Annotated in this window: 93 protein-coding genes and 1 pseudogene (1 of these 94 running past the window's edge); 31 read left to right on the top strand and 63 right to left on the bottom strand. The window is 65.7% G+C overall.

Annotated features, from left to right (window positions below; all coding sequences use genetic code 11):
* The 8 genes from G503_RS0106660 to G503_RS0106625 form a co-directional block, all read right to left on the bottom strand.
* Positions 1–545: the 5' portion of a response regulator transcription factor gene (locus G503_RS0106660; RefSeq protein ID WP_028026965.1), read on the bottom strand. The gene continues 157 nt to the left of window position 1, outside the view; only the first 545 of its 702 coding nucleotides appear in the window; the start codon lies at positions 543–545; its stop codon lies off the left edge, out of view.
* Positions 535–1791 carry a sensor histidine kinase gene (locus G503_RS0106655; protein WP_235715515.1) on the bottom strand — a complete coding sequence of 419 codons (1257 nt, stop codon included), beginning with the start codon at positions 1789–1791 and terminating at the stop codon, positions 535–537. The genes G503_RS0106660 and G503_RS0106655 overlap by 11 nt, the downstream gene beginning before the upstream one ends.
* 230 nt (positions 1792–2021) lie before the next feature.
* On the bottom strand, positions 2022–2864 hold the full coding sequence (gene nadE / locus G503_RS0106650) for an NAD(+) synthase (RefSeq protein ID WP_028026963.1): 843 nt from the start codon (positions 2862–2864) through the stop codon (positions 2022–2024).
* A 171-nt stretch (positions 2865–3035) separates the two neighbouring features.
* On the bottom strand, positions 3036–3392 hold the full coding sequence (locus G503_RS0106645) for a hydrogenase maturation nickel metallochaperone HypA/HybF (RefSeq protein ID WP_028026962.1): 357 nt from the start codon (positions 3390–3392) through the stop codon (positions 3036–3038).
* Positions 3393–4178 carry a twin-arginine translocase subunit TatC gene (tatC, locus tag G503_RS14140; protein WP_035022194.1) on the bottom strand — a complete coding sequence of 262 codons (786 nt, stop codon included), beginning with the start codon at positions 4176–4178 and terminating at the stop codon, positions 3393–3395.
* 3 nt (positions 4179–4181) lie between these two features.
* Complete coding sequence (locus G503_RS16570) at positions 4182–4832, bottom strand: Sec-independent protein translocase subunit TatA/TatB (protein WP_028026961.1); 651 nt, start codon at positions 4830–4832, stop codon at positions 4182–4184.
* A gap of 22 nt (positions 4833–4854) precedes the next feature.
* Positions 4855–5067 carry a hypothetical protein gene (locus G503_RS0106630; protein ID WP_028026960.1) on the bottom strand — a complete coding sequence of 71 codons (213 nt, stop codon included), beginning with the start codon at positions 5065–5067 and terminating at the stop codon, positions 4855–4857.
* 129 nt (positions 5068–5196) lie between these two features.
* Positions 5197–6558: an amidohydrolase family protein gene (locus tag G503_RS0106625; protein WP_028026959.1), complete on the bottom strand. Its 1362-nt coding sequence runs from the start codon at positions 6556–6558 to the stop codon at positions 5197–5199.
* 147 nt (positions 6559–6705) lie between these two features.
* Here G503_RS0106625 and G503_RS0106620 point away from each other — a divergent pair, with 147 nt between their 5' ends.
* Both G503_RS0106620 and G503_RS0106615 read left to right on the top strand, forming a co-directional pair.
* Complete coding sequence (locus G503_RS0106620) at positions 6706–7449, top strand: class I SAM-dependent methyltransferase (RefSeq protein ID WP_028026958.1); 744 nt, start codon at positions 6706–6708, stop codon at positions 7447–7449.
* Between the two features lie 24 nt (positions 7450–7473).
* Positions 7474–8304 (top strand): DUF5685 family protein, encoded by an 831-nt coding sequence (locus G503_RS0106615; protein WP_028026957.1) that lies wholly within the window; start codon positions 7474–7476, stop codon positions 8302–8304.
* A 318-nt stretch (positions 8305–8622) separates the two neighbouring features.
* Here the strand turns inward: G503_RS0106615 and G503_RS0106610 are convergent, their stop codons facing one another.
* A complete protein-coding gene (locus tag G503_RS0106610) occupies positions 8623–9411 on the bottom strand; it encodes a TorD/DmsD family molecular chaperone (protein WP_028026956.1) in 789 nt (262 codons plus the stop codon).
* Between the two features lie 155 nt (positions 9412–9566).
* On the opposite strand from G503_RS0106610, the gene G503_RS14135 reads away from it, so the two are divergent.
* On the top strand, positions 9567–9890 hold the full coding sequence (locus G503_RS14135) for a type II toxin-antitoxin system RelB/DinJ family antitoxin (protein ID WP_160344967.1): 324 nt from the start codon (positions 9567–9569) through the stop codon (positions 9888–9890).
* A complete protein-coding gene (locus tag G503_RS0106600; protein WP_028026955.1) occupies positions 9874–10341 on the top strand; it encodes a type II toxin-antitoxin system VapC family toxin in 468 nt (155 codons plus the stop codon). Before G503_RS14135 ends, G503_RS0106600 begins: the two co-directional genes overlap by 17 nt.
* A gap of 656 nt (positions 10342–10997) precedes the next feature.
* Here G503_RS0106600 and G503_RS0106595 read toward each other — a convergent pair.
* The 8 genes from G503_RS0106595 to G503_RS0106555 form a co-directional block, all read right to left on the bottom strand.
* Positions 10998–11705, bottom strand: coding sequence for a response regulator (locus G503_RS0106595; protein WP_028026954.1), 708 nt, complete (start codon positions 11703–11705; stop codon positions 10998–11000).
* Positions 11702–14596 carry an ATP-binding protein gene (locus G503_RS14130; protein WP_235715513.1) on the bottom strand — a complete coding sequence of 965 codons (2895 nt, stop codon included), beginning with the start codon at positions 14594–14596 and terminating at the stop codon, positions 11702–11704. The genes G503_RS0106595 and G503_RS14130 overlap by 4 nt, the downstream gene beginning before the upstream one ends.
* A gap of 189 nt (positions 14597–14785) precedes the next feature.
* A complete protein-coding gene (gene kdpC / locus G503_RS0106585) occupies positions 14786–15394 on the bottom strand; it encodes a potassium-transporting ATPase subunit KdpC (protein ID WP_051191003.1) in 609 nt (202 codons plus the stop codon).
* Positions 15395–15484: 90 nt separating this feature from the next.
* Complete coding sequence (gene kdpB / locus G503_RS0106580) at positions 15485–17569, bottom strand: potassium-transporting ATPase subunit KdpB (RefSeq protein ID WP_028026952.1); 2085 nt, start codon at positions 17567–17569, stop codon at positions 15485–15487.
* A 15-nt stretch (positions 17570–17584) separates the two neighbouring features.
* A complete protein-coding gene (gene kdpA / locus G503_RS0106575; protein WP_051191002.1) occupies positions 17585–19372 on the bottom strand; it encodes a potassium-transporting ATPase subunit KdpA in 1788 nt (595 codons plus the stop codon).
* A gap of 278 nt (positions 19373–19650) precedes the next feature.
* The gene (gene tsaB / locus G503_RS0106565) at positions 19651–22341 is read right to left on the bottom strand and encodes a tRNA (adenosine(37)-N6)-threonylcarbamoyltransferase complex dimerization subunit type 1 TsaB (RefSeq protein ID WP_028026950.1); all 2691 of its coding nucleotides are present in this window, start codon (positions 22339–22341) and stop codon (positions 19651–19653) included.
* A 349-nt stretch (positions 22342–22690) separates the two neighbouring features.
* Positions 22691–23203, bottom strand: a complete 513-nt coding sequence (tsaE, locus tag G503_RS0106560; protein WP_028026949.1) for a tRNA (adenosine(37)-N6)-threonylcarbamoyltransferase complex ATPase subunit type 1 TsaE — start codon at positions 23201–23203, stop codon at positions 22691–22693.
* Positions 23204–23367: 164 nt separating this feature from the next.
* Entirely contained in the window at positions 23368–24192 is an 825-nt protein-coding gene (locus G503_RS0106555; RefSeq protein WP_028026948.1) for a formate/nitrite transporter family protein, read from the bottom strand.
* 336 nt (positions 24193–24528) lie between these two features.
* Between G503_RS0106555 and G503_RS14125 the strand changes: the two genes are divergently transcribed.
* Positions 24529–26223, top strand: coding sequence for an FAD-dependent oxidoreductase (locus G503_RS14125; RefSeq protein ID WP_051191001.1), 1695 nt, complete (start codon positions 24529–24531; stop codon positions 26221–26223).
* A 37-nt stretch (positions 26224–26260) separates the two neighbouring features.
* On the opposite strand, the gene G503_RS0106545 is transcribed toward G503_RS14125, so the two are convergent.
* The 5 genes from G503_RS0106545 to G503_RS14120 all read right to left on the bottom strand — a co-directional run bounded on the left by G503_RS0106545 (position 26261) and on the right by G503_RS14120 (position 32282).
* The gene (locus G503_RS0106545) at positions 26261–27700 is read right to left on the bottom strand and encodes a helix-turn-helix transcriptional regulator (RefSeq protein WP_028026947.1); all 1440 of its coding nucleotides are present in this window, start codon (positions 27698–27700) and stop codon (positions 26261–26263) included.
* Positions 27701–27813: 113 nt separating this feature from the next.
* Complete coding sequence (locus G503_RS0106540; RefSeq protein ID WP_028026946.1) at positions 27814–28674, bottom strand: bifunctional 5,10-methylenetetrahydrofolate dehydrogenase/5,10-methenyltetrahydrofolate cyclohydrolase; 861 nt, start codon at positions 28672–28674, stop codon at positions 27814–27816.
* The gene (locus G503_RS0106535; protein WP_051191000.1) at positions 28674–29288 is read right to left on the bottom strand and encodes a cyclodeaminase/cyclohydrolase family protein; all 615 of its coding nucleotides are present in this window, start codon (positions 29286–29288) and stop codon (positions 28674–28676) included. The genes G503_RS0106540 and G503_RS0106535 overlap by 1 nt, the downstream gene beginning before the upstream one ends.
* 267 nt (positions 29289–29555) lie before the next feature.
* Positions 29556–31244 (bottom strand): formate--tetrahydrofolate ligase, encoded by a 1689-nt coding sequence (locus G503_RS0106530; RefSeq protein ID WP_028026944.1) that lies wholly within the window; start codon positions 31242–31244, stop codon positions 29556–29558.
* A gap of 177 nt (positions 31245–31421) precedes the next feature.
* Positions 31422–32282, bottom strand: coding sequence for a type III pantothenate kinase (locus G503_RS14120; RefSeq protein ID WP_084636348.1), 861 nt, complete (start codon positions 32280–32282; stop codon positions 31422–31424).
* A 135-nt stretch (positions 32283–32417) separates the two neighbouring features.
* On the opposite strand from G503_RS14120, the gene G503_RS0106520 reads away from it, so the two are divergent.
* Positions 32418–33113, top strand: a complete 696-nt coding sequence (locus G503_RS0106520; protein ID WP_028026943.1) for a response regulator transcription factor — start codon at positions 32418–32420, stop codon at positions 33111–33113.
* A 127-nt stretch (positions 33114–33240) separates the two neighbouring features.
* Here the strand turns inward: G503_RS0106520 and G503_RS0106515 are convergent, their stop codons facing one another.
* From G503_RS0106515 to rlmD, 9 genes are all read right to left on the bottom strand, one after another.
* The gene (locus G503_RS0106515; protein WP_051191009.1) at positions 33241–33885 is read right to left on the bottom strand and encodes a biotin transporter BioY; all 645 of its coding nucleotides are present in this window, start codon (positions 33883–33885) and stop codon (positions 33241–33243) included.
* Positions 33886–34063: 178 nt separating this feature from the next.
* The gene (locus G503_RS0106510) at positions 34064–35554 is read right to left on the bottom strand and encodes an MATE family efflux transporter (RefSeq protein WP_035022131.1); all 1491 of its coding nucleotides are present in this window, start codon (positions 35552–35554) and stop codon (positions 34064–34066) included.
* A 433-nt stretch (positions 35555–35987) separates the two neighbouring features.
* Positions 35988–36833, bottom strand: coding sequence for a biotin--[acetyl-CoA-carboxylase] ligase (locus tag G503_RS14115; RefSeq protein WP_051190999.1), 846 nt, complete (start codon positions 36831–36833; stop codon positions 35988–35990).
* Complete coding sequence (folP, locus tag G503_RS0106500; protein ID WP_028026940.1) at positions 36834–38153, bottom strand: dihydropteroate synthase; 1320 nt, start codon at positions 38151–38153, stop codon at positions 36834–36836.
* Positions 38154–38240: 87 nt separating this feature from the next.
* Positions 38241–40565 (bottom strand): ATP-dependent zinc metalloprotease FtsH, encoded by a 2325-nt coding sequence (ftsH, locus tag G503_RS0106495; protein WP_028026939.1) that lies wholly within the window; start codon positions 40563–40565, stop codon positions 38241–38243.
* A 15-nt stretch (positions 40566–40580) separates the two neighbouring features.
* Positions 40581–41123 (bottom strand): hypoxanthine phosphoribosyltransferase, encoded by a 543-nt coding sequence (gene hpt, locus G503_RS0106490; protein ID WP_028026938.1) that lies wholly within the window; start codon positions 41121–41123, stop codon positions 40581–40583.
* 527 nt (positions 41124–41650) lie between these two features.
* The gene (locus tag G503_RS14110) at positions 41651–42376 is read right to left on the bottom strand and encodes a Maf family protein (protein WP_051190998.1); all 726 of its coding nucleotides are present in this window, start codon (positions 42374–42376) and stop codon (positions 41651–41653) included.
* A 218-nt stretch (positions 42377–42594) separates the two neighbouring features.
* Positions 42595–43722: a tRNA lysidine(34) synthetase TilS gene (tilS, locus tag G503_RS0106480; protein WP_028026937.1), complete on the bottom strand. Its 1128-nt coding sequence runs from the start codon at positions 43720–43722 to the stop codon at positions 42595–42597.
* A 10-nt stretch (positions 43723–43732) separates the two neighbouring features.
* Entirely contained in the window at positions 43733–45412 is a 1680-nt protein-coding gene (gene rlmD, locus G503_RS14105) for a 23S rRNA (uracil(1939)-C(5))-methyltransferase RlmD (protein WP_084636346.1), read from the bottom strand.
* Positions 45413–45456: 44 nt separating this feature from the next.
* On the opposite strand from rlmD, the gene G503_RS0106470 reads away from it, so the two are divergent.
* Positions 45457–45828: a phage holin family protein gene (locus tag G503_RS0106470; RefSeq protein WP_028026936.1), complete on the top strand. Its 372-nt coding sequence runs from the start codon at positions 45457–45459 to the stop codon at positions 45826–45828.
* A 336-nt stretch (positions 45829–46164) separates the two neighbouring features.
* Here G503_RS0106470 and G503_RS0106465 read toward each other — a convergent pair whose 3' ends face one another.
* Positions 46165–49386 (bottom strand): ABC transporter ATP-binding protein/permease, encoded by a 3222-nt coding sequence (locus G503_RS0106465; RefSeq protein WP_028026935.1) that lies wholly within the window; start codon positions 49384–49386, stop codon positions 46165–46167.
* A 199-nt stretch (positions 49387–49585) separates the two neighbouring features.
* On the opposite strand from G503_RS0106465, the gene G503_RS0106460 reads away from it, so the two are divergent.
* Genes G503_RS0106460 through G503_RS0106450 form a run of 3 tightly spaced genes read left to right on the top strand, consistent with a single transcriptional unit; the run spans position 49586 to position 52424 of the window.
* On the top strand, positions 49586–50101 hold the full coding sequence (locus G503_RS0106460) for a ferritin (protein ID WP_028026934.1): 516 nt from the start codon (positions 49586–49588) through the stop codon (positions 50099–50101).
* A 12-nt stretch (positions 50102–50113) separates the two neighbouring features.
* Positions 50114–50971 carry an epoxyqueuosine reductase QueH gene (locus G503_RS0106455; protein ID WP_028026933.1) on the top strand — a complete coding sequence of 286 codons (858 nt, stop codon included), beginning with the start codon at positions 50114–50116 and terminating at the stop codon, positions 50969–50971.
* A complete protein-coding gene (locus tag G503_RS0106450) occupies positions 50961–52424 on the top strand; it encodes a helix-turn-helix transcriptional regulator (RefSeq protein WP_028026932.1) in 1464 nt (487 codons plus the stop codon). The genes G503_RS0106455 and G503_RS0106450 overlap by 11 nt, the downstream gene beginning before the upstream one ends.
* A 324-nt stretch (positions 52425–52748) precedes the next feature.
* On the opposite strand, the gene G503_RS0106445 is transcribed toward G503_RS0106450, so the two are convergent.
* Positions 52749–54659: an FAD-binding protein gene (locus G503_RS0106445; RefSeq protein WP_051190997.1), complete on the bottom strand. Its 1911-nt coding sequence runs from the start codon at positions 54657–54659 to the stop codon at positions 52749–52751.
* A gap of 341 nt (positions 54660–55000) precedes the next feature.
* On the opposite strand from G503_RS0106445, the gene trhA reads away from it, so the two are divergent.
* Positions 55001–55741: a PAQR family membrane homeostasis protein TrhA gene (trhA, locus tag G503_RS0106440; RefSeq protein ID WP_084636344.1), complete on the top strand. Its 741-nt coding sequence runs from the start codon at positions 55001–55003 to the stop codon at positions 55739–55741.
* Here the strand turns inward: trhA and G503_RS0106435 are convergent.
* Positions 55738–56571, bottom strand: a complete 834-nt coding sequence (locus G503_RS0106435; RefSeq protein WP_028026929.1) for a deoxyribonuclease IV — start codon at positions 56569–56571, stop codon at positions 55738–55740. The genes trhA and G503_RS0106435 overlap by 4 nt on opposite strands.
* Positions 56572–56922: 351 nt before the next feature.
* Between G503_RS0106435 and G503_RS0106430 the strand changes: the two genes are divergently transcribed.
* On the top strand, positions 56923–57867 hold the full coding sequence (locus tag G503_RS0106430; RefSeq protein WP_028026928.1) for an AEC family transporter: 945 nt from the start codon (positions 56923–56925) through the stop codon (positions 57865–57867).
* Positions 57868–58441: 574 nt separating this feature from the next.
* On the opposite strand, the gene G503_RS0106425 is transcribed toward G503_RS0106430, so the two are convergent.
* Both G503_RS0106425 and G503_RS0106420 read right to left on the bottom strand, forming a co-directional pair.
* A complete protein-coding gene (locus G503_RS0106425; protein WP_028026927.1) occupies positions 58442–59569 on the bottom strand; it encodes an aldo/keto reductase in 1128 nt (375 codons plus the stop codon).
* 101 nt (positions 59570–59670) lie between these two features.
* Positions 59671–59979, bottom strand: coding sequence for a thioredoxin family protein (locus tag G503_RS0106420; RefSeq protein ID WP_028026926.1), 309 nt, complete (start codon positions 59977–59979; stop codon positions 59671–59673).
* A gap of 145 nt (positions 59980–60124) precedes the next feature.
* Here G503_RS0106420 and G503_RS14100 point away from each other — a divergent pair, with 145 nt between their 5' ends.
* Together G503_RS14100 and amrA are read left to right on the top strand one after the other, a co-directional pair.
* Positions 60125–60724, top strand: coding sequence for a 5-formyltetrahydrofolate cyclo-ligase (locus G503_RS14100; protein WP_051190996.1), 600 nt, complete (start codon positions 60125–60127; stop codon positions 60722–60724).
* An 89-nt stretch (positions 60725–60813) separates the two neighbouring features.
* Positions 60814–62226 carry an AmmeMemoRadiSam system protein A gene (amrA, locus tag G503_RS0106410; RefSeq protein WP_028026925.1) on the top strand — a complete coding sequence of 471 codons (1413 nt, stop codon included), beginning with the start codon at positions 60814–60816 and terminating at the stop codon, positions 62224–62226.
* Positions 62227–62313: 87 nt separating this feature from the next.
* Here amrA and G503_RS14095 read toward each other — a convergent pair whose 3' ends face one another.
* From G503_RS14095 to G503_RS0106390, 4 genes are all read right to left on the bottom strand, one after another.
* The gene (locus tag G503_RS14095) at positions 62314–63333 is read right to left on the bottom strand and encodes a hypothetical protein (protein WP_084636340.1); all 1020 of its coding nucleotides are present in this window, start codon (positions 63331–63333) and stop codon (positions 62314–62316) included.
* On the bottom strand, positions 63330–64646 hold the full coding sequence (locus G503_RS16870; RefSeq protein ID WP_051190994.1) for a galactokinase: 1317 nt from the start codon (positions 64644–64646) through the stop codon (positions 63330–63332). The genes G503_RS14095 and G503_RS16870 overlap by 4 nt, the downstream gene beginning before the upstream one ends.
* Positions 64643–66589: a glycoside hydrolase family 2 protein gene (locus G503_RS14085; protein WP_035022126.1), complete on the bottom strand. Its 1947-nt coding sequence runs from the start codon at positions 66587–66589 to the stop codon at positions 64643–64645. Before G503_RS14085 ends, G503_RS16870 begins: the two co-directional genes overlap by 4 nt.
* A 214-nt stretch (positions 66590–66803) precedes the next feature.
* A complete protein-coding gene (locus tag G503_RS0106390) occupies positions 66804–67424 on the bottom strand; it encodes a TetR/AcrR family transcriptional regulator (protein ID WP_035022123.1) in 621 nt (206 codons plus the stop codon).
* A gap of 446 nt (positions 67425–67870) precedes the next feature.
* Here G503_RS0106390 and G503_RS0106385 point away from each other — a divergent pair, with 446 nt between their 5' ends.
* Both G503_RS0106385 and G503_RS0106380 read left to right on the top strand, forming a co-directional pair.
* A complete protein-coding gene (locus G503_RS0106385; protein WP_028026923.1) occupies positions 67871–68803 on the top strand; it encodes an AEC family transporter in 933 nt (310 codons plus the stop codon).
* Between the two features lie 42 nt (positions 68804–68845).
* Positions 68846–69961 carry an endonuclease/exonuclease/phosphatase family protein gene (locus G503_RS0106380; protein WP_035022120.1) on the top strand — a complete coding sequence of 372 codons (1116 nt, stop codon included), beginning with the start codon at positions 68846–68848 and terminating at the stop codon, positions 69959–69961.
* A gap of 217 nt (positions 69962–70178) precedes the next feature.
* Here G503_RS0106380 and G503_RS0106375 read toward each other — a convergent pair whose 3' ends face one another.
* From G503_RS0106375 to G503_RS0106360, 4 genes are all read right to left on the bottom strand, one after another.
* Entirely contained in the window at positions 70179–71579 is a 1401-nt protein-coding gene (locus tag G503_RS0106375) for a radical SAM protein (protein WP_051190993.1), read from the bottom strand.
* Positions 71580–71617: 38 nt separating this feature from the next.
* Positions 71618–72370 carry a TorD/DmsD family molecular chaperone gene (locus G503_RS0106370; RefSeq protein ID WP_051190992.1) on the bottom strand — a complete coding sequence of 251 codons (753 nt, stop codon included), beginning with the start codon at positions 72368–72370 and terminating at the stop codon, positions 71618–71620.
* Positions 72371–72780: 410 nt separating this feature from the next.
* Positions 72781–73407: a 4Fe-4S dicluster domain-containing protein gene (locus G503_RS0106365; RefSeq protein ID WP_028026919.1), complete on the bottom strand. Its 627-nt coding sequence runs from the start codon at positions 73405–73407 to the stop codon at positions 72781–72783.
* A 14-nt stretch (positions 73408–73421) separates the two neighbouring features.
* Positions 73422–76082 (bottom strand): molybdopterin-dependent oxidoreductase, encoded by a 2661-nt coding sequence (locus tag G503_RS0106360; protein WP_028026918.1) that lies wholly within the window; start codon positions 76080–76082, stop codon positions 73422–73424.
* 393 nt (positions 76083–76475) lie between these two features.
* On the opposite strand from G503_RS0106360, the gene nrfD (G503_RS0106350) reads away from it, so the two are divergent.
* From nrfD (G503_RS0106350) to G503_RS0106340, 3 genes are read left to right on the top strand one after another with little or no spacing between them, the layout of a single operon-like run.
* On the top strand, positions 76476–77351 hold the full coding sequence (gene nrfD, locus G503_RS0106350) for an NrfD/PsrC family molybdoenzyme membrane anchor subunit (protein WP_028026916.1): 876 nt from the start codon (positions 76476–76478) through the stop codon (positions 77349–77351).
* Positions 77352–77354: 3 nt separating this feature from the next.
* On the top strand, positions 77355–77825 hold the full coding sequence (locus G503_RS0106345; protein ID WP_051190991.1) for a GntR family transcriptional regulator: 471 nt from the start codon (positions 77355–77357) through the stop codon (positions 77823–77825).
* A 6-nt stretch (positions 77826–77831) separates the two neighbouring features.
* Entirely contained in the window at positions 77832–78788 is a 957-nt protein-coding gene (locus tag G503_RS0106340) for a slipin family protein (RefSeq protein ID WP_169628149.1), read from the top strand.
* A 242-nt stretch (positions 78789–79030) separates the two neighbouring features.
* On the opposite strand, the gene G503_RS15600 is transcribed toward G503_RS0106340, so the two are convergent.
* The 3 genes from G503_RS15600 to G503_RS0106325 form a co-directional block, all read right to left on the bottom strand.
* Positions 79031–79738, bottom strand: coding sequence for a TorD/DmsD family molecular chaperone (locus tag G503_RS15600; RefSeq protein WP_051190990.1), 708 nt, complete (start codon positions 79736–79738; stop codon positions 79031–79033).
* Between the two features lie 114 nt (positions 79739–79852).
* Entirely contained in the window at positions 79853–80428 is a 576-nt protein-coding gene (locus G503_RS0106330) for a 4Fe-4S dicluster domain-containing protein (RefSeq protein ID WP_028026913.1), read from the bottom strand.
* Between the two features lie 11 nt (positions 80429–80439).
* Entirely contained in the window at positions 80440–83106 is a 2667-nt protein-coding gene (locus tag G503_RS0106325) for a molybdopterin-dependent oxidoreductase (protein ID WP_028026912.1), read from the bottom strand.
* A gap of 527 nt (positions 83107–83633) precedes the next feature.
* Between G503_RS0106325 and nrfD (G503_RS0106320) the strand changes: the two genes are divergently transcribed.
* The 4 genes from nrfD (G503_RS0106320) (at position 83634) to G503_RS14070 (ending at position 87710) form a co-directional block, all read left to right on the top strand.
* Entirely contained in the window at positions 83634–84506 is an 873-nt protein-coding gene (gene nrfD, locus G503_RS0106320) for an NrfD/PsrC family molybdoenzyme membrane anchor subunit (RefSeq protein WP_028026911.1), read from the top strand.
* Positions 84506–85126, top strand: a complete 621-nt coding sequence (locus G503_RS0106315) for a GntR family transcriptional regulator (RefSeq protein ID WP_084636333.1) — start codon at positions 84506–84508, stop codon at positions 85124–85126. Before nrfD (G503_RS0106320) ends, G503_RS0106315 begins: the two co-directional genes overlap by 1 nt.
* On the top strand, positions 85110–86057 hold the full coding sequence (locus G503_RS14075; RefSeq protein ID WP_035022116.1) for a slipin family protein: 948 nt from the start codon (positions 85110–85112) through the stop codon (positions 86055–86057). Before G503_RS0106315 ends, G503_RS14075 begins: the two co-directional genes overlap by 17 nt.
* A 105-nt stretch (positions 86058–86162) precedes the next feature.
* Positions 86163–87710: a response regulator transcription factor gene (locus tag G503_RS14070; protein WP_156891950.1), complete on the top strand. Its 1548-nt coding sequence runs from the start codon at positions 86163–86165 to the stop codon at positions 87708–87710.
* A gap of 434 nt (positions 87711–88144) precedes the next feature.
* On the opposite strand, the gene G503_RS0106295 is transcribed toward G503_RS14070, so the two are convergent.
* On the bottom strand, positions 88145–89851 hold the full coding sequence (locus G503_RS0106295) for an FAD-dependent oxidoreductase (protein WP_028026908.1): 1707 nt from the start codon (positions 89849–89851) through the stop codon (positions 88145–88147).
* Positions 89852–90178: 327 nt separating this feature from the next.
* Here G503_RS0106295 and G503_RS0106290 point away from each other — a divergent pair, with 327 nt between their 5' ends.
* Together G503_RS0106290 and G503_RS0106285 are read left to right on the top strand one after the other, a co-directional pair.
* Positions 90179–90445, top strand: coding sequence for a DUF4160 domain-containing protein (locus G503_RS0106290; RefSeq protein WP_028026907.1), 267 nt, complete (start codon positions 90179–90181; stop codon positions 90443–90445).
* A 15-nt stretch (positions 90446–90460) separates the two neighbouring features.
* Entirely contained in the window at positions 90461–90760 is a 300-nt protein-coding gene (locus G503_RS0106285) for a DUF2442 domain-containing protein (RefSeq protein ID WP_028026906.1), read from the top strand.
* 92 nt (positions 90761–90852) lie between these two features.
* On the opposite strand, the gene G503_RS0106280 is transcribed toward G503_RS0106285, so the two are convergent.
* The gene (locus G503_RS0106280) at positions 90853–92013 is read right to left on the bottom strand and encodes an aldo/keto reductase (RefSeq protein WP_028026905.1); all 1161 of its coding nucleotides are present in this window, start codon (positions 92011–92013) and stop codon (positions 90853–90855) included.
* 184 nt (positions 92014–92197) lie between these two features.
* On the opposite strand from G503_RS0106280, the gene ade reads away from it, so the two are divergent.
* Positions 92198–94015, top strand: coding sequence for an adenine deaminase (gene ade, locus G503_RS0106275; RefSeq protein ID WP_028026904.1), 1818 nt, complete (start codon positions 92198–92200; stop codon positions 94013–94015).
* 25 nt (positions 94016–94040) lie between these two features.
* On the opposite strand, the gene G503_RS0106270 is transcribed toward ade, so the two are convergent.
* From G503_RS0106270 to rpoN, 5 genes are all read right to left on the bottom strand, one after another.
* Positions 94041–94598: a DJ-1 family glyoxalase III gene (locus tag G503_RS0106270; RefSeq protein ID WP_028026903.1), complete on the bottom strand. Its 558-nt coding sequence runs from the start codon at positions 94596–94598 to the stop codon at positions 94041–94043.
* Between the two features lie 267 nt (positions 94599–94865).
* Positions 94866–95777 carry an electron transfer flavoprotein subunit alpha/FixB family protein gene (locus tag G503_RS0106265; protein WP_235715511.1) on the bottom strand — a complete coding sequence of 304 codons (912 nt, stop codon included), beginning with the start codon at positions 95775–95777 and terminating at the stop codon, positions 94866–94868.
* 17 nt (positions 95778–95794) lie between these two features.
* On the bottom strand, positions 95795–96562 hold the full coding sequence (gene fixA, locus G503_RS0106260; RefSeq protein WP_028026901.1) for a putative electron transfer flavoprotein FixA: 768 nt from the start codon (positions 96560–96562) through the stop codon (positions 95795–95797).
* 79 nt (positions 96563–96641) lie between these two features.
* Positions 96642–98714 (bottom strand): sigma-54 interaction domain-containing protein, encoded by a 2073-nt coding sequence (locus G503_RS0106255; protein ID WP_028026900.1) that lies wholly within the window; start codon positions 98712–98714, stop codon positions 96642–96644.
* Between the two features lie 112 nt (positions 98715–98826).
* Positions 98827–100245 (bottom strand): RNA polymerase factor sigma-54, encoded by a 1419-nt coding sequence (gene rpoN / locus G503_RS0106250; RefSeq protein ID WP_028026899.1) that lies wholly within the window; start codon positions 100243–100245, stop codon positions 98827–98829.
* Between the two features lie 212 nt (positions 100246–100457).
* Here rpoN and G503_RS14065 point away from each other — a divergent pair, with 212 nt between their 5' ends.
* Positions 100458–101033 (top strand): GNAT family N-acetyltransferase, encoded by a 576-nt coding sequence (locus G503_RS14065; RefSeq protein WP_235715510.1) that lies wholly within the window; start codon positions 100458–100460, stop codon positions 101031–101033.
* Between the two features lie 140 nt (positions 101034–101173).
* On the opposite strand, the gene G503_RS0106240 is transcribed toward G503_RS14065, so the two are convergent.
* From G503_RS0106240 to G503_RS0106200, 9 genes are all read right to left on the bottom strand, one after another.
* Positions 101174–101971 (bottom strand): TIGR03084 family metal-binding protein, encoded by a 798-nt coding sequence (locus G503_RS0106240; RefSeq protein WP_028026898.1) that lies wholly within the window; start codon positions 101969–101971, stop codon positions 101174–101176.
* A 205-nt stretch (positions 101972–102176) separates the two neighbouring features.
* Positions 102177–103352 (bottom strand): acyl-CoA dehydrogenase, encoded by a 1176-nt coding sequence (locus tag G503_RS0106235; protein WP_028026897.1) that lies wholly within the window; start codon positions 103350–103352, stop codon positions 102177–102179.
* Positions 103353–103373: 21 nt separating this feature from the next.
* Positions 103374–105974: an AMP-binding protein gene (locus tag G503_RS0106230; RefSeq protein ID WP_035022113.1), complete on the bottom strand. Its 2601-nt coding sequence runs from the start codon at positions 105972–105974 to the stop codon at positions 103374–103376.
* Between the two features lie 114 nt (positions 105975–106088).
* A complete protein-coding gene (locus G503_RS0106225) occupies positions 106089–106856 on the bottom strand; it encodes an enoyl-CoA hydratase/isomerase family protein (RefSeq protein ID WP_051190988.1) in 768 nt (255 codons plus the stop codon).
* A 10-nt stretch (positions 106857–106866) separates the two neighbouring features.
* Entirely contained in the window at positions 106867–108960 is a 2094-nt protein-coding gene (locus tag G503_RS0106220; RefSeq protein ID WP_028026894.1) for an oxidoreductase, read from the bottom strand.
* Between the two features lie 46 nt (positions 108961–109006).
* Positions 109007–109294 (bottom strand): 4Fe-4S dicluster domain-containing protein, encoded by a 288-nt coding sequence (locus tag G503_RS0106215; protein ID WP_028026893.1) that lies wholly within the window; start codon positions 109292–109294, stop codon positions 109007–109009.
* Positions 109291–110583: an FAD-dependent oxidoreductase gene (locus G503_RS0106210; protein ID WP_028026892.1), complete on the bottom strand. Its 1293-nt coding sequence runs from the start codon at positions 110581–110583 to the stop codon at positions 109291–109293. The genes G503_RS0106215 and G503_RS0106210 overlap by 4 nt, the downstream gene beginning before the upstream one ends.
* A gap of 105 nt (positions 110584–110688) precedes the next feature.
* Entirely contained in the window at positions 110689–111954 is a 1266-nt protein-coding gene (locus tag G503_RS0106205; protein WP_028026891.1) for an MFS transporter, read from the bottom strand.
* A 155-nt stretch (positions 111955–112109) separates the two neighbouring features.
* On the bottom strand, positions 112110–113351 hold the full coding sequence (locus G503_RS0106200; protein WP_028026890.1) for a CaiB/BaiF CoA transferase family protein: 1242 nt from the start codon (positions 113349–113351) through the stop codon (positions 112110–112112).
* Positions 113352–113487: 136 nt separating this feature from the next.
* Here G503_RS0106200 and G503_RS0106195 point away from each other — a divergent pair, with 136 nt between their 5' ends.
* From G503_RS0106195 to G503_RS16720, 4 genes and pseudogenes are all read left to right on the top strand, one after another.
* Positions 113488–114240: an Hsp70 family protein gene (locus G503_RS0106195; RefSeq protein WP_028026889.1), complete on the top strand. Its 753-nt coding sequence runs from the start codon at positions 113488–113490 to the stop codon at positions 114238–114240.
* A complete protein-coding gene (locus G503_RS15595; protein ID WP_051190987.1) occupies positions 114237–114794 on the top strand; it encodes a nuclear transport factor 2 family protein in 558 nt (185 codons plus the stop codon). Before G503_RS0106195 ends, G503_RS15595 begins: the two co-directional genes overlap by 4 nt.
* A gap of 193 nt (positions 114795–114987) precedes the next feature.
* Positions 114988–115140 (top strand): annotated as a pseudogene (locus tag G503_RS16725) (helix-turn-helix domain-containing protein); the annotation flags it as partial.
* Positions 115141–115155: 15 nt separating this feature from the next.
* On the top strand, positions 115156–115343 hold a 188-nt coding region (locus tag G503_RS16720), incomplete at its 3' end, for a helix-turn-helix domain-containing protein (protein WP_235715516.1).

Below are 115343 nucleotides of genomic sequence, written 5' to 3'. Positions count from 1 at the left end.
CCGCGGGCCACCAGCATGAGGATCTCGCGCTCGCGGTCGGTCAGGCTCGCACAGGCTCGCCGGCGCTTCTCGGCGGCCTCGGCGGTGCCCCAGCCCGCCCGGGGGCGGGCGGCCACGAAGGTCTCCACGAGCCGGCGCATCACCGAGGGCTGGATGAGCGCGTCGCCGGCGGCCACCACGCGGATGGCGGCGGCGATGTCGTCGGGGTCGGCGTCCTTCAGCAGAAAGCCGCTCGCCCCGGCCCCCAGGGCGTCGTAGACGTACTCGTCGATGTCGAAGGTAGTGAGCACGAGCACCCGGGTCTTGGACAAAAGCGGGTTGGCCGTGATGGCCCGGCAGGCCTCGATGCCGCTCATCTCCGGCATGCGGATGTCCATAAGCACCACATCGGGCCTGAGGCGCTGGGCCTCTTCCACCGCCCGGGCGCCGTTGCGGGCCTCGCCGACCACCTCGATGCCCTCGTAGGTATTTAAGATCATCTTGAAGCCGCTGCGCACCAGATCCTGGTCATCGACCACGAGCACGCGAATGGGATCAGCGTCCATGGGAATCCTCCGTCTGGGTCAGGGGAATGCTCACGGTAATGCGCACGCCGCCCCAGGGGCTGCGGGTGGCGGCGAAACTGCCGTGCAGCAGGCGAGCCCGCTCGCGCATGCCCACCAGGCCGTGGTGGTCGGGGGCAGGCTCGCTAGCAGCGAGGCCGCGCCCATCGTCGTCCACGGTCAGCTGGGCCCAGGCAACAGGTGCCGCTCCCTGCACCGTCAGCGCAATGGCGGCGCGATGGGCCTCGGCGTGGCGCACGATATTGGTGGCCGCCTCGCGGGCGATGCCGAACAGGGCCACGTCGATGAAGGTCGGCACGCAGGCGCGGTCGTAGGCCTCCATGGCCAGGGACGTCTCGATCCCGGCCCCTTCCAGATAGGCCACCACGTCGCCCATGCGCTCGGTGCCCTCAGTGGGGGCCACCTCGGCACCGTGATCGCCCGAGCGCAGCACGCCGATCATGGCGCGAATCTCCTCCAGGGCCGCCTTCGAGGTGCGGCGCACCTCGGCGATGGCCTCCTTGGCCGCCGCCGGGTCCCGCTCCACCAGACGCTCGGCCGCGGCCGCCTGGATGCTCACCGCCGACAGGGAATGGGCCGTGATGTCGTGCACCTCGCGGGCGATGGACACGCGCTCGGCCTCCACGCGGCGCTCGGCCTCGGTCTCGCGGGTGCGCTCGGCCGCCAGGGCGCGCTCCTCGAAGGCCTGGACGCGGTCTTGATGCTCGCGCAGGCCGTAGCCGGCGAAAGCGGCCGCCAGGGCCAGGGCCACATTCTGCACCACGGTGAGCTGGGTGAGCACCCGGGCTTGATCGGGCGGCGTGGGAGCGAACAGGAACACGGCCGCCGCCAACGCGCAGGCCCCCACGGCCTCGCCGCGGCTGCGCTCGGCCGCCAGGGTGAACAGGGCCACGAGCGGGCCTGCGACGGACAGCGAGATGCCGCTCATCTCCGTTTGCAGCAGACCCCACGACAGGATGGTCCACAGAAACACCGGCCAGGGGAAGCGCCGGCGCGCCACCAGCGGCAACGTGACCGCAGCGATGGCAGCCAACGACACCCCCGTGGGCACCACGGCCCGGATGCCCATGAGGCGGCGCATGAAGTCGTCGGGGATGAGCAGGTTCACCGCCAGCGTCAACTGCAGGCAGGAGAACCCGAAGGCCCCCGCGGCGATAACCGCGTCGATGAGCCAGTCGATGGCGGCAAGTTTGCCCGTCTGTCGGAAAAAGCTATCCATACCGGTCATGGTAACCCTTCCCCGCCGCGGGCGCCATACACCAGCAGATGTATGACAGCGGACTGTTATCCGGGAAGGGCGGGAGGGGCCGCCCGCAGGTTGCGGGCCGCGGCAGTGAGCGGGTTGCGGGCGGGCTGAAGCGCACCCCTACGATGTGCGACGGGAAGCGCGCATGGCCCTCGCTGCAATCCTTCCGCAGGGACCGGCCTTGAGCCCGCCCGGGAAGCCCGAACCGCGTCCTACCCGTAGAAATCCACCGCGGGATAGGGCGGCTCCAGGGCGCGCTTGAAGGCGTTGGCGGCGGTGCGGGCGAGCACGCGGTCCACGAGATCGCCCACCTGGTCCCCATCGCGCCCCTCGGCAGCAAGGGACTCCACGATAGCCTCGGAGGTCGCGCCCTCCTCCACAGCGGCCACCAGGATGCGATCCAGAGTGGTGTAGTCCACGCCGAGGGACTTCTCATCCTCCTGGTCGGGGGAAAGCTCGGCCGAGGGCGGCTTCACGAACACGTTCACGGGAATGGGGCCGCGCTCGCCCGCCTCGGCGCCCCGGCGGTTGCGGGCGCGGGCCATGGCGAACACGTCGGTCTTGTACACGCCGCCCAAGGGCGCGAAGGCCCCGGCAGCATCGCCGTAGAGCGTGGAGTAGCCCATGCAGGCCTCCGACTTGTTCCCCGTATTCAGCATGAGCCAGCCGTGGGTGTTCGACAGGGCCATGAGGCACACCATGCGGCAGCGCGCCTGGGTGTTCTCGGCCGCCAGCCCCGAAAGCTCGCCGCCGCAAGCGCGGGCGAGCACCGACTCGAAGGCCTCGAAGGGCTCGCAGATGGATATCGTGCGCGCCTCGATGCCCAGATTGGCCGCCAGGGCCTCGGCGTCGTCGATGGACGACTCGCTGGAATAGGGCCCGGGCAGCAGCACCCCGTGCACCGATGCGGCCCCCAGGGCATCGACGGCCATGGCCGCCACCAGCGACGAGTCCATACCGCCCGACAGCCCGATGACCACATCCGAGAACCCGGCCCCGCGCACAAAGTCGCCCAGAGCCGCCGTGCACGCGTCGTACATCTCCAGAGGCTCCATAGCCTCCTCCTTCCTTATCGGCAGCGAAGGGCGAAGCGTGATCCCGCACACCCGCAACCGCCGATGCCTGCAGCCCGCGCGCTCACCGTCCGACGTCGCTTCGCGCCGGGCCTTCCCCGCCCATGAAAAAAAGCGCTGCCCTCAGTATGGCAGCGCTTTGTTTCTAGTCCATTACTCGTCGGGCAGATCCACTTCGATGGAGTCGATCTGCAACTCGCGCCCGGCCACCAACTCGGTGGCAAAGCTGTCGCAGGCGGGGCAGAACAGGTGGAAGCGGTCGTGCTCGTATTCCGCGCCGCATTCCAGGCAGATGCTGCGCGGCCGCACCATGTTCACCGTCAGCTCGGCCCCCTCCAAGAAGGGATCGCCCTCGCACAGGGCGTCGAAGGCGAAGTGCAGGGCATCCTCCACCGCCTCGGACATCTCGCCGATGGACAGCGTCACGCCCAGAAGCCGCGCGGCCCCCGCGTCGCGGGCCGCCCCCACGGCAGCGTCCACGACGCCGGTCATAATGCCAAGCTCGTGCACTTACTCGTCCTCTTCGGCAGCGAGCGCCTCGTTCTGGGCCTTGATGCGGCGGCCGAGCACGAGACGCGCGAGCAGCAAGCTGCCCTCGTAAAGCACGATCATAGCCGCGAACATCAGCAGCATGGTGACCGGCGAGGCGTCGGGCGTGATGACGGCGCAGATAATCATGAGGGCCACGTATACCGTACGCCAGCTTCCGCGCAGCTTCTTATAGGGAATCACGTCGAAGATGACCAGGTAGAACACAATGAGCGGCAGCTCGAAGGCGAAGCCGAAGCCCAACTCGAACTTGATGATGATGTCGATGTAGGAGCTCATGCGCGGTGCCACGTAGCCAAGGCCCATGGCCTGGTCGGTGAGCCACTGGAACGCCGGATTCAGAATAATGCAGTAGCAGAACACCGTGCCGAAGATGAAGAGGAACACCGCCGCCGCGAAAGTGGGGATGAACCACTTGCGCTCCTCGGGCTTCAACGCCGGCAGGAAGAAGGCCAAAAGCTGCCACAGAATAACGGGAGAAGTGGCCATAATGCCCGCCCACAGCGAAATTTGGAAGCGCACGGCGAAGGCCTCGAAGGGATCGATGGCCTGTAGCGACGCGAGACCCGTAGCCGGGTTCTCCGGCAGAAATTCTGCGATGGGCATCAGCAGAAACTGGCCCATGGTGGGGGTGGCCATGTAGAACACCACGACCGCCACGGCGAGGCAGGCGACGATGCGCACCAAGCGCATGCGCAGCTCGCCCAGGTGGTCGAAAAGGGGCATACGTGCCGGTCCGATAGGCATGATCTAGTTCTCCTTCTCGGTCGCAGCGGACGCCTGCGGGGCGTCGGCGGCCTCCGTGACGGTCTTCTTGGCCTCCTCGGCCTTCTTCTTGGCCTCGGCCTCGGCGCGCTTGGCGGCCGCTTCGGCCTTGCAATTCTCGGCGGCGGCCTTCTTCTCCTCGGCCTCCTTGGCCTTGGCGGCATCGGCCTCGGCCTGCTTGCGCTCGGAGCGCTCCTTGTCGTAGCGGGCCTTGCGCTCGGCGAAGCTCTCGGCGCGCGCGGGCTTGCCAGCCTCGCCCTCGCCCGCGGCCGCCTCGGCACCCGCGTCGGCAGCCTTCTTGGCGGCGGTGGCGGTCGCTCCGGCCGTGGCGGTCTTCTTCGCGTCGCTCACCTTCTTCGAGGCGGTGGTGGCGGCCTTCTTGGCGGCCTCGGCACCCTTGCTGGCCTTAGCGGCCACGTCGTCCAGGGCGTCCAAGGGGTTCTTGAAGGGATCGTCGGCATCCTTGTCGAACACCATCTCGCCCTTGAGCACGCCGCTCATTTCCTCCTGGGCGCTGCGGAACTTCGCGATGCCCTTGCCGATGGTTTTTGCGATAGCAGGCAGCTTATCGGGTCCGAAAATGAGGAACCCGAACAGCAGAATGAGAAAAAGCTCGAATCCGCCGATTCCAAACACGTCTACGGTCCTTTCTACAGCCCTACAGGGAGAGCACGGTCAGAGCCATGGTGGGAATGCCGAGGGCGAGCACGAGGATGATGCAGACGACCACGGTGAAGATCTTCTTGGTGCGCGCCCGGGCCTCGGCGGCCTCCTTGGCGCGGCGCTCCTGAAGCTCGGCGCGGCGCACGCGCTCGGCCTGCTGCTTGCGGGTGGGATTCTTCGAACCGGTCTTGTTTTTCCTCTGCGACATCGCGTCTGCTCCTCGGTTTCCCTTAATTGCTTAGGCAAATTCGCCATTATCGCAGATTGTCCCCCCCGGCGCCAGTGGAAACCCGCGCAGGTCCTTGTGCCCGCGCGATCTCCACGGAGCCGCGAGACCCTAGGCCTCGGGGCGCAGCTTGCTGCGGATCTCGATGACCCGCGCGATGTTCTTCGCCACTTCCACCTTCACGTGCCAGCGGTTCTTCTCGTAGAGCACGTTGCCGTCCACCATGGTCATGAGCACGTCGGCCGTGGTGCAGGTGTTCACCACCGCGGCCACCGGGTCGGTGGTGAAGGACTGGTGCGAGCTGGACAGGTCCACGGCGATGAGGTCGGCGCGCTTGCCGATCTCGAGCGAGCCCACCTTCTCGCCCAGGCCGAGGGCGCGCGCACCCCCGATGGTGGCCACCTCCAGCATGGTCTTGGCGTCCAGGAAGCGTCCCGGGTTCACAGCGCGCTGCAGCAGCATCCCCAAGCGCATCTCGGACAGCATGTCGGTGGATTCCGTGGCGGCCGGGGAATCGGTGCCCAGGCCCACGCGCAGATCGGCGCGGATGAACTCGTCCAAGGGGGCCACGCCCATGCCCAGCTGGGCGCAGGCGCGGGGGCACACGCAGACGGCCACGTTGTACTCGCGCAATTTCCGCAGATCCTCGTCGTCGACGCATACCGCGCCCACGATCATCACGTTGGGGGCGTCAAAAGCGCTCCAGTTCAGGGCGTAGCGCACGGGGCTGACGCCGGTGGGCAGCCACGGCGGGATCTCCACATAGCCGCGCTTCACATCGCCGCCGTGCACCTGGAAGGGCGACGAGCCGTACTTCACGAAGTCGCACTCCTCGCGGCTGCCGGCCAGCCACATGGCCACGGGCAAGTTCTCCTTAGTGGCGAATTGCGATACGGCCGTGAGCGTGGCCGGGTGGTTGGTGAACAGAGGCGCCGGGGCGATGCCGATGGTCACACGATCGCCGTCCACCTCCTCGCGCCAGTGCAGGATGTCCTTCTGGGCCAGCTGCATGGCGGCGTTGATGCGGTCCTTGTCCATGGCGGCCACGGAGCGGTAGATGACCGAGCGCAGGCCCAGCTTGTTCACGGCGGTACAGGAGGCGCCGGTGGTGGTGATATCGGCCACCGTGGTGATGCCGCTGGAAAGTGCGTCCAGGCCGCCCAGGATGGCGGAGTCGAACCAGTCGGCAGCCTCCAGGCGACTCGCCTTGCGGCCCACTTCCGACAGCCATTCCACGTAGGGGGCATCGTTCACCACGCCGCGCAGCACCGACTGCTCCAGGCGCGTGTGCAGATCCACCAGGCCGGGCATGATGGCCGCGAGCCCCTGATCGACCACTTCCTCGTCGGGATAGCGCAGGCGCAGCATGTCGGCGCTGCCGATGTCGCGGATAACGCCATCGCGCACGAGCACGGCGCCATCGATGATAGGCTCGGACGTGACAGGCAGAATGTACTGGGCGCACAAAAGCATGGGACCTCCCGTGGGACGAGGGGCGATAACAAGTTCGATGGCCCATGATAGCATGACCGCCCGCCGTGCACGGATAAGCGCCGCGGTTTTGCGGCCTGGGGGCGTATACTGGGGACAAACGACGAGCAACCCAAGGAGTTCCCCGCTATGAGCATCGATACCGCCACCGGTCTTGAGGCCCCGGCCGAGCTATCCAGCGAGCGCGTGAAGGACATCTTCTCCTCCATCGCGCGGAAATACGAGCGGTTCAACGCCATCTCCAGCTTCGGCGCCTATAAGCTGTGGCTGGCCGGTATGATGCGCCAGGCCCCCATCGCCGAGCACCACGACGTGCTCGACATCGCCGGGGGCACCGGGGACGTCACCTTCACCGTGGCCCGCACCAAGCACCCGGCCCACATCCAGTGCACCGACTTGGTGCCCGAGATGCTGGACGTGGCTCGCATGCACATCGACGAGGGCGACGGCGCCGGGGTGCCCATCGACTTTCAGGTGGTTGACGCCCAGAATATTCCCTACGCCGATGGTTCCTACGATGTCATCACCATGGCCTACGGCATCCGCAACATGCCCGACCGGCCCCGCGCCCTAGCCGAGATGTTCCGCGTTTTGCGTCCGGGCGGGTCGCTGGTGTGCCTGGAGTTCTCCACGCCGCCGAACCGCGCCTGGCGGGCGCTGTACCATTTCTACCTGCGCCATCTGATCCCCTTCTGGGGCGGCCTTATCACCGGTGACAACGAGGGCTTCGTGTACCTGGCGAAGTCCATCCGTGCCTTCCCCGATCAGGAGGGCCTGGCCGATCTGATGCGCGAGGCCGGCTTCACCGACGTGACTTGGAAGAACTACACGGGCGGCATCGCGGCGGTGCACGTGGCCCGCAAGCCCGCCTAAGCGGCGGCGGTTTCGGGGAGTGCCATGTTCGGATTCGTGGTAGCCGACGCCGATGCCCTGTCCGACGATGAGAAGGCGCGCTATCAGGAGGTGTACTGCGGGCTGTGCCTGGCTCTGCGCGATCGCTACGGTCAACGGTCGCGGGCCTGCCTCACCTACGATCTCACCTTCTTCGTGCTGCTGTGCGCCTCGCTGCACGAGCCCGAGGAAACCCGCGGGAAAAGCCACTGCGTGATGCATCCGGCCCCGGCAGCGCCTCGGGCGTGGGCGCGCTCGACCTGGACCGACTACGCAGCCGATCTTTCCGTGGCGCTCGCTTACCACAAGGCGCTCGACGACGTGGCCGATGGCGGCAGTCTGGGCGCCCGCGCCGCCGAGCGCCTGCTGACTGGGGCCTACGGCCGGGCCGCCGAGCGCATCCCCGAGGCCTGCGCCGCCATCGAGATGTCCATGGCGGCCATCCGGGCCATCGAGAGCGCTCCTGCCGACGCCTTCGACCCCGATGCCGCCGCCCGGGAGTTCGGCGCGCTGCTGGGCCGGTTGTTCGCTTACGGCCAGGGGTTCTGGGCCGATGCCATGGGCGAGCTCGGACGGGCGCTCGGACGTTTCATCTACCTTATGGACGCGGCGGTGGACTTCGACGATGACGAGCGCAGCGGCAGCTACAACCCCTTCGTGGCCCTGGGCTCCGACCCCGAGGCCATGGGCACGACCCTGGCCCTCACCGCCGCCGAGACGGCCGCCCCCTACGAGCGGCTGCCCCTCGTGCGGGACAAGCACCTTATGGACTCCATCCTGTATTCCGGCGTCTGGGCCCAGTTCAACAAGGAGCACCGCGCGCCTCCCACCCAGTAACGGGCGCTTTCCGCCACCGAGCGTCGCTTTTGCCCTCATTTGTGCAACAAACTCCAATAGGTAGACATTCCGCCCGGCCTCAAGAGGGCGTCGCGGCCTTCCGCACGACGTTTTCCCAGGAAATCTCCCCTACCTCGGAGCGAATCGGCGAAACACGCAGCCCAACGTGTCTACTTATCGGAGTTTGTTGCACAAAAAGACGGCCGAAAAGAACAGAACCCCGCCATACCCGAGGCGGGGTCCTGCTTCGACCGTACGTTTGGCCGCGCAATTGCCAGCGGCCCTGTGCTCACTGATGAAGTTGCCGGCAGCGCTACGCTAGCCGATGAATGCCGCCAGCAGGTTCGCCGCCGTGCGGTAGAAGGGCACGCGCGAGGCCTCCTGCACGCCCTCGGCGAAGCGGCCCATCCACACCCGGGCGTGATCGGCCACAAACTCGTCCCAGGCCGCGGCCGGCGAGCCGCCGGGCAGGTCGGCGGACGCCACCACGTCGCCGGGCTCGGGGCCCTCGTCGGTGTCGAACTCGTCGATCTCATCGCCGATCTCGCGGTATTCCGCGGCCTCGGCCTCGGTGGGCGCGCCGTCGCCGCCAGCGGCCACGTCAGCGGCGCCCTCGGCGTCCAGGGCGTCGGCGGCGGCGCGCAGAGCCAGGTACTCCATCAGCTCCAGCTCGGTCCACACAGCGTCCAAGGGCTCGTTGGTGCCCTCGGGACGGCCCAGGCCGCAGGCCTTGCAGAAGCGCTCCACCGCCATGGAATGGGGATTCACGAACAACAGCGGCTGCACGCCCTCGGCATGCGCGCGCCACACGCCCTCATAGGGGCTGGCCGCTGCCTCGGGAGCGCCCACGAACAGGCGCGTGGCCTCGGTGCGCAGCGACTTCTGCAGCTCGGCCGGATCGTCCAGAGCCGCGGCCTCGGCCGTCCCGGGCGCCGCCGCGACCGACCAGCTGATCCCCAACGCTCCGGCGATCTCGTCGGCCGCCTCGCCCCATTCGCCCGAGGCGATGGCGTCGGCCAGCACCCGGTCTTCCGGATAGCGAAACGACAGGGCCAAAAGCTCGCACATCGCCGCACGGGCCTGCCACCTATCAGCACTCACCGTCATACCACGTCCTCCAATCCAAGGAATTATCTACCGCTCCGAATAATACCACGGCACGGGGGGTCGCTCGACTCCGAACCGCCTATTCTATGCGCCTCATCGTCTTGATGGTCGCACAGTATTACATTATGATGAAGCCACCTCGAAAGGAGGCTATCATGGATGCCACCGTCTCCGCCCGCGTACCGGTTGCCGTCAAGGCAGAAGGCAACGCTCTCTTGAGCGAACTGGGCGCCACTCCTTCCCAGCTCATCAATGCCGCCTATCGCTATGTGCTGGCAGAACGGCGGCTCCCCGAGCCGCGAGGCACGCTCGAGCGCCAGCAGGGCCAGCATCGCCAGTTATCCGCCGGGCAGCAGGCGCGGATCGCCCGCTCGCTGCGAGCCATGTACGTCGGCGACAGCTCTCCGGCCGCCGAAGCCCCATCCTTCAAACAGCAACTGAACCAGGCGAGGGATGATCGCTATGCGCGTTTTGCTTGACACCAACGTGCTCATCGACCTGTACACGAAACGGCCTCCCGAGGGCGACGTCGCCCAGAAACTGCTCATCATGCACGAATTTGGCGACGCAGAGCTGTGGGTGTCGGCGAAATCATTCACCGATGTGTTCTACGTACTGCACAAAACCTATAGCAGCGAACGCATCCAGAGCGCTTTCGAGGAAAGCTATCGGTGGCTCAATATTTGCTCGCTGGACTCAGCCGACCTCCAACTCGCCGCCAGCCGCCGATGGCGCGATTTCGAAGACTGCCTCATCGACGTGTGCGCCGAAAAAGTGAAGGCCGATGTCCTGCTCACCCGCGACGAGGTGGGCTTCGCCCAGTCGAAAACCCGCGTTCTCAGTCCCCGTGAGTTTTCTGCCTTCATCGAAGACGAGTACCGCATCGTCTACGACGAGATCGAGTTGCCCAGCGATATCGTTGCCGAATAAGACGCAGAGCAAACTAGCTCGCTCCAAAAGAGGCCGCCCCATCCGAGGGAGGAAGATGGGGCGGCCTCGCTCTGCTCGGCGACCAAAGACCGCGCTACAGCTTGGGGAGTTGGACTCAAACGAGATAGTACACCGACGGACCAGTGCCTTCGTCAGGCAAGAGCTGCTCGCAAGTGCGCTGAGCGACAAGCTGCGACACTTCGGAATAAGGATCGTCGAGATCACCGAAGAAACGAGCCCGGCCAGCACACGCCTGAACGCACACGGGCTGCTCGTCGCGGGCTGCAGCCCTCCTCGCTTTCTAAAAAATCACGACGAAAGTGGCACTGGATTGCGAAAAGTAGTCAGGGCGCGGATACTTTTCGCCCGTTGGTGCCATCGAATCATTTCCCACCTGGGAAAACGCCGACGGGTTCTAGCCATGGGGGACCGTTTCGGGGATCGCGTGTTTACTCTTCGCAATCCAGCGCCACTTTTGCGTACCAAAAAAGAAAAACGATCGACTGCGTCAGAGGGCGGCCTAAAGCCCGCCCCTACAAGGGGCTATATAGTTGCCCCACGGCCACGGCAACGCGTTTCGTAGGGGCGGGCTTTAGGCCGCCCGTCGGGGTTGGCAAGTCATCCGTAAGGGTCAGAGGCGCAAACCTGCCGCTTCCCTACTCTACCCGCAGCATACGGTAGCCGATGCCGACATGGGTCTGCAGGTAGCAGGGGGTCGCGGAGTCGGGCTCGATCTTCTTGCGCAGGGTGGCCATGAACACGCGCAGGCTGGGCAGGTCACTGGCCAGCGCCTGGCCCCACACCTCTTTCAGGATGTAGTTGTGGGTCAGCACCTTCCCCGTGTTGCGGGCCAGCAGGGCCAGCAGCTTGTACTCGATGGGCGTGAGATGCACCTCCGCGCCATCGCGCGTGACCACGTGGGAATCGAAGTCGATGGCGAGACCGCCGTTGCGGTACACTTCGGCGGCGGGCGCGGGCTCGTCGTAGGCCAAACGGCGCAGGGCCACGCGCACGCGGGCCAGCAGCTCTTCCACCGAGAAGGGCTTGGTGAGGTAGTCGTCGGCCCCAGCGTCCAAGGCCGCCACCTTGTCGGCATCCTCCTGGCGCGCCGACAGCACGATCACCGGCGTGCGCGACCACCCGCGCAGGGCGCCGATCACCTCCACCCCGTCGCGGTCGGGCAATCCCAGATCGAGAATGACCAAGCTGATGTCGGAAGCGCAGGTCAGCTCCATGAGGGCCGCGGTAGCTGTGGGCACCTCGCGATGGGCGTAGCCGTGCACGTCCAGGGCCGTGGATACCAGATTGCGCACGGCGGGGTCATCCTCCACCACCAGAATAACCGGCTCGTTGCTAGCGCTCATCGCGCCTCCCCTCCCTCGCCCGCTGGCTTTTCACCGGGTGCGCCCGAGGCCGACGGACGCACCGTGAACAAGGGCGCGGCCGTCGGAGACGTGTCGCGTCCCCCAGTCGCTCCCGCGCCTTCCCCCGCCGACTCCTCGGGAAGCGCGGCGGCGGGCAGGCGGAACGAGAACACGCAGCCGTGGGGCTGGGCATCGGTCAGAACAATGTCGCTGCCGTGGGCGCGCAGGATAGAGCGGCACAGCGCCAGCCCCAGTCCCATGCCGCGGCGCGCGTCGCCCCCTTCCCCGCCCACCGAACCGCCGTGGTAGAACAGATCGAACACCCGCGCCTTCTCCCCGTCGGGAATGCCCGGGCCGTCGTCGGCCACGGTGATCACCACGAAATCGGCTCCACGTCGGCGCTCACGGTGCGCGCCGACGCTGATGCGCGATCCGGCCGGCGTGTGGGCCACGGCGTTGTTCACCAGGTTCACCACCACCTGCACGATAAGGCGGCCGTCCATGGAGGCCATGAGGAACTCGTCATCCAGCGACACCGCAAGCTCATGGTCGGCAGCCGCGCGGCTTCCGTGGCGCAGGGCGTCGGCGAAGATGTCGGCCACCAGCTCGGGCTGCATGGTCACCGGCTCGGCCCCATCATCCAAGCGCGTGACCGACAGCAAGTTCTCCACCAGGTCGATGAGCCAGGTGGCATCCTCGGAGATGTCGGACAGCAGACGGCGGCGTTGGGCCGCGTCCAGGGCGGCGTCCGACGACAGCAGCATGTCGGCGTCGCCGGAGATGCTCGTGAGCGGCGTGCGCAAATCGTGGGAGATGGCCCGCAGCAGATTCGACCGCAGGGTCTCCTTCTCGGCCCGCACCGACAGGTCGCGGCGCTCGGCGGCCAGGGCGAGGGCGCCCGCCGCCTGGCCGCACTCGTCCAGCAGGGCCACCAGCAAGTTGCGCTCGAAGGCGCCGAAGTCCTCGCTATCCTGCTCCATCACGAGCCCCGCCACGCCGAACACCCGCTCGGCCGTGCGGATGGGCAGATACAGGCAGCGCGTCTCGCGCAGGGTGTCGGTGGTGGCCCCGGCCGGCTCGCCGTTGGCGGCCACCCACGCGGCCACGGCCGCCTCGCCGGGAGCCACCAGCGCCGCGCAGCTGCCGTCGCCGCCGCCTGTGCCCGGCACGTCGAATACGCGGGGAGGTCGCAAGCCCCCGGGCACCGTGGCATCGGCCTGATAGATCACCACGGGCCGATCGAGGATCTTCACCACCTGGGCGGCCGCCGTTTCCAGGCAGGCCCCCAAAGTCGTCGCCGCCTGCAGCTTGCGGCTGCTCTCCAGCAGCACCTCGGTGCGGTAGGACCGCCGCGCCGCGGTGGCCGCCTGGCGCTTCAGGCGAATAGCCAGAGACGAGGCCGCCAACGTTCCCATGAGCAGAAACGCGAAGATCACCGGCGCCGACAGCCCGTAGGCATGGAAGGTGAAGCGAGGAGCGGTGAAGAAGAAATTGTAGGCCACCACGCTGCCCAGGGCCACCAGCGCCGCATACAGAAAGCCGTCGGCCCGCGTGGCCAGCAGCAGCGCCACCAGCAGATACACCATGAGAATGACCGAGGTGGCGGGACTTATGGCCCAAGACACGGCGCTGATGGCCGTCGCCACGGCCACGGCCGCCAGGGCGCGGGCCCCGTCGGCCACCGTGGGCGTGAAGCCCGAGCGCGCATGCAGCCGGCGCAGCACCGAGGGCGCATCCACGGGCGGCACCACGGTCACCGTGGCCTCGGGAGCGGCGCGCATCACCCGATCGGCGACGGCGCGGCGCCGCCACCGCCGATGGCGCCCGGGACAGGCGCCCACCACCAGCTGGCGGATGCCCGCCGTGGCGGCGTAGTGGGCGAAGGGCATCACCGGGTCGTCCCCCGACAGCGTGACGCCGCGGGCGCCCATGCCCTCGGCCACATCCAGGGCGCGGCGCAGGGCCTTGGCGCCTTCCGGGTCGCCCTCGCGGCCGTCGGGGTCCTCCACCGCCAAAGCCGTGCAACGACCGTGCAGCGCCTCGGCCAAGTTCACCGCCGCTCGGATAACGCGGGGCGCGCCCGCATCGGCCGTGACGAGCACCAGCACGTCTTCTCCCGCATCGGAGCGCGGCACCGAGGTGCCCGTACTCGCCCGGGTCAGACGGTCGGCCGCCCGGCGCAGGGCCATCTCGCGCAGGGCCGCCAGGTTCGGCTTCGAGAAGAAATGCGCCAAGGCCGCCTTGGCCCGCACGGGCGCGTACACTTTCCCCGCTTCCAGGCGGGCGATAAGATCGGCCGGCTCCAAATCGACCAGCTCCACGGAATCGGCGGCATCGAAGATGCGATCGGGAATACGCTCGGACACGGCCACCGCCGTGATGGCGGCGATCTTGTCGTTGAGCCCCTCCAGATGCTGCACGTTCACCGTGGTGTACACGTCGATGCCGGCGCGCAGCAGCTCCTCCACGTCCTGGTAGCGCTTGCGGTGACGGCAGCCCGGGGCGTTGGTGTGAGCCAGCTCGTCCACCAGGATCACCTCGGGCCGACGGGCCAGCGCGCCATCGAGATCGAACTCGCGCAGAGCGATGCCGCGGTGGTGCACCGTGGCGCAGGGCAGCACTTCCAAGCCGTCGAGCAGGGCCAGGGTGTCGGCACGGGTATGGGGCTCTACATAGCCCACCACCACGTCGGCTCCGGCCGCAACGGCGCGGTGGGCCTCGGTCAGCATGGCATAGGTCTTGCCGACGCCGGCCGCATAGCCGAAGAACACCTTCAGCTTGCCGCGGCCCGCGGGCGCCTCGTCGGCCTCCTCCTCCCGCATGCGGGCGAGAATGGCATCGGGATCGCGGCGCGCCTCGGCCTCATCCCCGTTATCGCGCCCAAGCGCCACCGCAGCCTCCCTTCCGCTCCATTGCTTACCGTCTCCATCATCCTATCACCGCACCCGCTTCCGATGGTTTCGCCCCATCAACAGTTAATCAATGGCGGGGAAGCACCCCAGGGGCCAGCGAAGGTCCGACCGGCGCCCATCGGAGCCGCAGCGTCGGCGCAATTCGCTCGTCCCGCCAGAGCGAGCGAATCAAAGAATGCCGTCCAGCATGAGATTCACCTTCAGCACGTTCACCCGCGCCTCGCCCAAAGCCCCCAGCAAGGGGCGCTCGGTGCACTGGCGGATGATGCCGCGCACCTCTTCGACGCTGCGCCCCGTGGCCGCGGCGATGCGTCCCACCTGGTACTCGGCGGCGGCCGGCGAGATGTGCGGGTCGAAACCCGACCCCGACACGGTGACCAGGTCGCTCGGCACCGGGGCGTCGCCCTGGTCGGGGTGGGCCGCCCGCACCGCCGCCACGCGCTTTGCCACCCGTTCGCCGAACTCGTCGCTGGCGGGGCTCAGGTTCTCGGGGCCGTACCACAGAAGCGGTGCGCCGTCCTCGTCGGCGAAGGCGCGGGCGTCGGCCAGGGTGGGGCGCCCCCACAGGTGGCCCTCGCCGCGGAAGGGCTGGCCCACCAGGGCACTGCCGTACTTCACCCCGTCCACCTCGATGATCGATCCCGTGGCTTGCCAGGGGAAGGCCACCGCCGCCACTCCGGCCACCGCCAGCGGATACAGCACCCCGCACAGCACCGTGGCTGCCGCGAACAGCACCACCGCACTCACCGCGCCCCGCGCCACCGACTTTCCGTTCATGATCCGTCCTTTCCGAAGGTACTTCCCGAACGCCTCTTCCGAACGCCCGCTTAGAACGTCTTCGCCCGCTTCGAGCAAACCGCCAGGTCCCTAGGCCACGCCCATGGCTACCATGAGCACATCCAAGGCCTTGATGGCCACAAAGGGCACCGCCACGCCACCGAGGCCGTACACCACCAGGTTGCGGGCCAGAAGCGAGGCCGGCGTGCCCTCGCGGTACTTCACGCCGCGCAAAGCCAGCGGAATGAGCGCAACGATGATGAGGGCGTTGTACAGGATGGCCGCGAGCATGGCCGAGGCGGGGCTGGCCAGGTGCATGATGTTCAGCACCTCCAGGCCCGGGTACAGCGGCACCAGCAGCGCCGGGATCACCGCGAAGTACTTCGCCAGGTCGTTGGCGATGGAGAACGTGGTCAGGCTGCCGCGGGTCATGAGCAGCTGCTTGCCGATGCGCACGATCTCGATGAGCTTGGTGGGCGAGGAATCCAGGTCCACCATGTTGCCCGCCTCTTTCGCCGCCTGGGTGCCGGAATTCATGGCCACGGCCACATCGGCCTGGGCGAGCGCCGGCGCGTCGTTGGTGCCGTCACCGGTCATGGCCACGAGGTGCCCCTCGGCCTGGTAGCGGCGAATGGCCGCCAGCTTCGCCTCGGGGGTGGCCTCGGCGATGAAGTCGTCCAGCCCCGCCTCGGCGGCGATGGCCGCGGCCGTGAGCGGGTTGTCGCCGGTGACCATGACGGTCTTGATGCCCATGGCGTGGAGGTCGGCGAAGTTCTCGCGAATACCCGACTTGATGATGTCCTTCAGGTGAATCACCCCGAGTACCCGCCCGTCGCGCGCCACCGTAAGCGGAGTGCCGCCCGAACGGGCCACCTCGTCGGCGACGGCCGCGGCCTCGGCGCTGTAGGCGCCTCCGCGCGCTTCCACGTAGGCGCGCACGGCGTCGGCGGCGCCCTTGCGAATCTCATGGCCGTCGAAGTCCACACCGCTCATGCGCGTTTGGGCCGTGAAGGGCACCACGGTGAAGCCCGCCCCGGCCAGGGTGCGCTCGCGGATGCCGAAGCGCTCCTTGGCGAGCACCACCACAGAGCGGCCCTCGGGGGTCTCATCGGCCAGGCTCGCCAGCTGGGCGGCGTCGGCCAGATCGCGCTCGCTGGCGCCGTCCACGGGCAGGAAGGCCGCGGCCTGGCGATTGCCCAGGGTGATGGTGCCGGTCTTGTCCAGCAGCAGCACGTCCACGTCTCCCGCCGCCTCCACGGCCCGTCCGCTCGTGGCCAGCACATTGGCCGCGTTCAACCGGCTCATGCCGGCGATGCCGATGGCCGACAGCAGCGCGCCGATGGTGGTGGGCGCCAGGCACACGAACAGGGCCACAAGCGAGGTGAGTCCCACGGGATTCGCCTCACCGGCCTGGGCGGCCGCGAACGAGCTGAAGGCGTACAGCGCCGTCGATACCGCCAGAAACACCAGGGTAAGCGCGATGAGCAGCAGCTCTAAGGCCCGCTCGTTGGGAGTCTTCTTGCGCGCGGACGACTCCACCATGGCGATCATCTGATCGAGGAAGCTCGCGCCGGGCTCGGCGGATACTCGGGCCACAAGCCAGTCCGACAGCACCGTGGTGCCGCCCGTCAGCGCTGAGCGATCGCCGCCGCTCTCGCGCACCACGGGGGCCGATTCGCCGGTGATGGCGCTCTCGTCCACGCTGGCCGCGCCCAGGATGATCTCGCCGTCGGCCGGCACCGCCTCGCCGGCGCACACCACATACACCTGGCCGCAGGTCAGGTCGGCCGAGCTCGCCGGTCGGGTACGCTGAAGGAGGAAGGCCGCGACATCGTCGACCTCATCCGCCGCCAGGGCTGCCAGGGCCGCCTCGTCCACCACGTGGGCCTCCACATCGCGCTTCGCTGAGCGCAGGGCGTCGGCCTGGGCCTTGCCGCGGCCCTCGGCCAGCGCTTCGGCGAAGTTGCCGAACAGCACCGTCGCCCACAGCACCGCGCACACCGCCGCGATGTAGCCGGCCGGTGCGTCGGAGACGCCGCCTAGGGCCAGCGCGAACAGCACCGTCGTCAGCACGGCCGACAGATACACCATCAGCATCACGGGATTGCCCGCCTGACGGGCCGGGGCCAGCTTGGCGAAGGCCTCCCGCACCGCGCGCTTCGTTTCCGTTTTCATGGTCAACCGCCTCCTCTAGAACGCACCGGCAAACTGCTCGGCCACGGGACCGAGGGCCAGGGCCGGCAGCAAGGTGAGCGCCCCCACCAGCACGATGATCACCAACAAGAGGGTCACGAACAACGGGCTCGCCGTGGAAAGCGTCGCCGCGCCGGATGCCTGGGGCTCGCGGGATGCCAGGTGCCCCGCCAGGGCCAGGGCCGCCGCCATGGGGATCAAGCGCCCCAGCAGCATTTCCCCGCCCAGAACCAGGTTGATCAGCGGCAGGTTCGCATCCAAGCCGCCCAAGCCGCTGCCGTTGTTGCCGCCGGCCGAGGTGGCCGCGTACAGCAGCTGGCTGAAGCCGAAGGGGCCGCCCTCGCCCACCGCTGATGCGCCCACAGGCGACAGGGTCAGCACGACCGCCCCGGCCAGGATCACCAGAGCCGGCGCCACCACCATCACCGTGGCCATGCGCATCTCGGCCGGCCCGATCTTCTTCCCCAGATACTGGGGCGAGCGGCCCACCATCAGACTCGCGACGAACACGGCGAGCACGGTAAATCCGATAAGCCCCGCAAGGCCGGTGCCCGCGCCTCCCCCGACCACCTCGCCCAACCCGATGAACACGAGCGGCACGAGGGTGCCCATGGGCGTCATGCCCACCAGGGAGGCGTTCGACGAGCCGTTGGCGATGGCCGTGGTGAAGGCCATCCACAAAGCCGAGGCCCCCACGCCGATGCGCACCTCCTTGCCCTCCATGTTGCCGGCCGCCTGGCCGAGGCCGCCCGTGTACACGGAGCCGTCGGCCGCCAGCTGGGGCGTCGCCTGGGACTCAGCCACCACTACGGCCACGATACCGACGGCCAAAAGCACCAGCACCGCCGCCATGAGTGCCCGCCCCTGACGGCGATCGCCCACCATGCGCCCGAAGGCCAGAATGAGCGCGAAGGGGACAAGCGGCATCGCCACGCACTGGAGGAAGTTCGTCAGCGGCGTGGGATTCTCCAGGGCCGAGGCGGAGTTCGCCCCGTTGAAGCCGCCGCCGTTGGTGCCGAGCTGCTTGATGGCCACCTGCGATGCCTGGGGCCCCAGCGGCACCACGGCCTCGGTCACCGTCTGCACGGCGGCCGGGTCGTCGACGTCCACCACATTGCCCTCGGCGTCCACCGCCACCGGTTCCAGCAGCTGCACCGTCTCATAGCCCTGGAAGGTCTGGGGAATGCCCTCGGCGGCGCCCACCAGGGCCAGCAGCAGCGCCAGGGGCAGCAGCACGTACAGCACCGCGCGCACCACATCCACGAAGAAGTTCCCCACCTTCCCCGTACCGCGGACCACCAGCCCCCGCATCAGCGCGAAGGCCACCGCGATGCCCGCAGCCGGCGACAGGAAGTTCTGCACCGTTAAGCCCACGGCCTGGGAGAAGTAGCTGAGATGGGTCTCGCCGGCCACGGGCTGCCAGTCGGTATTGGTCACGAAGCTGGCCGCCAGGTTGAAGGCGGTATCCGCCGGCAGCCCGGGCAGGGCCTCCGGATTGCCCGGCAGCGCGCCCTGGGCCATCAGCAGCCCCATGAGCCCCGCCAGGCACACCGCCGTGAACACCAGCAGGCTCGTGAGGAAGCGCTTCCATCCCATGGTGTCGGTCGCCTTCGTGCCCATAAGGCGGTACAGCCCGCGCTCCACCGGACCCAGCACCCGCGTGGCGCCCAAACGGCGCCCCTCCATCACGGCCACCAGGTACCGCGACAACGGCACGGCGCAGGCCAGCACCACCCCTCCGTAGGCCACGGCCAAAAGCAGCGTGGCCCCCACGTCTGCGCTCATCGCCGCTCACCGCCGCCGAGCAGCAGCACCGCCAGATAACCCATGGCGGCCAGGGCCAACAGGCCCACGATCGTCGTCACCACAGCCATGACGCTTCCTTTCACCAAACCCCCGCAGGGGCCGCCGATCAACCGGACGAGCCGCGCTCGCCCACGTCAGCCAGCATAGGAAAAGAAGCCTAAAGACGCCCTTAAGGTTCCCCCACGGGCATTAAGGGAGTATTAAGATTGCAGGCGGCCAAAGATCGCCCGCGGCAGAGATGCCGTCCCAAGAGGGCGCTAGTAGGGCACTTCCAAATCGCCGTGGGCGAGGGCGTCGGCATCGAGGGGGGCGAACTTGCCGGCGCGATAGCGATCCAGGGCCACCTCGGCGATCATGCCCGCGTTGTCGCCGCAGGCGGACAGCGGCGGCATCACCAGGCGCACGTCCATCTCGGCGCACATCTGCTCGTAGGCGGCCCGCAGCGAGGGGTTGGCCGCCACCCCGCCGCCCAGGCAGAACGTCGGCGCCCCGGTCTCTTCCAAGGCGGCGCGGGCCTTCGCCACTTGCACGTCCACCACCGCAGCGGTGAAACTGGCGCAGATATCGGGCACGTTCAGCTCCCGACCGGCGGCCCGCTCGCCATTGATGTAGGTGACCACGGCGGTCTTCAGCCCCGACAGCGAGAAGCGCAAGTCACCCGAATGCAGCATGGCCCGCGGAAAGGGAATGGCCGCCGGATCGCCCTCGGCCGCGAACTTCGACACCACCGGGCCGCCGGGGTACCCCAGGCCCAGGGCCTTGGCCACCTTGTCGAAAGCCTCCCCCACCGCGTCGTCGATGGTAGCGCCGAGCACGCGGTAGTCGCCCCAATCGGCCATGAACACGAGCATGGTGTTGCCGCCGGACACCAGCGACACCACGGCCGGCGGCGCGAAGTCGTCCAAGCCGATCTTGTTGGCGTACAGATGACCCTCCAGGTGGTTCACCACGATGAAGGGGATATCGGCGCCCCAGGCCGCGCCCTTGGCGAAGGCCACGCCCACCACGAGCGCCCCCACGAGCCCCGGCGCGTAGGTGACGGCCACGGCATCCAGATCGCGCCAGCGCAGGCGCAGCGGGCGCGCGTCCTGCTCGCTCTCGGCGGACAGGGCGCTTGAGGTGGCCGCCACCGGGCTGCCAGCCCCTTCGCCGCTCGCCGCCAGCGAGACCGCGGCCGCATCCAGCGCCTCACCGCATACGCCGCAGATGGCCTCGATATGCTTGCGGCTGGCAATCTCGGGCACCACCCCGCCGAAGCGCGCGTGGAAGTCCACCTGGGAGGCCACCACGTCTGAGCGCAACACGCCCTCACCGTCGATGACCGCAGCAGCCGTCTCATCGCAAGATGATTCGATGGCAAGGATAAGGGGGCGCGCGACAGCAGGCGCGGCGGGCGCGACAGCGCCGGCAACGGGGGCGGCGGGGGCGCTGGTGGCTCCCAGCCCAGCCCCCGCAGGGGCGGCCTTGAGCCCGCCCGCATCGGCAGACGTCGCCCCATCGCATGCCCTCTCCGATGCAAGATCCCCCTCGCCGAGGGCGGCCTGAAGACCGCCCCTACAGAGCTCCGCAGCGGATGCGGCAGCCCCCACGGCACGGGCAACGCCGGCCACCGCATCGCCGTTCGGCACCATCGGCAATGCCATGGTGGGCAAGGGACCGGTCATGATCACGGCGTCTTCGCCATCGGAATAGTAGCGCGCCCGGCGGCCCAAGGCCGTGAAGCCCAGCGCCTCGTACAATGCCTGGGCGCCGGTGTTGGCCGCGCGCACTTCCAGCGAGCAGGTGCGGGCGCCCAGATTGCGCGCATCGTCGGCCACGCGAGCCAGCAGCACGCGAGCGATGCCGTGGCGGCGCCATGCGGGATCCACCCCCACCTTCAGAATCTGCACGTCGCCGTCGACCACCCAGCCGCCGGCATAGCCCACCAGAGGCGCATCGGCAGTCAGGGGCATCTTCGGATCGGCGGCATAAGCCGCCCACCACAGGCGATCGGCACGACCCAGCTCATCGGCCACCAGCGCCTCGTTCCACGCATCCGAGCCCATGACCTGGGCCTCCAGAGCCGCCACCGCGGCCACGTGGCGCGCATCCAGGGGCTTGTAGGCGATGCCCTCGCCGTTGGCCCGGGCGTTCGCGATAGCCGTGTCGTTCATCGTCACATGCTTCGACCCGCGCTTGCCCGCCAGCGTGTCGGCAGCCTGGGCCAGGCGCACCCGCTCGTTCTCCTCGGCATCGGACAGGCGCGTGTACACGGGCAGCAGCAGCCCCGGATCGTGGCGCACCGCATCCAGCGGATCGCATTCCCCGGCCCGCCATGCCGCCTGCAGCGCCCGCAGCAATCCCGCGCCCGTCGGCGTCCATTGAGCCTCAGGCAGTAGGGGACCCGCGCCCGCGAACAGATCGGCGTACTTGCGCAGCCCGTCGCCCGTCACGAAATCCAGCGGACCGCCCTCGGCCAGCTCGGTCGCCGCCGCCTCGGCCTTCACCACGCGATCGGCCGTCAGGCGCCGTGCACCGTCATCGGTCAGCGCGAACCGAACGGGGTACACTTCCTTGCGCATGGCATCGGCCACCACCGCACCTGTGCCGCGCACTCCGGCCGCCCAGGCACCCCAGGCCACCCCGTCCAGCGACGAAACGCCCACCAGACCCACCTCCAGGGCACTCGCGATGCCCTTGGCGCAGGCCAGGGCGATACGCACGCCAGTGAACGACCCCGGACCGCGGCCCACGCACACGCAACCGATCTCCTCGCGGGCCACGCCAGCCTCGGCGCACAGCCCGTCGATGCGCGGCACCAGCTGGGTGTTCGACGCCCGCCGCGCCTCCACTTCCGCGCAGGCCACTGCCTCCACCGTGGCCGTCTCGGGGCACAGCTTTCCCAGCCCCAGGGCGATAACCTCGTTGGCGGTGTCGAAAGCGAGAACAAAGGGGCGCGCAGTATCCACGGGAAGCCTTCCTGAAGCGGCGATAGCGAACCTGCGTATTTTACCGCAGGAAGCCCCGCTCACCCCAGCCGCCCGAAAAACGACCGAATTGACGGTTGGGCGAGGACGCGCGCGACCAAAATGACGTTTGAGAGAGGCTTCACCCCGGAAAAGGCCGCCGAAGACCCTCCGAGGCTCGCTCAAACGTCATTTCGGTCGCTCCAAAGCAGACAGCACACACAACTCCGCGCTTTCCAAGGACACCGCTGCGACCAACGCAGCAAAAGACCGGTGCCGCACAGCAACCGTCGCAGAAGCGGCCGGCGAAAAGCCGCACGGGAGCCGCAGAAATCCCGAGCAGCGCGCGGGCCTACAGCTGGCACTTTCCCAGGCGCGACTTGGAATCGTTGGCCCACACGCAGAGCAGCTGGCGCGACCGAGCGCCGTAGGAGTGGGCCACGATGCGACGGGCGCCCTCGGCTTCCACGGTCACGGTCAGCTCCAGATAGTCGTAGGGCATGTCCTCGGGGAACTTCTCGGCCCATTCCACGAAGGCCACCCCGTCACCATCGCCGTCGATGGCGCTGTAGTAGTCGATATCCTCCAGCTGGAAGCGATCGTCCAAACGATACAGATCGTAGTGGTACACCGGAATGCGGCCCTCGCCGTACTCTAGCAGAATGTTGAAGGTGGGACTGGTCACCGGCGTGCGCACACCCAACGCGGCGGCCACGCCCTGCACGAACTGGGTCTTTCCCGCCCCCAGATCGCCATCGAGCACCACCACGTCGCCCGGATGCAGATAGGGCGCCAGCGTGGAGGCCAGCTGCTTGGTCGCCTCGGGGGTGGAAGTGGTACGCTGATATGTCAGTCCGTTTGCCATGGCCCTATCATACGCCGCAGCCGCTGGCGGCCGGCGCGGACGGCCGAACTTGACCAGATTACCCACATTCCTTACGAATTCGTTCGGTGAGGCAAACCGGCGCCCTCCCCCACCTCCGCCTCCGACATCCGGCGGCATCCGACAGCGGCCGCCCCTCGCGGCCCCTAGTCCTTCTTCGTCTTGGTGCGGTGGCACGCGTACATGGTCAGGCCCACCAGCACCCCGCCCACGATGTTGCCCAGGGTAACGGGAATCAGGTTCGCCGTGACGAACTGCCCGAACGTCAGCACGGCCGTGTTTACGCCCGCCGCGTCGATCATGCCCGTATAGGCCGGGTTCAGGTAAGCGAAGATGCCCGCGGGCACATAGTACATATCGGCCACGCAATGCTCGAAGCCGGCCAGCACAAAGCCCATGATGGGGAAGAAGATGCCCAGAATGCGCCCGGCGGTGTCCTGGGCGGTGTTGGCCTGATACACGGCGATGCACACCATGAGGTTGCAGAAGATGCCCAGCACGAAGGCGTTCATCCAGGGCATGCTGCTCTTCGCCGCGCCCACCATGGCGGTGTACACGGCCAAGTCGCCCCCGCCGATGTTCAACTGCCCGAAGAACGCCATGCAGGCGGCCAGGGCCACAGCGCCCACGAGGTTGCCGGCGAACACGATGCCCCAATTGCGCAGCAGACGCCCCCAGGTGATGCGGCCGTCCAGCGCCGCCGTGATCATGAGGGCGTTGCCCGTGAACAGCTCGGTGCCCATGAGGATGACCATCATGAGTCCTACGGGAAAGATGAGGCCCGATACGAGGCGCACCATGCCGGCGTTGTCGAGGGCGTGGGCCGCCGTGGAGGAGGTAACGCCGCCCAGGCCGATGAGCAGGCCGGCGGCCACAGCCAAAATGAAGAGGCGCCACGCCGGGGATTCCGCCTTCCCCACGGATGCCTTCATGTAATTGTCGGTGATCTCGGTGGGGCTGAAGATGGGCATGGCGCTCTCCTTCTCGCGAATATCAGTGAAGGACACATCATTTCACGAGAACGCCTCTGACGCTGCGTCATCATTGCGCCAATCGGCTGACGGCACGACCTTCCTTGCCTTTTCCCGCAATTCCCATCCAACTTCGCACGGCGAATGCGAAGATGCGGGCACTGTTTCCAAAAGCGCCTCCATACAGGTGCTTCCCCATTTTATGGGAAGCACTCCGAGCAAAACTATCCCCATTCCATGGGAAGCGCAAGCCGGCTTCATGGGCCATGATGATCACCGACAAGAGACGCTCGGGCACCGCAGCCCGCGTCCAAGAAACAGTGCAAGGAGGGACTCATGCAGACCATGGATCGCAGAATGTTCATCAAAGGCGGCATCGGCGCAGCGGCCGGAACCGCCCTGCTGGGAATGGCGGGGTGCGCCCCATCCGCCACTGCGAGCGGGAAATTGGCCGACACCGCAAACGACGAGCTTCCCGCCGACCTCAAGGAGAGCGACTTCGATTTCAGTATCGTAGAGCGCGAGCCGATCACCGAGTTCGCCGCCGAGGAAACCTACGACATCGTCGTAGTAGGCGCGGGCTGCGCCGGCGTGCCCGCCGTACTTACCGCCGTGGAAGAGGGCGCAAAGGTAGCCTGTCTCCAGAAAGAGGCCGTGGTGTCCGCCAATGGCAACGGTTGCTCCTTCGTCGCGAAAGAGCACTCCACCCCCGCCGGCATCAAGCGCTGGCGCAGCGACTGGGCCCGCCTCAACGACTGGAGGATCAACAACGACTTGTTCGACTACTATGTGGAATACGCCGAGGAAGCCGTGCCGTGGGTGATATCCCAGGGCCGCTCCGTCGGCATCGAGCCCATCGAGTTCCTCACCGACAGCTCCATCCGCTACGATGACGGCAGCGTTGTCGCCGTTTGCGACGCGACCCAAGCCTCGAATCAGGACCTCATGACCGCTCTCGCCCAAAAGGCAGCCGACGGCGGTGCCACGTTCTACTACGAAACCCCCTGCGTGCAGCTCGTCCAGGAAGAGGACGGCACCATCACCGGCGCCATCGGCAAGCAAAAAGACGGCACCTATGTGAAGCTCACCGCCACAAAGGGCGTGGTGCTGGCCGCCGGCGATTACATGAACAACGAGTCTATGGTGGATCGGAACATGCGCGATGCGTCCATGTTCCCCCTCTGCCTGATCAACCACACAGGCGACGGGCACATCCTCGGCATTCTGGCAGGCGGGCGCATGGCACCGCTCGGACACGCCCGGCAGATCCACACCAACTATATCGGCCCCTTCATGTTCTATCCCTTCCTGGCCCTCGACGTCAACGGCAAGCGCTTCTGCAACGAAACCGTTCCGATGAGCAGCCTGAACATCTCCATGTCCGCCACCTACAAACCCGAGGATCGCGGCATCCACTACCGCATCTTCGACTCTAAGACCGAAGGCGCCGTGGAGGGCATCCCCGGCGTACCGCCGGTGGCCCTCGTAGGCGAGGGCAGCGCCTGGATGGATCCCGAAACGGTGGTGTCGGGGAATACCCTCGAGGAGCTCTGCGAGGCGGCCGGCATTCCCGTCCAGGAGGGAGTGGCCAGCATCGAGCGATACAACGAGCTGTGCGCCAAGGGCACCGACGACGATTTCGGCGTGGCTGGATCCGACATGGCGGCCATAGACACTCCCCCGTTCTTCTGCATCAAGGGAGATGTGGGCATCTCGGGCATCAACGCCGGCATCATGGTGGACAACCGCTACCGAGTGACCGACGGCGAGGGCAATCCCATTCCTGGCCTCTACGCCGCCGGCATCCAGGCGGGCAACCCCTGCGGGGGCATCAACTGGAACATGCCGGGCGGCTTTTCGAACGCGCATATCTTCACCGCTGGACGCTACACCGTCATCCACGCGCTAACCGGGGACATGACACCCTCGAACCCGGCGAGCTTCGATTCTATCGCCGACTCCTTCATCGGGGAAGACGGCGGCTACGCCTGGGACAGCCCCGCTTGCGCCACGGCCATCTCGGTCTGGTAATCGACCACTTTTCGCCCTCCCCCTGCGACCGGGCCCCTCAGCGGGTCCGGTCGCCTTTGTCCACAGCCTCGTTCACCATGTCGATGAGCTCTTGACGCGAGTGCACGCCGAGCTTTCGATAGAGGCTCTTTGCATAGGTTTGGACGCTGTTCACCGACAGGAACAAGCGCTCGGCAATCTTTTTCTGGGTGTTACCGCGGTAGAGCAGCCCGAGCACTTCGCCCTCCCGCTCGCTCAAGCCATGTTCGTCGGCCAGAGCAGCGATAACCGCCGACACATCGATGGCGCCCGCAAGGTACCCAGAGTGCGCGGGATCCGTGCCGTCAAGGCGCAGTCGCACGAACCAGAGCATCCCCAGCGTCATGACAAAGGCCGTAACAAGCATGACGGCATTGACGACTGAATCCATCTGCGCGGAAGAGAGCCCGACAAGTCCGATGGCGTGAATGGCGCAATCGACGGCAACGGTGAGCATGGGCGCAGCAACCGCGGACTGCCACCAAGGAAGACCCCGCGCACGCATCCCCTCTTGAACCGCCACCCACAGCAGCATGATGGCCATGGGACGGCTCGACAGGATCAAAGCTCGGCATAGGACGGCCAGCGGCGCATACAGCAGGGCGGTACAATAGAGGCAGGCGATGCAGAGGATGAAGAAACCGAGCCACGGATAGCCCGCGCGACCCTGGCGCCATGCGGCGAATGCGCAGAGGCAAAAAGCCGGATAGAGTCCAAGGGCGATGGCGCAATGGATCCACCCATCGGAAAACCACGTCTCGCCCCGAGCCACCGACGAGAGGCTCATAAACGCCCCGCTTCCTAGCAGGTAGCACAGTAGAATGGCAGCCGCGAGCGCAGCAGCACGACCCGAGAGCGACGACGCAGGGCGTGGCGGAGACGGCGGTTCGGAATCACTGCGGCCGAGGCGGCCGAGAATCACCAGGAAGACACCGCCCAAGGCGGGCATGAGCGGATTGGAGATCTCCCCGGTGGGCAGAGGATCCGTAAGCGCTACGATAGCCTCGCCGATCAGGAACGACAGGAACAGGGAGAGAGCGAGCATGACGGCGTTGTCCCGAGAAGACAAGCGCCGCGATGCCCCCGCAAGGGTAACGGCGGCCACCACGCCATAGATCGCCACGATGGCGGGGTAGACGACCATCAGCCAAAGCGGTATCGCTCCGATATGAGCGCTGACAATGAGCGCGGCGCCGCAGGCAAGCAGCGCGGCGCCGGACCCAACGACAGCCATCGTGCTTCCGGCCACCCGCTCGGCCAGACCGTCACGAAGCGCTACGAGAACCCCGCCTGAAAGGGCCATCGTAACGAGCGTGACAACGCTGCTGGCGAACACAGGGGCCGCATCGTAGGAGGTATAGGATTCGGGCACTACGTTCGACGGGTAGGGAAACAGCACGAACAATGCCCAAAAGCAGGCGTAGGCCAACGCGAGCAGCAGGATGCGCAGCTTGTTCAACCTCTCTCCCCTCGAATCAGAACCGGTCGCGCGCGGCCCCAGGGGGGGGCCGCCACCATTATACCCGCCATCTGTCCCCAAGGGGCAAGGCTCATTTCACGAGTCGTCCGCCCCTAGCGCTGCCCAGCCTCGGCCGCCTGCACCACGTGGGCCATAGTGACGCTCGTAGTCACGCCGCCAAGGCCCCGGGGCACCGGCGTGATGGCGCCTTCGGGCCCCAGCACGGGCTCCACGGCGTCGAAGTCCACATCCCCGCAGAGGTTGCCATCGTCGTCGAAGTTGATGCCCACGTCGAGCACCGTCTGGCCCGGCACGAAGTATTCTGGCCCGAAGGCGCGGGCGCGGCCCGTGGCGCACACCACGATATCGGCCTCGCGGGTGTGGGCGGCCGCGTCTTCGGTACGGGAATGGGCCAAGGTCACCGTGGCGTGGCGGGCCAACAGCATCATGGCCACAGGCCGCCCGATCACCAGGCTGCGACCGAGCACCACCACCCGCTTGCCCTCCACGGGAATGCCGTAGAAGTCCAGGGTCTCCAGGCAGGCCCGGGCCGTGGCCGGAGGGAAGCCCTCCCCCGTATCGGCGAACACCCCGGCCAGCGATGCCGAGCCGATGCCGTCGATATCCTTCTCCGGCGCCAACCGATCGCACACGGCCCGCTCGTCCATGGCGACGGGTAGCGGCCGGAACAGCAGGCAGCCGTGGATGGCCTCATCGGTGTTCACGAGATCGACGACCTCTTCCAGCTGGGCCTGGGTAGCGTCGGCCGGCAGCTCGAAGCGACGCACGGCGATGCCGAGGGTGTCGGCGCGCTTGGTGGCGGTGCGCTCGTAGGACAGATCATCAGGACGCTCCCCCACGCGCACGATGGCCAGCGTCGGAGCCACCCCCGCCGCCCGCAGACGATCGATGCGCGGCATCAGGTTCTCCCAAATGGCCGACGACACCTCTTTACCAGTCAGCAGTTTCGCCATTATCCGAGCCTTTCCACCACACCGGCGTACACGTCGTCGGCCAGGGTGCCGCCCGCGGCAATGAGATCCTCCATCTGGTCGCGGTACGCCTTCGCACGGGCCTTATCGGCCATGGAGCCGATATTGATGCGCACGTTCAGGCTGGCCGACAGGAGCGCCGCCTTCGCCAGCATCACAGCTGCCCCGGCATCGGACAGGGCCAGCACCGAGCCGTGCTTCGCCATGAACACGCAGGACTCGATCACCTGCACGCACTGGCGCATAATCTCCAGCGGCACCTCGCAGGCATCCACGAGGGCCACTTGCAGGGCCGCGCGCTGAGCCGCTGCGGCCTCATCGGTATCGCGGGCCATGCCATAGGCCGCGGCCAGCGGCGCGAAAGCCGCCGCGTCACCGTCGATGAGCTCCAAAAGGCGCAGGCGCGTGGCCTCCAATGCCAACAGTTCGGCCTGCACGCGCTCTTCCACGGCAGCGTACTTCTTCTTTCCCACCGTGAGGTTGCCCACCATGGAGGCCAGGGCACTCGCCAGGGCCCCCGCGTAAGCGCTCGCCCCGCCGCCGCCCGGTGTGGGCGCCTTCGACGCCAACGCCTCGATGAACTCGGTGTCAACCATATTCATTCCTTCCTCTGAACGATTACGCACGGCCAGCGGCCGCCCATTCTAGCAACAAACAAGGCCCGCAGCTTCACGTTGCGGGCCTTTCTTGTAAATCTAAATACCCTAACCCACTGGTTCGCCCAAGGAAGTCAGCGAGAGTTCGACCGGCGCCTGGAATTGTGCCGAACCGCGGCCGAGCAGCCTTCGTGCTGCGAGGGAAAGCGGTGAGGCGCAAGGCCAGGTGCCTGTCGGAGCCGCAGCGGCAGCTGCGTTGGGTCGCTCCTAGAACAACCCAACAATAGTGCCGTCTTCCAGCACGTCGATCTTGTGGGCCGCCGGTGCCTTGCCCAGGCCGGGCATGGTCATGATGGAGCCGGTCAGCGCCACGATGAAGCCGGCGCCGGCGGACACCTTCACCTGGCGCACCGTGACGGTGAAGTCGCGGGGAGCGCCCAGCTTCGTGGCATCGTCCGAGAACGAGTACTGGGTCTTGGCCATGCACACGGGCATATCGCCGAAGCCCAGGGCCTCCAACTGCGCGATCTCCTTCTGCGCGGCCGGCTCGAACACCACGCCGTCGGCCCGGTAGACCCGCTTGGCAATGGCCTCGATCTTCTCGGCGATGGTGAGATCGTCCTCGTAGGAGAAGGTGAAGGTGTCGGCCGAGCGGCCGGCCTCATCTCCGTTCTCGCAGAGGGCCACCACCTCGTCGGCCAGGGCCAGACCGCCCTCGCCGCCCTTGGCCCACACCTCGGACAGGGCCACGTTCACGCCCAGCTCGCGGCACTTGGCCTCCACCAAATCCAGCTCGGCCTTGGTGTCGGTCGGGAAGGCGTTGATGGCCACCACGCAGGGCAGGTTGTACACATTCGTGATGTTCTCCACGTGCTGCAGCAGGTTCGGCAGACCCGCCTCCAGCGCTTCCAGGTTCTCCTCGTTCAGGTCGGCCTTGGCCACGCCGCCGTGGTTCTTGAGCGCGCGCACGGTGGCCACCACCACCACGGCGTCGGGCGCGAGGCCGGCCAGGCGGCATTTGATGTCGAGGAACTTCTCCGCGCCCAGATCGGCGCCGAAGCCAGCCTCGGTCACGCAGTAGTCGCCGAGCGCCATGGCCATGCGGGTGGCCATGATGGAGTTGCAGCCGTGGGCGATGTTGGCGAAAGGGCCGCCGTGCACGAAGGCCGGGGTACCCTCCAGCGTCTGCACGAGGTTCGGCTTCAGGGCGTCCTTCAGAAGCGCGGCCATGGCGCCCTCGGCCTTCAGATCGTGGGCCGTGACCGGCTTGTCATCGTAGGTGTAGCCCACCACGATGCGGCCCAAGCGCTCCTTCAGGTCGGTGATGGAGGTAGCCAAGCAGAAGATGGCCATGACCTCGCTGGCCACGGTGATGTCGAAGCCGTCCTCGCGGGGCACGCCATGGGCCTTGCCGCCAAGACCGTCCACGATGTGGCGCAGCTGGCGGTCGTTCATGTCCACCACGCGCTTCCAGGTGATCTTGCGGACATCGATGTTCAGCTCGTTGCCGTTCTGGATATGGGCGTCCAGCAAAGCCGCGAGCAGGTTGTTGGCAGCCCCGATGGCGTGGAAGTCGCCGGTGAAGTGCAGGTTGATGTCCTCCATGGGCACCACCTGGGCGTACCCGCCGCCGGCAGCGCCGCCCTTGATGCCGAACACGGGCCCGAGCGACGGCTCGCGCAGGGCCACGACCACATTCTTGCCACGCTGGGCCAGGGCATCGGCGAGCCCGACGGTGGTGGTGGTCTTGCCCTCGCCGGCCGGCGTGGGATTGATGGCGGTCACCAGGATGAGCTTGCCCGGGGCGTGCTCCTCCTCGCGCAGCAGGTTGTAATCCACCTTGGCCTTGTAGTTGCCGTACAGCTCAAGGTACTTCTCGTCGACGCCGGCAATGGCGGCGATCTCGCCAATGGGTTTCGGTTCGGTCGCCTGGGCAATTTCAATGTCGGTCAACACGTCGGGCCCTCTTTCTCATGTCGCGGCGCCGGGAGTCTCCTGGCAGCCTCCTTTGACGAATGCGCTCCGCCCTTGCGGAACACCTTCCCATTCTACCGATGATGCCCCGTCAGCGACCGCCGCGTCCCTCAAAGGGCGCAACTTCCCCGCCATAGGAGGCGGCCACCGGGGCGGCTCTCAGGATGCCGCAGCCCCCGTCGCCGTCGCACCCGCAGCGTCGACCGCAGCCACGCCCGCGCCCTCGGCATCCTTCCGCGCCGCGGCCGCATCGGCAGCGGCCTTCTCGGCCAGCAGGCGCAAACCCTCCAGGGTCAACTCGGGATTCACCTCGTCGATGGTGTCCGAGTGGCGCGCCACCACGCTGGCCAGACCGCCCGTGGCGATCACCGGCGCCTCGTAGCCCAGCTGGGCGAAAATGCGGCGCACCAGGCCGTCCACCCGGTCGGCCTCCCCCAGCATGATGCCGGACTGGATAGCCTCCACGGTACAGGTGCCGATTACCGCCGGAGGCGCCACCAGGCCGATGTCGGGCAGCTGGGCGCCATGGGAGAACAGGGCGTTGGCCGAGGTCTGCACCCCCGGGGCGATGATGCCGCCGCGGAAGCGTCCGTCGCGATCGATCACCTCGATATTCGTGGCCGTGCCGAAGTCCACCACCACGACCGGCGCCCCGTAGCGCGCCCGAGCCGCCACGGCGTCGGCGATGCGATCGGCGCCGATCTCGTTGGGATTGGGGTAATCGGCCTCGAACAGCCCTTCGGCCGCCTCCGCACAGCACACGAGAGACAGGGCGCCCGTAGCGTCCTTGATAGCCTTCAGCCAAGCCTTCGTCAGCTGCGGCACCACCGAGGCCACCGCCGAGGCCCGCATCGACTCGAAGGACAGGCCCTCCAGGGAGAACAAGTTCGACAGCGTGATGCGCAGCTCGTCGGCCGCCGTATGACGACTCGTGGCGATGCGCCACATCGCGCGCAGGGAATCCCCTGCGTACACCCCGATAACGGTGTGAGTATTCCCGATGTCAATAGCAAGTAACATAATTATGACAATCTTCCTTAGTTTTACTTTAGAATGTGACACAGTGTTTATAGTGAACACGTCCTGATTATATCAAGGATTAAACGATCTGCCCCCGTGGGGCAATCGTCGACATGACGAGAGTAAGGCAAGACCATGATTGAGACACCCAGCCGAATCCTTGTCGTTGACGACGAGCCATCGATCACCGAATTCGTCAGCTACGCGTTGCGGAAGGAAGGCTACGACGCCGACGTCGTCGATAACGGCGAGGAGGCCTTCGCCCTCGCGAGCGCGAACAACTACGATCTGTTCGTCCTCGACATCATGCTGCCGGGAATGGACGGCTACGAGCTGTGCCGCCGGCTGCGCTCCAAGACTACGGCCCCCGTGTTGTTCCTATCGGCCCGCGATACCGAGCTCGACAAGGTGGTCGGACTGGAAATCGGCGGCGACGATTACCTCGCCAAGCCCTTCGGCGTTCGTGAGCTGATCGCCCGCGTGCGCGCCCTTCTGCGCCGCGGCCAGGGCGGCGAGTTCCCCGGGGCCAGCAACTCCATCACCGCCTCGGGCATCACGCTCGACGAGGACGCCCACACCGCCGCTGGCGACCACGGCGAGATCGATCTTACCCCCCGCGAGTTCGAGCTGCTCGCGAGCCTCATGAAGAGCGCCGGCAAGGTGGTTTCCCGCGAGGATCTGCTGCGCGACGCCTGGGGCTGGGAGTACCTCACCGAGACCAAGACCGTGGACACCCACATCAAGCGCCTGCGCGACAAGATCCACGCCGCCGGCTACGATCCGGCCCTCGTGGAGACCGTCCGCGGCTACGGCTACCGCTTCAAGGCGTAAGACGACATCATAGCTCCGCCAAGCCAAGGGCCCCTGGGATCATCACCCAGGGGCCCTCTACGTTTCCCGTAGTGCGAAACGAGGACGACAGACGGCGAAGGTCGCGCGCTCCTCCCCCGTTGCTTCCCTACCCCACGACTTCCTTCACCGCGCGAGCGCACACGACGGCCGCCACGATCTTGCAGAAGTCCACGACGATGAAGGGGGCACAAGCGGTGAGGAAGGCCGCCAGAGGGCCCACCTGGGCGACCACCATGAAGTGGGCCCAGCCGCATACGTAGGCCACCGTGGTGAAGATGACGCCGGCGGCCACTTCCAGACCGAAGTTGCGGAAAAAGTTCGCCGCACGCTGGGTCGGTGACAGGGCCGCCCGTTCAGCGCGGGTCATCCGCGGGATGCGCCGGCCGCCCGCCTGGCCGAAGCGGGTGCGCGCCGCGTACAAAAACAGCGCCGCCGCGGCCACGCCGAGCAGGTAACCCCACAAGAAACCGCCCGTGGGGCCGGCCAGCACGCCGATGCCGCCGCGCATCCCCGAGAACACGGGCACGCCCACCGCGCCCAACAGCAAATAGCCCGTGATGGCCGCGATGGCCTCCTTAGGGGTAAGCACCACGATGGCGAAGGTGATGGCGAACATCTGCAACGTGAAGGGCACCGGGCCCAAAGGCACGGTCACCCATGCCGATACCGCCATAATGGCGATGGTCAGGCCCACAAAGGCCACGGAGCGGGTGCGCGCGGAAGCGCTGGTTTTCGTGCGTACGGTTTCCATGGTCATTTCTCCTTTCGACGAAGGAGATACTACGGGACGAAATGCACCGGCGCCCCCGCGCGAGCCCTTCAGCGGTTAACGGGAAGTGATTTCCTCATTTTTATGCAAGTGCACAAAAACTTGATGCCGCACTGGCCGCGCGCCCCACCGTCGTCGAACGCGAAACCCAACCCGCCGTCTACCGCGCAAGACGACGCAGGCGCGCCATCTCCCATCCGATAAACACCGCCGTGGTGAAGATGGACAGGAAATCGGCGATGGGCATGGCGAACAGCAGGGCGTCCAAGCCGTTGTACTGCGGCACCACCGCCGGCAGCCACAGCGGCATCAGGTACAACAAGGGCAGCAAGAACAAGATCTGGCGCGTGAGCGTCAGGAAGATGGACTTCGCCGGCTGGCCGGTGGCCTGGAAGTAGTTCGCGCCCACGATCTGGAAGCCCACGAAGGGAATCATCAGGAACTGCAGGTGAATGGCGAAGGCCGTGAACTCCACCAGCCCCTCGTGCTTGATGCCGAACGCCTGGGCGATGGGCGCCGCGAACAGCTGCACAGCCGCGAACATCACCACCGAGATGGTAGTGGCTGCCCCGATTCCGTACCACAGGGTTTTGCGCACGCGATCAACTTTGTGGGCACCGTAGTTGAAGCCCAGAAGCGGCTGCAACGCGATGGACATGCCCACCAGCGGCATGATGGAGAACTGCGCGATGCGCTGCACCACGCCGATGGTGGCCAGGGCGTCGTCGGCCCCGATGGGCGAGAGCGCACCGTACTTCACCAACTGGAAGTTCAGCACGAAGTTCACGGCCGCCATGCCCGCCTGCACGCAGAAGCTGGGGAAACCGTAGGCCACGATAGTGGTATCCATGCGCGGGCGCAGCGCCATAAGAGGCGGGCGCAGACGCAGGGGAGCCTCAGCCTTGCCGCAGAAATACCACAGCACGGCCACGCAGGAGCAGCCCCAACCGAGCACCGTGGCAAGGCCGCTGCCGGCCACGCCCCAGCCGAGCAGGATAACGAAAATGAAGTTGAAGATAACCGAGCTGACCAGGCCGATCACCATGGTGCCAAGGGCACGGTTGGGCGCGCCGCAGGTACGGATGAAGTTGTTCACGCCCAGACCAATGCACTGCAGAATGAACCCGGAGCAGATGATCTGGATGAACACCGACGCATGGGGCCGCACCTCATCGGTCGCACTCGACAGGTCTAACAGCCAGTCAGTCGAGGCGGGAAACCATCCCAGGAAAGCCACGATCACAGCCATGACCAGGCTGAGAGACACCACGTTGCCCAGGGCGCGCTCGGCATCTTCGCGGCGCCCCTCCCCCAGCCGCAGGGCCGCCAGCGCGTTGCCGCCGTTGCCCACCAGCATGGCGATGGCCATGAACACCACCATAATGGGGTTCGCCACGGTCATGGCCGACAGGCCGATCTCGCCCACAGCATGGCCGAGGAACACCGAGTCGATGATGGCATAGGAGCCGTTGATCAGCATGCCCACCACCGACGGGATGGCGAATTCCGTGATCAGCCGCGGAATGGAAGCGGTGCCCATGCGCAGCACCTTGTCGTCGGCCGCCGAGGCTCCGTGCAGACGCTGCCCGCGCGGATCGGGGTCGACGGCACCCTCCCGAGGTTCTTGCTCAATCTTCTTCTCGTCACTCATGCTCTCGCGCCTTTCTTCTTTGCTGCGCTATTGTAGCCCTGGAGGCATCTCGCAGCACGGGCTGCACGACAAGACAGGGCGACATCACCGCCAGCGGCGCGATAGTCGCGCGCGGACACCGCCCGAAACCCTCCCGTGACACGAAAGGGCCCTTAATTGCATGGAATCGGACTTATATAGCTATTCGCGTCAGTTCTCAGGGGCAAATACCGCTATATAAATCGAAAAATATGCCGATGAGTCCCCTCGATCGCCGTCCCAAGGCTATATAAGTCGATTTTTGCGCTTCCGCCCCTCGTAATTCAGCCTTCACCCCGCCGCATGCCGCCGACACCCGCGCGAATGGAACCCCTCGGGGCTCTCGCCCGCAGAGGAGGGGCAGGGTTCGTCCCGCCGCATGACGGCGGGAACGCTCTTTGGGAAACTCCGCCCTCTAGGGCTTCGGGATAACGTGAGCCTCGCCGGACGAGACGGGGACGAGCCGGTCGGCGGTGCGCACGAGCAGGCGGCCGCGTTCGTCGACGGTCTCCGCCACGCCTTCCAGCACCTCGTCACCGGCGGCGTTCTCGATGCGCACGGGCCGTCCGTTCAGAAACGACGCCGCATCGTAGTTGGAAAGCGACGGCTCGAAGCCCAGCTCGCGCCAACGGCCGTAGCTGACGAGCAAGCGGGCCAGCACCTCGCGCTGCACGTCGGAGATAACCTCTTCGCGATAGGCCGTCTGGGCGCGGCCCTCGAGGGTCGCGGCGTACTCGGCCACGGTCGCGCCCGCCGGTGCATCGGGCGCCTTCGCCAGCATGAGGTCGGTCATGTATTGGGGAACGTTGCGGCCCTCCACGGGGCGCTCGATGTCGGGGGCGAACACATTGATGCCGATGCCCACGCACACGCCCCCGCCGCAAGCCTCCATGGAGATGCCGCACATCTTGCGGTACTCGTCGGCCCGCTCCACGGTGGCGTCCATATAGACGATGTCGTTGGGCCACTTCAGCTGGATGCCATCGCGGAAGGGCGCCTCGGCCATGGCGGCCAGGGCGCGCTGCACCGCCAGGCCCGCTACCAAGCTTAGCGTGGCCAGACCCGAGCCGGCCACATCGGGGCGCAGCAGCATCGACATGTACAGGCCGCCCTCGGGGCTGTCCCAAATGCGGCCCTGGCGGCCGTAGCCGCCGCTCTGACGCCGCGCGCGCACCACCAGCCCCTCGGCCTTGCCCTCGCGCAGGGCGGCCTTCACCACCTCGTTGGTCGAGGCGACTTCGTCCAAAATAGTCAGTTTCATCTAGAGTCGCCTCGCTTTCCCCACGCGTGCATCTTCGGGGACGGAATTCACGGGAGTGCCGTCGGCCAGCTCCCAGCCGGGCAGTATCTCCAGCAGCGGCTTCACCACGAAGTCGCGCTCGGCCACGCGCGGGTGCGGCAGCGTCAGCTCGTCGTCGGAGGCCACGTACATCTGGTAGTCCAGGATGTCCAGATCCAGCGTGCGCGGGCCGTTCTCCACGGTGCGCACGCGGCCGAGGGAGTTCTCGATGCCGTGCAGATGTCCGAGCAGCTCTTTCGGCGGCAGGCCCGTGCGCAGCAGCACCACGGTGTTCACGAAGGCGTCCTGATCGGTATAGTAGGCCGGCTCGCTCTCGTAGAAGGAGGCCATGTCGACGATCTGGGTGTCGGGCAGGCTGCACAGCGAGCCCACGGCCAGGTTGATCTGGGCGATCTTCGCCTCGGTTTCCTCACCGGGCTCGGCCACCAAAGCCACGTTGGAGCCCAGGCCCAAAAGCACGGCGGGGCGCAGGTCCTTCAGGGCAGCCGCGGTCATCTCCACGTTGTGCGTGCGCACCACGCTGGCCCCCAGCTCGCAGGCGAGCAGCGCTTCGGCCGCCGAGGCCACATCGCGCTCGTGCATGTCAGCGCCGTCCAGCTTGTAAGCAGCCGAAACATAGCTCTTGCGGGAGGCGGCCACCATCACCGGATAGCCCAGGTGCACCAGCTCGTGCAGATTCCGCATGAGCTCGATGGTCTGCTTCGGGGTCTTGCCGAAGCCGGGACCCGGATCGATGCAGATGCGGGAATGGTCGATGCCCGCCGCCTCCAGGGCCGCCGCGCGGTCGCGCAGGTAGTCACGCACCTCGGCCACCACATCGACGTAGGTGGGGTTCTCCTGCATGGTCTTGGGCTCGCCGGCCATGTGCATTACCACGCAGCCGCAGCCGCTGCGCTGAGCCACGGCCACCATGGCCGGATCGCGGAAACCCGACACGTCGTTGATGATGGAGGCGCCGGCCTCAAGGGCCCGGGCGGCCACCTCGGCGTGGCGCGTGTCCACCGACACGCACAGCTCGCGCTCGGCCAGAGCCGCGATCACGCTGCCGATGCGCTCCCATTCCGTCTCCGGGTCCACCGGGTCCGAACCGGGGCGCGTGGACTCGCCGCCCACGTCGATGATCGCCGCCCCCTGGGCCGCCAGTTCCAGCCCGTGGGCCACGGCGGCCTCGGTATCGAAGTATTCCCCGCCGTCGGAAAACGAATCGGGCGTGACGTTCACAATCCCCATGATGAGAGGAGTGGAAGTATCGAAGTCAAAGCGTCCGCAATGCCAAATCATAAAAAAGGTTCCTCATCCCTTGCCAGCCTAAAAGTCAAGTGTAAGGGGATGAGGAACCTTTCAAGGCGACGTTTCTGGCGAAAGGGCCTATTCGTCCTTGGTCTTGTTCGGATCGGGGGCCAGCGGCGTGGAATCCATGTCGTCCTCGCGATCGATCTCGGCATCCACCTCGGCCTGGGTGGGCATATCGGCGCGATCGGCACCAGTGGCCGCGGGGCGTCCCGCGTCGTTGGGATCCTGATCGCCCGGCTCAACGTGCTCGCTGCGCCAGTTGGGATCGGCCAGGGTCTCGCCGGCATCAGGATCGCTCGGCAGCGCAGGCTCCACCGACGCCCCGGCAGCGCCCATGAGCTCGGCGTCCTTGGCGCGGGCCGCCGCCTCCTCGGCCTCCTTGGCGGCGATGATGTCGTCCTCGCGAGCCAGGTACTCGTCCCACTTGTTGTCCAGCAGAGCCTCGCAAGCCTCGCCCTCCACGGTTTCGCGCTCCAAAAGCACCGTGGCCATAAGGTTCATCTGATCGCGATGGGACACCAGGATGGCGTAAGCGCGATCGTGGGCCTCCTTCATGATCTTGGCCACTTCCTCGTCGATGCGGCGGGCCGTCTCCTCGGAGTAGTCCTGGGTGTTGCCGTAGTCGCGGCCCAGGAACACCTCGTGGTTGGGCTGGCCGAACACTTGGGTGCCCAAGGGGCTCATGCCGTACTGGGTCACGATAGCCCGGGCCATCTTGCTCGCGCGCTCCAGGTCGTTGGAGGCGCCGGTGGTGATGTCGTCGCAGAAAATCTCCTCGGCCACGCGGCCGCCCATGAACACCGCCAGCTCGTCCTTCATCTCGGAAAGCGAGTTCAGCACCTTGTCCTCATCGGGAATAGAGAGCGTGTAGCCGAGCGCGCGCCCGCGGGAGATGATCGAGATCTTGTGCACCGGGTCGGCATGATCGAGCAGATGCCCCACCAGGGCATGGCCGCTCTCGTGGTAGGCGATGGTGTGCTTGGTCTTCTCGTTCATGACGCGGCCCTTGCGCTCCGGACCGGCAATGACGCGCTCCATGGACTCGCTCACTTCGCGCATGGTGATGATCTTCTTGCCGCGGCGGGCCGTGAGCAAGGCCGACTCGTTCATGAGATTCGACAGGTCGGCGCCGGTGAAGCCCGGGGTGATCTTCGCGATCTTCGCCAGGTCCACGTCGCTGCCGATGGGCTTGTCCTTGGCGTGCACCGTGAGGATCTTCTCGCGGCCCTTCACATCGGGGGTGTCCACCACGATCTGCCGATCGAAGCGACCGGGACGCAGCAGTGCCGGATCCAGCACGTCGGCGCGGTTGGTGGCGGCGATGAGCACCACCGAGTCGTTGGACTCGAAGCCGTCCATCTCCACGAGCAGCTGGTTCAAGGTCTGCTCGCGCTCGTCGTGCCCGCCGCCGAGACCCGTGCCGCGCTGGCGGCCCACCGCGTCGATCTCGTCGATAAAGATGATGGCGGGCGCGGCGTCCTTGGCCTGCTGGAACAGGTCGCGCACGCGGGAAGCGCCCACGCCCACGAACATTTCCACGAAGTCGGAGCCGGAAATGCTGAAGAAGGGCACGCCGGCCTCGCCGGCCACGGCACGGGCCAGAAGCGTCTTGCCGGTACCAGGAGGGCCCACGAGCAGGCAGCCGCGGGGAATCTTCGCGCCCATGGACTGGTACTTCGCCGGATTCGCCAGGAAGTCCTTGATCTCCTGCATCTCCTCCACGGCCTCATCCACGCCGGCCACATCGGAGAACTTCACATCGGGGCGCTCCTCGGCGGCCTTCTTCGTCTTGGCCTTGCCGAAGTTCATCTGGGAGTTGTTGGCCTGCTGCATCTTGAAAAAGAAGAAGAACAGCAGACCGCCGATAATGAGGATGGGCAGCAGCGTGGCGATGATCTCCAGGAAGGGGCTCGGCAGCGTGACCTGATAGGAGATATCGGGGTGCGCCGCCAACAGCTCGCCGAGGGAATCGCTGCCCACGTAGGTGGACGTGTAGTTGTGTTCCTTGCCCAGGGTGGCCGGGTCCAGGGCGGTGGTGCCCACGCCCGAGAGCACCTTGCCCGTCTCGGGGTTCTGTTCCGTGGCCATAAGCGCGTTCATCGCGTCGAAGGCCCCATTGAAGGCGCTCGCGGCCTCGGCGCCGGCCGTAGCGGCCGGGAAGTAGGTGCCCGACACGGTGTAGTCGCCGGCCGAGTACACCACCGACTTCACGCGGTTCTGTTCCACCGCCTGGGTGAACTCGGAGGTGATCAGCTGATCGGTCACCGTGCCACCCATGGCGCCGGTGCGCATGAATTGGCTGCCCACGAAGAACGCCACGGCCAGCAGGATGAGAACCATCACCATGGTGGTGCGCGACGAGGACGAGGGGTTCGGCTTCTTTGAGTTGTTGTCTGCCATAGTGTCTATCTGCCTTTACTGGTAAATCTCGGGCTTCAACACGCCGATGTAGGGAAGGTTGCGATAATGCTCCGCGTAATCGAGGCCATAGCCCACGATGAACTCGTCGGGGCACTCGAAGCCCACATAGCGGCAGTCGATGTCCGCCTGGTTCGGCGTGTCCTTGCGCATGAGCGCAGCGACGGTGAGCGAAGCGGGTTCGCGGGAGAGCAAGTTCTTCATCAGGTACTGCAGGGTGAAGCCCGAATCGATGATGTCCTCGGCGATGATGACATGGCGCCCGCGGATATCGGTGTTCAGGTCCTTCAGAATGCGCACCACGCCCGAGCTCTTCACGCCGTTGCCGTAGGAGGACACGGCCATGAAGTCCATCTCCAGAGGCAAGTTGATGCGGCGGATAAGGTCGCAGGTGAACACCGCACCGCCACGCAGGATGGAGATGACCACCACCCCGCCGGGCACCTCGACGTAGTCGCGCGTGATGGCCTCGCCCATCTCGGCAACGCGATTGGCCAGATCCTGCTCGGAGAAGATGATCTTGGAAATGTCGTTGTGCACGTGAACTACTTTCTCGCGTCTCGCTTCGCATTCCCCGTCTACCGCGGGGAATCTTGATCGCAGTTCAGTGTACCAAAGACCTGCAACCCCGCACCCGACATACGATAACGCAACACAATTGTTTCGTTCGCCTGGCGGGCCGCCCCCTAACGCCCGCAGAGGGCCGCACCCCTCCCCGTAGGGCAACCTTCGGCCCGCCCGTCAGCCATGGCGCGCCCACGTGCACGGCGGACCGCCAAAACCGGCCTCCAACACACTCTGCGGCATCCGGTATCCGCACTCGCCCGACTGCAGGAAAATATTTTGCCCGCAAAGTGGCGCAAAAGAGCGAAAAGTAATCGGCACGGAAAGCCTTCACCTGCGACCCGTGTGCCCATGGCTTTCTGACCAGGCCTTTTCAAAATCGTTTTCGAAATGCATGGGCACAAAAGAACGAAAAGTAGTCGCTGAGGGGGCATGCGCGCCTCCAGCCGTTTACTTTTCGCAATCCAGCGCCACTTTCAGCGCTTACCACTCATTTCGGCCCGCTACGAGGCAGCTTCCCCGCCCTGTGCCTCGGCGGCCACCAAGTCGGGGAATTCCTTGACGAGGCGCTCGGCGGGCAGGCCGACGATGGTGTCCCAGGCGCCGTCGTAGTGATCCACGAGCGCGCGCCCCTCCCCCTGGATGGCATAGGCTCCGGCCTTGTCGAAGGACTCGCCCTTGCGCAGGTAGTCGGCGATCTCCTCATCGGTCAGCTCGCGGAAGGTCACACGGCTCACATCGGCGAAAGTGCGGAAGCCCAGCGAGATGTTGTCTGCCTCGGGAGCAGCGATCATCCACACTGACACGGCCGTGATCACCTCATGGGTACGCCCAGATAGTTCGCGCAGCATGCGCTTCGCGTCTGACAGGCTACGGGGCTTGCCGTAGATCTTCCCGTCGAGCACCACCATGGTGTCGGCGCCGATGACGATGAGCATGCCCGTGTAGTTCTGGGCGAGCACCTCCTGCACCACGGCCCCCGCCTTGCGCTCGGCGAGCTTCTTCGCCGCTTCCTCGGGGTTGGCAGCCAAATCGGGCTCCAGGCTCTCGTCCACCGGGGTTGCGGGCGTGTGCACGATGAACTTCACGCCAGCGGCTTCCAAAAGCTCGCGGCGGCGCGGGCTGGCGCTGGCGAGCACCACCTCGAAGACCGGCGCCGGCGCCCCCGCTGCGGCACTGTCCGCCTTATCGGATTCAACGGCTTCAGGCTGCTTGGCTTCTTCGGTCATAAGAACATCCTTTCACATGTTCGCAAGCATCTCATACCCTGCAAGGCCTTCGCAGGAGACGCCCCACAGACGGGCAGTCAGGCGGCACGCAGAGACCGCCGCGTCGGAGCGACCTCGTAGAGCCAGCCTCGTAGGGGCAATCTCGTAGGGGCTGCCTTGAGGCCGCCCATCGACCCAGGTAGCCGGGCGGGCTGAAGCCCCCTCCTACGGCGGCGGCCCTACGGGGTGGGCTTCTCCTTATCGCGTTTGCGGCGGGCGCGGAAGTAGGCCATGGGCTCCACGAGCACGCCCTGCTTGTTGGCGCTCACGGCCAGATCGTGCTGAATGTTCGTCACATATCCGCCGCGTGGCTTGCCCTCGGCAAAGCCGTCGAGCACCGCCTCCACACTGGAAGCGTCCACCCGGGCATCGGGACCGAGCATGGCCTGCAAGAGGGCAAGCACGGCCCGGCGCTGCAGGGGACGCGCCACGGCGCCGAAGGCCGGACGCAAGCGGAACCCCTCGGAGCGGTCGATGCCGAAAGTGTCATCCTCGGCTACCCACTCGCTGTCGCGCTCGGCCACCTCAGCAGCCATCTGCTCCAGCATATCGTCTTCATCGGCAATGAGGTTCATCGAACGCACCAGCACCTCGGGCAGCGCCTCGTTCCACTCCTTGCACGGCGGTACCACCTTGTGCCGCACGTAGGCACGAAAGCGGTCGGTATGGGCGTTGGTAGCATCCTCGCGCCAGAGGTTGCCGACCGCATCGCACGCGCAGGGCTCGCCGGCTGCCTCGCGGGCAGCCAGGAAGGCCCGCAGCTCATCGCGGGTCGCATCCAACAGCGGGCGCACCACCGGGCCGTTCTCGTAGCGCATGGAGCGGAAGCCCCCCGGGCCGGTGCCCACAATGGAGCGCATGTAGAAGTTCTCGATGCGGTCGTCGGCGGTGTGCGCCGTGAAGATGCGCGCCTCGGAGAGCGGACAGCCCTCGTGCTGGCACATCGAGCGCAGCGCCTCGTTAGCGGCCAGATAGCGCTCGCGCCGAGCCACCGCCTCCACGTTCTCGCGGGAGCGGGCGGCCTCGGCGGCGATATCGATGGAGCAGATGAACAACGGAATGTGCAGCAGCTCGGCCAGCGACGACACGAAGCGCTCGTCGCCGTCGGAATCGTCGCCGCGCAGCTGGTGGTTCACGTGCAGCATGGCCACCGGCCCGATGGCGCCGGCCTCGTGCAGGGCGGCGCCCAGATAGGCGAGCGCCGTGGAATCAGAGCCGCCCGACACCATGAGCAGCACGGCCGCGTCCGAGGTGGCCAGATGGTGGTCAGCGATGACTCGCCGCGCCTTTTCTAAGAGATCGGTCATTCTCTTTCCTTCACTGTTGTGGCTCCTCGGGGTCGAACCGCGGGGTAATGCCCAGTCCCTCAGACAGTCCTCGCTCGGCGAAACAGCCCACGGGGCCGTTTCGAACGCTCCCGGAACTCGCTTGGCGAGAACCACCTCGCGGCCCTCTGCGCAGTTCTGTTGTTGAGAGGTTTTCGCATCTCTTCTCCAACATGACGATGGATTCCACGTGATCGGTATGGGGGAACATGTCAACGGGGCGCACCACCCGCACCTCGTAGCCGGCCTTCACCAAATGGCGCACATCGCGGGCCTGGGTGCAGGGGTTGCACGAAATGTACACGATGCGCTCCGGGGCCAGGGCAGCCGCGGCCTCCAGGAACGCGGGCGTGGAGCCGGCCCGCGGTGGGTCCATGAGCAGCACCAGCGGCTCGGGACGCTCATCGGATGCGGCCAGCTCCTTCATGAACTGCGTGGCATCTTGGGCCACGAAGGCGGCGTTCTCGATGCCGTTGTGGCGAGCGTTGTTGGCGGCATCGCGGATGGCGGCGGCCACGCTGTCCACGCCGATGACGCGAGCGGCTCCCCGCTTGGCGGCTACCAGCCCGATGGTGCCCGTACCGCAGTAGGCGTCGATGACCGTCTCCGCCCCCGTGAGCCCGGCCAGGCGGATGGCCTCGTCGTAGAGCACCTCGGTTTGGGTGGCGTTCACCTGGTAGAACGACTGCGACGAGATGCGGAAGCTGAGACCGCAGAGCGTGTCCAGGATGAATCCCGGGCCGTACAGCACGCGCTCCTTCTCGCCGAGGATCACATTGGTGGCCCGCGTGTTCACGTTCTGCACGATGGTGGTGATGGCGGGCACGCGGCGCGCCAATTCGCGGCAGAAGGCCTTCGATGCGGGGAACTCATCGCCGTTGGTGACCACCGTGACCAGCACTTCGCCCGACTCGTGGCCCACGCGCACCACGGCATGACGCACGAAACCGGTGCCGGCATCCTCGTCGTAGGGCTCCATGCCCCAGCGAGCCATGATGTCGCGGATGGCCAGGATGACGTGCTTGGCCACCTCGTTTTCGATGGCGCAGGTATCGGTGGGAATGAGACGATGGCTGCCCGTCTCGTACATGCCCGTGAGGATGCCGGCGCGGCCGAGCTTGGCGGCGTCCTTGGCGGATTTCACAGGCTTGGAGCGACCGGCGCCGTTCGGGGCGACTTTGACCGGGGTCTGCCGCCCCTTCCCCTTTCCCCTCCCCTTCGCTGGGGCGTAGGGCGAGATCACCTTGTTGCGGTAGTGGAAGGGGTCGTCCATGCCGAGAATGGGTTGCACGGCCTCGACCGGTGCCATCGCAGAGAACAGGTCGGCCACGACTTGCTGCTTGGCGGCCAGTTGGCTTGCGTAGGGAACGTCCAGCTGGCTGCAGCCGCCGCAGCGACCGAACGCGGGACACAGGGCGCAGGGGCGCGGAGTTGCGGGCGCGGAAGAGGGATGGACGGGGCGACGGGCGCCCTCCGGTTGACGGGCGGGCTGAAGCTCGCCCCTACGGGAGCCGCCGGCGCCATGGCGGCTGCCGGCGCCGCGAGCGCCCCCGCGGGCGGCTTTCCCGGTGGGGCTGGCGGCTTTCCCTGCAGGGCGGACGGCCGGCTTCTCCCCCTGCTTGGCGGAGTGGCTACGGGCGCGTTTCGGCTTGTTGTCATGTTTTCTCGTCATACTCTCATTTTGACATAATGGGATCACTGGAAAAGGAGGCATTTATGAACTTCATCATTCGCTGGATCGTAACCGCCATCGCTGTCGCTGCCGCCGTGTGGATCGTGCCCGGCATCGAGATCATCAGCGGGGGCGCCTCGTGGGTGGGCATCGCGCTGTTCGCGCTCATCCTGTCGCTTGTGAACATGTCCATCAAGCCGATTCTGCAGGTGCTGTCGCTTCCGGTGACCGTGCTCACCCTGGGCATCTTCTACCTCATCGTGAACACGCTTTTGCTCTACCTGGCTGCCTGGCTCGCCAACGGGCTGTTCGGCGCCGGCTTCTACATCGCCAGCTTCGGCAGCGCCTTCGTGGCATCCATCGTCATCTCCATCGTGTCGGCCCTCGTGAACGGGCTTGTGGGCAACGACCAGTAAGATCCCGAACCAAGCGAGGGAACCAAAGCCGCCTTCTGCGCCATCTCCATTGGAAAAAATGTCGCAAAGAGGCACTTTGGTTCCCTTGCGCTCATTTTCGGTTGAAATCGACCAGGCCTTTTGCCGGCCTTGGGAACCAAAGTGCCTCTTTGCGACACACCCGCGGGAACCAAACCGGCCTTTTGCGCCCGCTTGCCTCCAACACCTGTCGCAAACGCCCGGTTTGGTTCCCGCGACTCCCCTGGTTCCCGCGGCCCTCGCAGCCTCCGCGACTCTCGCAGCCCCAAAAAAGCTCCCGCGGCCCTCACGCTCCCGCGGACCCCGGCCTTACGCCCCCTATTCCGAGCGCAGTGCCTCCACCGGGTCCTTGCGGGCGGCGGCCATGGCGGGGAACAGACCCGCGATGAACGACAAGAACACGCTGATGCCCACGAGGATGGCCGCAGCGGCCCAGGGCAGCAGCGCCACATCGGGCACATCCAAAAGCGAGTACACCAGCGCGTTCACCGGGATGCACACCAGCGCCACGAACCCGACACCGATCAGACCCGCCACCAATCCCTCGATGATGGTCTCGGCGTTGAACACACGCGAGATATCGCCCTTCGACGCGCCGATGGCGCGCAGGATGCCGATCTCCTTCTTGCGCTCGAGCACCGAGATGTAGGTGATGATGCCGATCATGATGGACGACACCACGAGCGAGATGGCCACGAACGCGATGAGCACGTAGCTGATCATGTCCACGATGGTGGTGACCGATTTCATCAAGGTGCCCACGAAGTCGGTGTAGGAGATCTTCTTGTCGTCCTGGCCCGAGGCCACCATGCGGTTGTTGTAATCGTCCAGAATGGCGATGACCTGCTGTTTATCCTCGAAGTTATCGGGGTAGATCTCGATCTCTGAGGGCTTGGCCAGATCGGCGTAACCCAGCTTCGCCAAGTTGCCGTCCAGCGAGCGCGTGCCGTCGGTCATGAGCGACAGAATCAGCTCGCGCAGCTCGTCCTCGGTCATCTTCATTTGGAAGGCGTTCTGGAAGGCCGCGGTGTCCACCGACATGGCCAGGGGGATGTTCGCCTGCAGCTGGCCCATCACCTGCTGCACCGAGGCCTCGGTCTTCGCGCCGATAACGCCCATGGCCTCTTGCATGTAGGCGGCCATGGACTGCTCCAGAGCAGCCGATATCTTGCCGGCCATCTCCTGTTGCATGGCGTTGGCGTCCACGATCTTGGTCGCGTACTGGTTCATAATCGCCTGCATCTCGGCTCCGCGCACGTAGGTCTCCAGGGTGGTCTGGGCGAGCTGCTGAAAATCGGGCGGCGTGCCCGAGGCCACGGCGTCGGCGTAGGCCTTCCCCAGCGCCTGGGTGTAGCCGGCCATGGCGGCCCCCATCATCTCGCCCATGGCCTCCTCGCTGAAGGCCGACGACAGATCCAGGTTCAGCGCGCTCGGATCCAGCGACGGCGCGGCCGGCAGATCGCCGGCGGACAAACCTCCGCTGATGGAGCTCGTGTCCACAGCGATCTTCGACTCATCGAACTTGAAGGCGTTCTGCAGCGCCTCCTCGTCCACGGTGAACAGGGAGTCCATGTTGAAGCCCGACGAGCCCTCATCGTCCTCGGCGGCGAACTGCTTGCCGTTGAACACGTCCACGTCGGGGTAGTTCAGCTGCTCCTGCACGATGGGCGATTCCTTGGCCGCGTCGATGATGTGGCGCGTCAGCTCCGGCGTGTAGTAGATGCCGATGGACAGCGCCGTGGCCTTCGCGTCGGGCTTCGGCTGCACCACGCCCACGATCTTCAGGTCCTCGCCGGCGTTCACGAGCGAGCGCATGTACTCGGTATCGCCGGTCTTGTCCACCCACACCTTGTTCTCGGCGTCGTAGGTGTAGAAGTCGGCGGCATTCACCATCTTCAGGGGCACAGCCATCAGCTCGTCGTAGGTGAATTCCAGCTTGTCGTCGGGCGGGGTAACCTCTTCCTCGTTCATGAACTGGTCGATCATGTCCTCCAGTGTGGCGTGGTCGCGCAGGCCGAGGGCATAGGTGACGATGTCGGGCAGGGTGCCGCGGGCCGTGAGCACGATGACGCACTCGTTGTAGGCGGAAGGCCAGCGGCCAGCCTTCACGTCGTACTGGTCCTCCACGATGGACGAGTTGCCCATCATCTCGTTGAACACGTTGGTGCTGTACATGGTGGACATGAGCGAGTTCGACGACGAGCCGCCGCCCATGCCGAAGGCCTCGAAGGTGGTGTCGGGGTTGATCTGACGCACCTCTTCCTCGGTGTTGCCGGAGAAGACCTGCGGGGTGACGTTGTAGCGGTACTCGATGGAGTTCACGTAGTCGTTGATGCCGTTGCCGCCCTCGTCGAAGAACAGCTTCAGCGCGGCCAGATCGTTGTTCTCCAGGCTGGCGAACATGTCGGTGACCATGCGCGTCTCGGGCACCGTGGTGTGGGTGGTCGGGTCGTTCTCGTCGCCGTAGGTGCCGCCCTTCACGCCGGCGGCCTCCAGGGCATCGGCGGCGTCGGCAGCGCCTTCGGCCGCGCCCTCGGTGCCTTCGGCATCACCGGCGTCGTCGGCGTCGCCGCCCGTGGACATGGTCATGAGCGCGCTCATGTCGAAGCCCGTGGACATGATCTGCAGCGGGTACACCGACAGCGTCTCCTCCTCGGTCTTCTCGATGTAGTTGTCCACGCCGTTGGCCAGAGCCAAAATGGCGGCGATGCCCATGATGCCGATGGAGCCGGCGAAGGCCGTCATGATGGTGCGGCCCTTCTTGGTCATGAGGTTGTTGAAGGACAGGGCCAGCGCCGTGAGGAAGCTCATGGACGTGCGGCGCACCGGCTTGCGCGACAAGTGCATCTCCTCTTCCGTGGGGAAGTAGGGATCGGTATCCGAGCGGATGACGCCGTCGGCCAGGTTCACCGTGCGCGTGGCGTACTGGGCCGCGAGCTCGGGGTTGTGGGTAACCATGATGACCAGGCGATCCTTGGCGATCTGGGTCAGCAGGTCCATGATCTGCACCGAGGTTTTGGAGTCGAGTGCGCCGGTGGGCTCGTCGGCCAGCACGATCTCCGGGTCGTTGATGAGGGCGCGGGCGATGGCCACGCGCTGCATCTGGCCGCCCGACAGCTGGCTCGGCTTCTTGTTCACATGCTCGGCAAGCCCCACCGAGGCCAGGGCCTCCTTGGCGCGGCGCGTGCGCTCGGCGCGGCCCACGCCCGACAACGTTAGGGCCAGCTCCACGTTTTGCAGGATGGTCTGGTGCGGAATGAGGTTGTAGCTCTGGAACACAAACCCGATGCGGTTGTTGCGGAAGGTGTCCCAATCGCGGTCCTTGTACTGGTGGGTGGAGATACCGTCCACGATCATGTTGCCGGAATCGTAGTGATCCAAGCCGCCCATCACGTTCAAAAGCGTGGTCTTGCCCGAGCCCGAAGGGCCGAGGATGGCCACGAACTCGTTGTCGCGGAACGAAATGGACACGTTGTCCAAAGCGACCTGGGTGAAGTCGCCCGTGCGGTAAGATTTGCAAATATCTCTCAGCTGCAGCATATGCGGCTCTCTTCCTCTTCTCAAAATCTCACCTATTGTGATGCAGCGGTCGCATATTCGTTAAAATACGACGGATTTTCTCATTGAAATACGCCTTATCTTCACATGGATTAAGGCGTTTGGGGTATCCTGTTGCGCGCAATCGGACCCATCGACGGCAGCTGCCGAAAGAACTGCCGAAAAGGAGAAAGGACGTTTCATGGACGCCAAGGTCTACGAGCTCATCAACGACCAGATCAACAAGGAGCTCTACAGCGCCTATCTGTATCTCGCCTTCGCCGACTACTACGAGGAGGAGGGCCTGTCCGGCTACGCCAACTATTTCGAGATCCAGGCCGCCGAGGAGCGCGACCACGCGCTGATCTTCCGCAAGTACCTGCACGAGAACGGCGAGAAGGTGCGCCTTTTGGCCATCGACCAGCCCGAGGTGACCTTCGCGAACTTCCTGGAGCCGCTGGAGGCCGCCATGGAGCACGAGCAGTACGTGACCTCGCTCATCCACGACATCTACGCCGCGGCGCTTGAGGCCCACGACTACCGCGCCCAGAAGTTCTTGGGCTGGTTCATCGACGAGCAGATGGAGGAAGAGGACAACGCTGACACCATGATCACCAACATGAAGCTGTTCGGCGGTGACCCGAAGGGCCTCTACGACCTGGATCGCGAGTGCGCCGCCCGCGTGTACTCGACGCCGAGCCCCCTGGCCGCCGAGTAGAGCCGGGCACCCTTGCAGCGCATCCTGCTACATGCCTGTTGCGGACCGTGCTCCTTGGAGCCGGTCCGCATTTTGCGCTCGGAGGGCATCGAGCCTGTCATCTTCTACGCGAACTCGAACATCCACCCCGCCGAGGAATACGCTCGGCGCCTGGCCACCCTGCGGGCCTGGGCCGCCGAAGAAGAGGTGGCGGTGGCGGAAGGTGCCTACGACGCGGAAGCCTGGGAGGCCGTGGTGGGTCGCATCGGAAACGCGGCCGAAGCCAAGTTCGGCGTGATCTGCAACGAGGAGGGCGACGGGAGAGGCGAGACCGACTCCGAGGCCCGGGCGGCCCGGGAAGGCGACGGGGCCGCAGCCGACGGCCCCTCCGAAGCCCGCATCGCCCGGGAGGCCCGTTGCCGCGCCTGCTACCGGCTGCGCTTCACGGAGGCGGCCCGCTACGCCGCCGAGCACGGCTTCGACGCCCTGGGCGCCACGCTCTCCGTGAGCCCCTACCAGTACACCCGCATCATCCGGGAGGAATTGGAGCGGGCCTGCGAGTGCGCGGGCATTGAGGCCCACTTCGAGGATTACCGCCCCTTCTACGACGAGGCCACGCGCCGCTCGCGGGAGGGCGGCATGTACCGCCAGAACTACTGCGGCTGCCGTTTCTCCGAGGCAGAGGCCGCCGCCGAGCGCGAAGAGCGCGCCGCCGCCCGCCGCGCCGCCCGCGAGGCCGCGAAGGCGGCCCGGGCTGCCGAGCGCGCCGCCGAAGAGGCCGAGCGCGCCCGCAAACGGGCCGAGAAGCAGGCCTACGCCGACAGGCAGGCGAGAAAGCGCGCCGCCCTGAAGGCCCTGCGGGGGCAACGGAGAGGAGATCATGGTGAATGAGGGCAGCCCGCGCCTGCAGTCCATCGGGATCGGCGTCGTGGCCCTGGGATTACTGCTGACCAATGCCACGGCGACCCTGCTCTCATCAGGCGCCTCTATCCTCGGCTGCCTGATTGCCCTCGATCGGCCCGCGGGCTTTCTGCCACTGGTCGCGGGCGTGGGTGCCGGCCTGCTTGTCGGCAGCGGACTTCTGCTCGCCACCACGCTGAGAAAGCTGCCGACATCCCTGATCTCCCCCACGACGGGAGCAGCGGCGTGGGCAGCGGCAGTCCTGTTCGCGGGCATCGGGCTGAACGCGCCGAACGAGGGGTTCGGCCTGTGCTTCGCCATCGCCGGCATCGCCTATGGCATCGGCGGCATCGCCCTTATCGCCAGATGGCGCGACCTTTTGGCCTTCCTGGCCCCGACCGCCGTGCTCGCAACTGTCAGCTGGGCCCTTGCCCTGGCCTCCCTCATCGCCATCGCCTGCTTCTCCTTTGCGAGCACCGCCGTCATGCTGGGTATGAACGTCCTCACGCCGCTGGGCGGCTGCGCCTTGACGCTTAGGGCCCGAAGTCGGCGGCGCGACGACGAGGCCACAGCGCCGGCGCATAGCAGCGGCGCGCCGGCGCTGTGGCCCCCTCTGGGTGGTGCCCTCATCTGCTGCGTCGTGCTCGGCTTCACCTGCGGCACGCCCCATCCTGCCGACGGCTTCGTGCACGCCGAAACCATATCGCGCGGCGTCTTCCTGGGCTTCGCTCTCTGCTCCGGCATGCTGGGACTGGTCGCCCTCGCCCTGCCGCAACCGTCACGGCTCCGCACGATCTTTTCCGCCCTCTGCCCGATCATGGCCGCCCTCCCCTCCATCCCCTGCTTCGCGCCCGTGCAGCCCGACGGTGTCGTCGGCACGGTGCTCGGCGTTCTCACCGGTGTCGGATTCGCCTTCTTCGCCACCTTGACGGGATGGTACCTGTACGCCTTTACCGGCCCTTTGCAGGCCGACAAGGAACACTGCGCCTCGGCAGCCCGGCGCTGGTGTCTCTCCATCGTTCTTGCCACCGTGGCGCTGGGCGGCGGAATCTTCGCCAGCCCCCTGCTGAGCGACCTAGCGAAGACCACCGTGTCGCTTACCTTGTTCGTCGGCTACCTCGTGGCGCTGGCCACGGTAGCCTTCGCCCGGGGAAGCGCTCGGTCGGGCGCGCCCACCGCACCAGCGCCCGAGGACAGCGGCGAGGACCGCGAAGCCCCCGCAGTCGACCCGCTTGATGCCCGCTGTGCGCAGTTGAGCGAGCAGCACGGCCTGTCTCCCCGCGAGAGCGAGGTGCTCGGCTTGCTTGCTCGCGGGCGCACCGCCACCTACATCGCAGGCGAGCTGTATGTATCGAAGGAGACCGTGAAAGTGCACGTGCGCCATATATACGAGAAGCTCGGTGTGCATTCGCGAACCGAGCTTCTCGATCTGTTCCAACGCTAGGAAAGCCCCAACCCCCGCTCTCGCTGGCCGCCATTGGGCGCGCCAGCCGACGAGCCGCGCCGATTCCGCATGAAAACGGGAGTTATGAGCGTTCGGGAGCCCCAATTTCCCCCATATTGAATGAAAATCATTATTTCTCGAGGATTTCCCAGCCTCTAGACGCTCATAACTCCCGTTTTCGACCCCTTTTTGCCTCCTTGGGCACCTCTCATGCTACATGGCCCCGCCCCGAACCGGAGGGAGGGAGGCCGGTTCAGGGCGGGGCCCAGAAGAGAATGCGAGGGCGCGAAACCTGGCGCCTTCGCCGAAAGAGCATTCAGCGAGCTACAGCACTTCCTGGCCGGTGATCAGCTTGCCGGCCACACGGCCATGGGTCATGGCCATACCGATAGAGTTGCCGGCGAAGGGCGTAGTGTACTGCAAGCCGTAACGGCCGCCCAGGGTGTTGCCTGCGGCGTACAGACCGGGAATGGGCTCGTAGTTCTGGTTCACCACCTGCAAATCGCCGTTGGTCTCAAGGCCGGTCAGCGTGACCAGGCTCACGCCCATGGTGCGCTTGTTGGCGCCGAAGCCCTCGGCCGCGGCATTGCCGCAGCCATAGAACGGGGGATTCTCGATGGGGGTCATCAGTACCGCGTCCTTGCCGAAATCGCTATCCTCGCCGGCGTGGCACAGTTCGTTATAGCGCTCGATGCTGGCCAGGAAGGCCTCCTTGGTCTCGCCCGTATAGCCGAGCATATCAGCCAGGCCGTCCAACGTGCTGGCGGCAAACACCTGGGAGGGCATGCGCTCGGCCACGGTGCACATGCGCACCGTGCCGCCCGCCGGATCGTCCACGGGAACAGCCTGCATATCCTCCACCAGCTCGGTGTAGTAATCGGGGCGGCCAAAGTTGGCACAACCATGGTCGAGCGAGGAGTTCTTCAGCGTTTCCTCGTAGTTGGCATCGGTGACCAAGGTGAAACCACCGAAGGGCTGGCGCACGGCAATGGCCATGGAGTCGCAGACAGCCGCCTCGTTCATGAAACGCTCGCCCTGGGAGTTCAGCCACAGGAAGGGGCTCGATCCCCAGGGGCCCGAGGCGCCCCCGCCGAAGCTCATGGCACCGCGCGGGCCGGCCTCAATGAAGCCGCCGGCCCAGCAGCCCATCTTGTGGCCCTCGCCCATGCAGTCGGACTGGCCCTGCAGCGACGAGGCATCCATGCCCATGCGCTCGTTATGCTCGCGGTATTCCGTCAGCAGGTTCCACGTCATATCGGTGTTGGCCGCAAAGTCGCCGGTGCACAGGATGACGCCCTTGCTGGCCACGTACTTAGCGTAGCCGTCGGAACGCTCGGAGATGACACCGGTCACCGCACCGCCCTCATCCTGGGTGAGCACCGTGGCCTTCTCGCCGCAGTACCACGTGACGCCGAGGTCCTTGCCCTCCAGAATGGAGAACTGCTGGAACTCGTCCAAACGCGACAGGGCAGCCACGCCGTCCACGGGCGCATGCTGGATGGGGCCCATGAACTGCACCACGCAGGGCCAGGTCTTGAAGCCGCCGCGATACAGCGGATAGTCCACCGCGCCATCCAGGGCAAGGCCGCTCTGGTGAATGCAGATCATGCTGTCATCGAGGGGGCTGATGGACGGGTCGGCCTCGCTCACCAGCTTGATGCGATCGTCGGGCCAGTTCACCAGCGAGGCTGCATGGTCGAACATCTCGCCGGAATTCGCCACGAACTTGCGAATAACCTCGGTGTTCACACGACCACCGGCGCGCAGGCAGAACTCCTGCACGATCTCGCCCTCGTTATAGGGCCCGAACCCGCGCTCGATGAGGAACTGGGAATTCACGTGTCCGATGTCCTCGCCCTTCACCTTGCGACTGTCCTCGGGCGACTGCTCGATGACAGCCACCTTCGCGCCGCCCTCGGCTGCGGCTAGAGCCGCCTGGATACCCGCGTGACCACCACCGCACACCACGACGTCGCACTCGATGACCTCGACGATCTCGTCATCGGAGATCTGGGGAGCGGCACCCAACCAGTCCTCGGTCGTCGCATAGCCAGGCGTGGCCGCACCGGTGCTGGCAGCCGCGCCCGCGTCGCCGGTGGCGCCCAACGACTTTTCGCCATTGCCCTGCGGGGAGCACCCGCTGGCAACCCCCGCCGCCAGAGCCGCAGCGCCCGCCAAACCAGCTCCCTTTAAGAAATTGCGGCGCGATACGCCTTCGCCCATCGTTTTCTCCATGGTTTCCTCCTTGTAGACCATTGTCTCTCCCATCCCCTCCCGTCGCGCAGACGACAAGGGCTGAAACTGGCTCTCAGCATAGGCTCGCCACGCCTGCAGCGTATCCCCCCAAGCAGGGAAACCACCTAACCCCAAAGGGGGTATTTTGGCAGCATTCCCCCCCGTAGACCCCCTGTTTTCAATATGCTGAACGGAAATGGATCCCAGCTACGATCAATCCAGCCATCAACCCCGCGAACGAGCGGCGAAGCTGCCTTTCCCCTGCGGTTTACCAATCGTCACCGCGAAAACCGACCTGGTAGTCTATGATGCGGGGACACCCCCGGCCGAAGGAGCTCCCCATGCCCGCTATCGCCCTTCAACACCCCGAACTCTCCCCCGATGCCGCCGCCGCTGCGGCCAAGGTTTCCCCCGAAATCAAGGAGCTCATCCGCCGCTCCGGCAAGAAGCCCGCGCGCGAGTACACTTTGGGCGAGGAGATCTTCAACGCGGTGACCCACGGTGTGGGCGCGGGCCTAGCCGTGGCGGCGCTGGTGGTGCTCATCGTGAAGTCGGTGGCCGACGGCGGCGGCATCCTTCTGGCCGCGGCGCTGGTCTACGGCATCGCCCAGCTGGTAGAGTACCTCATGTCCACCCTGTACCACGCCCTGGCGGCCGATGCGGCCAAGCGCGTGTTCAAGGTGCTCGATCACGCGGGCATCTACCTGCTCATCGCTGGCACCTATACCCCCTACTGCCTCATTACGCTGGGCCATGTGGGTGGTCTATGGCTCGCCGTATTCGTGTGGGCGGTGTCCCTCATCGGCATCGCCTGCGAGGCCTTCTGGACCTACCGCCCCCGCTGGATCTCCTCGGTGCTCTACGTGGCCCTAGGCTGGTCCATCGTATTCTTCCTGCCCACCTTGTACGCCCAGCTGCACCCCGTGGGCTTCTGGCTTCTGGCCGCAGGCGGCATCAGCTACACCGTGGGCGCGGTGTTCTACATCTTCAAGAAGGTGCGCTACCTGCACTCCATCTTCCACCTGTTCGTGCTGGCAGCCAGCATCCTGCAGTTCTTCAGCGTGTATTTCTTTGTGATCTAACGGCGCGCCGCGCGCAAGGCGGCGATCTCGGCGCCCCAGCCGGCAAGATCGTCCTGGGGCGTTTCCAGGAAGAAGGGCAGATCGCGCAGCGCGGGATGATTCGTCACCGCGGAAAGAGCCTCGAAGCCGATATGCCCCTCGCCGATGGGGGCATGGCGATCCTTATGGGCACCGAGCGGGTTCTTGGAGTCGTTCAGGTGGATGGCATGTAGGCGATCGAGGCCGATCACGCGGTCGAACTCCTCCAGCACGCCGTCCAAATTGCCGACGATGTCGTAGCCCCCATCCCACACATGGCACGTGTCCAGGCACACGCCCACCTTGTCGGAAAGCTCCACCCCATCGATGATGGCGGCCAGCTCCTCGAAGCGGCCGCCCACTTCCGTGCCCTTGCCGGCCATGGTCTCCAGTAGAAGCGTGGTGGACTGGTCGGGGGCAAGCACCTGGTTCAGAGCATCGGCAATAAGGGCGATGCCCGCCTCTGCGCCCTGGCCCACATGACAGCCCGGATGCATGTTGTACAGCTGGCCGGGGGTGTTCTCCATGCGCATGAGGTCGTCGGTCAACAGCTCGATGGCGAACTGGCGCGTCTCGGGCTTGGCCGCCGCCGGGTTCATGGTGTAGGGCGCGTGAGCGAGAAAGCGCGTGATGCCGTGGTCGGCCGCAAAGGCGTGGAAGGCCGCCACATCGGCCGGGTCGATAGCCTTGGCACGGCCGCCCCGCGGGTTGCGCGTGAAGAACTGGAAGGTGTTCCCGTCGATGGATGCGGCATCCTCGGCCATCTTCAAATACCCCTTGGCGGACGACAAATGGCAACCGATAGTGAACATGGAGACTTCCTTTCAACGGGAACACGGGACGCTGCAATATGGGCGAACGAGAACGCGGCGCACCCAAGCTCGGATCCTCAGCGCCGAACCCGAGCGGCGGTGCGATCATGCGGCAATGACCGTGTCAGTATACTTATGCACCCCTTCCGTCACCGCGCCGGGCATTTTTTCGACAAAAAGCACGTTTGAGCGAGCCTGAAGCCGCCCATTCGGCATTGTGGCCGCCTCTCTTCGACTAAAAGGCGGGCAAAATGCGCCGATAGCGAGCGAAAGTTCGCTCCTCGGCTCGCTCAAACGTGCTTTTTGTCGAAAATGAAAGCAAAAGCGGAACGCAACACGGAGAAGGACGGCATGGAAGCGGGAATCGTCAGCATATTCAAAGAGATGGTGACCTTGTTTGCCATCGTCGGCGTCGGCTACGGGGCGAAGAAGGCGCGGTTCATGAACGATCAGTTCGATCGCATGCTGTCGCGCCTCGTGATCAACCTGGCACTGCCGGGCATGATCCTGGGATCGGTGCTGACCGCCGATGCCCTGCCGCCCCGCGAGGAAATCCTCGTCACCCTGGCCCTGTCCTGCGCCAGCTACGGCGTGCTGCTGGCCGTCGCCTACGGGTTCACGACGATCCTGCGCATTCCCGACGGGCACCGCGGCGTGTACCGCTTCATGCTCTGCTTCGGCAACGTGGGCTTCATCGGCTATCCGGTGCTGTCGGCCATCTTCGGGCCCGAGGCGCTTATCTACGCCGCCGTGTTCAACCTGCCGTTCAACTTCTTCGTGTTCACCGTGGGCGCATGGTTCCTCACCCAGGACACCGACGGAGATGTGAAGGTGCAGACCAGCTGGCGCACCTTTGTCACACCGGTGATGCTCTCCTGTGTGGCGGCCATGGCGCTCACGCTGGCGGGCATCCACCACGCTCCCATCCTGGGCGACGCCCTGAGCAATCTCGGATCCATCACGACCCCGGCGGCGCTGCTTATCATCGGATCGTCTCTGGCGAATATGCCCGTACGTGATCTTCTGGGCGGCCCGCGCCTGTGGGCTTGCGCCGCCTTTCGTCTGCTGGTCACCCCGGTCATCATCTGGGCTGTGTTTCACTGGTTCGTGCCCGCGGGACTGTTGCTGTCCATCTGCATCGTCATCTCGGGGATGCCCGTGGCCACCAACGGCACCATGCTCTGCTACCAGTACGGCGGCAACTCCCGCGTCATGGCCCAGGGCACCTTCGTCACCACCGTACTGGCCCTGGTGAGCATCCCCGTGCTCGTGGCGTTTGTGAGCTGGGTGGGCTAATTGCATTGAATTGCGATAGATAGTTTTCTATATCTGACTAGTATCGGGTCATCCAAAAGGAATCGAGTCGAAGCAGCCTTCGCCACAGCGCAGCACAAGGCGCTGTAGTCGTTCGGGTATGTCTCAGAGCGTCGCAATTCCTGAAGTCCAGCGAAAGTGTTAATGCCCCTGCCGGCGAGCGGGCGAAAAAGTGTATGGGATTTCGAGCTATGAGCGTCTCGGAAGTCGCTCGACCAGAAGTTCGTAAGAATCTCCAACCAGCGCACCGATCTGACCTGGCATTTTTTGGAACGATACTTCGAGCGGCATTTCTCCGCGCGGGGTTCAGACGCTCATAACTCGAAATCCCATACAAAATCAATCCCTTTCGGAAGCCAGAGGTAGCGCGGGCCACCGCGAACTCCGCCAAAAGTGCGCCCTCGAGAAGGGCGGGCCCACCTTAATCCCACCACAACAAACTTCCCCACAGCAATTCTCGCAGACGTTCTCGCAACCGCGTCGCTTTAGGGCAAGCAAACCCGGTAAGGCAGACGGCGGGTGAGGCCGCAAGCCGCCCTCACCCGCCGCACATCGCCTACCCCTCGAAGTGCTCCACGGCTTCGGCGAGGTGGTCGATGATGGGAATGGACTGGGGGCACATGGCTTCGCAGGTGCCGCACTGGATGCACTTGGACGCGGGGCCCTCGGCGGCCTGCCAGGAGTACAGCCCCTTGGCAAACGCGCGGTCCTCGGTCTGCCGCTCCAGGTTCAGCAGGTTCAGGGCCACGGGGATCTTCACGCCCTCGGGGCAGTCTTTCACGCAGTAGCCGCAATTGGTGCACGGGACGAGGTCCACCGAGCGCAGGGCGGCGATGGCGCCGTCGATGGCTGCCCGCTCCGCCTCGGTCAGCGGCTGATGCGTTTGGAAGGTGACCATGTTGTCCTGCATCTGCTCAAGGTTGGAGGCACCGGCCAGCACCGTGAGCACCCCGGGCAGGTCGAGACAGAAGCGGTAGGCCCAGGAAGCCTGGCTGGCCTCCGGATCGGCCTCGGCCAGTACCGCCGCGCCGCGCTCGGGCAGGTTCGCCAAACGGCCGCCGCGCACCGGCTCCATGACGATGACGGGCACGCCGTGCTTGGCCGCCACCTCCATGCAGCGGGCCGACTCGGTCACCGGATCATCCCAGTCGAGGTAGTTCACCTGCAGCTGCACGAAGTCCATGTTCGGGTGCGCCGTGAGCAGCTCGTCGAGCACGTCGGCGCCGTCGTGGATGGAAAAGCCGATGTGGCGCACGAGCCCGCGCTCCTTCGCGTCGGCCACGTAGTTCCACATGTCGTACTCGTCGAACTTGGCCGTGCGCGCACCACCCACGTTGTGCAGCAGGTAGAAGTCGATGTAGTCCACGCCCAGCCGTTCCAGGGAGGTGAGCAGGCATGCCTGGGCCTCCTCTTTGCTCGCGCAGGCCCAGGCCAGACACTTCGTGGCCAGGGTGAAGGCCTCGCGCGGGTAGCGCTCCACGAGCGCTTGGCGCAGGGCCGGCTCCGAGCAGCCATTATGGTAGACGAAGGCGGTGTCCACATAGGTGCCGCCTCGGGCGATGAACTCGTCCACCATGGCCTTGACCTGCTCGATGTCGATGGCGGTCGCGTCATCGGGGTCGGTCAGGGGCAGGCGCATGGCCCCGAAGCCGAGCTTGCCCACGCCCTCGTAGGATGCGGTCATGTCGATCTCCTCTCTCATCTCCATATCGGTGAGAGAGTAAAACCTGGAGTCAACTTCAAGTCAAGGGCGGGGCCGCGAACGGCATCGGCGACGGAAACCCCCTAGGCCACTAGCTCCAGCAGACGCTGCTTGGACTGCTCGCCCACGAGGCTTTCCACCTCGGAGCCGCCTTCGAACAGCGCGAAAGTGGGGAAACCGTCGGGCGCGTAGGTACCGGCCAAGTTGGGCGACTGGTCGATATCCACCTGGTACACGGCCACACGCCCGGCCGCAGCGTCAGCCACGTCGTCGATGATCGGCATCATGCGCTGGCAGTGCGGACACCACGCGGCGAAGAACTCCACGAGCACCTTATGCGGGGCCTGCAGCACCTTCTCGGGGAAATTCCCCTCGTTCAATATCTCGATCATGGTTGCTCCTTTGCTGGGAAACTGAGCGGACCCGCCCATTGTGAGGGGCGGCTTCCGACGCGCGGCGGCACGTTCCGGTTTTGTTGTCTTGGCGAATCCGACCGTTGCCTGGCCGTTTGTCGCGGGCGCAGTCTATGATGCATCCATGGACTTGAACGGGACATACGAGAAGCGGCCCCTGCGCGCCGCCGCGCGGGCGTATCGCGACCAGCTGGACGCCGCCTACCGCACCGACGCCGACCGGGCGATCGCCAGCCGCATCGTGGCCAGCGCTGCCTTCGCCGAGGCGCCCGCGGTGATGGCCTACTACGCCGTGGGCACCGAGGTGGACACCCGTGCCATCATCAGCACGGCCCTGGAGGCGGGGAAAACCGTGGCGCTGCCCCGCTGCCGGCGCGGCGGCCTCATGGATTGGCACCGCATTGCCGCGCTGACCGATGTCGCTCCGGGCTACGGCGGCATCCCCGAGCCCGCCGACGATCCCTCAACTCTCATCGATGCCGCCGCGCTGCCCCCGACCGCCCTGGCCCTCGTGCCCGGACTGCTCTTCGACGATGCGGGTTTCCGCCTCGGCTACGGAGGCGGCTTCTACGACCGCTTCCTCGCCGCGTTCCCCGGCCGCGCCATAGGGCTCATCCGTGCTCGCCAGCGCATCGAAAGCCTGGCCGACCATAGGGCGCTGGAGCCCTTCGACCGCCCCGTTTCTTATGTGGTCACGGAAGAAGATGGGCTAACAATCCCGTGACACTTAGCCGCCGTGACCGCGGGGCGGCGGCGCTTCGGTCACCATGAACCTGACCTCATCCGTCAAGATTCTTCGAAGGAAGGTGTGCCATGGGCCTTCTTGCCGCATACGCCGTTCCCCATCCGCCGCTGATCGTTCCCGCCGTGGGCGCCGGCCAAGAAGCGCGCATCGCGGATACCATCGCCGCCTACGAGGAGGTGGCCCGCCGCGTCGCCGAGCACGCGCCCGACGTCGTGGTGATCGCCTCGCCCCACGCGCCGCTGTACCGCGACGGCTTCTTCATCGCCGACGCCCCCACCGAAGAGGGCAGTCTGGCCGCCTTCGGACATCCCGACGAGCGCATCGCCATCCATACCGACCTGGCCTTCGCCCAGGCCGTGGCCGACCGCTTGAAGCGACGCAGCATTCCCACCGCCGGCGCGCCCTCGCGCCACGAGGAGATCGACCACGCCACCTACGTGCCGCTGCATTTCCTGAGTCGACACATCGACCTGTCCTCGGTGGCCGTGGTGCGCATCGGGCTATCGGCCCTGTCCGATTCCGACCACGAGTTCTTGGGGCTATCCATCACCCGGGCCGCCGAAGACCTGGGACGCCGCGCGGTGCTGATCGCGAGCGGGGACTTGTCCCACAAGCTGACCGAAGATGGCCCCTACGGCTTCGATGCCGCCGGGCCCGCCTTCGACCGCGCCGTAACCGATCTGTTCGCCCACGGCCAGCTGCGCGCGTTGAGCCGCCTGGACGCCGAGTTGTGCGAGAGCGCCGCCGAGTGCGGCCTGCGCTCTTTCGAGATTATGGCCGGCGCTCTGGAAGGTCTGCCCTTCACGCCCGAGCTGCTCAGCTACGAGGGACCCTTCGGGGTGGGCTACGCCGTGGCGGCCTTCGAAGTGGAGTGCGGACCTGCCTCCACCGAGGAGGAAGTGGAGGCCGAGGTGCGCGGAGCCCACGCGCGCGGCGCCTGCTCGCCGGTGGATCCCATCGTGGCTCTGGCGCGGGCGAGCGTGGAGTTCATGGTGTCCACGGGCAAGATGCTGCCGCTGCCGCCCGACTTGCCCGACGAGTTGACCGGTCGGCGCGCCGGAGCCTTCGTCAGCCTGCATGAGCACGGGGGCCTGCGCGGATGCATCGGCACTATCGCGCCGGTACGGGAAAGCCTGGGCGAAGAGGTGATCGCAAACGCCGTGGCCGCAGCCACCGACGACCCGCGCTTTACCCCGGTCACTCCCGACGAGCTGAACTACCTGTCCTACTCGGTGGACGTGCTCGGCGATCCGGAGCCCGTAGATTCGCTCGAGCAGCTGGACCCGCGCCGTTACGGCGTCATCGTCACCCACGGCTTCAAGCGCGGCCTGCTGCTGCCCGACTTGGAAGGCGTGGAAACCGTCATGGACCAGGTGGCCATCGCCAAGATGAAGGCCGGTATCAGCCCCAACGAAAAAGCCCAACTCGAGCGCTTCGAAGTGACCCGCCACACCCAAGGCGGCCAAGCCCGCCTAGCGTAGAAGGGCGGACGGCCGGCCACGCTGGGCGGGACGGGCTGAAGCCCGCCCCTACGGGGACTGCGAAGGGGTCGTTTGGGAACCCCGGCCTTATAGGGTCGCGATGAAGGCGGCCCAGCCGGCGCGGCCGCGCTCGTCGTCCTTGAAGACGCCCGCGGCCCGCAAGATCTCGTAGTAGGCGGCATCGCACACCGGGCGCACCTCGGGCAGCTCGGCGGCCAAGCGGCCCGGCAAAATGGCGCGGCCCATGATCTCGATGAGGCCGATGTTCTCCTTCTTGATGTGGAAGAGGCGCTCGGGCACGTGGAAGAGACCGCAAGGGTGCTCCAGCGTTGTGCGGTTGTTGCGCAGCACGAGATCCATCACGTAGTCGTCGCCCTCGCGCCACAGGATGGGATTTGCCGTGTTGTGATAACGGCGCTCGGACGGCCCGGCGTCCCCAGGCTCGTCGGTCCAGGGACGAATGCCAGACGGCTCCCAGACGAAGGTGCGCCAGGCTTCCAGCACACGCCCCGCCGCTTCCAGCAGCGCCCCGCGGCCGGGCGCGCGCAGGCGCACCACCGATGCCGGCCAGCGCACGACACCGGCCTGCACCCCTTCCAGCCCCGGCAGGGCAAAGTGCCGGCGCACCGGGGCCTTCATCAGGGGGAAGCGATAGCCGCCGCCCTGGAAATGGTCGTGGGCCAAAAGAGAGCCGCCCACGATGGGCAGATCGGCATTGGAGCCGATGAACCACTGCGGGTACGCATCCGCGAAGTCGATCAGCCGGCCTATCGTTTCGCGATCGATGGCCATGGGCCGGTGAACAGGAGCCGACACGATCACGTGCTCGGGGAAGTATCCATAGGGCGAGAACCACCAGGCCCATTCCTCATCGCCCAGGCGCACCGGCTGTACTGCTCCCCCGCCGGCCCCGGCACAAGTAAGGCTCCCATCGGCAGCGCGCTGCCAGCAAAGAACGCAATCGCCCCCAGCTCCCGTCGCGCTGCCAGGCTCTGCAGCTTGGGCAATGTCCCGGGGGTCCTTCTCGGGCTTGGCGAGGTTGATGGTGATGTCCAGCGGGCCTGCGGGGCTGTCGGCCGCCCAGGCCAAGACTTGAGGCTTGCTCATGACAGGCGGCGCGCCCAAGCGCCGGCGCCGCCGACGACCACCGTGCGACAGGCCTCGTAGCCGAGCGCCGCGTCCATGGCCGCCACGAAATCGTCCACTTCGCCAAGGGGCACGAACGCCAGCACAGCGCCGCCGAAGCCGCCACCATGGATGCGCCACGCGCCCCGATCGCCAAGCCAGTGGGCGCAGAGCCCCTGGATGAGCATGGCCGGCTGGCAGCCCTCGGTACCGGGCCCCCTCAGCGACACGTTCTGCAGGAACTGGGCCGAGGAGACCCCCGATGCGCGCACGAGCCCGAGAAAGGCCGCGAAGTCATCGCGCTCCAAGGCCACGCGCTGGGCGTTCACGCGCGCCACCTCGTCGTAGTAGTGCAGTGCCCGCAGGGCGCACTGGTCGCCCAGGGTCGCGCGCACGGCGCCGAGCCGGTCCAGCAGTTCGTCCACCGAGCCGTCGCCCAAACGGTCCACCCCGAGCAGGCGCGCCACCCGGCCCATGTCGGCGGGAATGGCGGCGAACTCGTCGTTGTGCTGGGAATGGTCCTGTCGGCTATCGATGAGCACGATGCCAAAGCCCCAGGCCGCCGCATCCAGGCGCACCGCTTCCACCGCGGGCACCGCGGGCCCGAAGTCGATGGCGACCACGCCGCCGCAGGCGCTGGCCAGCTGATCCTGGGCGCCGCAGGGCTTGCCGAAATAGCGCTGCTCCACCGTTGTAGCCGCCAGCGCCAGGGCCACCGGGTCCACAGCCACCGCCCCCTCGCCGTCCGCGCCCGCAGGCACCGAGCCGGCCGCGCCCGCAGGCACCGAGCCGGCCGCGCCCGCGCCCGACCACGCTCCCCCGCCGAACAGCCCCGCCAGGCACGCCCCCACCATCACCTCGAAGGCAGCCGACGACGACAGCCCGCAGCCCGGCGGCACATCAGAGCACGTCACCATATCGAAACCTGCCAGCGCTCCCCCATCGCGGGCGAACCGGGCCGCCATGCCGCGCACGAGTGCCCCCGAACTTAGCGCGTCGGCCGGGCGCGGGGCATCCCAGCCCTCCTCGGCCAGATCGATCTCATCGGCCCCGAAGCCCTCCATGACCACGCGGATGCGCCCGCCATCGTTCGGCGCCGCCAAACCCCACGTGCGCTCGCCAATGGCAGCCGAGATCACCCGACCGCCCTGATGATCCACATGGTTGCCGGCCACTTCCAGACGCCCCGGCGCCGAGGCCAGCACGGTGCGCTCCGCCCCCTCATCCGCAGATCGTCCGAATGCCGCGCGAAACAGCGCGCTCAGGTGAACGCGGGCGGCCGCCTCGTCCCTCATAGGGTCCCCTCTCCCCACATCTCTTCATCGTCTTCCAGCTTGTTCACCCGCCGATCGTAGGTGAGGATGCCGTTGACCTCCTCCTCCACGTCCGACAGCTGGGTATACACGAACCCGGCCAGGCCATCGGTGGCCAAAGCCGTCGCCTGGGCCAGAGCAGATCGCACCGCCCCGCGCCAGGCCGCCACGTCCTCGAAGCGATCGTAGCCGTAGCTGCCCTCGAAGGCGCTGTGGCCCGGCACGCGAAAGGTGACGCCGCCGAATTCCGAGATCACGAAAGCCCGGCCTCCGTGCTCGGCCGCATAGCCTTGCAGGTCGCGGACGCGATCGCGGTACACTTTCAGGGGCCGGAAGTAGTTGTGCACGCTGAGAAAGTCGCCGCTGTGCTGGTCGTACCACCCGCTCACAGCGTCGATGGGCCGGGTGGGATCCAGCTCGTGCACCATCTGGGCCGCCGATGCGGCATCGAACTGCCCCCAGCCCTCGTTGAACAGCACCCAGCTCACCACCGACGGATGGTTGCCCAGATACTCCACCGTGGCGCGGCAGCTCTCGCGCCAGTGGTTGCGATAGCTCTCGTCGCCAGCGCCCAGCTTCTCCTGGTGGGCGATGTCGGTATCGCTGTAGTTGTCCCAGCTGCGCCGCCACAGCGTGGGCTGGAAGCTCGTCTCCCACGTGCCGTAGGCGCCGCCGCCGCTCACCATGTCCTGCCACACCAACATGCCCAAGCGATCGCAGTGGTAGTACCAGCGGTCGGCCTCCACCTTCAGGTGCTTGCGCAGCATGTTGAAGCCGGCGTTCTTCATGGCAACGATATCGAAGGCCAGGGCGTCGTCGGCCGGGGCGGTCATGAGCCCGTCGGACCAGTAGCCCTGATCCAGCACGCCACGCAGCAGCAGCGGCTCGCCGTTCAGGAAGAAGCGGAAGCGGCCGGCCCCGTCGGGGCGCACGGCCACGGTGCGGAAAGCGGTGTAGCTGTAGACGACATCGGTGCCGAAGCGCAGCGTGAGGTTGTACAGGTAGGGGTCTTCGAGGCTCCACCGGCGCAGCTTGGGGATGGGCACCGTCACGCGCACCCGGCGGCGACGCTCGTCTTCCTCGGCTCCGCGGGACGTCACCGGCACCGCGCCCTCCTCTGCCGGCGCCGACGCCGCCGCCACGGGCACGCCAGCCGCATCGGACACGTACAGGCGCAGCAACCCCTCGGTGCCGCACACGTCCACATCGACCGCCAGCTCGGCAGTCTCGGCATCGGGCAGAAGACGCAGCGCCTCGATATGGCGCTCGGGCACCACTTCCATCCACACCGGCTGCCAGATACCGCTCTGGGCCGTGTACCAGATGCCGCCCCGCTTCAGCTTCTGCTTGCCGCGCAGCTGCGTGCCCGTATCGCTCGGGTCCCACACGCACAGGGCAATGACGATCTCGGCATGCTCGCCCGCATCCAGCGTATCCTCGCCGTCCACCTTGGTCACCGCCTCGGTGATATCGAAGACGAAGGGGAGGTAGCCGCCGCGGTGCGTGCCCACCACCTGGCCGTTCACGCAGCAGGCGCAGGCGAAGTCCACGGCCTCGAAATGGAGCAGGCAGCGCTCGTGCGGGCGCAGCGGCGGTCGAGCGACGCGGCGCACGTACCACAGCAGCTCATCGGGACCCAACTGGCGGCCCACGCAGGACAGCACCGACTCGGGCGAGAAGGGCACGAGAATGCGGCCGTCGAACTCGTCGGGCGGCCGCACGGTGCGACCCGTCCCCATGGGCATGATGGCGTAGTCCCACCAGCCGTTCAGCATGACGAAGCGGTCGCGCACGAATTGGGGATGGGGATGCTCTTGGCGCACGGCCAGCGGGTGCAGCGATTCGCCCCACGGCGTGAGCAGAGGCCGCTCGGGGCCCAAGTCATGGTCGCGGGGGGCACTGGCCAGCACGCGCTTAATGTCCACAGCGCACTTCTCCTTGCATCTTCACGGGGAAAGGCCCCGCCGCGCAGGCCGGGCCGTACCTTACAGGAAGATGATACCCGTCCCACAGGGACGTAAGCAGCAGACCGGGAAACGTAACTGATTCGCCACACCCCGAAAGGCCGCGGAAGCTCGGGCAACCTAGAGACCGCCCGTCAGGTCAGTCGAACCCGCAGCCCCCGCGCAGCCGCCTTCCCTATGCGACCTGTTCGATGTGCAGCATGCGCGACACGACGTCGATGAGCACGTCATCGTCCGCGTCGGGGTGCGAGCGCAGGTAGCTCACCAGGCCCACGATCAGCACGTAGAACGTCTCGTAGAGGTGATCGGACTGCTCGCTGTACTTCGTGGGAGTCGTCAGGGGGTGCGCCACCATGAACTCGGCGCCCTGGGCGGCGAACCGGTTCAGAAAATCCAGGTACAGCGCGGCGTTCTCCTGAGTCGACAGCGCCATACGGAAGGTGTTCTTCTCGAACAGCACCATGCGCATGATCTTCACCATGGAATGCAGCGATTCATCGGTCTCCTGCACCGCCTGGCTCTCGTGCCAATGCTGCATCGCCTCGATGAAGTCGGTAATGTACTGGTCGAGCACCGCCGAGGTGACCTCTTCCTTGTTCTGGAAATAGTGGTAGAACAGCGAGCGCGTCACGCCCACGTGGTTGGTGATGTCCTGGATGGACGTGTGGGCAAGGCCCTTCTCCTCGTACAGTTCGCGCGCCGCCACCACGATCTCGGCACTGCGCTTGGCCGTATCGTTGCTCCGAAGGACCTCGCGGGTCGTCACACCCCGTGCGTTCTTCCGTACTGACTGCATGGTCCCTCCTTTATCGCCAACGTGCCCAGAACAGAAAACGTCAGCCCGCACGGATCGCGCGAACAGGCAAATTGTTTTGATGCTCTATATTGACTATACGTCTGCACAAAAAATGCCGCCGTTACGTCAGCGCTCTGTTACCGAATTGCCATCTGCTGTTGACAGAGTGTTCTCATTCTTTCATAACCTCCAAACTTACCCGCGCATTCTCCTCTCACGGCTCGCGCGGCTCCTCCCCTGCTTTCCAGGGTAATGCCAGGGAAGATACCCCGCCGCGCAAAAGTCCCCTTTTCATTCCCCATTTCGAATCGTTTGCCCCTATATGTAAGTGAATTCCTCTGTAAGATCGTCTTTGAATGGAAAATCACTGCCGCAAAATAGGGCAACGTGGAAAAATCGATGCAACCACCAGGGCTTTTGCGCCCCCCATGCGAAAGAGGAACCCCATGGATGGAGTGACCAGCGCCGTTACCCAGATGATCATCCTGCTTGCCATAGCCGCCGCCGGCTACGGCTCGGCCAAGCGGGGCATGCTCGATGAGCACACGAACCAAAAGCTGACGAAGCTGCTGATGAACGTCACCCTGCCCTGCATGATGCTGGCCTCGGTCTACGGCCTCGATGCCTCCGAGGCGGGCATTCTGATACCCTGGGCCTTTGCTCTGGCAACTGCACAATTCTTTCTCATGCTTTTGTGCGGCGTCGTCATCGTCTTCGTCCTGCGCGTGCCGAAGGCCGACCGCAAGTACTACCTGTTCATGGCCGTGGCCACCAACAACGGCTTTATCGGCATCCCCGTGACCGCCGCCATCCTGGGCGCGCCCTCGGTCATCTTCGCCAGCATCTTCGTCATGGTGGCCAACGTCTTCCTGTTCAGTGTGGGCTTCGCCATTCTGGCCAGCGGCACGGGCGAGAGGTTCGCTATCCCCTGGAAGGCCATCGCCAGCCCGTCGATGTTCGCGTCCTTAGCCGCCCTCGGGCTGTTCTTCGCCGGCATCCAGCTGCCCGGCGTAGTGCAGGAATCTTTGGAGCTGCTCGGCGGCATCACCTCACCGGTATCCATGCTCGTCGTGGGCTCGATTATGGCCCAGGCGAATTTCAAGGACATCGTGGGCGAGCTGCGCCTGTACCCCTTCATTATCTTGAAGCAGCTTATCGCGCCGGCCCTGCTGTTCGCCGCCTACACGGCCCTGGGGCTGAATCCCCTGCTCATCGGGGTCTTCACCATCATGTTTGCCATGCCGGTGGGCGCCATGACCCCCACCTTCGTGGAGCAGTTCAACGGCAACGCCACCTTGGCGGCCAAGGGCACCGTGCTCACCACCTTGGGGTCCTTTGTGGTGCTGCCCGTTCTGCTGGCGCTGTTGCCGGTCATCTAGCGTACAATAGGGCCACGACCCGCCTCGATGTTCGGAGCAGCCATGGCCCTGAGGATTCTGAAAGTCATCGTCGCCCTTTTCGTTGCCGTTCTGCTGGCTGCGGGCCTCTACGCGGCCTATGTGATGGTCAGCTACCACCGCCTGGACGACAATCTCGCCCTGGCCGTCGATTCCCCGGCCGCGCCCAACGAGGGCGGCGCCCCCGCCATCGATCTGACCCTGAACCCGGAGATGACCGTGGTCTCGGCCAATTTGGGCTTCGGTGCCTACAACCAGGCCTTCGATTTCTTCATGGACGGGGGCACCGGCTCGGTGGCCGCCAGCCCCGAAGCGGTGACCAAGAGCATCGAAGGGTCGGCTGCGGCGGTGAAATCCCTCGCGCCCACCTTCGTCCTGTTCCAGGAAGTGGACATCGACGGCACCCGCAGCTATCACATCAACGAGTATGACCTGCTGCGCCGGCAGTACCCGGCGCTCTGGTCGGTATTCTGCCAAAACTACGACTCGCCGTTTCTCGCCTGGCCGCTCTACGCGCCCCATGGCGCCAACAAGGCCGGGCTCGTCACGCTTTCCGCCTATCCCGTGGCCGACGGCACCCGCCGCAGCCTGCCCATCTCCGAGGGCTTGGGCAAGTTCCTCGACCTGGACCGCTGCTATTCCATCTGTCGCATTCCCACCTCGAGCGGCGCCGACCTGGTGCTGTTCAACGTGCATCTGTCGGCCTACGGGGCCGATGACTCCATCATGGCCGCCCAGCGCGCCACCCTCTACGAGGACATGAAGCGCGAGCGAGCCGCGGGCAACTACGTGATCGCCGGGGGCGACTACAACCACGACATGATCGGCGTGTCGGGCGATGTCTACGGCAACGCCACCGACGCGGTGGAGAGCTGGGCCAAGCCCTACGACTTTGACGGCGTGCCCGAGGGCTTCACCGTGGCATCGAAGGCGAAGCTGGACGAGACGGGCATCGCCGGCTTCTCCGACGCCGGCACCTGTCGCGATGCGGGACGTCCCTACGACGGCACCAACGACCGCTGGGTAATGGACACGTTCATCTACTCGGACAACGTGGAGCCGACCTTCTACGAGACCGTCGACTTGGACTTCGCCTATTCCGACCACAACCCCGTGCTGCTGAAGTTCCGCTTGAAGTAGAGCGCGGGCGCGACGCCAGCCCCCTTGGCACCGGTGACTTTCAAATTTAAGCGGACGAAAATGGCACAAAACGACGAAAAGTAAACGTCTCCCGCTTTCTCTGGGAGGCGTAGGGGAAGTTTTCCCAGGTCGGCTTTTACGGGGATGGCGCGGAATTGCGAATAGTTGTCAGCTGCGTTTACTTTCCGCAATTCCGCGCCACTTTCAGGCGCTTCGCTCACCAGTCCGCTTCATGGAAGGTGGCGGGAGTGGTCAGGTCGAGGCGCAGCTCGCGCAGCACCACCTCTCCTTCGCGCGGCTCGCAGATGGCGTAGCTGATGGCCACGGGCGCATAGGGCATCGTCGCCTCCAACGCCGGCAGAGCCACCAGCGAGAACTCGGTGAAGTCGAAGTCCCCATCGTCTTGGAAGGGAGCGCCGGCGGCCGTCAGGGCGTCGCGCGCGGGCCCTCGATCGGCTCCGAACACCTTCGCCGACTTCAGGAAATGGTCGCGCGGCGACATCTGGCGCAGCGGATAGGTCGCGGCATGGGGCGCGTTCTGCTGGAACACCTGGCCGGTGTGCTTATTCTCCATGGAGCAGTAGTGGGCACCCAGGGAGAGCCCTTCGTCCAGCACGAAGGCCAGCAGTTCGCGGCAGGCCTCCTCGCTGCCAGCCACCGGCAGCCCGGCGGCGTAGGCGTAGTCGTACAGCACGCCGTAGGGCTCGGCCTTCAACTGATAGCCGCGGCGGGCGAACTCCTGGCCGTTGAAGAAAGGGAAGCCCAGTTCCAAGAGGTTGATGCCGCGCACCCCGAAGCCATCGAGACGCACGAGCAGCTCCTTCATGAGCGCCACCTCGTCGGGCATCACGGGCATCTCCACCATCACATCGGGAATGAACGCGCAAGCGCGGCGGATGAGGCCAAGCACCGCCTCCCGGTCCTTAGGAGCGTCGTCGGTCTTGATGCTGAAGCGCACCTCATCCAACCCGACGGCGCGCAGACGGGCCAGCAGGTTCTCGTCCAATCCCGCCCCGCTCGTGTACAGGCGCGTGTGCACGCCGGGGAACAGCTCCTTGGCGCGCCGGAAGAAAGTCACGGTGTCATCGGGATACAGCAGAGGCTCGCCACCGGTGAGGGCCAGATGCGTGTAGCGAGCACCTTGGGCGGCCCGAGCCTCCAGCTGGGCCACCACATCGCGCGGACCCGGGGCGCGATCGTCAAAGTCGGCCTGATTGGGATTGAAGCAGAAGAAGCAGCGTCGCGGACAGGCCAGGGTCATCACAAAGGTCTCGGTGCCCAGACCCAAGCGGCACACCTCGCAGGCCGAGGACTGCCAGTTCGCCACCAGGCTCTTCCCGTCGTTCAGCACGCGCAGGCCCGCGGGGGCGGAGACGGTCGGCGCCGCACCGTCGCTGGCACTTGCGGCCCCGGCGGTCTGCGCGGCGGTCCCGGCGGGTCGCGCGGTCACACCGTCCGGCGCGACCGCTTCCCCCGCCGCCCGCTCCGCAAAGGGCACGCCGAAGGCAGCCGCGGCCTCGCGGAAACCCGCCTCGATATCCACGTAGCGCCGGGCGTAATCCCGCAGCACCGGATTGGCGATAGCGTCCAGGTTCGCTGCCGTTATCTTCTCGATCATGGGGGCCTCCTTCTCACCGCGAGAGCAGGCCCAGTGTACTATGAAGCTAGCACGAAGCGCGGATTCTCCGCGTCATCCACGTATTGGAACCCGAGGCGGGCGGCCCAGGCGCGCCCAAGGCCGAACACCAACTCGCCCACGCCGCGATAGAAATCGGTGCGCGCGAACTGCGCCACCGACCAGCGCCAGGCGGCCAGCCACGGCAGCACGGAATGCTGGAACAGCTCCCGCTGGCACGCCACCGTGCTCTCGACCGCAGCCGCGGCCCCCTCCCCGCGGGCAACCAACTGCTGTTGAATGAGCTGGGCGGCGAAGGCCAGCATGAGGCCCAGGTGATCGTCGGGCTCCTGGTTCAGGCGCTGAACCTGGAAACCGTGGCGCTTGTACAGGGCGCGCACGGCCAGGGCACTCTCGCCTAAGATGGCGCTGCTGGGGTTCAGGTAGTAGCCGGCCCAGCTGGGAGCCTTCGGCGCGCCGGCGCCCACGAGCAGGTTCAGCCAGTCGCTGCGCAGATCGGCCGCGCGGCTGTGCAGGGCCGCCGGGTCGGCAGCCACCGCGGCGGCCGTCTCGCGGCACCAGGCGTCCAGCAGCGTCAGCCCCGCTCGCACCGCTTCGTCGTCCTCGCCGAAGGGGCTGCTCTCGAACAGGCCGGGCTCCAAATAGGCCGCCAGGGCCTCGTCGGTGGGCTCATCGTACAGCAGGTGGGCCGCCAGGTTCAGGGCAACCTGCGCCGCCCGCAACTCCTCATCGGTCATCGCATCAGCCATCGTGTCGGTCACAGCATCGGTCATAGCGGTTCCTTTCAGTCAGCGACGATGAGACGTCGCGGCTGTTTTTCAATACTTGCCGCCCAAAGTGGCACTCGATTGCGAAAAGTAAACGCCCGTGACTACTTTTCGCAATCGAGTGCCAGAATCTTAGGATTCAACCCAGGAAATGCCCCCTAAAACGCGAAATGAGCGCGGTTGCCGTTTACTTTTCGCAATCGAGCGCCACTTTCACGCGCAGAAGGCGAAATCCAACCCCGATCTGCCTTTCGGGCGATTGCCCATTCGCACTTCGAAGTAGGGAGGGCCCGAACAACGGATTCCGCGGCGGGCGCCGACGCCGGACGGGAAGCAGAGGGAGGGGGGGGGCTTCCCGCCCGGCGTCGGCAACGGAACTGGGAGGGCCGCCGCGCGACCCTCCCGGCAACACGCGCCTACAGCTCGTCGGCGATGGTGATCACCGAACCGGTTCCAGAGCCCGTCGCCTGGGCGGACGGGTGCGGATCGATAATGGTAGTGGCGCCGGTGGCGTTCTTGGGCAGCGGCTCGGTTTCCATCTGGCCCTCGCCGTAAGTGGCCACCAGCTCGTCGCGCTCGCCCCAATCCAGGGCGCGCATCGGGCAGGCCATCACGCAGACGGGCTTGCGGTCGAGCGTCAGCTCATCGCGGCACATGTCGCACTTGATGGAGTAGCCGGCGTCCTCGTTCAGCTGGGGCGCCTCGTAGGGGCAGGCCGACACGCAGGTGCCGCAACCGATGCACACCTCGTGATCGGTCCACACGATGCCCGTCTCGGCGTCCTTCTGCATGGCGCCCGTGGGACAGTTCTCCACGCAGGCGGGGTTCATGCAGTGATTGCAGGCCATCGACATGAAATAGCTGAACACACCGTCGGGCACATAGTGGCCGGTCTCGGTGGGCTTCCACGAGCCGCCGCCGTAGTTCACCACGCGGCGCTGCAGATTCGCAGCGGGCAGGTGGTAGTACTCCTTGCAGCCCACCTGGCAGGTCTTGCAGCCGGTGCAGGCGGCGGAGTTGAAGTAAAAAGCGTACTGAGTCATAAGTCAGCTCCCATCTATTCCGCGATGCCCACCGGCGTGACCACCGGACGCGCCCAGTCGGCCTCAAGGGTAAGCGGGCCGTCGTATTTCTCCACCTGCAAAAGCGTGCCCGTCCACGCCTGGCAGCCGCCACCCGAAGACTTCGGCGCCTGCAGCACGTTGGGACAGCCGCCCAAGTCGATGCCGGTCTCCTCGTCGATCTCGAACCACGCGCCGTCCTGCATCGCCACGGCGCCGGGCACGATGTAGGGGGTCACCTTGGCATGGCGCAGCACCTTGCCGTGGGGGCTCGTCATCAGCACGGTGTCACCGTTCTTGATGCCGCGGGCCTCGGCGTCCACCACCGACATGAAGCATTCCTGGGGGAAAGCCTGGCGCAGCGAGGTGACGTTGTCGTTCACCGAATGGGCACGACGCAGGGAATGCGGGGTCCACAAAAGCAGGGGGAACTCGTCGGTCTGAGTGCCGGCACCCTGCTCGGGATCGCCGATCTGGTACATGCCGATGGGCGCGATCTGGGAATAGCCCACGGAGTTCACCATATAGGCCAGCGTCTCGCAGTAGATCTCGAACTTGCCGGACGCCGTGGCCAAAGGCGCGCCCTCGGGATCGTTGATAAACGCCATCCAAGGCTCGGGCACGAACATGTCCTCGGTCAGCGGCGCCTTCAGGATACCCTTCTCGCGGAACTCCTGGAAAGTGAACTTGCCCTCCTGGGGTTGGCCGGTGGTGCCGGGGAAGTAGGTGTCCACCTCCTCCTGAGTAATGGTGAGCAAAGGCGAGGTCTCATAGGTGGTGCCGTCCATGAAGATGCCGTCGCGTACCGTGGCGTAGGTGCGCTCGGCGTCGGTCATGGTGTTCACCACCTTGGGATCCAGGCCCAGACGGCTCGCCAGCTCCTCGGCGATCCAGCTCTCGTACTTCGATTCGTACAGGGGCTCGAGAATCTGATCGAACCACAGCACGGAGGAGGCATCGCCGAAGAAGGCCTTGTTCGGCTTTTCCCAGAAGGTGACGCAGGGCAGCACCACGTCGCAGTACTGGCGCGTGGAATCGAAGAAGGGATTCACGCCCCACACGAAGTCCATGCCACGCACCACTTCGATACCGGTCATGGTGTCGGCGATCTGGTTCAGCGTGCTCATGTGGCCCCCGAAGTAGGCCGCATGGATATCGAGCTTGATCTTGCCGCCGGGCCAGCAATCGCGGCCGTACTCGCCGGCCTTGATGGAACGCCAGCACTCGGAGGGTTCCAGGTTCAGCCATTCCTTATCGCCCAGCTTGTCGAACACGGGAATGGGATAGAACATGAAGACGGGAGCACCCTCGGGCATGAGCGGGTTCACTGGGTCGGCATCCACCGGGCAGTAGGCGCCGGCCATGACCATGCTGCTCGTGAAGTCCTTGATGCCCGACCAGCCGAAGTAGTGACCCGGGGTGCCCACGCCGCCGTGCATGAGCGCCATGGTGTAGAAGCTCTGCACGAATTGCTCGCCCGCGGGGATCTTCGACGTGGACTGGCTGGCGAAGAAGTCCACCTTGTCCACCGCCGCGATCTCGGCGGCAAGCTCGCGGATCTTGTCGGCGGGCACACCGCAGATGGCCTCGGCCCACTCGGGGGTCTTGGGCGTCATGTCGTAGCCCGTACCCATGACGTAGTCCTTCCACGAGGCATTCGCGGGCGCGGTGGCGGGCATGGTCCTCTCGTCGAAGCCGACACAGTACTTGTCGAGGAACTCCTGATCGAAGGTGCCCGCATTGATCCACTCGTGGCAGATAGCGATCACGAGGGCGGTATCGGTACCCGGCAGAATCGGAATCCACTCATCGGCGATGGCCTGGGCCGTCTGGTTGAGCCACGGGTCGATGATGATCACCTTCGCCCCGCGCTTGCGGCACTCGTGCATGAACCACGTGTGGTTGCCCGCCTTGTTGGCCGCCCAGTTGCAGCCGAACATCACATGCAGATCGCTCGTCACCATCTGGAGATGGTGCGGTGTGTTGGTCATATTCAGGCTGCCGCCGAGAATATGGGTATCCGCCACGGCCCACGAGCCGTAAGACACGGTGCCGGCCTCGTGGTGCACCGAGCCGCCCAGAGCATCCAACAGGCAGACGTTCTGATCGTAATAGCCGTCGGAAATATTGGTGGAACCGCCGCAGAGAATGCCCTTGGAGCCGTATTTGTCAATCATCTTCTTGATACCCTCGGCCACCAGATCCAGGGCGTCTTCCCAACTCATGCGCTCCCATTCGTCGCGTCCGCGCAGCTCGCCCTGGGGGTTATCCAGGCTGAAGTTCTTGCGCTTCATGGGATACTTGATGCGGGCCGGCGAGTACACCTCGCCGATCTTCGCGCGGCCGCGCAGGCAGCTGCGGCGCTGCGGCACGGCATAGCTGTCCTCTTCGGCCTCGTCGGAGCGCATCTTCAGCGGCACGCCGTCTTCCACGTACACGCGATTCAGGCACCGCGAGCTACCGCAGCTGCAATTGTTGTAGCAGGGCGCGTTCTTCCACTCGCCGGTTTCGGTCAGGCCGGTCTCGGCGAGGTTATCTCCACCCTCGCCGGCGCCGTCGCCCGAAGCGCAGGCCACCAGGCCCGAGGCGCCGATGGCGCCTGCGCCCAGCGCGCTCCACTGCAGGAAGCTGCGTCGTGACAGAGATTTCTCAGACATGAATCCTCCCCTATCTCATTGCCGCACGCTTTCGGCGAATCTGAAGGCCGACGTCAATTCCCCCAGCGTCACCCTCACTCGTGCGAGCCCTCGAACGCTCCTCGGCGTTCACAGGTGTCATAATATACCGATTCACCGATTCGGTCAAATAGATTCTCGCGAGAAGCGCGAGTTGGTCGTCCCCCCATCGCTCCCCGTCGCTCCCCATCGCTCTCCCGCCCCTGCCCCTGCCCCGCACCTGCCGTCGCCCTGCCCCGACCCACGCCCCTCCCCCGCCCCTGGCCCCTTGCGCCCCGCGAGTCCCCGCCGCACCAGCCCCATCTCCCGCCAACCCTGATCTTTTGTGTCATAATGTTGCGAAACGGTGGGACACTAGCGGCGGAAGGGCCGAACGTGTACAGCGAGCTCGTGATCGTATACCTGTTTCTCGGCGGCGCGGCCAGCGGGGCCTTCCTCGTCATGGCCGTATGGAGCCTGGGGTTCCACCACCGCGAAGAGCGGGTGCGCGATCGCCGGCTGCGTCTGGCGTTTCGGGTGATGAAGCGCGTGGTGTACACGGTGAGCTTCGTGCTGCTGATCATCTCGCTCGGCTGCCTGTTCGCCGATCTGAAGGTGCCCGAGAAGGCGCTGCTGCTGTTGCTGCGGCCCCAGCCCACGGCGCTCACCTTCGGATTCTTCGTACTCAGCTTAGAAGCGCTGGTGGGATTCGCCCTGGTCATCGCCAACGGGCTGCGCCCGCGCTTCGCGACCGGACGCGCGAAGGCGGCCCTGGAGTGGGTCTGCGTCGCCACCTCCCTGGCCGTGATGACCTACACCGCCGTGTACCTGTTCAACCAGAAGGCCGTGGCCCTGTGGAGCTCGCCGTGGCTCATCGGGCTGTTTCTCTGCTCGTCCACCTCGTCGGGTATCTCGGTGGTGCTTTTGTGCAACTGGTTCGTCCAGGGCAAGACCTTGCTGCTGCGCGCCGCCCGGCCCCTTCAGCGGGCGCACCTCGCCGTGCTGGCCGCCGAAGCCGTCACCCTGATCGCCTTCACCGCCGCCGTGCTGGCCAATCCCGACACCGCGTCGGCCCTGGCGCTGCTGCGCGAGCCGGGGCTGCTGCAAACCGCCGTGGTGGGGGCTGTCGGCATGGGGCTCGTGGTGCCGCTGGCGCTGGAAACCTATGCGCTGACACAGAAAAGCTGGCGGGCCATCCCCGTCTCTGATGTTATCTGCCTGATCGGAGGCTTCTGCCTTCGCTGGTGCTTGATCATGGGAGGAGCGCATTAGCCGATGAAACCGTATCCGCACGCCACCGCCGCACGCGAGGCCACCACCCCCAGCGAGCTGGGCCCCGGCGATCTGTTCGCCGTGGATGAGAACTCCGATCTGCCCATCTGGGCGCAACTGCGCAACCGCTTCACCTTCCTCATCCGCACCGGCGCGTTGAAGGAGGGCGAGCAGCTGCCCAGCGTACGCAGTCTGGCGGCCTCGGCCCACATCAACTACAACACGGTGGCCCGCGCCTATCGCGACCTGGAACTGGCCGGACTCGTGGTGTCGCTGCGCGGCCGCGGCATGTTCGTGCAGGCGGCCACGGGCACCGACGACACCACCGCCGACGTGGACGCCATCTTCGAAGACTGCATCCGCCAGTACCGCGCCCGCGGCATGACCTACGAGGACATCGCCGGGCACCTGGACGACATCCTGCTTTCCGTACGCCTGTCCGCCGAGAAGGACGCCGACCCGCAAAGGAGCTAAGCGCCCATGAAGAAGTTTCCCAAGGCCACACTACCCACCGGCTCGCAGCGCCGCGAGCGCGAGGACACCTTTTCCATCGAGGCCTACAACTCGCCCAAGACCCGCTACGCCGACGAGAACGCCGGCACCATCTTCTCGGCCGCGCTGTTCTGCACTACGGCCCTGATCGCTGTGGCTGTCGGCTGGCTTATCGCCGGCGAGGTGAACGTGTGGGTGGTGGCCGCCTCGGTGCTCGCGTCCACCTTCACCGTGCTCACCGTGCGGGTGGCCTCCCAATGGGAGCAGGTGGTCATCCTGCGCCTGGGCAAGTACCAGCGCACCGCCGGGCCGGGCGTGTTCGTCACCGTGCCCTTCATCGACCACGTGGCCCTGCGCGCCGATTCCCGCGTGCAGCTGACCGGCTTCGGCGCCGAGGAGGCCCTCACCGCCGACATGGTGCCCGTGAATGTGAACGCCATCGTGTTCTGGATGGTGTGGAATGCCGAGAAGGCCTGCATGGAGGTGGAGGACTACTACGACTCCGTGGCCCTGGCCAGCCAGACCACCCTGCGCGACGCCATCGGCCGCAAGTCCATCACCGACCTCATTTCGCGCCGCGTGCGCCTGGATGAGGAGCTGAAGGCCGCCATCGAGGAGAAGACCGAGCCCTGGGGCATCTCGGTGCTGTCGGTGGAGATCCGCGACGTGGTGATTCCCCGGTCGCTGCAGGAGGACATGTCCGCCGAGGCCCGCGCCGAGCGCGAGCGCGACGCCCGCATGGTGCTGGCCGAGGTGGAGAAGGACATCGCCGCCATGCTGCACGAGGCCAGCGACATCTACCGCGACGACGAGTGCGCCTTCAAACTGCGCCAGATGCATCTGCTGAACGAGGGCGTGAAGGGCGCCAGCGGCACGCTGGTGGTGCCGAGCGCCTACACCCAGGGCTTCACCGAGGAAGCCGCCCGCGAGGCCACGGGGCAATAGGGGAGCCTGGAGCGCTTGCGAAAGCAGCCCACGAGAAGCATCCGCCGTCGTTCGGGGAATCACCGCTGGCCGCGATTGCGGCCCATGGGCTGTACGACATCGACGTACTTATCGGGGAAGGCCATCGCATGGTTGCCGACCCCAATTGCCTCCCCGCGGGAGAGCCGCCCACCGATGCCGTGCAGCAGGAGTTCGACCGCATTCGCCGCAGCCGGCAGCCCCAGTAGGCACCACTCGATTGCCTACGACTCGCAACAGCAGGCGGGAACAAGCGGGGCAGTCAACTCCGCCACGAGGCGGCGATCCTCTTCCACAAACGCCTCGGTAACGCGACCAAAGGTGGCAAAGAAGCCGCTGGCGTCGTGCGCCTCGAGGGCCGTCCTCAACTTGGGAAGCCAATTGGAAAGATGCGTGCCCGCAAAGGCGAGCTGAGCATCCAGCAGGCGCGCAGCCCGTCCATCGTCGCCAGCAGCGGCCGCCTCGTAGGCACGCTCGGCCACGGCCGCCATGAAATCGAGCATCATGGACAGGTGGTCTTCGGGGAAGTGTCCCTTTTCCTGGGCTTGAAAGCCCAGCGATTCGTAGGCCGCGCGCACATCGAGCGTGCGACGCGTGAACAGCGTGGCCTCAGCCGTAGCGTACACCGATTCCCAGGGCTTCACGTACCCCTCGCCGGGCACCATGAACAGACGGACGTACTGGTCGCGCAGCTCGTCCGCAAAGGCCGGAGTCTCCAGGCGGTCTGCGAAGGGCGAGACAGCCGAGGTCAGCAGCGCCGCCTCGCTGTAGCCCGCGAAAGTCAGCGCCGCGCACGCTGCGGCGGTCGCCTCACCGCCGAGCAGCGCTAGCTCCTGCTCGGTCGGCTCGCTGCCGAACACGATATGCAGCATACGATAGGTGTAGGTGCGCGCCGCCAATTCGGCCAACGCACGCTCGTCGAAATGCCCCATGGTCTTCCCTCTCACTGAAACACTACTTTTCGGCTCCGAACAGAAGTGCCCGCAACCGAGCGCAACCCGTTGGGCGGCGAAGGCCCCAGGCCCTCGCCGCCCGCAAGCGCTGTCTTACCAGGACACTTCGGTGGGCTCGCCGCTAGTCGCGGCATCTTTGGCGCGCACCAAAAGGCTCGGGCTCGTCATGGACGGATCGCCATGCACCGTGGTCTCGTTCACGAGGCCCTCGCCGTAAGTCGCCTTCAAGTCCTCGATCTCGCCGAAGTCCAGGGCGCGGTTCGGGCAGCCCGCCACACACGCCGGCGTGCCGCCGGCCTGGCGGATGGCCACGCAGCTGTCGCATTTGCGAGAGATGCCCAACTCCTCGTCGAGCACCGGCACCTGATAGGGGCACGAGTTCACGCAGGTCTTGCAGCCGATGCACACGTCGTCTTTGTGCAGCACCGCGCCGTCCTCCGACTTGAACATCGCCCCGGTCGGGCAGTTCGCCACACAAGCCGGGCTCTCGCAATGGTTGCAGGAGAACGTGCAGGAAAACATGCCAATGTTTGGAAAGGTACCTGTCGTGTAGGTATGCGCGTTGCGGAACGTCATACCCACATTCAGGCGGTTCTTATCCTTGCATGCCACCTCGCAGGCGCGACATCCGATGCAGCGGGTCATGTCAACGTAAAATCCAATGGCCATTGTGCCCCTCCTTACGCAAGTTCGATGATACGCTGATCGACCATGCAATCGGGCTCAATAGACTCGCCAGCGTATTTCTCAAAGTTGCAGTTATTGTTGTTGTAGCCGGTCACGCCCATACCGTAAATGTGATTACCAATCAGGTAGTTGTCGGCCCCGCCATGATCGATGCCGGTCTCCTCGTCCACGTTTGACCACGCACCGTGGGGAATGCCCACATGGCCCGGCATCATATTCTCCATGAGCGCCGCCGTGCGCAGAACACTGCCGAATTCGGTCCACACGCGCACCGTGTCGCCCTCGGCCACACCCTTCGCTGCCGCATCGGCAGCATTCAGGAACACGGGGTTCGGCCACGATTCACGCAGCCACGGGCAGTTGTTGAACACCGAGTGCGAGCGCCGCATATAGTGAGGCGTAAACAGCAGGAACGGGTACTCGCCTTTCTCGCCCCCAATGTCACCGCCGGCAAACGTGCTCTCATAACCCACTTCGGGAACCAAATACTCGGGGTAGGGCTTGTAATCGTGATTGCTGAAACCGACCTGGTTCAGACCATCAGCTTTCGCCTGGCTGCAAATCTCGAACTTGCCGCTATTCGATGGCAGCGGGTTAGCCTCGGGATCGGCGATGAATGCCGCATAGCCGATGTACTGACTCTGCTCGTCGCCCAACTTGCGCTCAACCTGGTAGCCGCCGTTCTTAATGAAATCGGCAAGAGCGACCACACCTTCTTGCGGCGTTCCTTCCACGCCCCACTCCGCAATATCCTGTTCGGTAATGGTCACCAGAGGACCGTAGCCCTCCTTGCCCATCACCATACTTGTGGCGATAGAATTGAAGAAGCCCTGCTTTTCGTCGAACGGATACACCGTCATCGGGTCGACTCCCAGCGCCTCAAGGAGCAGCGTGTTGATTTCCTGATCGGATTTCGACTCGCCCAAAGGCTCGATCACCTGTGATGCACAAGAGAGGAACTCGCGATTCGACATATCCAGGCGCCCCGGGCGCTCCCATTCGGTATTCACGGGCAACACGATGTCGGAATATTTGGCGTTTGTGGTAAGGAACTGTGCCTTCGACACAACGAAATCAACCTTGCGATGCGCCTCAATGCCGCGCTTCATGTTAGGGCCAGTCTGAAGATAAGCCGATGTATCATGAACGATGCAGCGGATATCGCACGTGCGATCCTCGCCAGGCACGCCCTGCACGCCACCGTAGAAGTCGCCGCAGTAGTGATACTTCCCCGAGAACACCGCATCCCATGCCTGGGGACCAGGAATGACCCCTTCAACCGGGTTCGGCACGACAGGCAGACCAGCGGCGCCCGGCAGCACCAAATAGGGCCCCGAATTCCCGCAGTTCATCTGATGGTAGTTCGACGACATGCAGTTGCCCGGCTTGCCGATGTGGCCACCCATAGCGGTGATCGTCATGAACAGCTGAGGTATGTTCTCGGCCCCTGTGCAACGGGCCATACCGAAGTTGTGCAGCATCCACACGTTGTGGGCCTTGCCGATGGAGCGAGCAAACTCTGTGATCTTCTCCACCGGAGTGCCGCAGATGCCGGATGCCCATTGGGCGGTTTTCGGGATACCGTCGTAAGCGCCCGCCAAGTAATCGCGGAAGTTCACGTCTTCCTTCAAATCGGTAGGCTTGTGGTCGGCATCAAAACCGACTGTATACTTATCGAGGAAGTCCCAATCGACAATATTGCCCTCTTCTTCGTCGAGGCGCAGCATCTCAGAGGCAACTCCAAGGAGAAAAGCCGTATCGGTGCCCGTGCGAACAGGCACCCAATCGGCATCGAGCATGTGGGCCGAGGCGGTGTACATCGGATCAACCGAGATGAATTTCGTTCCGTTTTCTTTCGCCCGAATAAAACTCATGATAGGAGTACCCGCGGCAGACCAGGCAGGATTCGAGCTGTAGAATAGCACCGTATCAGCGTTCAGGAGATCCATGCGGTCATTTCCCGTTGTCATCATGGTGGTCCAGTCCATCAAGTCCATATTGGTAATGCCGATGTACTGGGGCCACGGCATGTTGTACACCCCATGAGATGTTGAGTCGGAAATAGAGGTATGACCGCCAATAGCGTTCAGATACGGCGCCTCCGAGCGAGAAGCGAGACCACCGACAAGGATAGATTCAGCGCCATACTTCTCAATAATTGTCTTGAACTGATCGGCCACATACTTGATGGCCTCGTCCCAACTGATGCGCTCCCATTCGTCTTTGCCGCGCAGATCGCCGTTAGGGTTCTCGGGCGACCAATTCTTGCGCTTCATGGGATACAGCAGACGGTCGGCGCCGAAGCATTGCTGCTGCTGGGCCTTGCCGCGCACGCAGCCGCGCTGCTGGGGATACTCGGGGGTATCCTCGTGGCTGTCGTCGGTTTTCTGGCGCACTACGACGCCGTCCTTCACCATCACCTTGTTGACGCATCGACCGCCGCAGTTGTGCCAGCAGGCTGCGGGCACCCAGGTGCCTCCTTCTTCGGGATTGGCCACGACGAAATCGTCGTTCTCGCCGCCGGTCTCGGCGATTTCGGTACCGGGAGCGCAGCCCACCGCCGACAGGGCGGCCGCCGATGCGGCGATGGCGCCGCTCGCCTTAACGAACTGACGACGACTCAGCGAGTCGTGCGTCGCAGACACATGAGGTTTTTCCATTGTCTCCCCCTTCATGCATTCCGTTCCGAAACTCCCCGCGCAGAAACGATGCACGCAAGCAACCCGGAACTCTCTCTTCCAATGCGAAACCGTCCGGATCGATTTCCCTACTGATATACTATAGTGATTCAGTACATCAGTCAACCACCAAATATCACGCCCCGGGACCACCTTGCAGAATCGCCTTCCGCTCTCCCATGGCAAGTTCGTCCTGAAAAGTGTTGGCTCACATACTTTTACGTCCTTGTTTTTACAATCCCCCTTTGTTTTCGAGGGCGAGACCCCCCGGTGCAAGCGCGTCGGTTCTCGCTTTCGAATTACCGGGAGCAAGCATGGATGGAGAGCATCCCCTTGTACCTTATTGGCAATAGGGTGCTCTGGCTTAAAGCAGAGTCCATCTGATATAGTTTAGGCATTCAGTAATTCAGTAGTGAGACGCAGCAGGGCGGAGGAGCAACGGGGACACCGCGCGACCGGTCACAACCGAGCCAATCGCGGCCCTCTCCCGCCACGTGGAACGAGGGGCTTTGTACAGCACGTTGATCATAGCGTACCTGTTTTTGGGTGGCGCCGCCGGCGGCGGCTTTCTCGTGATGGCTGCCTGGTCACTCGCCTTCCATCGCCGAGCGCCCTACCGGTCCGATCGGCTGCGCACAGCGTTTCGCACCCTGAAATCGGCAGTCTACACAGCCTGCACCGCCATCCTCGCCATCTCCATGATCTGCCTGTGGTGGGATCTGGAGATGCCCGACCGGGCCCTGCTCATCTTCCTCATCCCGCGACCGACCGTGCTCACCTTCGGAGCCGTGGTGCTCGCCTGCGAACTGGGCCTGGGTATTTTGCTCACTCTGGCGAACCTGTTCCACAGCCGCTTGCTCGGCGGGGCGGTGAAGCGCGTGCTGGAAACGCTCTGCTGCCTGTGCTCGGTGGCCGTCATGGCCTACACCGGCGTCTTCCTCATGAGCAACATCGGGGTGCCCCTGTGGCACACCCCCGCCCTCGTGGGCCTGTTCTTCTTCTCGGCGCTGTCGTCAGGCATCTCAACGGTGCTGCTCATCGACTACTTCGTGCAAGGGCAAACCTACCTGCTGCGGGCCACCCGCCCCCTCCAGCGCTGCCATCTCGCCTGCCTGGCTCTGGAATTTCTCTGCCTGGGCGCCTTTGTGGGAGCCACCGCGGCCAATCCCAAGGCCGCCGCTTCCCTCGCGCTGATTACCTCGCCCGACCTGCTGCCCGTGAGTATATTGGGAGTGATCGGCTTAGGAATTGTGATACCCTTCCTCGTAGAACTGTACGCGCTCTTGCGCAAAGACTGCCGCACCATTCCCGTCTCGGATTTCGTGTGCCTGGTCGGCGCATGCTGCCTTCGTTGGATCGTCATAGTCTGTGGGGTGCACTAATGGGAACGAATGTCTACCAGCTGATCGACACCAAGTTGGCCGATGTGGAACCGAATCGCGCCGAGGCTGCCCGCGAAGCGCCGCCGGCCGGCCGAGAGCGACGGGACGCCCCCGCCGAGCCCGGCGCCGCGGCACTGGCCAACCCGACTTACCCCACCGCCTCGAGCCCAGACGCCGGCGACGCGGAAAGCGAGGCGCTCTTCGCCATCGACGAGTCGTCGGATCTGCCCCTGTGGGTGCAGCTGCGCAACCGGCTGGCCCACCTCATCCGCACCGGCTACTTCAAGGCCGGCGAACAGCTGCCCAGTCTGCGGAGCCTCTCGGCCGAGGCCCGCGTGAACTACAACACCGTGACCAAGGCCTACCGCGACCTGGAATCCAGCAACCTCATCGTGTCGGTGCGCGGGCGCGGCATGTACGTGCAGAAGAACGTCACCGTGGACGATTCCCCCGAAAACGCCGTGGACGCCATGGCCGAACAGTGCGTGGAGGAATACCGCGCCCTGGGCCTGACCTACCGCGACATCCAGCGCCGCCTGACCGACATCGTGCAGACCCTGGCCGACAAGGCCGCCGTCGCCGCCGACGAGAAGAGGGACTATTATGGCAAGACGCACTAGCAGCCACCACGACCCGCGCCATCGCGATGCCGAAGCCAAGCTGGGCGACGCCCCGCGCATTGAGCGCTACAACTCGCCCAAGACCAAGCACACCGACGAGAACGCCCCCATCGTGTTCTCGGCCGCCCTGTTCGTGGGCGCCTTCCTCGTGGTGTGCGGGGCGGGGTTGGCTCTCACGGGCGGCATCGACATCTGGATCATCTGCACGGCCATCGCCGTGGCGGTGCTCGCCATCTTCACCGTGCGCATCGCGCCGGAATGGGAGAAGGTGGTCATCCTGCGCTTCGGCAACTACAGCCGCACCGTGGGGCCGGGCATCTACCTCACCATCCCCTTCCTCGACCATATCGCCCTGCGCGCCGACCAGCGCGTCATGCTCACCGGCTTCGGCGCCGAGGAAACCCTCACTGCCGATCTGGTGCCCATCAACGTGGACGCCGCCGTGTTCTGGATCGTTTGGGACGCGAAGAAGGCGTGCCTGGAAGTGGAGGACTACTACGATTCCGTGGCCATGGCGGCCCAAACGGCCCTGCGCGACGCCATCGGCCGCAAGGACGTGGCCGACGTGGCCATGCGCCGTGTGCAGCTGGACGAGGAGCTGCGCCGTGCCATCGAGGAGAAGACGAGTGCCTGGGGCGTGTCCATCCTGTTCGTGGAGATCCACGACATCGTGATTCCAAAGGACCTGCAACAGTCCATGGCCGCCGAGGCCAAGGCCGAGCGCGAGCGCGATGCCCGCGTCGTGCTCGCCGAAGTGGAGAAGGACATCGCCGCCATGCTGCTGGAGGCCACCGAGCTGTACCGCCAGGACGAGATGGCCTTCAAGCTGCGCCAGATGCACCTGGTGAACGAGTCCATGAAGGACTCGAAATCATCGCTCGTGGTACCCACCGCCTACGCCGACGGCTTCACCGACCTGGGCGAGAAATAGGGTAGCCTACCTTCCCGTCTGCGATGGTTGGCAATGTGAACTCGGGTACAATGGGAATACCTATGGAGGGGAGGATTGGTGCTCGAGAACCTACGCGCAAACGGGATGCCACTGCGCCGGCTGGGCTGGGCGTTTCTGCTCGCCTGGGTGTTCTGCGTGTTCTACACTAATGCCACTGGAGCCGTGAGCACCCAGGTATGGCAAGAGGGCATGGCCCTGGGCTCGGCTCTTTACTACGCGGCCTTTCCCCTGGCCACTTCCGTGACCACTCTTATCGTCATTGTCGTTGCCGAGCCACATTTCGGGGCGCCGACCAACCACCGCGCACTGCGCGCTGCCGCGCCTTTCCTCACTGCCGCGAGCACGCCGCTGCTGTTCATTGTTCCCACCGATCCAGCAGCCAACGCTGTACTGTTCGGTGTCGGATCGATAATGACAGGAGTCGGCAGCGCACTGCTCTGGGTGATGTGGGGCGAGTACTACGCCGTCATTCCCCGCGAGAAATCGGAGCTGCTCGCGCCGATCTCCTCGGTGTCTGCGGCAGTGCTCGTACTGCTCGTTTCGGCCATGGAAGGCTGGGTCGCCATCGCCGCTGCAACCGTGCTCCCCCTTTTGTCAGGGCTGTGTCTCCACCTCGTCTGGACCGACAACGCGGATAAGACGGAACGGCGCCTAGCCCAGACTGCTCGCACAAGCGGGAAAACCGACGCGCGGCATCTCTTGGCGGGTCTCGGCCGCACGGGGTGCGGCATCCTCGTGGTATTCGCCGTCGTCAGCATCGCTGGTATGAATCGGGCCGATTACGTGGAAGGTCTCGCCCTGCAGACCATTCTCGTGTTCAGCGCCCTTATGATGGCACTCGTGGCCGCTATGGCCGTATCGGGCCCGCGTCGCATCTCGATGTTCTTCCTCTACCGCTGGATTTGCCCCACCCTGGTCATTGGGCTTGCCGCCGTAATCCTGCTCGGCAACGACGGGAACATCGCGGCTGCGGCAGCCTCCCTCGGAGGTCGCTTCACCTTCTGCCTCATCGCGCAGATCTACTTCGCGAACTATGCCGCCGCCGGGCGCGCCACCCCCGCCCAGGCATCGAGCCTCGGGTGGCTGTTCGTACACGCCGGCGATCTTTTGGGCGTAGTGATATGGACCGTTCTGGGGCCATGGATCACCACTAGCCCTGAGGGCATTCTGTGGGTCAGCACCATAAGCATCGTTGTTCTTGTCGTCGTCACCATGATGGTCATGGGCGAGACGTCGGCTTTCCTGCAAGTGCCCGAGCAAAATCCCGTCGAACCCGCTGTTCACGGCGCAGCCGAAAGTGCCAGCACCGTCGACGGTGCCAACGCCCACACCGCCGACAGCATCGGTGCCGGCATCGAAATCGCCAGCGTCGTGGAGCTGGGGCCGAACCCCAACAGCGAATCCGCTACCGAGACCGACCCTGAAGCACGCATCGCCGCACTTGCTGCAGAACACCGGCTCACGCCCCGCGAAACCGAGGTGTTCGCGCTGCTTTCCCAGGGCCGCTCCATCCCCTACATCCGCGACGAGCTCATCATCAGCCGCGAGACGGCGGCCACCCACGCCAAGCACATCTACGCGAAGCTCGGCGTGCATTCCCGCCAAGAGCTTATCGATCTCGTTCAACGCTAGAAGCTAGAATGGCCAAAAAGGAGCACTTATCGTAGTCGGAGGCCTGCCGCAGGCTATTCTCATCGATAGCGACCTGGGGAAACGCCTCCCGCCTTGCCTCCCACTTTCCCTGTGCGGCGCAAAACAAAGCCTCCAATGACGAGAAGTGGTGCTTTTTGTCCATTTCCAAGCGAAGCGAAACGTCGGAAAGGCACTCCGCTTGCTGATCGAAAAAACGCCTCCCCTTAGCCCCGAGCGCCACGGAGGCGACCAACGTGAATCGCCGTGTCAAACAGAAGGGCTCTCCCGAGGGAGAGCCCCAAGATGATCGCCTGCGGGGAGGGAGGCAGGCTCGCGATCGACTAGCAAAGCCGCAACATCACCGGGCGGAAGGAGGCAAAGGACACCCGTGCCTCCTTTGCCCGACCGCACCTCGCAACGACGGCGGAATCGCGCTACTCTACGCCGAGGGCGTGTTTGGCGGCGATGCGACCGAACGTGGCGCAGCGGCCGGCGTTAATGCCCGTGAAGTTTGACGGGTAGTTGTGCGGGTAGAAGCCGCCCTGGTCGTTGCCGCACACGTACAGCCCCTCGATCACGCTGCCGTCGGTGCGCAGCGGCTGAGCGTTCACATCGGTGATGACGCCATGGATGGTCACCAGCAGCTCGCCGCCGATGCGCGCCGCATAGAAGGGCGCCGCTTCCACATCGGTGAGACGATAGGCCGGCTTGCCGAAATCGGTATCCTCACCTGCGGCGGCCAGCTCGTTGTAGCGGGCCACGGTAGCCAAGAAAGTGGCCTTCTGATCGGCGTCGAAGTCCATCATATCGGCCAGCTCCTCCAGCGTATCGGCCTTCTTCAGGGTACCGGCCTCCAGGCGGGGCGCCAGCCAGAACTCGTCGAGGTGCTCCTTGGTGATGGCCTCGCAGTCGTACACATCGGCGTTGAAGGCAGTGCCGGAAGGCGCAGGGTACAGGCGCGAGCAGCCACAGGTATCGAACTGGGCAATGTCGTCCCAGTAGTTGCCGTCCCACACGATCCAGCTGTAGTGCTTCGGCTGGTTCGCGCCGGCAGCATAGCTCATGGGGTAGCACTGGTCCTCGTTCATGAAGCGCTCGCCGTTCACGTTCACGTGCAGGAAGGGCTGGCTGCCAGGCAGGAAGATGTCGCCACCCATGCGGTCCTCGGAGAACTCGAAGCCATCGGGCAGAATGGCGCGATTCCAGATCATGCACGCACCGCCGGCCTCCAACTCGGCCCCGGCCCACAGGGCCATGCGGATGCCGTCGCCGGTCTCGGTCACGGAATCGCGCAAGGCGCACCAGGTGGAATTGCCCGGGCACAGGTCGTTCAGCATCTCAATGTTGGCGCCATAGCCACCTGTGCACACGATGACGCCCTTGGAGGCGTTCACCTGGATGAAGCCGTCCTTGCCCTCAGCCACCACGCCGGTCACACGACCGGACTCATCCAGGATAAGCTGCTGGGCCGGCGTCTCGAAGCGAATTTCGCCGCCGAGCTCCTGGAACACCTCGGCCATGACCTCCACGTGAGCATAGGAGTTGTAGTTCGGGCCATCGGGATTGTACTCGCCAAGGCAGGGGTTGTAGCACATAGCTGGATAGTAGGCATGCGGATCGTCGGGGCAATGCCACTCGAAGGGGAAGAGCATGCCCTTGGGGCCCAGGGTATCGGCCATCCACTCGATCATCTCGCCGGACTTCTCGGCCCAAGTCTTGTACATAAGCATGTTCGCGTCGCCCGACTGGGTCATGTTGGCGTGGTTCATAAGCTCGGGCACGTCCACGATGTGATCGGGAGCCAGCTTGGAATTCAGAGCGCCCACGGCCTCGCGGGCCATGGCCACCGTTCCCTCCTTTTGCAGCACGACCACCTTCGCGCCGTTCTGGGCCGCCGTCGTTGCAGCCGGCATGCCCGCGTTACCGCCGCCCACGACGACAATGTCGGCGTCGATAGTCTCCACGAACTCGGTGGGCATCTCCGGCTTGTCGCGCCAGGACGGGGCGCTTCCCGTGTCGGCAGTCTTCGTGCCGCCCTCACCGGCAGCCTGGGGCGCACAGCCCGCCAAACCCATGGCGGCCAGCGCGCCGGCAGCGGCGGCGCCCGTCAGAAATCCGCGACGAGAGAGATTAGTTTCCATAGCAGATCCTCCTTGGTATCGGTTCCGTCCGGCCCTCCCTAGCGAACCGAACGAAACGCAGCCTACCCGAGGATCCACCTCGGGGTCATCGCCCGCATTCGGGTATTTACCCTCATGCGACCTGGGAAAACGCGAAATATACCCGAGAATGGGTGAGATGGTTTCCCTGGAGGTGGGGCGAATTTCACCGCGCCGTATGCCAAGTCGCAGCATTCCGTCTCGGCCACCTGGCAGCCTATGAGGCAGAGGCACGGCGAAGGGCCCTGCCGAATGGTCATATCGGCGAACGTGCTGTAAACTAACATAAAACTCGAAAGGAGCCGCATTATGCCAGAGCTCAGCCGATTCAAGGGCATCGTCATAAAGATGTACTACGACGATGTATCACAGCACTATAAACCCCACGTGCATGTATTTTACGGAGACGAAGAGGCGGTAGTTGGCCTCGACGGAGAAGTACTATCGGGCAAGCTGCCATTGCGCCAATACCGAATGGTGAGCGGCTGGCTCGCCCTGCATGAGGCAGAGGCTTATCGCGCATGGAACCTCGCCGTCGCGAAGAAGCCCTTCGAGAAGATCGAGCCGCTCGCATAACCCAGGAGGAGCGAAATGTTTATATCGCAGGGATACATGTGCGCCAGTCAGCCCGCCGACAACTTGAAGATTGTCAGCGCCCGGTACGTTGGCAACCTATGCATGCTCGTAACGTTCAGCACCGGAGAGACCAGGCTGCTCGACGCCACTGAGTTACTGGACTTCGAGGCGTTCGCACCCTTAGGAAATGCCGAGGTCTTTTCCGCGTTCTCGATTGAGCACGGTGTTCTTACCTGGAGTGACGGCGAGATCGACATCGCCCCCGAAGGACTTTACAGCAGGACTTACGAATACCCAACGGAACAAGTCGCTTAACCCTTTCTGCGAAAGCCCAGTCGCCGTCCTCGGGCAGTAAGAGCCCGTATTCTCATGATCGAGCTCAACAGCTGGCTGCCGCAGGCGCACACCTAGCACCCGAACAACGCGGCGGCGGCTTCCATGCGCTCGGGGATGGGCACGCCGAAAGGACAGCGGGGCTCGCACTGGCCGCAGGCCGTGCACGCGTCGGCCGTTACCGCCATGGCCTCGTAATGCGCCCGCACCGAAGCGGGCACGGGGGCCGCGCCGTCCCCGACGGCCATCTCGGCCAGGTCGTAGAACTTGTTCGCCAGGGCGATGTTGATGCCCACCGCGCACGGAGCGCAGTGGCCGCAGTAGGCGCACTGGCCCATATAGGCGTGCTTCGGGGCGCCGGCCAGCACGCTGGCGTAATCGCGCTCGGCCGCCGTGGCGCCCTCGTAGCCCAAAGCCTCGTCCAGCTGTTCCACGGTTTCCACGCCCACCATGACGCTGGCCACGGCCGGGCGCGTGAGCGCGTAGTGGATGCACTGCACCGGCGTGAGGGCCACGCCGAAGGGCGATGTATCGGCCGCGAGCAACCGCCCGCCCGCATACCCCTTCATCACCGTGAGGGCGGTCTCGGTCGCCTCGGCCCGAGCGTACAGGCGGGCACGTACCGGCTCGATGCCGTCGCCGGCCACGTTCTCGTAGTCGCCGAACAGGTCTTCCAGATCCTCTGAGGCCGGCATCATGTCGAAGGCCGGGTTCAGCGAGAACATGACGACCTCGATCTCCGGCTCCTCGCAGGCCAGAAGCGCCACCTCGGGGTTGTGGGTGGAAAGGCCGATGTGGCGAATGCGGCCCGCGGCCAAAAGCTCGCGCATGTAGGCGATGAAGTCACCGGCCATGATGGCGCGGAACTCGTCGCAGGCATCCACGTAGTGGATCATGCCGATTTCCACGTGATCGGTGTGCAGCCGTGCGAGCAGGTCGTCGAAGGCCGCCGGCACCAGCGCCATGTCGCGGGTGCGCACGTACTGGCCGTCCTGCCAGGTGCTGCCCACGTGTCCCTGGATGATCCACTGATCGCGCGCAGGCGCGAGCGCCTCGCCCAGGGCCGAGCGCACGGCCGGGTCGCTCATCCAGCAGTCGACGATATTCACACCCGCCGCCGCGCCCCGGGCGGCCATGGCGTTCACCTCGGCCTGCTCCATCTGGCCGATCCACTCGGCCCCGAACCCGATGACGCTGGCCTCAAGGCCCGTACGACCCAGCTTGCGGTATTCCATGGTGCTCCTCTCGCCCCTTGTCTCGTTGCGGCCATTCAATCACCTGAAGCGAACTCCAGGTCAACGATTATAGCGTGAAGCCCTTCTGCATTATCGGTCGTTGACGCGCCGCCAGGGGCCGACGGGCGTACACTGGCCCCAAGGACCGGCGCCGTCCCGCGCCCGCCAACGACAAGGAGATGCCATGCTGAACCATTTCTGCAAGCAACCGCTCTGGGAATGCACCCGCACCCTGGCCGCCGTGGCCCAAGGACAGGCCCCGGCCGATACCGTCATCAAAAACGCGCGACTCGTGAACGTGTGCACCGCCGAGATCCAGGATGACATCGCCGTGGCCATCGCCGCCGGGCGCATCGCCTATGTGGGGCCGAGCGCCGACCACTGCATCGGCGAGGGGACCCGCGTCATCGACGCTGCGGGCGCCGCCATCGCCCCCGGTTTCCTCGATGGGCACATCCATGTGGAATCCTCCATGCTCGGCGCCGGCGAGTACGCCCGGGCCGTGGTGCCCCATGGCACCGTGGGCATCTACTGGGACCCCCATGAGGTGTGCAACGTGCTGGGGCTTGAAGGCGTGAAGGTGATGATGGACGACGCCGCCCGCACGCCCCTGAAGGCCATGGTCACCACGCCCTCCTGCGTGCCGGCCGTGCCCGGCTTCGAGGACACCGGCTCCTTCGTGGGCCCCGAGGAGATCGCCGAGTCCATGACCTGGGACGGGGTGGTGGGCCTCGGCGAGATGATGAACTTCCCCGGCGTGCTGGCCGGCGCCGACCACGCCCACGGCGAGCTGGCCGAGACGCTCGCGGCCGACAAGGTCATCACGGGCCACTACTCCATCCCCGAGACCGACCGGGGGCTCAACGCGTATGTGGCCTGCGGCGTGCGCTGCTGCCACGAGTCCACCCGGGCCGAGGACGTGCTCGCCAAGATGCGCCTCGGGCAGTACGCCCAGCTGCGCTACGGCTCGGCGTGGCTCGACCTGCCCCAGCTGGCGGCCGCCATCACCGAGACCGGCATCGACACCCGCTTCGCGAACCTCATCTCTGACGACACCCACCCCCACACCCTGGTGGCCGAGGGGCATCTGGACTACATCCTGCGCATGGCCGTGAGCCTGGGCATCCCCGTCGTGGCCGCCATCCAGATGATGACCATCAACACCGCCACCTGCTTCCGCATGGAGCACGAGCTGGGCTCCATCACCCCGGGCAAGTGCGCCGACATCGTGTTTCTGGACAACCTGGAAGATTTGAACGTCGTGCGCACCATGATCGACGGCGAAGTAGTGGCCGAGATGGGCGCATGCACCTTCGATCTGGTGCCCTTCGACTACCCGGACTGGGTCACCCACTCCATGCACCTCGGGCGCACCATCACCCCAGACGCTTTCCGCGTGGAAGCGCCTGCCGACGCCTCCGACGGCGATACCGTCACCGTGCGGGCCATCGAGCTTCTGCCCGGATCGGTGCCCGACCGCGAGGCCTCCGTGGCGCTCACCGTACGCGACGGGGCCCTGGAAAGCGACCTGGACCAGGACGTGCTGAAGACCTTCGTCTTCGAGCGCCATCACGAGACGGGCACCCACGGCGTGGGCTTCACCAAGGGCTTCGGCATCAAGCGGGGCGCGATGGCCTCCACCGTGGCCCACGACGCCCACAACCTGCTGGTGGTAGGGACCAACGACGAGGACATGGCCCTGGCGGCCAACACGCTCGCCGAGGTGGGTGGCGGCATGGTCGTGGTGGCCGACGGCGAGGTGCTCGGACTCGTGGAGCTGCCCATCGCCGGGCTCATGGACGCCCTGACCGCCGAGGAGATGAGCGCGAAGGTGCACCACCTGGAGGACACCTGGGCCGAGATCGGCTGCACCATACCCTCCCCCTTCATGACCATGGCCCTCATTCCGCTGGCCTGCCTGCCCGAGCTGCGCCTCACCAACCGCGGCCTGGTGGATTGCACCACGTTCCAGTTCACCGATTTGGTGGTGGACGGGGAATAGAGCGGGCAACCTATTCCTGCCGGCGTTACTTCACCAGCAGCATGTCGCGAGCAACCCGGGCGGTCGCTTCGGCGCCGGCCAGGGCGTTCAGCAGGGCCACGCCGAACACGAGCGCGATGCCCGGGCCCGTGGCGGTGATTAGGTTGCCGTCCACGGCCACGTCGCTGCCGGCCTGATAGGCGCCGGCGGGGAAAGCATCCTCGCAGCCGGGGTAGCATACGGCTTCGCGGCCCTCCAGCAGCCCCAGGTTCGCCAAAATGGTGGGGCCGGCGCAGATGGCGCCCACCAGCTCGTCGGCGGCCATGCGCCGGCGCAGCTCATCGGCCAGGGGCGCGCAGACGGCCAAGTGGTCCACGCCCACCGAGCCACCGGGCACCACCAGCAGGTCATAGGAGGACAAGTCCACCTCGTCCAGCAGCTTGTCGGCCACCACGGTCACCTCGTGGGCGGAGCTCACCTCCGCGCGCCCCATCACCGACACCAAGTCCACGACCGCACCACCCCGGCGCAGCACATCGGCCGGCCCGATAGCCTCCACTGGCTCGAACCCGTCGCCCAGCATGATCGCTACGGTCTTCTCCATTGCGTTGTCCTTTCGCCCGATACCCGTTTTGAAACCTGCCCGAGCATAGCGCATTGCCGCCCGCACCGCCACCCGCAAATCTCCCACAACAGAGGCGGCCCCTGCCTCCGGTGTGCGGCGGAGACAGGGGCCAGCAGGGGAAAGATAGAGAGGATGTCGTCGTTGGAGTCCGCGGGGCCGCCCCCGGGCCTCACGTCCCGGGGCGCGTCCGCGGGACCTCAGGTCGCGCCCGCACTCGAACGGGAGCGACCCAGGCACCCTCGGGATTTACAGGCGGCCGAGCACGTCCAGGGCGGTATCGGCGTCCATCACGATGCCCATATCGCAGTGCTTCATGAGCGGCGCGTTCTTGTCCTTGTTGATGGCAACCACGTAGGCGGCCTCGTTCATGCCCACGGTGTGCTGCACCTGGCCGGACACGCCCACGCCGATGTAGATCTGCGGCTTCACCGTGGCGCCGGACACACCCAGGTAGCGGCTGCGGGCCAGCCAGCCCTCGCCCTCGGCGATGGGGCGGGTGCAGGCCACCTCGCCGCCCAACTTGTGGGCGATCTCCAGGGCCTTCTGCACGTTCTCCGCCGAACCGATGCCGCGACCCACACAGATGACGCACTTGGCGGCACCCAAATCCACGGTCTCCTCCTGGCGCTCCTCGGTGGACACCAGCTTCACGGCACCGGGCTCGATGGCAATGCCCTCGTCCACGATATCGCCCACGGCCGTCACTTCCTCGGCCGGGAAGGAGCCGGCGGCCAGAAGCAGGATGGCCCCGGCGGCCACGCGCTCGGTGCGGATGGCGGCGCCGCCGTACACCATATGGGACACCTCGGCACCGTCGCCGGCCATGGTCACGCCGGACACGTCGTTGACGACCGGCACGCCCAAACGCACGGCCAGACGGCCCGCCACCAGGGCGTCGCGCTTGCCCGCGCGGGACAGCACCAGCGCCGGCTGCTCGCGCTTGATCGCGGTCTCGTAGGCCGGAACCACGTCTTCGGCCATGGCGCCCGCGGGGATCTCGCCGAAGTACAGCACCTTCGCGCCGAAGCCAGTGATCTCCTCGGCACCGGCGCGGGGGCCGGCGTACAGGGCCACGGGCTCGCCGCCCAGGGCACGGGCGGCACAAGCCAGCTCTTCATAGGCGGACGGGACATCCGCGAACATCAGAATTTGAGCCATGTTCATCTCATCCTTTCCTAGAGCTGCTCGCGAATGGCCGCGAGAAGGCGGTTCACGGTGTCCTCATCGGCGCCTTCCAGAATGGTGCAGGCGCGATCCTTCTGCTCGGGGGCCAGGGTGCTGACCACCTCGACGGCCTCGGGGGCGTCCGCATAGCCGATCTCATCGAAGCTCACCACCGAAGAGGGCTTCTTGCCCGCGCCGAGGATGTCCTTCATCGAGGGAATGCGCGGGTCGTTCATATCGGCCACCACGGAGATCACGGCCGGCAGGGGCACCTCCAGGGTCTCCACGACGTTCTCCACGGTGCGCTGCACGCGGGCCACGTTGCCCTCGATCTCGATGGCGCTGACCGCGTTCACCACGGGCAGGCCCAGCATCTCACCGAGCTGGATGCCCACCTGCTGGGAGTACAGGTCGGCGGAACCCTCGCCCGTAAGCACCAGCTGCACGTCCTCGAGGGTCTTCACGGCCGCGGCCAGCACTGCGGCGGTCTTGGCGGAGCCGGCACCGGGCAGGCTCGCGTCCTTCACGGCCACGTTGGTCTGGGGACCGCGGGCCAGGATGGCCTTCTTGAGCTTGGAATCTTCCACAGCGTCGCCACCGGCGGTCAGGCAGGTGAGCGTGGCGCCCTCCTTCTCGGCCAGAACGGCACCGGCCTCGACGGCGTTCAGATCGTAGTCGCCGATCTTCAGGGCAGCGCGCTCGAAGGACAGCGTGCGGTCGGCCTGAACCTGTGCGTCTTGTTCGTCGGGAACAATCTTGTAGCACACAACGATGTTCATGAATCACTCCTTAGGTCATCGGTCTTGCGGCTTCGAAAACCTTAGAAGCAAATAGCGTGCCAAAATGCCTTTCAGTCCGTCACCAGCGAATGCAGTCGGATATCTCCTCATCGTCGATAACGATGCGGGCCCGCAGCCCCAGCTGCTCCAAGCGATCGCTCAGCTCGTCGGGCGCAATGCCCAGATGCCGGGCGATGCGATCGATGTCGCCGTTAAGCTCGGCCACCGTCTGCCGCAGGCTGCGCCGCTCCTCCTCGGCCCGCAGGGCGGCCGCCTGGCGCTGCAGAAGCTCACTGCCCAAGGCCCATTCCAACGACATCATGGGTCCGCTCGCCGCTGAGCTGGCCACGTTCTCGATGTAGAAGGGCAGCGACGAGGTGCCCACCTTCGCGCCCTCGCCGTCCATGATCAGGCAGCGCTCCACCACGTTGCGCAGCTCGCGCACGTTGCCCGGCCAGCTGTAGGAGCGCAGCGCCTGCAGCGTCTCGGCGGGAAACGGCGTGAAGGGCACGTTCAGCTGGGCCGAGAGCTGCTCGTTGAAGTACTCCACCAGAAGGGGGATGTCATCGCGGCGCTTGCGCAGCTGGGGCAGGCTCATCTCCACCATGGACAGGCGGTAGTACAGATCGCTGCGGAACTGCTTCTGGGCAATCAGCTGCTGGATGTTCTGGTTGGTGGCGGCCACCACGCGCAGATCCAGGGCCTTGGCCGTGTTCGACCCCAGCTTCGTCACCGTGGACTCCTGCAGCACCCGCAAGAGGCTCACCTGCATGTCCACGGGCATCTCGCCGATCTCGTCCAGGAACAGCGTGCCGCCGTCGGCGAACTCGAACTTGCCCGTGGCCCCCTCGTCGCGGGCGCCGGTGAAGGCGCCGCCCTCGTAACCGAACAGCTCGGTGGCCAGCAGGTCGCGCGGAAGCGCCCCGCAGTTCACCGCCACGAAGGGGCCCTTGCGGCCGCTGCGGCGGTGGATGGCCCGGGCCACCACTTCCTTGCCCGTGCCCGTCTCGCCGAGCAGCAGCACGTTGGTGCGGATGGGCGCCACCTTGCGCACCAGGGCGTCGATGGCCTTCCACTCCTCGGTCTCGCCGATGTAGTCCACCGTGGCGCCCGTGGGCATGGCCGTGGCGTCGCGTCGCGGGGTCTCCTTCTTCTTTCCCGCAGGGGCCGCCTCGCGGGCACCCCCGCCGGCACTTTCGCCCTCGCCCTGGAACACCAGCATGATGAAGGGGTCCATGCCCTCGCCTTCCACCTTGCCGCAGCGCACCAAGGGCAGCTCGGCCACCGCCCGCGACCGGCCGCGCTTGAAGGGCACGGGCAGCGGCTCGTTGAGCCCATCGGACAGCCGCAGCATGTCCTTGAAGGTCATGGACTTGGCCAGGTAGGCGCCGATGGACTGCGAGCCGTAGGAGAACTCGTCCCAGTCGGGACACCAGGTGCGCATGGAGGCGTTGGCATTCAAGATGCGGCCTTCCATGTCCACGAGCAGCACCGGCGATCGGTACAGGTTCAGCAGAGGCTTGAAGAACTCGGTGGTGGCCAGAAGCAATGGCGAGCGCGCCCCGGCGGCGAACAGCTCCTGGGTCAGCTTCACGGCCTCTACGCACAGATCCAGGGCCTCGGGCGGCAGGCTCTGCAGCGGGCTGTTGATGTTCATGGCGCCGAAGTAGCGCCCGTTCACATCCATATAGGGGGCGGCCACCCCGGAATAGTGCTGGGCGATGGCGCGATAGTGCTCGAAGCCGTCCATCCGCACGGGGCGCCGCTCAGTGGCCACGAGGGTAGCGTTGCCGGTGCCCACGTCCTTCTCGCGCATGAAGGTGCCCAGGGTGCGACTGTACATCATCATGGGCGAGAGCAGCTCGAACACGAAGTTCTCGCCGTCCATGAGCGACACGTTCGAGCCCAGCAGCCGCACGAGGAACTTCATGACCGGCGTGGTGGCGCGCAGCGAGGCCGCAAAGCGCTCGCGCTTCTCGCGCAGAAGGGAGGTGTTCTCCTTCTCGAAGGTACTTGACCAGGGGTCGAGCCCCATAGCCCGGCAGCGCAGCCACGAGGCCGCCACCTCGGGCCGCACCTTGTCCTCCATGATGGTGCCCGAGCTGACGAAGGCCTTCCATGCCTCTAAGGCGTGCTCGTCCGAATAGGTCATCTGTATCCTTTCCCGTGCTCATCGCTCCCCGTTTGCCTGCCCCGGTGCCGTTGCCGGCAGCCCCATCCGCCGCCCAGCATTCTTTTAACGGCCCGCGCGTCGTCGCGCTCCCCTAGCGCCGCCGCTGCGACTGCCGGGGGATGCCCAGCGCCTCGCGGTACTTCGCCACCGTGCGCCGCTTGATTTCCACACCCTCGCCGTTGAGCGCCTCGGTGATGGCCGCATCCGACAGCGGCCGGCGGGCGTCCTCGGCGGCGACCAGCGCCTTGATGCGCTCCTTGATGGCCAGCGACGACAGAGCCGCGCTCGTGCCGCCCGCGCCCGTAGCGGGCAGGGCCGTGGAGAAGAAGTGCTTCAAGGGGTAGGTGCCCCAGGGTGTGAGGATGTGCTTGTCGGCCACGATGCGGCTGACCGTGGACACGTGCAGCCCCAGTCCGTCGGCCACCTGCTGCATGGTCAGCGGCCGCATGGCCGCCTGTCCCTGACGGAAGAACCCGTACTGGGCCTCCAAGAGGTACATGCCGAAACGGAACAGGGTGCGCTTGCGCTGGGCCACGTTGACCAGGGCCGCGTCGGCCTCGGTGCGCTTGTCAGCCAACCACGAGGCAGCACCCGCATCCCCGCTGGCCGCCACCAAAGCCTCGTACTCGTCGTGGCGCACGAGCCGCTCGGACAGCTCGCCGGTCACCCGCACGGCAAACGACGCGCCCCTCCGTTCCACCACCAGATCGGGAATGACGTAGACCGTGTCCTTGCGCTGGGAGAACGAGGCGCCCGGCCGCGGATCGAAGCCGGCGATGACTCTGCGGATCACCGCCAGATCGTCCAGGCTGACGTGGTAGGCGCGCATGAGCTTGGTGGTGCGGTTGTCGGCCAGATCCTCCAGGCTCTCCTCGATCATGAGGCGCACGGTGTCGGCCAGAGGAGCGTCGTCGTCCAGCTGCAGCAGCAGGCATTCCTGCAAGGTGCGGGCCCCCACGCCCCGGGGCGTGAGCCCCTGGACGAAGGCCAGGGCGCGCTCGGCCGCCTCCATCTCGCAGCCCTGCTCGGCGCAGATCATCGGCAGGCTGCCGTCGAAGTAACCGTCGTCGTTGATGCAGTCGATGATGGCGTTCACCAGCGCCAGGGGCACCTCGTGGCCCACGGCGCCATCGAGCTGGGTGCGCAGATGGCAGGCGAGGGTCTCGGTTTCCGAGCATTCGTCGCGCAGGCGTCCCACGTCGAAGCCGTCCTCCTGCTGGCGCGTGCGCGCCGGCGGGCGGAAGGCGGCGTCGGAGTCGGCCCATTCGTCGCGTTCGGCGTCGACGTCTTCTTGGAGCAGATCCTCCACCGCCACGGTGAAGCCGTCGGAATCGAAGTCGAGCAGCGGGTTGCGCTCCACGAGATCGCGCACGTAGGCGGCCAGCTCGGTCACGGGCAGCGAGAGGACCTCGAGGCCTTGGATGGCAGCCGGCGCCAGATGCGCGTGCTGGGTGACGGCCGCGCGCGACCGAGACTCAACGCGAAGCGACGACTTCGCCGGTGCGACCATACAACCCCCTGGGTTCTCTCGTTTCCCCAAACACAAACCGTGCCGAGGGTTGGCCGGGGGCCGCCGGGCGACCCCGCGCCCGCCTTCGGTTACCGAACGGTAAACCAGAGGCGAAATTTTCCAACTTTTGGCACGGTCATTGCATCGCTAGCATGATTTCTGCTATGCATTGAGCATACTACCCCCCCCCCGTAACTCGTCAAGGAGAATCCATGGGCCACCTTCCCGCCGCAACGACCGAAGCCGCTGATCATGGCCGCAACGTCTCGATGGCGCCGCGGGAAGCGACCCTCGAGGATGCCGGCGCCGAGCCTGACACGGAACCCGCCGAGGCGGCCCGCGGCGACGCCATGCTGCGGGCCGCGACCCCGGATGGCGTCGTCATCCTGCGGGCGGCGACCCCGGATGATGCGGCCGCCATCGCGGCCCTGGCAGCGGAGGCCTCGGTAGGCGCGCTCTCGGATCGCGGACGCAGTTTCGTGGCCGAGCGCCACGGGACCGTGGCGGGGTTCATCCGCCTTGTAGAGGCCGAGGGTTGCTGGTACGTGAACCCCGTGGTGGTGGCGGCCGAGCACCACCGCACGGGGCTCGGCGCCCTGCTCATGCATTTCGCTCACGAGCGCTTCGGCGAGCTGCGCTTCGTGGCCCGCGGCTACGCGGTGCCCTTCTACGAGGCCCTGGGGTGCGAGAAGATCGGCTGGGACGCCATCGCACCGATCATCGCCGCCGACTGCGATGGCTGCGAGGCCGTCCCTACCTGCCGCGCCACCCCCATGCGCATGTCCTAGGGGGCGGGGGCGCCACAGACGACTCCCGCGCAGTCGCGGGCGGCCCGAAGGCCGCCCCTGCCCCCCCCATCACGCCCAAAAAACGCAAAGCGGGCCCGTCCCCCTCCCTGGGACGGGCCCGCTTGCGTGGGGCGCCCGGCTTAGCGCGGGTTCACCGGCTCGGGGGCCGGGTCGGCAGGACCCGCGTAGGTCTGCACGATGGTGGCATAGGTGCGGGCCTCGTCGCCCACCACCTCCAGCTCGGTGTCCATCCAGTTGCGGCGACGGATGGCCGTAAGCGCCCAGTCCTTCGCGGTGCCCTTGATGTAGTTCTCATCGTTGGGAGTGCCCATGGCCCACAAGCCACCGCTGGGCATGGTCAGCTCCAAGTACATCGGCGTCTCGGGATTGAACTCCTTGCCGTTCACGTTGTACATGTTCGGACGGCCCTGCCACGACAGGAACAGCGTGGAGTTGATGCGGTCCTTCACCGGCACCTCCACGCCCAGGGCGTCGTAGATATCCACAGAATGGGCCCACAGCTCCATGAGGCGGGCGGAGGCCAGCGAACGCACCGACATCGGCGGAATGCCCGCGGCCCACGGCACGCGGCCCTTGGGACCGGCCTCCATGAAGGCGGCGTCCATCAGCGTGCGCTGCTCGCGCCACCAGTTCAAAATCTCGGCGCCCGACTTATCGCGATAGGCAAGCACGTGGTAGTGCTCGTCCTGCTCGGAGGCGGCGTCGGCCACGGCGTTCACCGACTCGCCGCGCCCAGCGAGCAGCTCCACGGCGCAGTAGTCGAAGAACGCGATGTGGCAGATGACGTCCTTCAACGTCCAGGTGTCGCAGTAGGAGGCGGTGCGGTTCCAGTCCTCCTCGGTGAAGTCGGCCACGAGCATATCCACCGCAGCCTGCTCGGCGATCAGATCGTCAACCGGATTAAAGATCTCAGCCATCGATATTACCCCTTTCAAAAAAATATCCCAACTCACAGGTTCGCCCAAGGAAGTCAGCGAGGGTCCGACAGGCACCTGGAATTGCCCCGCCTTGGGGCCAAGTTGGCTTTGGCCAACGCCGTGCCCCAAACAAGGGGCAAGGCCAGGTGCCTGTCGGAGCCGCAGCGTCGACGTTCCCGCCGTTGCGTGAGCAACGACGGAACAATTAATTCTTGAACGGCTTCTGCAGGGCGCGGCCGGCGATGTGGATCATGATCTCGTCGGTGCCGGCGCCGATGCGGTAGACGCGCTGGTCGCGCCAGATGCGCGAGACGCGGCTGTCCTTGGTGTAGCCGATGCCGCCCATGATCTGCAGGGCCTTGTCGCACACCTCGAAGGCGGAACGGCCGCAGTACAGCTTGGCACAGGCCGAATCCACCATCACCGACTCGCCGCGATCGATCTTGGCGGCGCAGCCGTACACCCAGCTGCGCATGTTCTCGATCATGATGTACATCTCGGTGATGTGCTCCTGGATCAGCTGGTTGTTGCCGATGGGCTTGCCGAACTGGATGCGCTGGGTGGCGTAGCGCACGGCGTCCTCGTAGACGCACTCGGCGGCACCGAGGGACTGAGCGCAGGCCAGCACGCGCTCCACCTCGAAGTTCACCATGGCCTGCATGAAGCCCTGGCCCTCAACGCCCACCAGGTCCTTCTCCTCCAGCTCCACCTCGTTCAAGGACATCTCGCAGGTGTTGCCCATGTTCCAGCCGATCTTCTCCAGAGGATCGATGGTAATGCCCGGCATGAGGTTGCCCTCGTCGTCGTGCAGCTGCACCCACCACATGGAGAACTTGGAACGGTTCGCCTTATCGTTGGGATCGTCGTCGGCGTCGCGGGCCACGCACAGCATGTACTTGGAATTGCAGGCGTTGGTCATGAAGGACTTCGAGCCGTTCAGGTACACCTTGCCGTCGCGGCGCTTGAAGGTGGTGGCCAGCGAGCTGGAATCAGAACCGGCGCCCGGCTCGGTGAAGCCCAGCACGAAGCCCGGGCGGCCCGCCATAACCTCGGCGAAGCACTGCTCCTGCTGCTCGGGGCTGCCGAACTCGGTCATGTCCTTCAGCGAGCACAGATTGCCGTACACGTAAATGGGGGCGCCGTTCTTGCAGACACGCTCGGCCACGAGCATCAGCGTGGTCACGTCCACGGGCGTGCCGCCGAAGCGCTCGTCAACGCCGAGCATCTGAAAACCGTTCTCCAGCAGCGCGTCGGTGAACTCCTGGGGCCACTCGTGCTTCTCGTCGCACTCCTTGAAGTACTCCTCGGTGCCGTAGCGCTCCATGAGCTCATCCAGGCTCTCGAGCAACAGCTCCTGCTCGTCGGTCAAGATCATGTCCATGCCCTTCGTCCTTTCTCGTGTTTAATCCCCGTCTGCGGAAAAGTAGCGGTGCAACCCTCCGCAGACCTCCCTGCGCGCCTGCCCCGTTTCCACCAAGTGGTCCAGGTGGGCCGCCGTCTCGCCGACGATGATCCAGCGCTGGATGATGGGGATGTCGTCCCAAGCGTCATAGGGAATGTTCCAATGAATGGTTTTAGCAACTTCCGTGCCAGTCATGCCGGGATGGGCCCGCAGAGCCGCGCCAATCTCGTCGAGGCGGTGTCGATGATGCTCGTGCAACCACGTCAGGCGCGCGGGCAAAGCCTCGGCCTGGGCCTTCACATCCACGAAACCGTGGGCCATGCAGGCAGCCCTCACCGCGTACGGCGCCACCTTGTCCAGGCTGGCCAGGTAGTCGCCCAGAGCGTCGGGCCGGCCCGGGAAAGGCGCGATGTTCGGCGAGCTGTTCAGCAGCACGTGATCGCCGAAGAACATCACGCCGGCCCCTTCCACGTACAGGCACTGGTGGCCCGGCGTGTGCCCCGGCGTATCGATCACCCGCAGCGTCCAAGGGCCTATCGCGAAGGACTCCCCGTCGGCCAGGTTCACGAAGGTGCCGGGCATGGGCCACTTCACCCGCGGGATGAGGGCCGCGTCCGTGGCCATCAGCTGGTCGATGTCGCCGTGGCAGAAGCCCTCGGTCTGAAGGCGGTCCTTCATGGTGCCGCGGTAGGCCCCCGCGCCCCGCTCGCGGAACAGCGCCTCGTCGGCGGCGCTCAGATAGATGCGCGTCTCGGGCGCGGCGATGGCCGCTGCCAGGCCCAGGTGGTCGATGTGGAAATGGGTGAGGAAGATGTCGGTGTCGGCCATGTCCACGCCCAGATCTTCCAGGGCCAGGTGCAGCACTTGAAACGATGCCTCGTGGCTCGTGCCCGCGTCCACCAACAGCCCCCGCTCGGGAGTGCGCAGGTAGAACACGTTGGTGTAGCCGATGGGCGTGCCGCCCGAGAAGGGCACCTGGATGAGATAGATCTCCGGGTCGTCCCACACCTTCTCGTGGAAGCGCGGGGCCGCCTGGTCCTTGTGGGCGTCGAAGTAGTCCACGATGGCGCTTTTGCGCACCTTGCCGGCGCTATCGCGGCCCATGTCGTCCATGAACACCACGTAGCGGGGCTTCTTGTAGCTGGCGATCGTCTGCTTGCAGTGGTTCTGCACCGTGGTGGCCGTGAGCAGCGCGCCGGGACGCGGCTGCACCACGCAGGCCACGGCCTCCCCCATCACCGGGTCGCTCGTGCCGAACACCAGGCAATCGTCGATGTCGGGGTGCTCGCGCAGCACCGACTCCACCTCGGCCACGAACACGTTCTCGCCGCCTGATTTGATCATGTCCTTCTTGCGCGAGCGGATGAAGAAGTAGCCCTCCGCATCGCGCATCATCATGTCGCCGGTGCGCAGCCAGCCGTCCTCGGTGAAGGCGGCGGCCGTGAGCTCGGGCTGGCCGTAGTAGCCGGCCATGGCGGCCTCGGTCTTGATGAGGGCCTCCCCCACTTCCCCGCAGGGCAGCTCGCGCCCCGCCTCGTCCACCACCTTCAGCTCGGCGTAGGGCATGGGGCGCCCCACGCTGCCGAGCAGCGGCGAGTCGGTCTTGAGCAAATCGCGGGTGATGCGCAGGCTCGTGCCCGTGCCGCTTTCCGACTGGCCCCACCCGTAGTTCAGCTCGGCGTTCGGGAAGCGCTCGTACACGGCGCGAATCATGGCCAAGGTGGTGGCCCCGGCAGCGCTCTGCACGATGCGCACCGACGACAGGTCGAACTGGTCGATGGTAGGGCAGCGCAAAAGCCGCTGATAGGTGGTCGGCGGCAGCAGGATCATATGGGTGACCCGGTAGGTCTCGATGTCGTGCAGGATGCGCTCGGCGTTGAAGGCCTCGCAGATGATGAGCGCCGCACCCGTGGCGAAGGCACTGGTGAACCAGCTGTGGCCGCCGTGATGCTCCAAGGGGCACTGCACGAGCACCACCGAGCCGGAGTTGTCGATCATCCCATTAGAGATGGTCACGCTGGCCAGCTCCACCAAATCGGCCCGATGGGTGCGGGCAGCGCCCTTGGGCAGCCCTGTGGATCCGCCCGTGAACTGGATGCGCGAGAGGGCCGCCCCGTCCCGCACCAGCGCGGGCTCCTCGGCACTGCACCGGGCCAGCAGCGCCTCGCCGTCGCGGCCCAAGGGCGCCGGCCCGCCCACGCTGAACAGCTGCACCCCATGATCGAACTGCGCGGCCGCCTCGGCAACGGCCGCGGCGAAGCGCGGATCGAAGAAGAGCACCTCGGCCCCGCTCGCGTTCACCAGATAGCCCACCTCACGCCCGATCAGCTTGAAGTTCAGCGGCACCGCCACGGCGCCGATCTTCTGCACGGCGTAGTAGATCTCGGGGATCTCGGGGCAGTTGGCCAAAAGGTAGGCCACCTTGCCGCCGGGCCGCACCCCCGCCTCGTCGCTCAGCAGGTGGGCGAAGCGGTTCACCCGCTCGTTCATCGCCCGATAGGTGGTGCTCACCCCCTTGAACACCACGGCCGTGGCCTCGGGCCGTGCGGCCACGCTGGCCAAAAGCGGCTCCGCCACGTTGTCGTACTGGAAAAATCGCATCGAATTCCCGTCCTCGCATTCCGTATCATGGCGCCCGCCGGCGACGGGAGCCTTTTGCAACGGGGTGAAGAGAAGGGGCCGGCTTCTCCCCGCGCCGGCCCCTTTTGACTTCTGTTACTTCGCGAACCGCTCCATGGTCTTGGCATAGGCGGTCGTTGTCGTGCAGAAGGGCGATGCCGTGGACTCGGCCTCCAGGCTCGCGGCCAGCGTCTCGTCGGCCAGGGCGTTCATCATGGTCTTCGTGATCTGGATGGACGCATCGGGCATGGCCGACAGCTGGCGGGCAAACTCCAGCGTGGACGCCTCCAGCTCGTCGGCGGGAAACAGGCGGTTCACCAAGCCCCAGTCCTTCATCTGGGCCGCGGGAATCTTGCCGCCGATGAACAGCAGCTCCTTGGCGCGCTGGGCGCCCACCAGCTCGGGCAGCATCTTCATCATGCCCATCTCGGGGATGATGCCGATCTGGCAGAAGGCGGGCACGAACTGGGCGCGATCGCTCGCGCAGACCAGGTCGCTGGCCAGGGCCAGGGCAAAGGCGCCGCCCACGGCGTAGCCGTCCACCATGCACATCACGGGCTTGGAGATGGCGCGGATGGTGCGGACGGCGTTCAGGTAACGGCGCAGGGTCTTGCGGGCCTGCTCGGGAGTGGGCTTGCCGCCGTCGCCCTGGTTGAGATCGCCGCCGCTGGAGAAGTTCTCGCCCACGCCGCGCAGCACCACCACGCGCACGTCGTCATCGTCGTCGGCCGCGCGCAGCAGATCGGACAGAATGTCCATCATCGGGGCCGAGATGGCGTTCTTCTTCTTGGGCTGGTTCAGGTAGATCACACGGATGCCGTCGCCGGCGTCCTGCGCATAGACCACCGCTTTCTCTTCAGTCATAAGCTCGCTCCTAGATCGCGCAGGCGGCCACGTAGCCGGCCTTGGTCGCGTCGGCAATGCGACCCGGGTTGTCGCAATCGCCCACCAGGTACACGTCCTTCACCATGGGCTTGATCTTCTCGCCCAGGGTGTGGTTCGGGTCGAGGCCCAAGGTGATGGCCACGGTCTTCGACGGCACGAAGATGGTCTTCTCGTTGCCCTCGCGATCGGTCTGGATGCATTCCACACCGTCCTCGCGGATGGCGGTCACGCGGGTCAGCGGATAGAGCTCCACGTTCTCGGCCTTCTTGAAGGCGCTCGTCAGACCGAAGCGCTCAGAGGGGCTCACGTCGTAGCCGATCTTCTTCTTTTCCTCGATGATGGCCGTGGTGCGACCGGTCTCCATGCAGAGGTGACCCAACTCGCAGCCGGGCAGGCCGCCGCCGATGATGGCGATGTTGCGGGAGATGGGCCAGGTCATCTTGCCGGTCATCTCGCGGGCGAACGAGGGGGTGTAGTAGCGCTTCAAGAAGAAGGCGCCGCCGCCCCACATAATGTTGTTGAACAGGCCCTTCTTGCCGTGGGGCTTATGTCCGTTCAGCATTTCAAGGAAGTCGTGGGAGGTGATGACGTTCTTGCCGTCGGCACCGGGCACGTCAAGCCCGATGGGAGCGCCGCCCACGGCCACGATGGCCGCGTCCGGCTTCACCGAGCTCACGAGCGCCGGGGTCACCTCCGTGTTCAGGTGCACGGTGATCTCGGGGTGCTTCTTCATCTCGTTCATGAGATAGGTCAGGTAGCGCTCGTGGTAGGGGCTGAAGATGGAGCTCATCTTCACGCAGCCGCCCAGACGCGGGCCCTGCTCGTAGAGGTCCACCTTGTGTCCGCGCTGGGCCGCCGTGAGCGCCGCGTTGATGCCGGCCGGGCCCGATCCCACGACCATGACCTTCTTCGGGGCGTCGGCCTTGGGGTACAGCTCGTGGTCGAGCTCGGGGCCCAAATGCGGGTTCACGCCGCAGTAGATGAGCGACAGACCGCGGGACACCACATCGTCGATGCAGCGGCAGCACACGATGCACTTGCGCATGTCCTCGGTGCGGTCCTCCATCACCTTCAGCGGCAGGGCCGGATCGGCGATGGAGTAGCGCAGGCCGGCGATGACGTCGCACTTGCCGTCGGCCAGGTTCTGCTCCATGGTGGTGGGGTCGGTGTTGCGGTAGCCCTGGCCCACGGGCTTTTTGGCCACGGTCTTGATCTCCTGGGCGATGTACATCCAGTGACCATCTTCGATGCCCTTGGTGGTCAGAGGCACGCTCGTCTCATGCCAGCCCACCGACAGGTCGTGCAGGTCGAGACCGGCCTCTTCCATCCACACGGCGATCTGCTTGGCCTCTTCCATGGACAGGCCCGGGCCGTTGTCGGTCTTGATGAAGTCCACCGGCGACCAGCGCACCACGATGGGGAAATCCGGGCCGACGATCTCGCGGACGCCGCGAATGACCTCCAGGGTGAGGCGGGCACGGTTCTCCAGGCTGCCGCCGTACTGGTCGGTGCGGTTGTTGGTGGCCTGGCTCATGAAGCGGCTCAAGATGCCGCCCACGCCGGCCATGACCTCGACGGCGTCGAAGCCGGCCTCCTTGCAAACGCGCACGGCGTTGAAGTACTGCTCTTTGAACTCCTCGATCTGCTCCAAGGTCATGGCCTTGAAGCCGCCCATCATGGGGATGACGGCGATGTCGGAGGGGCCATAGGGGCTCTCCTTGGCGTCAGCGGCCGGCTTGAAGTCGTGCACGTAGTAGATCTGGGCGCAGATGAGGCCGTCGTGCTTGTGCACCGGATCGACCATGTACTTCTTCAGCTCGGGAACGCAGCTCTCGTCGTAGCAGCAGGGCAGCGGGTGCAGCCCCTCGATATCGGTGCGCTCCCAGGGGCAGATGGTCTGGATGATCATGGCGGTGCCGCCCGCGGCGCGCTCTTCCAGATAGGCAGCCAGACGATCGGTGGGGTGGTTGTCGTCGTCCACGTAGCCGTGGCCCGGCGACATGGACGTGGTGATCATGCGATTCTTCAGCGTCACGCCGTTCACCTTCAAAGGCGAGCCCAAAATGGGATATTGCTTGCTCATAAACCAGTTCTCCTTTTCCTTCTGATCCTTTGCATCCCCGTACGCGCTATCCCAGGCGGAATTCCACGCCCATGCCGCCGCGCGGGTAGTTCCACGACTTCACCACGGTGCCGCCCGCGGCCACCAAACAGGTCCCGCACTCCAGACAGCCGGCGTAGTCGAAGGTCAGCTCGCCGTCCTCGTTGATGACGTACAGGCCCGCGGGGCACAGCTTCACGAGGCGCGCGATTATGGCTGCGTCCCCCTCCTTATCCACATCGATGTGAGCAAACTCCTCATCAACGTGGAACTTGTCCACGGCGAGCTTCTCCTCGACGGTCATATCCTCGATCACAGTGCCTTCATCCCCTTTCGTGCGTCCTTGGCGATGTTCATGAGGCCCACCTTCTTCACAGCTCCCATGGCCTTCTTGGTCAGGGGCACCGGCGCGCTGCCGTCCACGGTGAACAGGCCGCCCATGATCTCGTTGAGCATGGGGCCGTAATCGGTGAACATGCGGCGGGTCTCCTCCATGAAGGCGGGGAACTTGGCGTAGTGCTTCAGGTCCTTCATGATGAAGCTGTCGTCCAGCTTCGCCGTGTAGGTGGCCAAGCTGGCGGCCGAGTAGTCGTCCTTCTCCTTGGCGGCCAGCACCGTCTCGGCAGCCAGGCGGCCCGATTCGATGGCGAAGTCCATGCCGCGCACGCAGTAGCCGGTGTTCAGGCCGAGCGCCCCGGCGTCGCCGGCGATGAGCACGCCGTCGCGCACCAGCTCGGGCACGCCGGCCAGGCCGCCCTCGATGACCATGCGGCCCGTGTACTCGCGCATGTCGCCCCCGGCGATGAGCGGGGCCACCACGGGATGGGCCTCCAGGCGCTTCAGCATGGCGGGCACCGAGATGTCGCTGTAGTCGATGTCGCCGATGGTGGTGACCACGCCCAGCGACACGGAATCTTTGTTGGTGTACAGAAAGCCGCCGCCGATATGCCCGTGGGTGGGATCGCCCACGAACAGCCACGCGCAGCCCTCGTCCGGCGCCACGCCGAAGCGGTCGGACACGGTCTTCTCGTCCAGCTGGATGGTCTCCTTGGCGGCCACGGCGTACTTGTGCGGGTCCAGCTTCGGCACCATGCCCAGCTTCTGGCCCAGAAGCGACACCGCGCCGTCGGCCAAGATGGTCACGCGGGCGTACATGTCGTCCTCGCCGGCTCGCACGCCGCGCACCCGGCCGTCCTCGACAATAAGATCGTCGACGCGGATCTCATTGACGAACATGGCCCCTTCGCCTTCCGCCTGCTCGGCCAGCCACTGATCGAAGGGGGCCCGCAGCACGGCGTAGGACGCGCAGGTGGGATCGGACAGGGCCGGATTGGTGTAGTCCACCGTAGTGCCCTCGGTCTCGGTCAGAAACGACAGGCGCTCCTTGGTGATCACGCGCTCCACCGGCGCCGTCTCGGCGAACCCGGGGATCACCTTCTCCAGGCTGTGCCCGTACAGGCGCCCTCCGGTCATGTTCTTCGAGCCGCTGAAGGGCCCGCGCTCGATGACCACCACCTCGCAACCGGCTTTGGCCAGCACGTAGGCGGCCGTGCACCCGGCCAGGCCTCCGCCGACGATGATGGCATCAAATACTTCTTCGTCCACACGCTCTCCTTTCTTACTTCTTCTCTCTCATTGCTTGCTCAAAGGGGAAACTGTCGGGCCGCTGCGGTCAGTGCGCCGGCGCGGCCCGGCAGGGGGTCGGTTCGCTCAGGCGCGCTTCCACGCCTTGTGGGAGATGGCGATGGTAACGGGCACCAGCACCACGCCGATGAGATACATCGCGATGACCAGCACGAAGCACAGGTCGTAAGAGCCCGTGGTGTCGTAGATCATGCCGTAGACCACGAAAGATATGGCCGTGAAGATGAAGATGCCCGTGGACACCCAGGAGTAGACCTGGGAGTAGTTCAGCGAGCCGAAGGACTCGCGGGCGAGCATCGGAGCGATCACGGTGAGGCCGGCATACCCGCCGCCGAAGACCACCATGCCCGCGTAGAACACCGTCACGTTCGCCCCGGCGATATAGGCGAGGAAGATGCCCAGGGCACCGCAGATCGCGGAGATGATGCCCGTCCAGCGCACGCCGATGCGGTCGTTTAAGGCGCCCAGCACCAGCTTGAACACGATGCCGCCCACCATCATGATGGACACCGCCATGGCCCCGGCACCGGCGCCCAGCTCGGTGCGGGCGCAGAAGGCGGGGATCTGCTGGAAGAAGGCGGCGCACATCACGAAGATGCCGGCCACCAGCACGAGCAGGTACAGACCCGGCGAGCGACGGGCCTGCTCCATGGTGGCGCCGTCCTCGAAGGTGAGCTCCTCTTCCTTTTCCACGGCGGTCTCGTTCGGCTTGTGCTCGGCGCCCACGGGCAGAAGGCCCATGACCGACGGGCTTCGGCGCACGAACAGCACCGTGAGAACCACCGAGAGCACCGTGGTGAAGATGGACATGATGGCGCGGGCCGTCTGCCAGCCGTAGGCGTCGATCATGCTCTGGCCCAGCGGGCTCGCCACGGCGGCCAGAAGCGACAACACCGCCGCCGTCACCGAGATGGCCACGCCGGCGCCCTTCTCGAACCAGCTGTTGATGAGCACGGGAGCTGCCAGGTACATGAAGAAGCCGGCGGTGATGCCGAAGACCACGCCGTAGAGATTCCACTGCCACAGCTCGGTGGCGTACGCGCTCGCCCAGGAGGCCAGGCCGAAGGCCAGCGATACCGCGGCCAGCACCCAGCGCGGGTCGCGCGTCTGCAGGATGCGCCCGGCGAAGGGAGCGACGAGGGCGGACACCAAGGGTTGGATAGTACGGTACATGGTGGTGTCGGTCTGGCTCCAGCCGAACTGGTCCATCACCGGAGCCACAAAGATACCGGAGGTGTTACCGATAACGCCCGTGGGTATCGAGTAGAAACCAAGGCAGCCGATCACCACCAACCACGCCCAAATCGTACTTCTCTTCTGCAAAGCGTTCATGCACACACCTCCTGTCGGAGTCCATCTGGCGTATTGCCATTACCAGAAGGCAAGCAAATACCGTGCCAAAGGTGGCCGGCGGAAGAGAACCAAGGGCGGAAAAGCAGGCGCCCCCAGCTGGGGGCGCCCGAAAACTTCCTGGTCGACGGGATTTCCTAGCCGAAGGGAGTCTCTTCCTTCTTCAGCAGCTTCTCGTCGTACATCGCGGCGATCTGGTCGGGGGTGGCGCCCAGCTCTTCCAGGATGTCCTCGTTGTCGGCGCCCACCAAGGGCATGCCGCGCCAGATCTGGCCGGGGTTCTTCGCCAGCTTCGGCACCACGTTCACGCCGCGGATGGTCTCGTCGTTGAAGGAGTTCTTCCACTCGGTGAAGCTCTCGCGGGCGATGTAGTGCGGGTCCTTCTCGGCGATGGCGAAGTTGTAGATGCGGCTGCAGGGCACGCCGCACTCCAGCATGATGCGCTCGGCCTCCTCGGCGTCGTGCTCGCTGAAGAACTTCTCCATGGCCGCCTCCAGCACGTCGCCGGCCTCGCTGCCGAAGGCCACCACCGGCGTGCCCACGGGGAACAGGTCGCTGCCGTATTCCAGGCCGAAGGCGGGGATGGCCTTCTTCACCACGCCGGGGCCTAAGATGAGCACGTAGACGGGCACGCCGTCCTTGCAGATGTAGGTGCCGTAACCGGCCGACGAGGTGGAATGCGAGCCCTCGCGCACGGGCAGACCGCCGGTGTTCAGGTAATTCACCGCGTAGAAGCCCTCGCAGCGCAGCATCGACTCGTACTGGGCCACGTCCACGCTCTCGCCCTGGCCGGTCTTTTGGGCGTTGATGTAGCCGGCCAGCGCGCCCAAATCGGCCATGAAGCCGGCGTAGTAGTCGGACACCTGGGGAAAGGCCAGCACCGGCAGACGGTCCGGGAAGCCGTTCATCTCCATGAAGCAGCCGAAGGCCTGGCCGATGCCGTCGAAGGAGGCGCGCTCCACGTAGGACGGATCGCCCGTCTGTCCGAAACCGGAAATGTGCACGATGGTCAGGCGCGGGTTGATCTCCCACAGCACCTCGTCGGGCATGCCCCACTTGGCCATCTGACCGCCGCGGAAGCCGTCCATGAGGATGTCGGCGTCTTTCAGCAGTTCGAAGAACCATGTCCGGCCGGCGCCCTCTTTCACGTTCATGCACAGCGAGCGCGTGTTGCGGCGCTCCATCTGAGTGCCCCAGCCCTGCAGCGCCTCGTTGGTGGGACGCGAGGTGTCGCGGCCGAGCGGGCTCTCAATGCCGATGACGTCGGCGCCGAGGTCGGCCAGCAGCCCGCAGGCGAAGGGGCCGGCGATGGCCATGGTCAGGTTCACGACCCTCACGCCCTGCAAGGGGCCGAATTTCGGGCACTCTTCTGTTTTCATAGCATCCTCCTTTTGCGTTTGGCTGCCGAAAAGAGGCAGCGTCTCCGAGATTTATGATGCAAATTCCGTGCCATACTGGCACGGAATTTGCGAGCTGTATCGTTGAGTGACATTCGCCGCACGAAAGCGAGGAGCTATGACCGCGAAGGACCTTCCCAAGCCCCTGCCCTGCGAGAGCGCAGAAGTGCAGCTTGAACTGACCGACGGCACCTTGCCCCTCAGCCTGGGCATCGAGGTGCCGGGCGGCCGCGTGCAGCCGGTGCTCGCGCGCGGCGTTCGCGCTCCCCACCGTCACACCGAGCTGTACTCCACGGCTGACCCCTTCCAAATGGCCGCAGAATTCCACATCGTCATGGGCGAGCGGCCGCTTTGCCGCGACAACCTGGATGTGGCTCGCGTGCGCGTGCGCAACGTGAAGTGGAGCGGAGCCGGCGTGCCGAAAATCGAAATCGCCTTCGCCATCGACAAGAACGGGCTGCTGAGCATCTCCACCACCAACAAAGACAAGAAGAGCACCGAGATGCTGGCCCATGTGGCCGCCCCCGTTATTACGGCCGCCGACGTTGAGGCGGCGCTGGCCGACGCCGAGGCCCATGGCGACGAGGACGAGCAGCACCGTAAGAACATCGATATGATGCTTTCCGGCTACTACCTGCTCGATCAGGGCTACGAGCGCTTCAGTATCGCCAAGCGGCGCATGGGGCTCATCCGCAAGCGCGCTTACAAAAGCACGCGCAACCGCCTGCAGAAAGCCCTGAACGTGATGCCGCCCGAGGCCACTGAGGCCACCATGGCCGAACTGGAAAGCGCACTGGATGCCTACCGCGCGTTCTACGAGAGCCTGGAAACCGACTACAAGATGGTCATGAGCTGGTGGAACAAGAAATGAAGGTGTACACTGACGGCGTCATGGCCGACGCCGAGTCCCTTGCGTCTGCCACCTTGGAACAGCGCGTGGCACGTTTGGAGAACCGGTGTTCCATCAGCGAGGCCATTGCCCACTACGCCCGCTGCGTCGACGCCCGCGATGCCGTGGGCGTCGCGTCCTTTTTCACCGAAGACGGACAGCTTCACGGCCCGGGTTTTCCCGCCGTCTGCGGAAGGGCGGCCATCGAGCGGTTCTACGGGCGGCTGCTGCCAGCCATGAGCTCGTCGACGCACCTGGTTTCCAACTTGCAAATTATGGAAGAGAATCCCGCTTCGGCGCTGGCCGCCTGCGTTCTGTGGGCCTGGGAGGGCTTCGGGGACGAATTGACGTTTGAGGGCACGCCCCAGGGAGAGAACCGGTTCTCGCTCGGCCGCTACGAGTTCCACTTCGTGCGCGAGCAGGACGGCCAATGGCGCGCCCAGGCCATGCACGTCCACTTCGCCGGTCAAACGGGCACGGGGCGCTTCGCCGAGCACCTGAATCGCCCGTGGCCCCCGCGCCCTACCCAAGACTAGTCCCGCGGACATCGATTCCGCAGACTGCAGCGCCAACGGCCCTTCCCGCCGCCGACGCTGCAATCTGGCTACGGACCCCACCCGGACACGGCCGCCCCCGTAGCAATATCCGATTGTCAACGACAAAAAAAGGCGCCCTCCCGAAGTGAACTGCCTCCCATTTCTTGGACACGAGAAATGGGAGGCTTTCTTTATGTCTGGAAGACCGCTTTGCGATGCGGAGCTGCGGCGGCGCGCCGTCAGGCTCTACGAGGAGGGACACGGACGCGACGTGATCGCGCGTCTGGTCGGCGCCCCCGAGGGAACTGTGAGAGAATGGCTGGACACCTACAGGTCCGTCGGCATAGGAGCCCTGTCCGCCATGGGAGCAAAGAAGAAGACCTACTCGTTCGATACCAAGGTGGCCGCCGCGAGGGCGGTCGCGGACGATGGCCTGACCGTGCCAGAGGCCATGGCCCGGTTCGGAATTGCCTCCTCCAGCCCCCTGCGGAAGTGGCTGAGAGCCTACCGGGAGGGCGGACCGGAGGCCCTGCGGCCCAGGCCCAGGGG

The sequence above is a fragment of the Adlercreutzia mucosicola DSM 19490 genome (assembly GCF_000422625.1).
Classification (GTDB): Bacteria; Actinomycetota; Coriobacteriia; order Coriobacteriales; family Eggerthellaceae; genus Adlercreutzia; species Adlercreutzia mucosicola.
Note: the sequence above shows the minus strand (reverse complement) of the source record. Positions and strands in the feature narration are given on the sequence as shown.

Coding starts and splice junctions, on each gene's coding strand:
- tatC (WP_035022194.1), bottom strand. CDS start 4,178: ATGCCTATCGGACCGGCACGTATGCCCCTTTTCGACCACCTGGGCGAG.
- G503_RS0106595 (WP_028026954.1), bottom strand. CDS start 11,705: ATGAGCGCTAGCAACGAGCCGGTTATTCTGGTGGTGGAGGATGACCCC.
- G503_RS0106385 (WP_028026923.1), top strand. CDS start 67,871: ATGGATGGAGTGACCAGCGCCGTTACCCAGATGATCATCCTGCTTGCC.
- G503_RS14075 (WP_035022116.1), top strand. CDS start 85,110: ATGGCAAGACGCACTAGCAGCCACCACGACCCGCGCCATCGCGATGCC.
- G503_RS0106235 (WP_028026897.1), bottom strand. CDS start 103,352: ATGGACATGATCTTGACCGACGAGCAGGAGCTGTTGCTCGAGAGCCTG.
- G503_RS0106345 (WP_051190991.1), top strand. CDS start 77,355: ATGAAACCGTATCCGCACGCCACCGCCGCACGCGAGGCCACCACCCCC.
- G503_RS0106445 (WP_051190997.1), bottom strand. CDS start 54,659: ATGGAGAAAACGATGGGCGAAGGCGTATCGCGCCGCAATTTCTTAAAG.
- G503_RS0106220 (WP_028026894.1), bottom strand. CDS start 108,960: ATGAGCAAGCAATATCCCATTTTGGGCTCGCCTTTGAAGGTGAACGGC.
- fixA (WP_028026901.1), bottom strand. CDS start 96,562: ATGAACATCGTTGTGTGCTACAAGATTGTTCCCGACGAACAAGACGCA.
- G503_RS14120 (WP_084636348.1), bottom strand. CDS start 32,282: ATGTTACTTGCTATTGACATCGGGAATACTCACACCGTTATCGGGGTG.
- G503_RS0106610 (WP_028026956.1), bottom strand. CDS start 9,411: ATGACGGTGAGTGCTGATAGGTGGCAGGCCCGTGCGGCGATGTGCGAG.
- G503_RS0106290 (WP_028026907.1), top strand. CDS start 90,179: ATGCCAGAGCTCAGCCGATTCAAGGGCATCGTCATAAAGATGTACTAC.
- G503_RS0106510 (WP_035022131.1), bottom strand. CDS start 35,554: ATGAGTGACGAGAAGAAGATTGAGCAAGAACCTCGGGAGGGTGCCGTC.
- G503_RS0106390 (WP_035022123.1), bottom strand. CDS start 67,424: ATGCAGTCAGTACGGAAGAACGCACGGGGTGTGACGACCCGCGAGGTC.
- G503_RS0106365 (WP_028026919.1), bottom strand. CDS start 73,407: ATGACTCAGTACGCTTTTTACTTCAACTCCGCCGCCTGCACCGGCTGC.
- G503_RS0106630 (WP_028026960.1), bottom strand. CDS start 5,067: ATGTCGCAGAGGAAAAACAAGACCGGTTCGAAGAATCCCACCCGCAAG.
- G503_RS0106265 (WP_235715511.1), bottom strand. CDS start 95,777: ATGGCTCAAATTCTGATGTTCGCGGATGTCCCGTCCGCCTATGAAGAG.
- G503_RS0106195 (WP_028026889.1), top strand. CDS start 113,488: ATGACCGCGAAGGACCTTCCCAAGCCCCTGCCCTGCGAGAGCGCAGAA.
- G503_RS0106470 (WP_028026936.1), top strand. CDS start 45,457: ATGAACTTCATCATTCGCTGGATCGTAACCGCCATCGCTGTCGCTGCC.
- G503_RS14135 (WP_160344967.1), top strand. CDS start 9,567: ATGGATGCCACCGTCTCCGCCCGCGTACCGGTTGCCGTCAAGGCAGAA.
- G503_RS0106620 (WP_028026958.1), top strand. CDS start 6,706: ATGAGCATCGATACCGCCACCGGTCTTGAGGCCCCGGCCGAGCTATCC.
- G503_RS0106460 (WP_028026934.1), top strand. CDS start 49,586: ATGGACGCCAAGGTCTACGAGCTCATCAACGACCAGATCAACAAGGAG.
- kdpA (WP_051191002.1), bottom strand. CDS start 19,372: ATGAGCGCAGACGTGGGGGCCACGCTGCTTTTGGCCGTGGCCTACGGA.
- G503_RS0106270 (WP_028026903.1), bottom strand. CDS start 94,598: ATGGAGAAGACCGTAGCGATCATGCTGGGCGACGGGTTCGAGCCAGTG.
- G503_RS0106615 (WP_028026957.1), top strand. CDS start 7,474: ATGTTCGGATTCGTGGTAGCCGACGCCGATGCCCTGTCCGACGATGAG.
- G503_RS14065 (WP_235715510.1), top strand. CDS start 100,458: ATGGGCCACCTTCCCGCCGCAACGACCGAAGCCGCTGATCATGGCCGC.
- G503_RS0106425 (WP_028026927.1), bottom strand. CDS start 59,569: ATGACCGCATCCTACGAGGGCGTGGGCAAGCTCGGCTTCGGGGCCATG.
- G503_RS0106325 (WP_028026912.1), bottom strand. CDS start 83,106: ATGGAAAAACCTCATGTGTCTGCGACGCACGACTCGCTGAGTCGTCGT.
- G503_RS0106295 (WP_028026908.1), bottom strand. CDS start 89,851: ATGGAAACTAATCTCTCTCGTCGCGGATTTCTGACGGGCGCCGCCGCT.
- G503_RS0106600 (WP_028026955.1), top strand. CDS start 9,874: ATGCGCGTTTTGCTTGACACCAACGTGCTCATCGACCTGTACACGAAA.
- G503_RS0106230 (WP_035022113.1), bottom strand. CDS start 105,974: ATGCGATTTTTCCAGTACGACAACGTGGCGGAGCCGCTTTTGGCCAGC.
- tsaE (WP_028026949.1), bottom strand. CDS start 23,203: ATGGCAAACGGACTGACATATCAGCGTACCACTTCCACCCCCGAGGCG.
- G503_RS0106555 (WP_028026948.1), bottom strand. CDS start 24,192: ATGCCCATCTTCAGCCCCACCGAGATCACCGACAATTACATGAAGGCA.
- G503_RS0106520 (WP_028026943.1), top strand. CDS start 32,418: ATGATTGAGACACCCAGCCGAATCCTTGTCGTTGACGACGAGCCATCG.
- G503_RS0106450 (WP_028026932.1), top strand. CDS start 50,961: ATGGTGAATGAGGGCAGCCCGCGCCTGCAGTCCATCGGGATCGGCGTC.
- G503_RS0106200 (WP_028026890.1), bottom strand. CDS start 113,351: ATGAAAACAGAAGAGTGCCCGAAATTCGGCCCCTTGCAGGGCGTGAGG.
- G503_RS0106625 (WP_028026959.1), bottom strand. CDS start 6,558: ATGCTTTTGTGCGCCCAGTACATTCTGCCTGTCACGTCCGAGCCTATC.
- G503_RS0106435 (WP_028026929.1), bottom strand. CDS start 56,571: ATGTTCACTATCGGTTGCCATTTGTCGTCCGCCAAGGGGTATTTGAAG.
- G503_RS14070 (WP_156891950.1), top strand. CDS start 86,163: ATGCCACTGCGCCGGCTGGGCTGGGCGTTTCTGCTCGCCTGGGTGTTC.
- G503_RS0106420 (WP_028026926.1), bottom strand. CDS start 59,979: ATGATCGAGATATTGAACGAGGGGAATTTCCCCGAGAAGGTGCTGCAG.
- G503_RS16870 (WP_051190994.1), bottom strand. CDS start 64,646: ATGAGGGACGAGGCGGCCGCCCGCGTTCACCTGAGCGCGCTGTTTCGC.
- G503_RS0106205 (WP_028026891.1), bottom strand. CDS start 111,954: ATGAACGCTTTGCAGAAGAGAAGTACGATTTGGGCGTGGTTGGTGGTG.
- G503_RS0106380 (WP_035022120.1), top strand. CDS start 68,846: ATGGCCCTGAGGATTCTGAAAGTCATCGTCGCCCTTTTCGTTGCCGTT.
- G503_RS0106430 (WP_028026928.1), top strand. CDS start 56,923: ATGGAAGCGGGAATCGTCAGCATATTCAAAGAGATGGTGACCTTGTTT.
- G503_RS14125 (WP_051191001.1), top strand. CDS start 24,529: ATGCAGACCATGGATCGCAGAATGTTCATCAAAGGCGGCATCGGCGCA.
- G503_RS14115 (WP_051190999.1), bottom strand. CDS start 36,833: ATGAAACTGACTATTTTGGACGAAGTCGCCTCGACCAACGAGGTGGTG.
- G503_RS0106515 (WP_051191009.1), bottom strand. CDS start 33,885: ATGGAAACCGTACGCACGAAAACCAGCGCTTCCGCGCGCACCCGCTCC.
- nadE (WP_028026963.1), bottom strand. CDS start 2,864: ATGGAGCCTCTGGAGATGTACGACGCGTGCACGGCGGCTCTGGGCGAC.
- G503_RS0106255 (WP_028026900.1), bottom strand. CDS start 98,714: ATGACCTATTCGGACGAGCACGCCTTAGAGGCATGGAAGGCCTTCGTC.
- G503_RS0106655 (WP_235715515.1), bottom strand. CDS start 1,791: ATGACCGGTATGGATAGCTTTTTCCGACAGACGGGCAAACTTGCCGCC.
- G503_RS14095 (WP_084636340.1), bottom strand. CDS start 63,333: ATGAGCAAGCCTCAAGTCTTGGCCTGGGCGGCCGACAGCCCCGCAGGC.
- G503_RS15595 (WP_051190987.1), top strand. CDS start 114,237: ATGAAGGTGTACACTGACGGCGTCATGGCCGACGCCGAGTCCCTTGCG.
- G503_RS0106315 (WP_084636333.1), top strand. CDS start 84,506: ATGGGAACGAATGTCTACCAGCTGATCGACACCAAGTTGGCCGATGTG.
- rpoN (WP_028026899.1), bottom strand. CDS start 100,245: ATGGTCGCACCGGCGAAGTCGTCGCTTCGCGTTGAGTCTCGGTCGCGC.
- G503_RS0106280 (WP_028026905.1), bottom strand. CDS start 92,013: ATGGAATACCGCAAGCTGGGTCGTACGGGCCTTGAGGCCAGCGTCATC.
- tilS (WP_028026937.1), bottom strand. CDS start 43,722: ATGACCGATCTCTTAGAAAAGGCGCGGCGAGTCATCGCTGACCACCAT.
- ade (WP_028026904.1), top strand. CDS start 92,198: ATGCTGAACCATTTCTGCAAGCAACCGCTCTGGGAATGCACCCGCACC.
- G503_RS0106540 (WP_028026946.1), bottom strand. CDS start 28,674: ATGGCGAAACTGCTGACTGGTAAAGAGGTGTCGTCGGCCATTTGGGAG.
- G503_RS0106465 (WP_028026935.1), bottom strand. CDS start 49,386: ATGCTGCAGCTGAGAGATATTTGCAAATCTTACCGCACGGGCGACTTC.
- G503_RS14100 (WP_051190996.1), top strand. CDS start 60,125: ATGGACTTGAACGGGACATACGAGAAGCGGCCCCTGCGCGCCGCCGCG.
- amrA (WP_028026925.1), top strand. CDS start 60,814: ATGGGCCTTCTTGCCGCATACGCCGTTCCCCATCCGCCGCTGATCGTT.
- G503_RS0106340 (WP_169628149.1), top strand. CDS start 77,832: ATGAAGAAGTTTCCCAAGGCCACACTACCCACCGGCTCGCAGCGCCGC.
- kdpC (WP_051191003.1), bottom strand. CDS start 15,394: ATGAACGGAAAGTCGGTGGCGCGGGGCGCGGTGAGTGCGGTGGTGCTG.
- G503_RS0106370 (WP_051190992.1), bottom strand. CDS start 72,370: ATGACCGATGCTGTGACCGACACGATGGCTGATGCGATGACCGATGAG.
- ftsH (WP_028026939.1), bottom strand. CDS start 40,565: ATGGCAGACAACAACTCAAAGAAGCCGAACCCCTCGTCCTCGTCGCGC.
- G503_RS0106360 (WP_028026918.1), bottom strand. CDS start 76,082: ATGTCTGAGAAATCTCTGTCACGACGCAGCTTCCTGCAGTGGAGCGCG.
- G503_RS0106330 (WP_028026913.1), bottom strand. CDS start 80,428: ATGGCCATTGGATTTTACGTTGACATGACCCGCTGCATCGGATGTCGC.
- trhA (WP_084636344.1), top strand. CDS start 55,001: ATGCCCGCTATCGCCCTTCAACACCCCGAACTCTCCCCCGATGCCGCC.
- G503_RS0106240 (WP_028026898.1), bottom strand. CDS start 101,971: ATGGCTGAGATCTTTAATCCGGTTGACGATCTGATCGCCGAGCAGGCT.
- G503_RS0106225 (WP_051190988.1), bottom strand. CDS start 106,856: ATGACTGAAGAGAAAGCGGTGGTCTATGCGCAGGACGCCGGCGACGGC.
- folP (WP_028026940.1), bottom strand. CDS start 38,153: ATGATTTGGCATTGCGGACGCTTTGACTTCGATACTTCCACTCCTCTC.
- G503_RS0106375 (WP_051190993.1), bottom strand. CDS start 71,579: ATGATCGAGAAGATAACGGCAGCGAACCTGGACGCTATCGCCAATCCG.
- rlmD (WP_084636346.1), bottom strand. CDS start 45,412: ATGACGAGAAAACATGACAACAAGCCGAAACGCGCCCGTAGCCACTCC.
- G503_RS14110 (WP_051190998.1), bottom strand. CDS start 42,376: ATGACCGAAGAAGCCAAGCAGCCTGAAGCCGTTGAATCCGATAAGGCG.
- kdpB (WP_028026952.1), bottom strand. CDS start 17,569: ATGAAAACGGAAACGAAGCGCGCGGTGCGGGAGGCCTTCGCCAAGCTG.
- G503_RS15600 (WP_051190990.1), bottom strand. CDS start 79,738: ATGGGGCATTTCGACGAGCGTGCGTTGGCCGAATTGGCGGCGCGCACC.
- G503_RS0106285 (WP_028026906.1), top strand. CDS start 90,461: ATGTTTATATCGCAGGGATACATGTGCGCCAGTCAGCCCGCCGACAAC.
- G503_RS0106535 (WP_051191000.1), bottom strand. CDS start 29,288: ATGGTTGACACCGAGTTCATCGAGGCGTTGGCGTCGAAGGCGCCCACA.